The following is a 115,343-nucleotide window of genomic DNA, read 5'->3' as shown; positions in this document are numbered from 1 at the left end:
CCTTCCCAGGTCGGCATCAGGCCGCTGGCGATGGTGCACAGTGCGGCACAGAACAGTGCGGCGACCATCACTGGCTTGCGCCCGAGACGGTCGGAAATCGGTCCGGTGATCAGCAGACCAAAGGCGAGCATGGCGGTCGCGACTGAGAGAATCAGGCTGCTCTGCGCCGCATTGATGGAAAACTCGTGGGACAGCGCGGGCATCATCGGCTGTACGCAATAGAGCAGGGCGAACGTGGCGAAACCGCCGGAAAACAGCGCCAGCACCGTGCGCATGAACATCGGCGTGCCTTTTTCGATGTACTGCTCATTGAGCTGTGCCACCACCTCATCCAGGGCAGTGGGTGGGCGTTCTTGAGCAAGTGGAGCGACAGCAGATTTCACGCGGGACCTCGGGGAGGAAAGACTGCCAGGGCTGGCAATATAAAAAGAATATAGCTCCCTAATGATTCTTTCCAATATATTGTTCGACCTGTTTGATAGCTTTTACGACCTAATGGGGTTTTCATGGAATTGCGCCATCTGCGTTACTTCATCGCCGTGGCTGAAGAGCTGCATTTTGGCCGCGCCGCGCAGGTGCTGGGTATTTCCCAGCCGCCGCTGAGCCAGCAGATTCAGGCACTGGAGCAGGAGGTTGGCGCACGGTTATTTGAGCGTACCAATCGTCGGGTTGAGCTGAGCGAAGCGGGACGGCTGTTCCTGCAAGAGGCGCGGCTGGTGCTGGCTCAGGTTAATAAAGCGGCGGATGTGGCGCGCCGGGCACAGTTAGGTGAACTGGGGGAATTGAAGATCGGCTTCACCTCTTCTGCACCGTTCAACTCCAGCATCCCACAGGCGATCTTCGCCTTTCGCCAGGCATTCCCGGCGGTGCAACTGAATCTGCAGGAGATGAGCAGCACCCAAGTGGCCGAGTCGTTGGTGGATGAATCAATTCAAGTGGGGCTGATGCGGCCGTTGCCGTTGCCTGATTCGTTGAGCGTGGTGGAGTTGATGCGCGAGCCGTTGGTGGCCGTGCTGAGCGCAGGTCATCCGTTGGTAGAAGGGAGCGAGCGCGGCTTGCACCTGGCGCAATTGGCCGAAGAGCCGTTTGTGTTTTTTCCACGGACTTATGGCAGTGGTTTGTACGCACAGTTGCTCAACCTGGCCCGTGACGCTGGCTTCAGCCCGCATTTCGCCCAGGAAGCGGGGGAAGCGATGACGATTATTGGTTTGGTGGCGGCGGGACTGGGGGTTTCGGTATTGCCGGCGTCGTATCAGCGAATGCGCATCGACGGCGTGGTCTACCGCACATTGCTTGATCCGCAAGCGATGACGGCGGTGTGGCTGGTGCAGCGCAAGGACCAGCAATCGCCGATGGCCAAGGCGTTTGTCGAGTTGCTTGTGGCGAGGGGGCTTGCCGGACCGCCGTATCGCCCTCGTTGGGCTGCGAAGCAGCCCTAAAACCTGCCATCTCGATCTATCTGAAAACTCAACGAGCCTATTGGGGCTGCTGCGCAGCCCAACGGGGGCGATACGGCGGTCCGGCAAGCCCCCTCGCCACAGGGCGCCCTTTGTCGTTTCTGATGCTTCAGTTTTACTTAGCGGCCCCGGTCTGCGGCAACACTTGCGGCGCTGAACTCACACCAGTGGAGCGCAATCCCGCCAGGATGTCCCGATCCAGCATGCTGATCCAACGGTTGTAGTTGCGATGAATCTTGCCGTCCTTGTAGCCCAGGTCGCGGCTGTCGCGGTAGGTGATGGCGTAGCTGTTGCGGGTGTAGCGGATGTCGATTTCAGCATGGAATTGATTGCGCACGGTGATCTCGGCCTGGATCAGTTGCGGGCTGAGGCGTTGTACCGTCCATTCGCGCTTTTCCAGGGCTGCGACGATGGCCTGTTTCATTTTTTCGTCACTGACCTGCGTCGGCAGGTCGTGTTGGGTGTTGAGCACCGGTTTGTTGGTGCAGCCAGCCGTGGTCAGCAGGGCCAGGGTGATCAGTGTTGCGCGTAGCAAGGAAGACATTCCGTTTTCTCCAATCAATAAAAAAGCTTACGGCCAGCGGCGAAAGATCAGCGAGGTGTTGACGCCGCCAAAGGCAAAGTTGTTGTTCATCACGTAGTCGTTGTGCAGCTCGCGGAACTCGCTGCGCAGGTAATCCAGTTCGCCGCAACGCGGGTCGACCTCGTCGAGGTTGAAGGTGTGCACGTACTGGTTGCTGTTCATCATCTCAATACTGAACCAGGATTCCAACGCGCCGCAGGCACCCAAGGTATGGCCGAGGAAGCTCTTCTGCGAGCTGATGGGCATGCGGCTGCCGAACAGGCTGCTGGTGGCCTGGGTTTCGGCGATATCGCCCTGTTCAGTAGCGGTGCCGTGGCCGTTGACGTAGCCGATGGCCGCCGGCGTAAGGCCTGCGTCTTCCAGGGCCAGTTCCATGGCCCGGCGCATGGTGGTCTGTTCGGGGCGGGTGGTGTGTTGGCCGTCGGCATTGCTGCCGAAACCGACGATCTCTGCGTGGATATGTGCACCACGGGCCAACGCGTGTTCCAGCTCTTCGAGCACCAGCATGCCGCCGCCTTCGCCGATCACCAGGCCATCACGGCCACTGTCGTAGGGGCGCGGGCTGGTTTGCGGGGCGTCGTTTTTCAGGCTGGTGGCGTACAGCGCATCGAACACCATGGCCTCGGTGGGGCACAGTTCTTCGGCGCCGCCGGCGAGCATCAGCGGCAGGCGGCCGAACTTGATGGCTTCATAGGCATAGCCGATGCCCTGGCTGCCGCTGGTGCAGGCGCTGGACGTTGGGATCAGCCGCCCGGTAAGGCCGAAGAAGATGCTGATATTGGCGGCGGTGGTGTGAGGCATCATCCGCACGTAGGAGTTGGCATTCAGCCCCTCGGCCACCGAGTTCAGCAGCATATTGCCGAAGGCCTTGATCTCGTCAGTGCTGCCGGTGGACGAACCGCAGGCGACGCCCATGCGCCCATCCTTGATCGATTCGTCACCGAGCAAACCGGCATCCTGCAACGCCTGTTCAGCGGCCCACACCGCCAGGCGCGACACCCGGCCCATGCTGCGCAGTTGCTTGCGGGTCCAGTGGGCCGGCACGACGAAATCGTCGATAGGCCCGGCCAACCGTGTATTCAATTCGCTGAAACGATCCCACTCATCCATGCGCCGGATGCCGCTGCGGTTAGCGCGAAAGTTAGCGGCGATGCTGGCCCAATCGCTACCCAGTGAGGTGATGCCGGCCATGCCGGTGACAACCACGCGCTTCATCAACACAGGCCTCCATTGACGGCCAGCACCTGGCGAGTGATGTAGCCGGCTTCTGCCGACATCAGGAAATTCACTGCGCCGGCGACTTCTTCCGGGGTGCCCATGCGTTGGGCCGGGATCATCTTCATCAGTTCTTCCACCGGTACGTTTTCATCCAGCATCGCCGTGTCGATCAGCCCGGGAGCCACGCAGTTGACGGTGATCTTGCGCTTGCCCAGCTCGATAGCCAGGGCCTTGGCTGCGCCGATCAAACCGGCCTTGGAAGCACTGTAGTTGACCTGGCCGCGATTGCCGATCAACCCGGAAACCGAGGTAATGCAGACTATCCGTCCGGCAGCACGACGACGAATCATCGGCATCATCACCGGGTGCAGCACGTTGTAGAAACCGTCGAGGTTGGTGCGCATCACCACGTCCCAGTCCTCTTCCGACAGTGCTGGAAACGCGCCGTCGCGGGTCAACCCGGCATTGAGCACCACACCGTAGTAGGCGCCATGTGTTTCTACGTCGGCTTCGAGGATTTGCTTGCAGGCGGCGCGATCCGAAACGTCGAATTGCAACACCCGAGCCTTGCGGCCCAGTGCTTCAACTTCAGCTTGCACGGCATCCGCTTCGGCACGACCGCTGCGGCAATGCAGCACGATGTCATGGCCGGCCTGGGCCAGGCGCAGGGCAATGGCGCGACCGATACCACGGCTGGAGCCGGTAACCAGAACGGATTCAGTCATGGCGTTGTGTCCTTCGATTCATCTAAATAATTGGCCGCATGGGGCGGTCGAAATACGTTCAAGCGTGCATTGGCCTGGATGCCGTCCCCGGTGAGGTGGCATTCGAACACACCCATGCCATTGTCGTCTTCCAGGGAGCGCAGGCCGTGAATGGTCAATTCGGTGCCGGCGGGAAAGTGCTCGACATTGCATTCATATTTGCGGGTGCCCAACAGGAATCCCAGCGCCACCGCCTCACCCTTCTGACGCGCATGGCAACCGGCGTAGGCGGCGACACTTTGCGCCATCAACTCAATGCCGACCCAGGCCGGCAAGCTACCGTCGGGACGGTTGAACAGGCCGTCGGGTTTGACGGTGAGGCGGGTATGAATCTGCTCTTCATCGAACGCCAGGACCTGATCGATCAGAATCATGTCACCGGCATGGGGCAGCAGTTCGGCGAGCGGCCAAGCGATCATGGGGCGTCTCCGATAATCAGGCTGACGTTGTTGCCGCCAAAGGCGAAGGAATTGCTCATCAGGCAGCGTTTTTCCAGGGTGTGTGCGGGTGTGACCCACTGCAAGGCCGGCAGCGCTGGGTCGGCCTGGCCATCCCAGACATGAGGCGGCAAGGCATGGGCGGTGTTGTCAGCGGACAGGCTCAGCCAGCAGAACGCGGCTTCCAGCGCACCGGCCGCCCCCAGCGTGTGACCGGTCATGGGTTTGGTCGATGAACAGGCCACGCCGTTTGGAAACAGGCTGGCCACCGCCAAGCTTTCCATGGCGTCGTTGTGCTGGGTCGCAGTGCCGTGCAGGTTCAGGTAGCCGATCTGTTCAGGCGCCAGGTGGGCGCTGGCCAAGGCCTTGCCCATCGCCAGCAGCGCGCCTTTGCCGGTCGGGTCCGGGGCGGAAATATGGTGGGCGTCGCAACTGGCGCCGCTGCCTAGCAGGGCGATGGGGCCCGGTACTTTGCTCATGAGAAACAGCGCAGCGGCTTCACCGATGTTGATGCCATTGCGATTGACCGAAAACGGATTGCAGCGTTGCTGGCTGACCGCCTCCAGGGACGTGAATCCATTGAGGGTCAGCTTGCACAGGCTGTCGACACCGCCGCATAGCACTGCGTCGCACATGCCAAGGTCCAGCAGGCGCTGGGCGCTCATCAACGCACGTGCGCCGGAGGTGCAAGCGGTGGAAATCACATAGGCCGGGCCGCTGGTTTGCAGCCAGTCGGCGAGAAAGGTGGCCGGGGCGCTGAGTTCCTGTTGCTGGTAGTTATAGTCGCTGGGGAACTGTTGGTTGCCCAGGAAATGGGCGATGCCGCGGCTGGCTTCATCGATCCCCGAGGTGCTGGTGCCGAGGATGATGCCGATCCGGGACGCGCCAAAGGTCTGGATCGCGTGCTGGATCTGGTCATGGATCTGCAATGCTGCTTCCAGCAACAGCTGGTTATTGCGGCTGCTTTGTTGTTCCAGCCCAGACGGGACTGCCGCCAGCTCACCGTGTACGCCCGCCACCGGCAACACGCGTTCCGGCACCCAGCCGCCTTCATCGCGCATGCCTGAGCAGTCACCGGCAAACAGGTTGCGGCTGACTTCACGCTTGTCGCGACCCAGGGCACAGATGACCCCGAGGGCGTTGAGGTAGACAGTCATCGGGCGGTCTCAAGCGGGCTGATGTGGTAGATCAGGTGTTGCCCAGGCAGGTTCACGCGAAACACCAGGGAGGAGTGATAAGTGATCTGCCAGCGGGACGGGAGGGTGCGTGTCAGGTCTATTTCCTGAGTGCCAGGATACAGCGTGGAGACTTCATCCGCCGACGTCAGGGCAAACAGCAAGGCAGCAAACAGCTCCCGAGCCTGAGAGTTGGGCGGCAGCAGGCCATCAGCCTGCCAGGCACCGTTGATCAACTTCTGCCGGGCCAGGGGAATGCCCAGCGGGTCCATCATTGACCAGCGGATCCCGCCGTCTTCATGCTGGATCACCAGCAGCCAGTCCTGGCGCTGGCCGTCCTGCTCACGCACCACATGCAATTGCAGCGGCAAGCTCAAGGTCGGGTTATGGGTTGGCAACGGTGGCTGGCTGGCGCAGGCGCTCAGCACCAACATACAACCCATCAGTAGCATGCGGATCATTGCCCGGCACCTGCCAGGGGTTTGCGGGCGACCACATTGACCAGGGTTTCTTCCCGTTCGCCAAAGGGTTTCGGGCGACGCAGGCCCCAACGCTCCAGCAAGCCGAAATCCGCGGAGCGGCTCCACCACAAGTACGGGTACGAAACATTCTGCGGGCCGAATTCGAAGCCCTGTTCACGAATCATCTCCAGGTATTCTTCAGCGCTTTTTTGCACGTGCATGGGATGCCGGAACAGCCAGCGAATCACCCAGGTATCGATATAGGCCTCGGTGGACTCGGCGAACAGCAGATAACCACCGGGCTTGAGCACCCGATAGAACTCCGTCAGCGCTCGCTGCTGTTCCACCAGATGATGGAAGGTCTGGTGGCAGAACAGGATATCAACACTCGCGTCGGCGACGTTGAGGGTGGCGCAGTCGCTGCCGATTAACTCGATGGCCAGGCCTTGGCGCTCGGCTTCGACGCGGCTCAACTCCAGGCTGTGGGGGTCGGCGTCCAGGCCGATCAAACGCTGGGGTGCAAACACCTGCTGCAAATACTGGAACGACTTGCCCTGGCCACAGCCGGCATCCAGCAGCACCGGAGCGGCCGGCAAGGGATCGCTGAACAGGCTGCGCAGGTCATTGATGGCCACCCGCAACACGTGATGCTGCCAGGTGTGGCTGCGCAGGAACCAGAAGCCGAACTTGGTCTCCTCGACGTAGTTTTTGCTCAAGTACTCTTTTTGATAAGAAGAACTGCTCACACCGCATCCCCTGCACAGATTTCCGACAACATCCGTAACCGCCGCTTTGGTTCGCTGACAAACGGATTACGCTCATCCCAGGCGTAACCGGCGAGGATCGAACTGATCATCCGTCGAATCGCCGGGGAGCTGTCGGGATGGAAAATCACATCCTGGAAAGTCCCGGCGTACCAGCCTTCGACGTAGCAGCGGAAGGTGTCGACACCGCGCTTCAACGGCTCGGCGAACTGGGTTTGCCAGTCGATAGGTTCACCCTGCAACTGACGATGCAACAGGCCTGCCGCCATGCTCGCCGAGCGCATGGCAATGGTCACGCCTGAAGAGAACACCGGGTCGAGAAATTCCGCGGCATTGCCCAGCAGCGCGAAGCCCGGGCCGTGCAAGGTTTTGACGTTGGCCGAGTAGCCGCCGATGGTGCGCGCTGGGGTATCCCAGACAGCATTTTCCAGCACTGTAGACAGGCTCGGCGTTTCATCGATAAAGCTGCGCAAGCAGGCATCGAGGTCGGTATCGCGACTGTCGAAATGCTCCCTGGCGGCGACCACGCCCACTGAACAGCGCCCGTTGCTGAACGGGATGGTCCAGAACCAGATATCGCGCTTTGTCGGGTGAGTGGTGATGAGGATCTTGGTGCGATCAAATCCCGGGTGTTCGATGTGGTCTTCGATGTGGGTAAACACCGCTTGGCGCAACGGGAAATTCGAGGCTGCTTCCAGGTCCAGCAGGCGCGGCAACACGCGGCCATAGCCGCTGGCGTCGAGCACGAAACCGGCCTTGAGGTGATACTCGCTGCCGTTCTCCCGACGGACATGCAGGTAGCGACTGCCCGCAGCAAAGTCGATGCCGATGATGGTCTCGCCGTAGCGGATTTCCACCCCTTGCAACTCAGCCTGGTCGGCCAGCAACTTGTCGAAGTCAGCACGCTGTACCTGGAACGTGGTGGGTTTGCCGTTGCTGAAAGTATCGCCGAAATCGAAGGCACTGTGGCGCTCGCCCCAGGTAAACGCGGCGCCGGTTTTTACCTGGAAACCCGCCGCGTTGACTGCCTCCAGCATCCCGGCCTCTTCGATGAAGTCGATGCAGTGGGACAGCAGGCTTTCGCCGATGGAGAAGCGCGGGAAGTACTGGCGTTCGATGATCAAGACATCATGCCCGTTACGTTTGAGCAGGGCGGCAGCAATGGCGCCGGACGGGCCGGCCCCAATCACCACGACCTGGCGACGTTCCATTTCAACTGTGGGCACGAGGGCTCCTTGCCGCTTTGGCGATAATCGAATTCATGAGGGATGTCCCTGACGGCCAGCCCATGGCGCCAGGATAAAGCTGAAGGCCAGCCCGAGGCTCACCGACAGGCCGAAATTACTGACCGCCGGAGTGCTGGAAATCGCCAGCAGGCCGAACGACAACCATGTTGTCACGGCCGCCAGCAAGGTGCCCAGCAGACTGACGGCGGCGCCGCCGATTTGCTCACGCATCAGGATCGCGTAGTCGACGCTGATAGCGGTCACCAGCAGCAGGCCGAACAGGCTGAACAACGTCAGCGGCTGTCCTAGCCAACCGAGGCTGGCCAGGCTGCACAGGGCGGCGAGCAGCGGCAGGGCAACGATACGCAGGGCGCCACCGAAGCCGAAAGGCAGAATCAACAGCAGCACGATCAGCGCACAGGACATCAGCTTCAACTCGGCTGCGCTGATCTGGGTGGCGGCGAACACCCGGTTCAAGTCACCCAGGCGATCTACCAATTGCACACCGGGTAAATCCAGGGCCTGGATTCGCAGCAGCGCCGGGTTATTCAACCCTTGAAGGCTAACCATCGCCGCCACGCCGGTGTCGGTCGGGCCCAGCCACAGCAGGCGCCAAGGCTCGGCCAGCGGGCCGCTCAAGGCGGCATTGATGTCTTCGGTGGGCAGGGCTTGCAGTTGCGTCAGTTCGGCTTGCAGGGCACTGGCCGGTACGCCGAGGTCCAGCAGCGGTTGCCAGAACTGCGGCAGTTTGCTCAGGGCTTCGCGTACTTGCTGCTGTTCGCTGGGTTGATTGACCAATTGATTCAGCGCCAGATAACCCTGGAGCTTGTCCATGTTCACCAGTTGGTCCAGGCGCTGACCCAAGGCGGCCTGACGCTCCAGCAGTTGTTGCTGATTGTCCGCCCGCACGAGGAAGAACTGACTGGTGGGCTGGTAGCCGGTAATGCGCGCAATGGCCTGGGCTTCCTGCAGCAACTGCGGCGGCGCGCCGATCCACTGGCGGATATCGTTTTTGCTGTTCAGGTGCCACAAGCCACCGGCGCAAAACAGCAATACCAGCACCAGCAACACCGGGCTCGGCAAGCGCTTGAGCAGGGACTCACGCACGCTCAGCAAAAACTCGGCGATACGCAGCGGCCACTGGGCCGGACGCAGTTCGACGCCTTTGAGCAAGGCCGGCAGCAGGCACACCGCCGACAGATACGCCCCCACCAGTCCTGCGGCGGAGAACACCGCAATCTGGGTCAGGGCCGGGAACGGTGTCCAGGCCAATGCCAGATAGCCGATGCAACTGGTGGCCAGGCTCAGGCTTAAACCCGGCAAGGTCAGGCGCAAGGCCGGCCAACTGCGCCAAGGGCTCATGCTCCAGCTCTTGGACAGGTAGTGCAGCGGGTAATCAACGGCCACACCGATCAGGCTGGAGCCCAGCACCAGGGTCATCACATGCATGTGCCCGAACAGCGCTACGCAGGCCACGGCACCAAACAGCATGCCCACCAGCACCGGCACAAACGCCAGCAACACCCGCCAACGACGGAATGCCAGTAACAGCAGCAACAGAATCCCGGCGGTCGCGCCGCCGCCGACCCAGGTGATTTCCCGGGTGGCCTGCTGCTGACCATTGGCCGCGTACAACAAGCCGCTGGCCGCGAGCAATTGCACGCCTTGCTGGCTGGCCTGTTCCCGGCTGGTGTTGAGTAATTCGGCCACTTGCAGCGGCAGTTTCATATCGAAGGCATTGCCGGTGGTGCGCGCGCGCAGCAGCACCCAGCTCTTGCCGTCGGCATCGGCAATCAAGGCGCCGCTGCCGATGTCCAGTTGCACCGAACCGTGCTGCGGCTGGCTGTTCTGGATGCGTCCGGTCAGGCCTAGCCAATCATCCTGGCTCGGCACCAGGCTGAACCCGGTAAAGGGGTCGAACAGCGCCTGTGCACGTTGTTGAATGAACGCCTGAGGTTGTTCGATCAGTTGCTCGCGGTCCTTGGTGGACAGCATCGCCAGCCGTCCTTGCAGCAACTGCTGACGCAGGGCCGGCAGGTCGGCTTGCAGGTTCCATTGGACCTTTTCAAACAGGCCGCTGGTTTGCCAGCGTTCGCCCAACTGCTGAGCCATGGCCACCGCCTGTTGGCGATCGGCGTGCCCCACCAGCACCAACATCTCGCGGTTCAGCGGCTCCTGCATGCGTTGTTCGGCGCGCAGTTCCAGGGCGTCCGGCGCGGTGCCCGGCACCAGCTCCATCAGGTTGGCCGACAGCGGCGCGCCATGGCGCCATTGCCAGCCGGCCAGGGCCAATACGGCCACCAGCAGGATCAAGAACAGGCGCGGCAACCAGCGTTCACTGGGCAAAATCGTGCTGCTCCGTGTCGCTCAACGGTTGGCTGCTGGTACTGTCTTGCATGCGCAGTACGGTGCTGTCGCCTTGTGTTTCCAGTAGTTCGATTTTTTGCACCAGCTCACCACCGTCGATATTGATCTGGGTGAACACTTGCTTGAGCAGCAGCGAGCGCGGGATCAAGGTCAACTTCCATTGTTTGGCCTCGCCTTGCAGTTGCAGCTCGAAGTCGCGCTGCAAGCCGCTGCTGTCACCCTGTAATACGGCGAGGAACAAGCGATTCTGCTCGGCGCCGGCGCTCTTGTTCGGGAGCAATTGCCAGCCGTTGGCGTCCCGGCGGGCAATGCCTTGGGCACTGATGCGGTAGTCCTGTTGCAGCGGGGTTTTGAGCAACCACAGCAGGCCATGATCCCTGGCCAGGACAAAGGTGCCCTTGCTGGTCAGTGGTTGCGGCAAGGCACGCAGGTGTTTTTCCTGGATGAAGTTGCCGTGAATCACCGAAGGCTTGGCGAGCTGATCGCTGAGTTGTTGCAGGTCAAACGCCTGGGCCACACCTGAAAAACCAAGCAGCGTGAACACTGCAGGAGCGAGCTTGCTCGCGAAAAACCTGAGGGCGCCGCGAAGTGTCAGGCGACCCGCGTTATTGTTGACGACCTTCGCGAGCAAGTCGAATCGTCGCACCGCCGCTCCCACATTGGATCTCATTTCAAAGCCCTTTCGACAGCGTCTGTGAATACGTTGGGCGACGCCAGCTGCATTTCGCGATTGGCAATCTCTACTGCCACCTGCACGGTACTGGCGCGGGTCAGACGCTCGCCGCTGGCCAGGTCGGTTATCAGGTAATTGACCTTCAAGCGGTTCTCCCACTCCACCAGGCTGGCACGCACGTTGATGGTCTGGCCGAAGGTCGCACCGCGCACATAACGCAGCTGCATATCGATCACCGGCCAGGCGTAGCCCGATTCGAGCATCGTCGTGTAGTTGTGGCCGATCTTGTCCAGCAAGGCGCAGCGGGCCACTTCCAGGTACTTCACGTAATGGCCGTGCCACACCACATTCATGGTGTCGACGTCGAAAAACGGCACCAGGATTTCGGTGTCGCTGTGCAGCACGCCCTTGCTACGCATGCAGCCTCCAGTGTTGCTCGGCGATGCGTTGCAGGCACAGGCGCAGTTCGCCTTCCAGGGCGCGGTCTTCGATGACCGGCGGGAAGTCCTTGGCGAGCTCTTCGTGCATGGCGGCCAAGGCCGGAGGCAGGGGACGAGCGTCTTCGGCCTGGCCCCGCAGCCACACGCCTTGATTGGCGGCGAGCAAGGTGGCGGCTGCGACCTGTTCGGTCAGCTCCAGCACACGAATGGCGTCGCGGGCGGCGATGGTGCCCATGCTCACCTTGTCCTGGTTATGACACTCGGTTGAGCGCGAGAACACGCTGGCGGGCATGGTGTTTTTCAGGGCTTCGGCGGTCCAGGCGCTGGTGCCGATCTGCACGGCTTTAAAGCCATGGTTGATCATCGCCCGGTCAGCCGGGGCACCCGACAGGTTGCTCGGCAACCCGTGGTTGTAACGCACGTCCACCAGCAGCGCCAGTTGCCGGTCCAGCAGGTCGGCGACGTTGGCCACCAGGGTCTTGAGGCTGTCCATGGCAAAGGCGATATGCCCGCCGTAGAAATGCCCACCGTGCAGGACGCGTTCGGCTTCGGCGTCGATGATCGGGTTGTCATTGGCGCTGTTGAGTTCGATCTCGATGAACGAGCGCAGCCAGTTCAGGCTGTCGGCCAGCACGCCAAGGACGTGGGGCGCGCAGCGCAGGGAATAGCGATCTTGCAGGCGATGCAGCGGCGCGGTTGGCGCGTCGATGGCCAGGTCCTTGCGCAGCCAGGCGGCGACTTGCATCTGCCCCGGGTGCGGCTTGGCGGCGAACAGGCGTTCGTCGAAGTGCTCCGGATTACCTTGCAGCGCTACCACGTTCATTGCCGTGATGCGCGTGGCCAGTTGCAGCAGGTAATCGGCGCGGGCGAAGGCCAGGCACGCCAGGCCAGTCATGACCGCTGTGCCATTCATCAAGGCAAGGGCCTCTTTGGGGCGCAGTACCAGTGGGGCCCAACCCAGTTCGCGGTGTACGTCGGCGGCCTGGCGACGCTCGCCGCGGAACATTACTTCGCGCTCGCCGGACAAGGTTGCTGCCACATAGGACAGCGGCGTCAGATCACCGCTGGCGCCCACCGAGCCTTCTTCCGGGATCAGTGGCAGCACGTCGAATTCGAGGAAGGCATGCAGGCGCTCCAGCAGTTCCACGCGCACACCCGACACGCCGTGGCACAGCGACTGCAAACGCGCCGCAAGCACCGCGCGGGTCGCTTGTGCATCCAGCAGCTTGCCCAGGCCGCAACCGTGAAAAGTGTAGAGATGACGCGGCAGCGCTTCGACGTGCTGCAATGGCACGGCCACCACGCAGGAGTCGCCATAACCGGTGGTGACGCCGTAGATCACACCTTCCTTGTCCAGCAGCGAGTCAAGGAACTGCGCGCCCTTGGCGATGCGTTGGCGATACTCGGCATCGCCTTGCAACTGAGTCGGCACTTGGCGGTTGGCCAAGGCCAGCACGTCTTCGATGCGCAGAGGGAGTTCGCCGAAGGTTACCGGCTCAAGATGCGTCGTCATCGGTCTTCCAGAAAGGGTAAAAGTTGAACCATTGTTGGGGGGCTTGCAGGCAAAACTGGCCCAGGCGCTCGGCGTAGCGGGCGGTCCACAGGGCGATTACTTGCTGGCGGTTGCTGCGCTTCCATTCGATCAGTTGGGTGAACGGCTCGATGATCAAGCGATATCGGCCTTCGTTCTTCAGGCACATCAACAGGTTGACCGGGCATTTCAGCAGGCCGGCCAGTAGCCACGGGCCTTGTGGAAACGCCGCATCGTGGCCGAGAAAATCCACCCGGACCGTGCGCCCGCCGTGCAGCGGTACGCGGTCACCGGCAATCGCCAGCCACTCGCCTTCGTCCAGACGCTGGCTGAGCAGCAGCATGGTTGCCGGGTCCAGTTCGCTGACCTGGATCAACCGCAAATTACTGGCCCCGGCTTCGCCCAGCAGGCGATTGAAACGCTCGGCGTGCTTGGTGTGCACCAGTACGTTCATGGTGACTTTCTCACCCAGCTCTGCCAGTGCCCGGCACACTTCCAGGTTGCCCAGGTGTGCGCCCACCAGCATTTGCCCACGCTCGCCGCGCAACTGATCGCGCAGTTTCGCCGGGTCGACTATTTCGATCTGCTCCAGGCGCAGTTTGCCGTTCCACACGTCAAGTTTGTCCAGCAGGGCCTCGGCGAAGGCCATGAACTGGCCGAAGACCCGCCGCTGGCTGGGGCGCAAGTCATCGCGACCGCTCCAGTCGGCCAGGCGTTGCTGGTACTGCCAGGCGCTTTGGCGAGCGGTGCGGCCGAACAGGAAGAAGTAGCAAACGATGCCATACAGGAGCGGGCTCAACACTCGGCGGCCGAGGAACTTGGCGCCCAATGCGGTGAGCTTCATCAGCCAGAAACTGCCGCGCTCCTGGCGGTCGGCCCAATGCCGGGTGCTTTCGTTCATGCCTGCCACCGCCGCCAGAGGATCATCGGTGCGCGCAGCAGCATGCCGAAGAACAACCGGGTGTGCATGGAAGAGATCAGCACGTTGTCGTGGACCATCCGAAAGTGCGACAGGCCATTGGCGGGGTAATGCACTTTGGTGGGCAGCCAGCGCATAGGCTGGTTGCGCCACGACAGGCGCACGATAATGTCCGAGTCGAAGTCCATACGTTTGCCGATGTTGGCCGAGTCCATCAACGCCAGCACGGGGGGGAGCGGGTAGATGCGAAAGCCGCACATCGAATCACGAATCTGCAACGACAGGCTGTTGATCCACACCCACACGTGGGTAAGGTAGCGGGCATACAGGCGGCCCTTGGGCACGCTATGGTCGTACTCCGGGTAGCCGCAGATCAGCGCCTCGGGATGGTTGCGCGAGGCGTCAAGGAAGGTGCTGACTTCCCGCAGGTCGTGCTGGCCGTCCGCGTCCACTTGCAGTGCATGGGTGAAGCCCAGGCGTGCCGCTTCGCGAAAACCGGTCATCACGGCGCCACCTTTGCCCTGATTGGTGGGCAGGGTCAGCAGCGACACATTGTCGAGGGTTGCCAGTTGGGCCAGGACCTTCGCGCAGGCCGGGCTGCTGCCGTCGTCCACCAACAGGCACGGCAAGCCGCTGTCCAGCAGGCTGCGGACCACGGCAGGTACGGCGGCTTCGTGGTTGTACACCGGAATCAGGGCGCAGGGGTTATGCATGCTCGATTGCCTCCTGAGGCTGCCGACAAACCCTGTGGCGAGGGAGCTTGCTCCCGTTGGAGTGCGAAGTGCTCCCAAACCTGGCTCTGCGGTTTTTCAGGCAGCTCTCAGTCGTCTGTTTTAGGGCTGCTTCGCAGCCCAGCGCGGGCAAGCCCGCTCGCCACAATAGGCTCTCTGACCACAGTAAGTGTTCTGTCCACAAAAGCTCAGTCACTTGCCACCTCCAGCACGATCCGGCCACTGGAGCAGGCTGCGGTGTCGTTGCGGTAGGCGAAGTACAACTTGCTACGCTCGCGGTCGAAGCGCAGGTGCAGTTCAATCCGGTCGTCGGGGCGTACCAGTTGCTGGAATTTGAGTACTTCCATTCCGGCGAATTTTCCCGGTAGGTCGAACAATTGCTGGCCCAGGTTCAGCGCCCAGTCCACCTGCACGACGCCCGGCAGTACCGGGGTTTGCGGGAAGTGGCCGCTGAAGTAGGCAAGGTCCGGCGGGATCGCCAGTTGCAGGGTCCACTCACCGTTGGCTTCAGCTGTTTCGAGCACTTCGGGTGCCTTGGGGCGAGGTGCGAGCAGCAGCGCTTCGACGTCGGCCTGGGGCAGTTTGCCTTGGGTATTGAGCGGCAACTGTCGCAGCAGGCGCCAGCGACGGGGCAGGGCCAGGGCTTCGCAGTGTTGGCTCAGATGCTGGCGCAGGGCCTGGGTGACGCTGCGTCGGCCTTGATTGCGCAAGGCGTGCAGGCCGGGTGCGCTGAGCACCACCAGGGCGCCGAGGGAGGCGCGGTTTTCTTGCACCACCCCGAGGCGGGGTTCCGCGACCCAAGGGTGATCCATCAGCGCCTGTTCCAGCATCGGCAGTGAGATGCGTTTTTCTTCCAGTTTGACGATCCGGTCCAGGCGCCCCAGCAGTTCGAAGCGCCCATCGGCGTGGATCTTCGCCGCATCGGCGGTCTGTTCGATGTGCCCGCTGGGTAAGTACGGCGAGGCGATGCGCAAGGCACCGTCGGCGTCCTGGCTCAACTGCACGTCGGCAAACGGTTGCCAGGGTTGTTCGCCCTGACGCCAGGCGATGCCGCCGGTTTCCGAGCTGCCGAGGATTTCGGTCGGCCATTGCTGCAAGCGTTGCAGCAGGCTGCTGGCGGCTTCACTCGGCAAAGCGCCGCCGGAGGAGAACACGCGCTTGACCGCGCTCAACGCCGGCCAGTCGAGGTTATCACCCATGCGTTTGAGCAATGCCGGGCTGGCGATCCAGGCGAAGTGTGGTTGTTCGCGACTGGCCCGCTGCATGTCTTCGGGAAAGGCCAATTGGCGGCGCACGAAAGTTCGACCAGCGCATAGCGGCCACAGCACGCGGAACAGCAAGCCATAGATGTGCTGGGTGGCGACGCTGCCGATGATGCAGGCTTCACCGAGATCGGCGCCCCACAGGGTTTCCAGGGCCTGGACTTCATTGGCCAGTTGCCGCAGGGTTTTGTCGATGCGCTTGGGCTCGCCACTGGAGCCGGAGGTGCACAGACTCAGGTGGCAGTGATCCAGATCGAGGGCGGCGGCGCCCAGTGGTGCCTGGAAGAACGCGTCGAGATCGGCGGCTTCCGTCAGCCAGCCGTCCACGTCATCCGCCCAGCGCTGGCGGGTTTGGGGTTGCAGGTCGGCCGGCAACAGCACGCTGACCCCGGCGCGCCAGGCGCCCAGGAGCGCAATCGCCAACACGCCGGCATCTTCCAGATGCACGGCCAGCCGCTGGATGCCCCGGGCTTGCAGCCCGGCCGCCAGACTCAGGGACTGCTCCCACAGCTGGGCATGATTCAACGCAGGCTCACGGGTAACCGGGCGCTGCGCCACAGGCTCAAGCAGCAAGTGCTCAAGATTCAACCAATTCATACGCGGCCTCGAATCCTTTGTCGTACCAGCCATTCCACGGCAAACAACAGCCCCATCAACCCGTAGGCGATCAGACCGTTGTACAACATCCACCAGCTCAGCGGCGCCCATAAAGTGAGGGCGGCAGCGAGCAGGCCGTTACACAGAAAAAATACACTCCAGACCACGGTGACGTGGCGGGTATATCGAATCGCCACGTCGGGCAATTGTGGCTCGGTCATGCGTGCCAGGCGCTCGACCATCGGCGGGCCGTATTTCAGGCTCAGGCCAAACAGCGCCAGCATGAAGCCACTGACCAGGCTTGGGTACCAGCGCAACAGTTGCGGGTTATCGAACCAGGCCAGCAGCAGGCAAAACACCACCGCCACGGCCGCCATCCAGCGTGCGCTCGGGTTGTGGGCTCCGGTCAGCGCCCGCAGCAGCCATAGGCAGGCCAGCAGCAGGCCAAATTGCCACGGTGCAAAATGCTCCGTGCCGAAATACACCGCAAAAGGGTACAGCAGCCCCGCCAGCAACAGGCCAAGGCCGATCAGTCGGCTCATGCGGCCGGCTGGACCAGACGGTAGACCGCCTCGACCACGTCGTTCACGGTGCGCACCGTCTTGAACTCTTCGGCGGCGATTTTCTTGCCGGTCTGGCGCTTGATGTGGTCGATCAGGTCGACCGCGTCGATGCTGTCGATTTCCAGGTCCTGGTACAGGTTGGCGTCGAGGGTGACGCGCTCAGGTTCCAGTTCAAACAGTTCCACCAAGGCGTCGCGCAAGGTGTTGAAAATATCGTCACGAGTTTGCATGGTACGGTCTCAAGCTGCCTGTCGGGCCGTGACGAACGCCGCGAGGCTGGTCACGTTGGTGAAGTGATTGCGAGTGTCCTTGGCGTCGGCATCGATCTTGATACCGTACTTTTTCTGGATGGCCAGGCCCAATTCCAGGGCGTCGACTGAATCCAGCCCCAGGCCTTCGCCGAACAGGGTTTGCTCGTTGCCGATGTCGTCCACGCTAATGTCCTCAAGGCCCAGGGCCTCGATGATCAGCGTTTTTATGTCGCGCTCAAGGCTGTGTTGGTTGCTCATCTTTGGCGAGCTCCTTAATAAAATACTGGTGCAGGTAATCGTTAAGCTTGCGTGAAGCCTGGGGTGCGGGCCCCAGTGCTGCAAACGCCTGTGGTTCTATATCGGCACCCACCCGCAAACTGAAGTGAAAGCGGCATTTCGGGATGCGATACCAGGGTTCGGCCTTGGTCAGGGTAGTGGGGCTGACCGTGATCACCACGGGGGTGATGATTGTCGCACCCCGCAGGGCAATGGCGGCGCCCCCGCGATGAAAGGCCGGCATCTGGCCCGGTGAGGTGCGGGTGCCCTCGGGGAAGATGATCAGGGTCTGGCCTTCCCGCAGGGCGCCGGCTGCGGCATCGAGCATGTCGGCGCTGCCATCATTGCTGATGTAGCCGGCGTCGCTCACGGGGCCGCGGGTGAACGGGTTTTGCCACAGGCTCTGCTTGACCACGCAGTTGGTCTGGCGCATCAGGCCGATCAAAAACACCACGTCGATCAGCGACGGGTGGTTGGCGACGATCATCTGGCCAGGGCGGCCGAGTTTTTCGGCACCTTCGACGCTGTAGGTGAGAATGCCCAAACGCTGCATCATGCGAACAAAGCACCAGAACAGCCAACTGATGGTGTGGCGGGCGCGCCGTTGATGCTGGCTGGCGTCACCCGGCAGGCAACTGAGCAGTGGAAACACCAGCAAACGCAGGCACAAACCGCCTACACCAAACAGGATAAAGCTGGTGGCGGTGGCGAACAGGCGCCAGTAGTAGGCGTGCCGTGGCTTGTCAGTCAAGGCTTGCGTTGCCAGTTCCATACTCGGTTCTTCCAGGCATGTTGGCAGGCACCCTGTTCATTGAGCAGGATGCGCAGCAGGTTCAGGGCGTGAGGCCACTGGGTTGTGGTGGAGGATTGGACAGTGGCGGCGGTGAGTTCCAGCTGCCATTCGTCGCCCGGCGTCAGCAGCAGCCCAAGGGCGTAGGGGAATGGCACATCGTCGATCCAGCTGGCGTAGGCCTCGGGGGGCTGTTCTTCGCTGATCACCAGCAATACGGCGGGCGCGCCTTCGTTGAGCAGGGCGGCGGCTTCCAGCATGCCGTGCTCCAGGCCATCGCCTGCGGCGGCGAGGGCGGTCATTTCGCTGGTTTCATTGCGCAGGATCGACCACAGGCCAATCACCGCGTTATGCACCGAAAGGCTGAACTGCGTAGGCGACAGTGGCTGCTCATTGGCCAGGTCACTGAGAATATCCAGGGTGCGCGGGGTTTCGCCGTGACGGGAAATAAACACCAGTGGCAAGTGTTGCAGGCCTTCGGCCAGCGGCCAGCCGACGCTGAACGCCATCCGGGCCAGGCGACTCAGGCGCCTGCGCTGCATGGCGGGCAGGAACGACACATCAGGGGCAACGTCGCTGCTGACCAGCGCCGCCGGGGCCTGGCACCAGGCGCGCCAGTCGTCCGCGCTTTCGAGCCCAGGGGCCCAGGCGCGCCATTGGGCGATGTTGAAATTGATCACTGAGAAGATTTCCCGCCCCTGCGGGCTTCCTTGTGCGGCGGTTGGCCCGGATTAACGGGACAGGGAGCAATAGCCGAGTGGCGCGCATTATCCCGGTGCGACGGGCTTCTAGCAAATTTTGGTAAAAATTGTTCACAAGTCATTACAAAATTGCTGGAAATGATTATGGATGGATTGTCAGTGAAGAGCGATTGCCTGGCTTGTCGGTCTTTTCCTTTTCACGCAGCGCTTGCGCATCCCGTTGCGCGGGATCAAACGGGAGCTTGTGTAGTACATGGACGAACAAGGTAGCTAACCGGCGCTTTTGCCCTCTACACTCGGTCATTCATTGATACACGGAGGTTTTTCCATGCGGCGCGTGGTGTTCAATCAGAAAGGCGGTGTGGGTAAGTCCAGCATTGCCTGCAACCTGGCGGCGGTCAGCGCCAGTGAAGGCTATCGAACCCTATTGGTGGACCTCGATGCCCAAGCTAACTCGACCCAGTACCTCACTGGGCTGACGGGTAATGACATCCCGATGGGCATTGCCGACTTCTTCAAGCAAACCCTGTCCTCGGGGCCGTTTTCGAAGAAAAACCAGGTGGATATCTACGAAACCCCGTTCGACAACCTGCATGTGATCACGGCCACGGCGGAGCTGGCGGATTTGCAGCCCAAGCTTGAGGCCAAGCACAAGATCAACAAGCTGCGAAAGCTGCTGGAAGAGTTGAGCGAGGATTACGACCGGATTTACCTCGATACCCCGCCGGCGTTGAATTTTTATGCGGTTTCGGCGTTGATCGCTGCTGATCGAGTATTGATTCCCTTCGATTGCGACAGTTTTTCCCGTCAGGCGCTGTACGGCCTGCTGGCGGAAATCGAAGAGTTGAAGGAGGACCATAACGAAGGCCTTGAGGTGGAAGGCATCGTGGTCAACCAGTTCCAGGCCCGGGCGAGCCTGCCGCAACAGATGCTGGATGAACTGATCGCGGAAGGCTTGCCGGTGTTGCCGGTGTACCTGGGCAGTTCGGTGCGCATGCGTGAGTCGCACCAGGCGAACATGCCGCTGATCCACCTGGACCCACGGCATAAGCTGACGCAGCAGTTTGTGGAGTTGCATAACCTGCTGGAAAACGCGTGATCGCTACGGGCAACACATAACCCATGTGGGAGCGGGCTTGCTCGCGAAAGCGGTGTGTCAGTTGGTACATATTTGACTGACCCACCGCTTTCGCGAGCAAGCCCGCTCCCACATTGGATCTTTGTTCCTACAGGGAAATCGCTGTCTTGCGTCGTTGCCTACAGTTACGCCAGAATCCGCCGGCTTGTGCGTCTGGATGGGCGTCTCTAAGGTTCTTCGGTCACTGAATACTCAGTGATCGGGTTTAGTAGCCCAGTGGTGACGACGTACGGTGCTTCTCCAGTCAGGAACTTCCTGCACTTGATGGTGGCTGTGCGTAGGGCGCTTTCGAGCGCGCCGGTTGCGTCTCCCCGGTCTACTAACCTGCGTACAGCTGCCACCCCTTCGTTTAGTAGCGAGTTGGTTGCGGCTTCACTACTACGGAGACGAATCATGTTCAAAGTTACGCCCAATCCGCCAGGCAGCTCGCTTCAAGACGAAAAGCTGAACCAAGCTGCCCGCCGCGCCATCGACCACTATCTAACGCCCTCAGCAACTCCAGCCTCATCTGCGCTGTTCACTGTTGCCCCCGGCATCGACAAAGAAACCCTGATCCTCAACAGCTACGAAACCTTCTCCTCGGTCACCACCCTCTTGCTCGATCTTTCCGACGACCTTACCGGCAAGCAGCGCGACGTCGTGCTCGCGATTCATCAGTTGAGCGAGTTGGGTGTCTTGCTGATGGGCCGGGTCATGGACCAAGAGTTCTCCTCGGCTCAGATACCCTGACTACGCAACCAGCTCATCAACTGCGGCAACGGAAACGCACCGCTCTGGCGCGCCACTTCCCGGCCATTCTTGAACAGAATCAAGCTGGGAATCGACCGAATACCCAGTTGAGCGGAAAGTTGCTGGTTGGCCTCGCTATCGAGCTTGGCCAATCGGCATTTCCCCACCAGTTGCCCGGCCGCCTGTTCAAACACTGGCGCAAACGACTTGCATGGCCCACACCACTCGGCCCACACATCCACCAACAGCGGCAGATCACCTTTGATCTGGCTGGCGTAGTCGCCCTGTTTCAGGTCGAAGGGTTTGCTCAGCAACACCGGCTGCTTACAGCGCCCGCACTTCGGCGCATCGCCAAGGCGTTCGTTGGGGATACGGTTGAGGCCGTTGCAATGCGGGCAGGGGATTACCAGAGGATCGGACATGGTGGGCTCCGTTGAAGTGGCCTAATGGGTTCTATTTGGAGTCAGGTACAGGGTTTATCAAGGTTAGGAGTCGGCGACGCATGTGCTCACAGTTTCATCCGTGTTGATTTTGAGTTGCCTATCTAGGCTGCAAAGGCCTGTTCGATATTGCACCATTGGTCTGCTAGCAAATATAGCAAATTGCGATATTCGCAGTTCAGGTTTAACCTTCATAGCAAGATGCGATAAGGATGTTGCATGCGAGTAATTAGTGCGAAACAAATCCGAAATGCCAAGGAAAAGTAGCCGCACTCGGCCACTGCTCTGGATGAGTGGTATCGCAAGGTCAAGGTCATCAGCCCTGAAGACTTTGCGGCACTGAGGTCGGTTTTCCCCGCCGTGGATAAGGTTGGGTCGTTGCATGTCTTCAACATCGGAGGCAACAAACTGCGACTCATCGCGGCTGTGCGCTACCGAATGCAACGTCTCTACATCCGGCATGTGCTGGACCATCGTGAATATGACAAGGGTAAATGGAAGGAGTAACTGGAAAATGAGTGTATTGATCGAACAGGCTGTTGAGCATTGGCAGTTCGTATCTCCTTTACTGCGTAAACCTAAAAGCGAGGCCGACTACGATGTGCTGGTCGAGGCCCTCGACGAATTACTGGATATCGTGGGAGAGGATGAAGCCCATCCCCTTATGGGACTGGTAGATATCATCGGCGACTTGGTAGAGGCCTACGATCTGGAGCATTGGCCGATGCCCGAAGCGAGCGGTGTCGATGTGTTGCGGTCGATGATGCAGGAGCATGGGTTGACCCAAAGTGACTTGCCAGGTGTTGGCCCGCAATCGGTAGTCTCGGAAGTCCTCAGTGGTAAGCGCCAGCTTAACGTGCGGCAGATTCGTTGGCTGGCGGAGTACTTTAAAGTGCCGGTGGAGATGTTTATCTGAACAGGCGCTATGAAGAACAACTAATCTCCAAATGCTTACCCCAATCCGGCGGCCGCTGGGCGTATTGTTCCATTCCAGCCTGTTTTTCAAACGGCTTTGTCAGCACCTCATGCAGCTGGCGCACCTCACTGTAATCCCCCAGCTCAGCCGCCTGGATAGCATTCTGCGCCAGGTAATTGCGCAGGATATAAAGCGGGTTCACCGCGTGCATCCGTTCACGCCGCTGCTCTTCACTGCCATTGGCTTCCCGTTCGACACGGGCTTTGTACAAGTCCGCCCAGTCATCAAACCCCTTGAGGTCGACAAAGTCATCGCGTAACCGCGCCACTGCCAGCGCTGCTGATTCATCCCCCAGCTGGCGGAAGAACAAGGTGTAGTCGACGCCGCTGTTCTGCATCAATTGCAGCAGTCGTTCCACTAGCTTCTGATCATCTTCTTCGGCAGTGGTGAAACCCAAGCGGCGACGCATCAGGTCAAGGTAATGGGCCTGGAACAGAGGCAGGTACAAGCCGAGGGTTTCGCGCAGCGCTTCGACGCTGATGAATGGCGTTAACGCCTGGGCCAAAGCACTGAGGTTCCACTGGCCAATCGGTACCTGGTTGCTGAACGAATAACGCCCTTGGTCATCGGAATGGTTGCAGATGAACTGCGCATCGAAGTCGTCGAGGAAGGCGAACGGCCCGAAGTCGAAGGTGATGCCGAGGATCGACATGTTGTCGGTGTTCATCACACCATGGCAGAAACCATAGGCCTGCCATTTGGCGATCAGTTCGGCGTTGCGCTCGACGATCTCGCGGAACATCGCCAGGTACGGTTCGGGCTGTTCCAGGCACTCGGGAAAGTGCAGCGACAAAACGTGTTCGGCCAGTTGCTTCTGCTGTTCGGGTTTCTTGGTGTAGTAGAAGTATTCGAAGTGGCCGAACCGCACATGGCTTTGCGCCAGGCGCAGGACCATGGCGGCGCGTTCCTGTTTCTCGCGCCACACCGGAGTCGTCGAGCCAATCACGCACAGCGCGCGGCTGCTGGGAATGCCCAGGGCATGCAGGGCTTCAGAAGCCAGAAACTCGCGAATCGACGAACGCAGCACCGCGCGACCATCACCCATGCGCGAGTACGGCGTCTGGCCGGCGCCCTTGAGGTGCAGGTCCCAATGCTCACCGGCCTGGTTATAGACCTCACCCAGTAACAGACCTCGACCATCACCCAGCTGTGGATTGTAGGAGCCGAACTGATGCCCGGAATAGATCATCGCCCGCGGTTCGGCCTCGGCCCATAGCTTGTGCCCGCCGAACAACTCGGCGAATACCGGCGTTTCGGCCACGGTCGGGTCGAGATCAAGCAGCGCCATGGCCGCCTCGCTTGCCACCACTAAGCGCGGCTCGTCGATGGGTTCGGGCAGCACATGGGTTGAGAAACCGTCGCCCAGGCGGGCGAAGCGGTTGTCGAAGGTCAGTTCGTCGAGGGCTTTCAACGGCCATCTCCTGAGCAGAATGTCCGAGTATTCTGCTGGGGATAGCGCGGTTAGTCGAGTTTGGCGGGCGGCGGCTTGGGTAGGTCCTGGTCCTGGACGGGTGGCAGGATGGTTCTGTTTTCTTCTTCCACCGGCACCAGCTTGTATTCCTGACCATGCAGGTTTTTCAGGTAGACCTCCATCTGCCGGAACGAGATGTTGATGTGTTCCTTCTTGAACTCACGGTTGATGAAGCGGTTGACCTCGTCGAGTACCGGGTTACGGTCGCCCAGGTCCCGCACGTGCATGCGCAGTTCGTGGTCGAGGGTGCTTTCACCGAAGTTCAGGAAATACACATGGGGCTCGGGCTCTTTCAGAACCCGTGGGTTATCCCTGGCGGCCTTGAGCAACAACGTCTTCACCAGATCCAGATCGGAGCCGTAGTCCACGCCCAGTTTCAGGGTAACCCGGGTGATAGTGTCGGTCAGCGACCAGTTGATCAGTTGCCCGGTAATGAACGTCTTGTTCGGGACAATGATGTCCTTGCGGTCGAAGTCGGTGATGGTGGTGGCGCGGATGCGGATCTTGCTGACCGTGCCCGACAGGTTGCCGATGGTGATGGTGTCGCCGATCCGCACCGGGCGCTCGAACAGGATCATGATACCGGAGATGAAGTTGGCGAAGATCTCCTGCATACCAAAGCCCAACCCCACTGATAGCGCCGCCACCAGCCATTGCAACTTGTCCCAACTCACGCCGAGGGTGGAGAGGGTGGAGACAAAGCCTACCCCGGCGATCACATAAGATAGCAACGTGGTCGTGGCGTAAGCGCTGCCCTGGGCCAGGTCCAGCTTCGACAGCACCAGGACTTCCAGAAGACCGGGCAGGTTACGCGCCAGTGCGAAGGTGATGCCTACGATGATCGACGCCCCCAACAGGTCGCCGATGCTGATAGGCACCATGCTGATGTTGGCGCCGGTGCCGCTGGTGTATTCGTAGAGGGTGATGTTGTCCAGGTAGGAGAATACGGTGATCAGGTCTTTCCAGACCCAGTACAGTGCCGCGATAAACCCGCCGAGCAACGCCAGGCGAATCAGGCGCATGGACTGCTCGTTGACCTGTTCGATGTCCAGGGTCGGCTCTTCGATCACCGCTTCACCGTCACCGGCTTCCTTGGCGGCCTGGCGTTTGGCCAGGGCGCGGGAATAGGCTAGGCGCCGGGCAGCAACGCCCAGGCCGCGGACGAAGGTGGCTTCGATCACCAGCCAGAACATCAGCAGGTACAGGGTGTTGATCAGTCGGTCGCTGAGCTTGAGGGCGGTGTAGTAATAGCCAAAACACACGGCGATAAACAGGGCGATGGGCAGCGCGGTGAACACCAGGCCGACGGCCTTGCGAAACAGCGAGGCTTTTTCATGGGTCGGGCTGTTGAGCAGCAGGCGACTGAGCAGCCACGCCATCAGCGCATAGCAGGCTAATACCACGCCGATGCCCAGCACATCATCCGCCAAGGCTGCGGGTTGATGCTCGGCAATGGCTACCACGGCCACCAGCGCCAATACCACTAGCCCCAGCTTGCGGATCCAGCCCTGAAGGAATTCGACCTGGGGCTTCTCCCAACGGAAATGCAACTCGGCCACGCCGCCGGGCGCGAGGATCCGATAGGCGGTGTAGAACACCATCCACGCCTGGGCAATCTGCAACAGTGCCGCGCCCAGGTTGGCGTTTTGCCCACGGGCGTCGATTTGCAGGGCGTAGCCACACAGCGCAAGGCCCAGGGCTACGGGCATCGCCAGCAGGATATTCACCAGGATCGCCACCGGCGTATGCCACTGGCTGTCGCGTTTGAAATGGCCGATGTCCAGGTGGATTTTTTTCAGCCGGGCGTAGAGATAGCTGCGTCGCCACAGCAAGGCACCAATCAACAGCAGCAGAGGCAGAAACAGCAGTGGGCGTTGAGTCAAACCGTCGTACAGCTCGCTGACACTGGAGGCCCAGGGCAGGGTGGTGACCTGTTTGCTCAGGCGCGCAGGCACGCTTTCCAGCCATTCGGCGTCCAGCGGCTTGTTACTGGGAATCCAGAACATCTGCTCATCGAGCGTCGCCCGCAGATTGGTCGCGGTGCTGAGCAGTTGCTTCTGGTTCAATTGCAGGGTGATGGATTCATTGAGCAGTGCGCTCAGCTCGCGGTTCAGGCGCTCGAGCAAGTCGCTGCGGGTGACCGCCAGCTCCAGCAGGGTCCGGCGCAGCTGTGGTGTGACTTGGTCGGCTGGCTGGGAGGCGAGCAAATTGTCGACGTAGGCGCTGGGGGTGGTGATCAGTTCGCGTTGCTGGTTGACCTCGAACTGGTACAAGCGAATGTTGGCGATATCGTCCGCCAGGTCGCGATCCACCGTCAGGCGCGGCAGCGACTGCTTCTGCTTGTAGAGGATCTTGGACAGCAACAGGCTGCCCTTGAGCACGTTGATCTGTTCGTCCAGTGCCGAATCGCTCTGGGTCACGCTGTCCAGCTGCTGCTTGGTTTGCAGGTTTTTCTGGGTTAACTCGTTGAGTCGGTCAGTGCTTTTGAGCAGGTAGTCGGACAGCTTCAGGTTATCGGAGCTTTCACTGGCCAGCAGGCTGCTGCCGCCGGTTTTCTGCGCTTCGATGGACTGCTGGGTCACGGTTTCCTGGGATTGGGCCAGACGCTTCTGGTTGATCAGGGTTTGCAGGTCCTGGATTTCCTGCTCCAGACGGTCGGTTTTCTCCACCGCCAGGTCATGCTGGCTGTTGCCCAGGTCTTGCAGTTGGCTGTTGCCCGCCAGTTCCTGGCGACGCAGCGGGATCAAGGCATTGAGCGCCGCCAGTTCGGCGTTCAGCTGATTGCGCTGGTCGCCGCTGAGGGCCTTACCGTTATCCTTGCCCAGCTTGAGGGTGGCATTGATTTGCTGGATACGGGTCTGGCTGTTGCTGATTTCGGTCTGGGCACGCTCAGGGCGGGTTTGGGCGGCGATGGTCAGGCTGTTGGCGTCGGCCAGTTCCTTTTGCAGGTCACCTTGCTGGGTGCTGCGCTGCACCAGCAGTTGTTCAAGCTGCGGCACCGGCAGGCTGGCGTAGCGCTGGGCCACCGGGATGACTTTGGTGGCCTTCAGGCGCGTCAGTTCGCGCTGGTTATCCGTGGTCCGGCGCGGGGCGTCTTCCAGTTGACGCTTGAGGTCAACCAGGCGCTGCTGGTAATCCTGCTGGTTGCCGAGAAAGGTCAAGGTCTGCTGCAGGATGCTCTGCAGGGCCTTCATGTCCGCATCCGGCAGTTTGCGGTCGGGCAGCTTGTCCAGGGTTTGCTGGACGGACTCGGCGCTGGGCGGATCGGCCGCTTGCACAGTGCCGACACAGAGACTCAGGCCCAGCAGGGCAGTAGCTAGAAAAATGCGCAGGGTTGTCATAGAGACCGGTCGAGCAAGGTGGAGTAAGGGGGCGTTCTGACGTCGAATGGCGCGCCATCGCCCCGCAGTTTAGAGGAAGAGTCCGGGACCCGGGCGACTTCCTTCGGGGAATCTGACGCCGACTTTGCCAATCTTGTTCCCGTCCATGACCGCGACGGTCCAGATGGTGTTGTTCCACTCCACCTGATCGCCCACCACGGGAGCCCCCCCGACTTTCTGGGTGATGAAGCGGCTCAATGGCATGTCTGGATCGATACCCTCGAGCTTGAGCCCGTACAGCGCCGAGACCGCGCCCAACTGGGCGTCGCCCTCCAGAACGAAGTCACCGAAGAAGCGCAGGTCGAGGCCCCGCTGAGGTGCCTGGCTGAACAGCTTGCCGAGGGCTGGCAGGTTGTGTTCGTGGCCGATTACACAGAGCAAATCGTCGACTTCCAGCACCGTACTACCCGACGGATGGAGCAGTTGTTGGCCGCGAAACAGCGCGGCGATGCGCGTGCCTTCGGGCATTTTCAGCTCGCGAAGGGCGGCGCCGATGCACCATTTCTCTGCGCCGAGGCGGTAGACGAACAGCTCCCACTCACTGGTGACATGGACTTCCAGGGCCGCCCGGGAAATCGGTGCAGGCTCCGGCGGTACCGTAACTTTCAGCAATTTGGCGACCCACGGCAGGCTGGTGCCCTGCACCAGCAACGACACCAGCACGATAAAGAACGCCAGGTTGAAGTACAGCTGGGCATGAGGCAGGCCGGCCATCAACGGGAACACCGCAAGAATGATCGGTACCGCGCCGCGCAGACCGACCCAGGCGATAAAGGCTTTTTCCCGGCCGTGGAAGGCCTTGAATGGCAGCAGGCCGACCGCCACCGACAGTGGCCGTGCGAACAGAATCATCCACAACGCCAGGCCCAGGGCCGGTAGCGCGATAGGCAGCAAATCGTGGGGTGTGACCAGCAGGCCCAGCACCAGGAACATGCCGATCTGTGCCAGCCAGGCCATGCCGTCGAGCATGTGCAGGATGCCGTGGCGGCTGCGCACGGGCCGGTTGCCGATCACCAGGCCGCACAGGTACACGGCGAGGAAGCCGCTGCCGTGCAAGGCGTTGGTCAGGGCAAAAACCACCAGGCCGCCGGCAATCACCAGGATGGGGTACAGGCCGTTGGCCAGATTGATACGGTTGACCATTTGCAGCATCAACCAGCCGCCGCCTAGGCCGATGAAGCCGCCGATGCCGAACTCGCGGATCAAGTGGCCCAACAGGCTCCAGTGCAGGCCGGTCTGGCCGCTGGCGAGCATGTCGATCAGGGTGACGGTGAGGAATACCGCCATTGGGTCGTTGCTGCCGGATTCGATTTCCAGGCTGGCGCTGACCCGTTCGTTCAGGCCCTTGCCGCCCAAGAGTGAGAACACCGCCGCGGCGTCCGTGGAGCCAACGATGGCGCCGATCAACAGGCCCTGGATAATGTTGAGGTCGAACAGCCAGGCCGCCGCCATGCCCGTGAGACCGGTGGTAATCAACACCCCCACGGTTGCCAGCGACAAGGCTGGCCACAGTGCCACGCGGAAACTCGCCACCCGTGTTCGCAAACCGCCATCGAGCAGGATAACGGCCAGTGCCAGGTTGCCTACGAGGTAGGCGGTCGGGTAGTTATCGAAGATGATGCCGCCGCCATCGACACCGGCGGCCATGCCCACGGCCAGGATGATCACCAGAATCGGGATGCCCAGGCGGGACGAAAGAGAACTCACCAGAATGCTCGCACCTACCAGCAACGCGCCGATCAAGAACAGGCTGTTGATGGTCGTCGCATTCAAAGGCAGTACTCCATGAGCAGGAAAGACGGGCGCAAACTGACCATGCAGTCTGCGTGCCAGCGATTCTAACCTGTTGAAATGCTGCGCTGTCAAAAAGCTTTTGCAGGCGGGCGCAGAGCCAAGGTGGGAGCGGGCTTGCTCGCGAATGCGGTGTGTCAGTCACCTTATGGGTTGGCAGATCCACCGCATTCGCGAGCAAGCCAGCTCCCACATTTTTAGACCTGCGGTGTTACATGGATCTCATTTCAGAGCCGGAACCGCCCCACCATCCCATTCAAATCCACGGCCAATCGCGACAGCTCATTACTGGCCACGCTGGTCTGGCTCGCCCCGGTCGCTGACTGTACCGACAGGTCGCGAATGTTCACCAAGTTGCGATCCACTTCCCGGGCCACTTGCGCCTGTTCTTCGGCCGCACTGGCGATCACCAGGTTGCGCTCGTTGATCTCGACAATCGCAGTGTTGATGGTGTCCAGCGACATCCCCGCGCCCTTGGCGATATTCAGCGTCGACTCCGCACGCTCGGTGCTGTTACGCATCGAATCCACCGCATGCTCGGTGCCGGCCTGGATACTGCCGATCATCCGCTCGATCTCGCTGGTGGACTGCTGCGTACGATGGGCCAGGGCTCGCACTTCATCGGCCACCACCGCAAAACCACGCCCGGCTTCGCCAGCCCGTGCAGCTTCAATCGCTGCGTTGAGTGCCAGCAAGTTGGTCTGGTCAGCCAGGCCGCGAATCACGTCCAGCACCTTGCCGATGTCCCGGGACTCTTCCGCCAGGTTGCCGATCAAGGTGGCGGTGGCCTGCACGTCGCTGCTCATGCGTTCGATCGCGCCGACGGTTTCCTGTACCAAGTCACGGCCATCACCGGCAGAGGCGGTGGCGTTTTTCGAGGCTTCGGAGGTGCTCACCGCATTGCGCGCGACTTCTTCGACGGCGCTGGTCATCTCGTTGACGGCGGTGGCGGCTTGTTCGATTTCGTTGTTTTGCCGGGTCAGGCCACGGGCACTTTCGTCGGTGACGGCGTTCAGTTCTTCAGCGGCCGAGGCCAACTGGGTGGCGGAGCCGGAAATACGCTGCAAGGTGTCCCGCAGCTTTTCCTGCATCTTTGCCATCGCCAGCAGCAGGCGACCGGCTTCGTCTTCACCCTCGACCTTGATCGGGCGAGTCAGGTTGCCTTCGGCAATGTCTTCAGCGGCGCTCAGGGCCTGGGCAATCGGTTGGGTGATGCTGCGGGTCAGCAACCAGGCGAACAGTACCGTCAGCGCGGTGGCGATCAGCAGCAGGATGACCACCAGGCTAAAGGCCGAATCGTATTGGTCGGCCGCTTGCTGGTTGGTTTGTGTGGCCATCTTATTATTGATGTCCAGCAAGCGATTCAGCACCGCATTGACCTGCTCGGAGTTGTTCAGCAGCTCGGTGTTGAGCAATGCGCGCAACTCTTCCACCTGATTGGTCCGGGACAGGCTCTTCATGCGCTCTTCGATCTGATGGTATTGACCCAACAGGCGCACATACTCGTCGTAGGCCGCACGCTCTTCGCTGGTTTCGATCAGTTTTTCGTAGACGCCCTGGGCGGTGCGGATCTGCTGATTGCGCACGTCGAAGGCTTCCAGGGTTTTTTGCTGTACGTCTGGCTCGCGATTGGTCAGCAAGCGGTAGGACAGAACACGCAGGCGCAAGGTCAATTGAGTGAACTCGTCCAGGGCGCGGATGCTGGGCACGCTGCTCAGGGTGATGTCTTCAGTGGCTGCGCGGATCTTGCTCATCTGGTTCAGGGCGAACACACCGAGAAACAACATCAGGGCGCCAATCAGCGCGAAGCCGAGGAATGCCCGTGGCGCGATATTCATATTACGAAGAGACATGCTGTCATCCTGGGAGAAGCGCGATCCGTGCGGCTTTGAGACGGGTTGTCCCATGACCTATCGGTCATGCGACTAAAGTCTTGAGGGGGTGCGCTCTTTTGTCGCAGTTGGCGTGAATCAGGACAGCGTCAGGAACCAGATGGCATAAAAGCAGTCACTAAGGCTCTAAAGTGCAGCCTGCCCTGTAAAATCAAGGCCGCGCGCCAGGATAACCCTGGCATCCGAGGTGAATTTTCTTTATCGTCACCGCCCTTTGAAAATGCCCGAGAAATCAAAATGTTAGAAGCATCCCTCAGCCAATTGGAACAACTGGTCAGCGACCTGGTACAGCAGAACCAAGACCTGCTGGGCACCAACGAATCCCTCAAGGCAGAACTGGCCCGCGCCAAGGATGAAAACGACAGCCTGCAACTGAACCTGATGGAGCAGGAAGAAAAGCAGGGCGCTACCGCAGCGCGTATTCAGGCGTTGGTTGAGCGTGTGAGCGCCGGTCCTGTCAGCGCATGAGTCAAGGCACCGAGGGGGTAAAGGTCGTTTCGATTCTCGGTGAGGATTACTCGATCAAGGCACCGGTGGGGGAAGACACTACCCTGATGAGCGCCGTGACCATGTTGAAGGCGTCCCTGGCCATCACCAAGAAAAAGTATCCGACGTTGATCGGTGACAAGCTGCTGGTACTGGCGGCGCTGAACCTGTGTGCCGAACAGATCGAAATGCAGCAGCGCCACCAGCAGGAACTCGACCGTTACCAAGAGCAAGTCAGCGCCACGGTCGAGGTGATTTCCAAGGCAATCGGTCAGCCCTGACTAGAACCACGCATCCTGCATGCCCAGGCACGTATCGTCCCGTGCCTCAAGAATCGCCAGTTCATGATGGCAGCCTGGTATTTCCCACGTGAGGAAATACCGGGCGGCTTGCAGCTTGCCTTTATAGAAGGCGACATCGCCAGCATTGCCCTTGGCCAGCCCTTCCTCGGCGCGAATCGCCTGTTCCAACCAGCGCCAGCCAATCACCGTGTGCCCAAACACTTTGAGGTACAGCGCTGAGTTCGCCAGGCTGCTGTTGACCTTGCCTTGGGCGAGATCGGTCAACAGGCCCAGGGTGACGCTTTGCAGGCGTGCGACCAATGCTTCCAGCGGTTCACGCAGTGCCGTGAGTGATGGATATTCCTGCGCTCGCGCACCGGTCTGGGCGATCAGCCGAATCAATTGCTTCAAGCCCGCGCCGCCGTTCTGCGCCAGTTTGCGGCCCAGCAAATCCAGCGACTGGATGCCGTGGGTACCTTCGTGGATCGGGTTCAGGCGGTTGTCGCGGTAATACTGCTCTACCGGGTATTCCCGGGTGTAGCCGTGGCCACCGAGAATCTGGATGGCCAGTTCGTTGGCCTTCAGGCAGAACTCCGATGGCCAGGACTTGACGATGGGGGTCAACAGGTCAAGCAGTTCATGAGCCTGTTTGCGTTCGGCCTCGGTCTCAAGCGTTGTGGTGTCGTCGAACAGGCGGGCCGCGTACAGGCCCAGGTCGAACGAGCCCTCCACATAAGCTTTCTGGGTCAGCAGCATGCGCTTGATATCGGCATGCTGGATGATTGATACCGGCGCGGTGTTCGGGTCCTTGCTGTCGGGCAGCCGCCCTTGGGGGCGTTCCCGGGCGTACTCCAGCGAGTAGAGGTAGCCGGCGTAACCAAGCATCACCGCGCCCATGCCGACACCGATCCGCGCCTCGTTCATCATCTGGAACATGCAGCTCAGGCCCTGGTGAGGTTTGCCTACCAGATAGCCGACACAGTCATCGTTATCGCCGAAATTCAACGCCGTGGAGGTCGTACCGCGCCAGCCCATCTTGTGGAACAACCCGGCCAGCAACACGTCGTTGCGCTTGCCCAGGCTGCCGTCGTCATTGACCAGGAACTTGGGCACGATAAACAGCGAAATGCCCTTCACCCCGGCAGGCGCATCCGGCAGCTTGGCCAGCACCATGTGCACGATATTTTCCGACAGCGGGTGATCGCCGCCTGAGATGAAGATCTTGTTGCCCTTGAGGCGATAGGTGCCGTCAGCCGCCGGCTCTGCGCGGGTACGAATATCCGACAGGGAAGAACCGGCATGGGGTTCGGTCAAGGCCATGGTGCCGAAGAAGCGGCCTTCGATCATTGGCTGCAGGAAGCGCTGTTTTTGTGCCTCAGTGCCGAAGCTTTCGATCAGGTTGGCGGCGCCCATGGTCAGAAACGGGTAGGACGTGGAGGCGGCGTTGGCCGACTGGAAGTGGGCGAAGCAGGCTTGGGACAGCAGGGTCGGCAACTGCATGCCACCGGCTTCGAAGCTGCGGGCGGCGTTGAGAAAGCCGGCTTCGAGGAAGGCATCGACGGCCGGTTTCACTTCCGGAATCAGAATCGCCTGACCGTTCTCGTAGCGCGGCTCGTTCTCGTCACCCTTGCGGTTGTGCGGGGCGAAGAACTTTTCGGCGATGCTGCGGGCGGTGCTGATGGCGGCGTCGAAGGTTTCGCGGTTGTGTTCGGCAAACCGCTCACGCTGGGTCAGGCCCTCGGCATCGAGGACTTCATACAGCTCGAAAGCCAGATTGCGGGAACTGAGCAGCGTCTCGGACATGGCGGCTTACCTGTGTGGGAATACGCCTGAGTCTAAGTGCGGGAATAGAGGCTGGATAGCAAGATTGATCTGGGTGATGGAAGGGCAAAACGAGGTAGTGTTGAGCGCAAGTTATTGTGGCGAGCGGGCTTGCCCGCGTTGGGCTGCGTAGCAGCCCCAGTAAAGTCACCGAGTTCTTTCAGATAAGTCTCGGTGACTGGTTTTGGGAGTGCTTCGCACTCCAACGCGGGCAAGCCCGCTCGCCACAACAGATGCCTCATGACACCGGTGTAGTGGGTTTAGCCGATGGTCATCAAGCTGGCGTTACCGCCCGCAGCAGCGGTGTTGACGCTCAATGCCCGCTCGATCACCAGGCGTTCCAGGGCAATCCCGGTTTCGCCTTGGGACAAGCCATGCACCCCGACAATCGCCCCGCCACGCTGGGCCACTTGCTGGCAGACAGCGCGCAGTTGATCGGAATCACCGTGATGCAGGACCGCGTCGAAGATCACCTCGTCCTTGGTCCAGTCGGCAACGCGCTTGATCTTCGCCTGAGCATCCTTCGGCAGGCGTGTGAACAGTGCCTTAGTCAATTCAGATTCCGGCCATACCGCTGAACTGCCCACGGCCAGTACCGCTGCCAGTTGGGCCAGCAGGTCGCCTTCTACGTCCGCCAGGCACAGCACGTGCTCGCGGGGCAGGATGGCGTAGCTGTTACGCTCGCCGGTCGGGCCAGCCAGCTGACGGGTGATACCGCTTTGGGACTGCGCGGCGAACTGCACGCACAGTGCGCTCAAGTCGCTGAGTTTGCTGCTGTCGGCCCAGGCTTGAAGGGCGGTCAGTGGCTTGCTCATGGCATCTCGCAGGCGTACATCCGGTGCGGTCAATGCGTCACCACGAACGAAGGATTGCTCGATCGCATCGGTAGGACGAGTCGACAGCAAGCGGTACAGGTACAGCGGGCCACCGGCTTTCGGGCCGGTCCCCGACAAGCCTTCGCCGCCGAATGGCTGTACGCCGACCACGGCCCCCACGATGTTACGGTTGACGTAGACGTTACCGGCATGGACGTTGTCGATCACCTTGGCGATGGTCTCGTCGATACGGGTGTGTACGCCCAGGGTCAGGCCGTAGCCGGAAGCATTGATCTGGCCGATGAGCTGGTCGATCTCTTTGCGCTTGTAGCGCACTACGTGCAGAACCGGGCCGAAGATCTCGCGTTGCAGTTCGTCGAAGCTTTCCAGTTCGATCAGGGTTGGCATCACGAAAGTGCCGCGCTTGACCTCTTCGCCATCAGCAATGGCGACCTGGTACACGTCGCGGCCTTTATCGCGCATGGCCTGGATGTGTTTCTCGATGCCAGCCTTGGCTTCGGCGTCGATCACCGGGCCGATGTCCACCGACAGGCGCTCAGGGTTGCCGAGACGGCATTGCGCCATGGCGCCTTTGAGCATTTCGATCACGCGATCTGCCGAATCTTCCTGCAAGCACAATACGCGCAGGGCCGAGCAACGCTGGCCAGCACTGTCGAAAGCTGAAGAAACGACGTCGATCACAACCTGTTCGGTCAGCGCCGAGGAGTCGACGATCATCGCGTTCTGGCCACCGGTTTCGGCGATCAGCGGAATTGGGCGACCTTGGGCATCTAGACGCCCCGCGACATTGCGTTGCAGCAAGCGGGCAACTTCGGTGGAACCGGTGAACATCACACCTTTGACGCGATCATCACCCACCAGGCGGGCGCCGACGCTTTCGCCCTGGCCCGGTAGCAGTTGCAGCACGCCTGCCGGAATGCCAGCTTCCAGCAGCAGGCGCACGGCCTGGGCGGCGACCAGTGGAGTCTGCTCGGCCGGCTTGGCCAGTACCGGGTTACCGGCCGCCAGCGCAGCGGCGACTTGACCACTGAAAATCGCCAGCGGGAAGTTCCACGGGCTGATGCACACCACCGGACCCAGTGGGCGGTGGGCGTCGTTGGTGAAATCGTTGCGAGCTTGCACCGCGTAGTAGCGCAGGAAGTCCACGGCCTCACGTACTTCAGCAATGGCGTTGGCGAAGGTCTTGCCGGCTTCACGGGCCAGCAGGCCCATCAGTGGCTGGATCTCGCCCTCCATCAAGTCGGCGGCACGTTCCAGGATCGCGGCGCGCTCGGCAGGCGGGGTGGCCTGCCAGATCGGTGCGGCGCTCAGGGCGCACTGGATGGCGTTATCGACGTCTTCAAGGGTGGCTTCCTGGACATGGCCGACCACGTCACGATTATCGGACGGGTTCAACACCGGCGCAGCGGCTTCATTGCTCGACGGGCAGCCGAGCATCGGCGCGGCTTTCCAGTTGTTGTGAGCGGTGGCCAGCAGGGCGCAGGACAGCGACGCCAGACGGTGTTCGTTGGCCAGGTCGATACCGGCAGAGTTGGCGCGCTCGCTGCCGTACAAATCGCGAGGCAGCGGGATACGCGGGTGTGGCAGGCCGAAGCCGCCTTCCAGCGTCGCCATCTGCTCGATGCTGGCCACTGGATCGGCCACCAGCTCCTGGATCGAGATGGATTGGTCGGCGATGCGGTTGACGAACGAGGTGTTGGCGCCGTTTTCCAGCAGGCGACGAACCAGATAAGCCAGCAGTGTTTCGTGGGTGCCCACCGGTGCATACACGCGGCACGGACGGTTCAGCTTGCCTTCGGAAACCTTGCCGACGACTTGTTCGTACAGCGGTTCACCCATGCCGTGCAGGCATTGGAACTCGTACTGGCCGGGGTAATAGTTCTGACCGGCAATGTGGTAGATCGCCGACAGGGTATGGGCGTTATGCGTGGCGAACTGCGGGTAGATAACTTCCGGCACTGCCAGCAGTTTGCGTGCGCAGGCAATGTAGGAAACGTCGGTGTACACCTTGCGGGTATAGACCGGATAGCCTTCCAGGCCTTCGACTTGAGCGCGTTTGATTTCGCTGTCCCAGTACGCGCCTTTCACCAGGCGGATCATCAGGCGATGACGGCTGCGACGAGCCAGGTCGATCACGTAGTCGATCACATACGGGCAGCGCTTCTGGTAGGCCTGGATCACAAACCCGATGCCGTTCCAGCCGGTCAGTTGCGGCTCGAAGCACAGGCGCTCCAGCAGATCCAGCGACAGTTCCAGGCGGTCGGCTTCTTCGGCGTCGATGTTCAGGCCGATGTCGTATTGCTTGGCCAGCAGCGTCAGGGACAGCAGGCGCGGGTACAGCTCATCCATTACGCGCTCGTACTGGGCGCGGCTGTAGCGCGGATGCAGGGCCGAGAGCTTGATGGAAATGCCCGGGCCTTCGTAAATGCCGCGACCGTGAGAGGCCTTGCCGATCGAGTGGATAGCTTGCTCGTACGAGGCCAGGTACTTCTGGGCATCGTGTTCGGTGAGGGCTGCTTCACCGAGCATGTCGTAGGAGTAGCGGAATCCCTTGGCTTCGAACTTGCTCGCATTGGCCAGGGCCTCGGCGATGGTTTCGCCGGTGACGAATTGCTCGCCCATCAGGCGCATGGCCATGTCGACGCCCTTGCGGATCATCGGCTCGCCGCTTTTGCCGATGATGCGGCTCAGGGACGAAGTCAGGCCGGCTTCGTTGTGGGTCGCGACCAGTTTGCCGGTCAGCAGCAAGCCCCAGGTGGCGGCGTTGACGAACAGCGACGGGCTGTTGCCCAAATGCGGCTGCCAGTTTCCGGTGCTGATCTTGTCGCGGATCAGTGCATCACGGGTGCCTTTATCCGGGATACGCAGCAGCGCTTCGGCCAGGCACATCAGTGCCACGCCTTCCTGGGACGACAGGGAAAACTCTTGCAGCAGGCCCTGAACGATACCGGCACGGCCGCCGGCGCTCTTCTGGTTGCGCAGTTTTTCGGCGATCGAGGCGGCCAGCTTGTTGGTGGCGTCGCACATCGGTGCCGGCAGGCGCGCCAGCTCGATCAGCATCGGCACCACTTCCGGCTCAGGGCGACGGTAAGCCGCGGTGATTGAGGCGCGCAGGACTGATTGCGGGAGGATGCTCTCGGCGAACTCCAGGAAGCACTGGTGGGCGTGGTCGCTCTGTACCTCGCCGGCATCTTCCGCGTCCTTGCTGCCCGAACCGTTGAGCTCGTTCAGGGTTGCACCACCCTCGAGTTTCTCCAGGTAATTGAAAATTGCCTGCTTGATCAGCCAGTGCGGCGTGCGATCAATGGAGGTCGCGGCGGCCTTGAGGCGTTCGCGGGTCGGGTCATCGAGTTTGACCCCAAGGGTGGTCGTAGCCATATTTTTATCCTCATGGGTGCCACGACTGCGTGGCATCAGCTGGCGGCAAGATTAGCTTCGCGGCTAAAGAGGTGCAACCGGGTGCAACCCTTTTTTTGCCGGAAAAGAACACAGCTCATCAGGAAAATTTTTCATCTCGACCGATTCGGCTTCGTGTTGACGCATTTACTTCTTAGTTTTGCTGTTTTTGCTCCGAAAAGGAGCAAAAACGGGTTGTTTTGCGAAAAACATACCTGGGTGCAACTTAAACTCGAGAAACTGGTTGCACCTTATTTGCTTTGTTGAATAGCATTCGCGGACCAAGGTGCAACCGCCTCCAAGATTCGGTTCATCGGCTGATGGCTTTCCTGGGGAAACGTCAGTCATAAATGCGCGGCACTCAGCTTCGTCTACAAGCTACTCTTTTGTGGGCGGACTGACAGACCGGTGCTACATAAAAACAAAGCCAGGGCGTAACTCAATGAGCGTAAGCAATCCCACCCTGATCACGTTTGTGATCTACATCGCGGCAATGGTGCTGATCGGCCTTATGGCCTATCGCTCCACCAATAACCTCTCTGATTACATTCTCGGCGGTCGCAGCCTCGGCAGCGTGGTGACCGCGCTCTCGGCCGGCGCCTCGGACATGAGCGGTTGGTTGTTGATGGGCCTGCCCGGCGCGATCTACATGTCTGGCCTTTCGGAAAGCTGGATCGCCATCGGCCTGATCGTCGGTGCTTACCTTAATTGGCTGTTCGTGGCCGGCCGCCTGCGGGTGCAGACCGAGCACAACGGCGACGCCCTGACCCTACCGGATTACTTCTCCAGCCGTTTTGAAGACAAAAGCGGCCTGCTGCGGATTATCTCGGCAGTGGTGATCCTGGTGTTCTTCACCATTTACTGTGCCTCCGGCATCGTGGCCGGTGCCCGACTGTTCGAAAGCACTTTTGGCATGCCCTACGAGACGGCGCTGTGGGCCGGTGCGGCGGCGACCATCGCTTATACCTTCATTGGTGGCTTCCTGGCAGTCAGCTGGACTGACACGGTGCAGGCCACGCTGATGATTTTCGCGTTGATTCTCACGCCGATCATCGTGTTGCTGGCCACCGGTGGTGTCGATACCACTTTCCTGGCCATCGAGGCGAAAGATCCAACCAACTTCGACATGCTGAAAAACACCACCTTTATTGGCGTCATTTCGCTGATGGGCTGGGGCCTGGGCTACTTTGGCCAGCCGCACATCCTCGCGCGTTTCATGGCGGCGGATTCGGTTAAGTCGATTGCCAAGGCTCGTCGCATTTCCATGACCTGGATGATCCTGTGCCTGGCGGGCACCGTGGCGGTGGGCTTCTTCGGTATTGCTTACTTCTCGGCGCATCCGGAAGTGGCGGGGCCGGTGACTGAGAACCCTGAGCGGGTGTTCATCGAACTGGCGAAGATCCTTTTCAACCCGTGGATTGCCGGCGTGTTGTTGTCGGCCATTCTGGCTGCCGTGATGAGTACCCTGAGCTGCCAGTTGCTGGTGTGCTCCAGTGCCCTGACCGAAGACTTCTACAAAGCGTTCCTGCGCAAAGGCGCCTCCCAGCTTGAGCTGGTGTGGGTCGGTCGTGCCATGGTGCTGGTAGTGGCCCTGATCGCCATCGCCATGGCTGCCAACCCGGAAAACCGCGTACTGGGTCTGGTGAGTTACGCCTGGGCCGGTTTCGGTGCCGCCTTCGGTCCTGTGGTACTGATCTCGGTCATGTGGAAAGGCATGACCCGTAACGGTGCGCTGGCCGGCATCCTGGTCGGCGCGATCACTGTGATCGTCTGGAAACACTTCAGCCTGTTGGGTCTGTACGAAATCATCCCGGGCTTTATCTTTGCCAGCCTGGCGATCTACTTCGTGAGCAAGCTGGGCGCCCCGACTGCTGGTATGGTCGAGCGCTTTGATGCGGCCGAGAAAGACTACAACCTCAACAAGTAATCAGCGGGGCCTTGATGGCCCGTTGAACTGAAAATGGCCCGCATCCTTTGGATGGCGGGCCATTTTTTTTGCGCGACGATTCAGTTGCGATCAACGTCCGATTGATTGAGAAAAATTGTCGTGGCGGGATTGATGATGGTTACGCTAACGCGGCGCTGGCATGGGTTCGACGCTGGGTGTTGGAGGATTAACGGCTCTATCGCGTAGGGATTTACTGATTTGCCTGCATCGCGTTCAGCTCGATAACGCGCTGGTGCAGAATCGGTCGCCCACCACTTGCAGAGAAACACCGGATGTTCGCTCCTGCCAATCAAAGCGCTTTCACCCTGACCCTCGAGGGTGTGCCCAGTGAGCTCAAGGTTCTTGAGTTCAGTGGCAACGAGGCCATCAGCCAGCCTTACCGTTTTGACCTGGAACTGGTCAGCGAGCAACCTGACCTGGATCTGGAAAGCTTGCTTCACCGCCAGGCATTCCTAGGGTTTGATGCTCAAGGTCATGGGGTTCATGGCCAGGTTTATCGGGTCGCCCAGGGCGATTCCGGTAGGCGTTTGACCCGTTATCAGATCAGCCTGGTGCCGCAGTTGGCGTATCTGCAACACAGCAGCCATCAGCGTATTTTCCAGCACAAGAGCATCCCGCAGATCATCGCCCAGGTGCTGGAGGGGCAGGGGATCCAGGGTGATGCCTTCGAGTTCCGACTGGGCAGCGAGTACCCCAAGCGTGAGTACTGCGTACAGTTCGATGAAACCGACTTGGCGTTTATCCAGCGGTTGAGTGCCGAGCTGGGTATTCACTACCACTTCCAACACAGCACAGACGGCCATCGGCTGGTGTTTGGCGATGACCAGGCGGTGTTCGTTCGGGCTGATCAACCCACCGAATATGCGCCCGGCTCCGGAATGGTCGCCGAGACGCCGGTGATCAAGCGTTTTACGGTGCGCCTGGAGACTCGTACTACCGGGGTGAGCCTGCGGGATTACGATTTCCGCAAACCAGCCCTGCAATTGGAAAGTGCAGTCCTTGGCGAGCAGTTGCCGTCCCTGGAAGGGCATGAATACCCCGGCCACTTCACGGATCGCCCTCACGGCAAGCACCTGGCACAACGCGCCTTGGAGCGCCATCGCAGCGACTACCGGCAGGCCCACGGCAGCAGTGATCAGCCGACGCTGGTCAGCGGCCAATTCCTCACGCTGGCAGGGCATCCACGCGAGGAGTGGAATAACTTGTGGCTGGTGACCCAGGTGATCCACGAAGGCAAGCAACCTCAGGTGCTGGAGGAGGCTGTTACCGAAACGGGCGATGAGGGTTTTCGCCAGGGTTATCGCAACCATTTCGTTGCGACACCCTGGGACGTAGTGTTTCGAGCGCCTTTACCAGCACCTCGTCCGCTGATTTGTGGGTATCAGAACGCAGTGGTTACCGGGCCCGTGGACAGTGAAATCCATTGCGACGAGTTCGGGCGAGTCAAGGTGCAGTTGGCCTGGGATCGCTTTGGGGAATACAACGAGCACTCCAGTTGCTGGTTGCGTGTTACCAGTGGTTGGGCCCACGAACACTATGGCGCGGCCATGATCCCGCGTGTCGGCATGGAGGTGTTGGTAGGTTTCGTCAACGGCGATGCCGACCTTCCCGTGGTGGTCGGCTGCCTGGCCAACGCGGTGACGCCGGTGCCTCTTGACCTGCCTGCAGACAAAACCCGCAGCATCTTGCGCAGCCAGAGCAGTCCCGGCGGTGGAGGCTATAACGAACTGCGCATTGAGGACCGCAAGGACGCCGAGGAAATCTACCTGCGGGCCCAGCGCGACTGGACCCAACACGTGCTGCACGATCAGCGCCTGCAAGTGGGCAACCTGCGTCGGGTGGAAGTGGGAGGCGAGGAGCAATACATCATCCATGGCAACCATTCTTTGCACGCGGGCCAGCAGGTCAGCTTCAGCGCCGGGCAGCAGGTGGTCGTGGAGGCCGGCGTCAGCGTGACCCTGCAGGCGGGTGGGCAGTGGATCAACATCTCTGGAGCGGGGATTTTTTGCAGCACGCCTATTCAGATTGGCGGTGCGCCCAAGGCGGGTTCGACTTCACTGTCTGCGGGACCGGAAACACGGCGGGTGCCGTTGAGCGTGGCGCAAATTTTCAGCCTCAAGCGCAGCGCTCCCTTCTGTGAAGAATGCGAGCGTTGCAAAGAGGGCGTGTGCAACAACGTGCAGCACCGTGGGTCGCTGTTGACCGGAGGTTCACGATGACTGGCCTGCGTGAGTGGCTTGAACGCGAGCCTTTGCAGCTCGACGAGCAGTTGTTCGCAGTGCTGGGCAGTACCAGCGATTGCGGGGCCATAGCGGCCTGGCGCCAGGCCGGTGGAGGAGCGCCCAGCCCCATCTGGGCCGGCAGCGAGTATGCGGGCTGGCAAGAGGTGATGCCTTATGTCGCCGTAGTGGCCGTCGATAGCGCCTTTCTCGATTGGGTGGATGAATGTGAGGCCTGCGACTGGGGATGGCTGGCGGTCTCGACCTGTCCTTTGCAAACAGTTGTCGAGCATTTGCGCGGCCTGACCAAAGTCCTCCTGCCCGAGGGGCAAGCGGTGTTTTTCCGTTTCTGGGATGGGGCCTATCTGCTGCCTGTCCTGCAGGCGCTCGGGGCTCGGGCGGGGGAAGTCATCCCTGTGTTTCGGCGCTACTGGATCAATGGCCAGTCTCATGAGGTGGCTGGAGCCGTGGTCGGGGTCGCGCGTAACAGCCCATGGTGGAAGGTGCCGGCACCGGTTCTCAAATGTCTGGAGGAGCGGTCGACGGTCACGCTTGTCGACAACCTGCTGCAATGGTTGGAGGAGCAACGCTCGGATCTGCACGCTGCCTTTGCACTTACGACCTTGAGGCACAAGGTCGCCTACTTTGCGCGCGGGCCCAATGAAGGCCATCAGGCGCTGGCGGCCTACCTGACCTCAGAGCTGGGCAAGCCTTCTGACCACGGCCCTGCACCTTTGCCTGTGTAAAAGGTAAACTTCGCCTCCTGCGCAGGAGCAATCATGAATTATCGTCACGCCTTTCACGCCGGCAACCATGCCGATGTCTTCAAACACCTGACCTTGACCCGTCTCATCGCCTTGATGTCGCGCAAGGAGCAGCCGTTTGCCTATCTCGACACTCACGCCGGGATTGGTCTATATGACCTCCAGGGTGACCAGGCGAACCGCACCGGTGAGTACCTGGAAGGCATCGCCCGGTTGTGGGGGCAAACCGACCTGCCGCCGCTGACGGCTGATTACATGCGCGTGCTGCACGAGATGAATCCGGATGGCCAATTGCGTTACTACCCGGGCTCGCCTGAGTGGGCACGACGTCTGACCCGTCCCCAGGACCGTGTGTTGCTGAACGAGAAGCACCCGGAAGACGGTGTGCTGCTCAAGGACAACATGAAGGGCGACCGTCGGGTAAAAGTGCATCTGGGCGAAGGTTGGCACGTGCCAAGGGCGTTGCTGCCGGTGCCGGAAAAGCGCGCGTTGATGCTGATTGATCCGCCGTTCGAAAAACTCGACGAGATGCAGCGCTGCGCCGCGTCCCTCAAGGAAGCCATCAGTCGTATGCGCCAGACGGTGGCTGCAATCTGGTACCCGGTCAAGGACCAGCGCATGCTGCGCCGCTTCTACCAGGACCTGGCCGGCACCGGTGCGCCGAAGTTGTTGCGGGTGGAATTACTGGTGCATCCGTTGGATACGCCCAACAGCCTGAATGGCTCGGGCCTGGCGATTGCCAATCCGCCGTGGGGGCTTGAGGAGGAGTTGCGTGAACTGCTGCCGTGGTTGTCCAAGCAGCTTGGCCAGACCCAAGGTGGGTGGCAGATGGATTGGTTGATCGCTGAGTAGTGTGAGGTTGTAGCCGCTGCAGAGCGTACGAGGCTGCGATGCGTGTCCGCAGGACCGCCCTCGGGGGATGCTGCGCAGCCCATCACTGCCTCGTACCTCGGCAACGGCTACAGGTCAGATCGGGCAGGTCACGCCTGTCCCGCCAATCCCGCAATACCCCTGCGGATTCTTCGCCAGGTATTGCTGGTGATACGCCTCGGCGAAGTAAACCGTCGGGGCCTCTTCGATTTCCGTGGTGATGCTGCCCAGGCCGGCCTTGGTCAGTTCTTCCTGATAGGCTTGTGCACTGGCTTGCGCCGCCGCCAACTGCTCTGGCGTTGTGGCATAGATCACTGAACGATACTGGCTGCCAATGTCATTGCCCTGGCGCATGCCCTGAGTCGGGTTGTGCAGTTCCCAGAACATTTTCAGCAGGTCTTCGTACTTGATCCTGGCCTGGTCGTAGACAACCAGCACCACTTCGCTGTGGCCGGTGAGGCCCGAGCAGACTTCTTCATAAGTCGGGTTCGGTGTGTAGCCGCCGGCATAACCCACCACCGTGCTGACTACGCCATCGCGCTGCCAGAATTTGCGCTCCGCGCCCCAGAAACAACCCAGGCCAAAGATTGCGAACCCTACGTCGTCGAGGAAAGGGCCCAGCAGCGGGTTGCCATTGACGAAGTGTGTTTCCGGCAAGGTCATCGGAGTTTCACGGCCAGGCAAAGCTTGTTCTGCAGTAGGAAGCACGTTTTTGTTCACCAGAATTTCCGAGCGCAAGACCATGATCAGTCCTCTCAGTCAGATTAGTTATCGGTAAGAATTCAGACAGCCAGTGTGCCCGAGTGTTACAGCGATGTCAGGCGATTGGCCCGCGCGGGTAGCGTTTAAGCTTCTCAAGCAGTTCGGAGCCCGGAATGGGGCGGTCGAACAGGTAGCCCTGGCCGACGTCACAGCGATGCCGGCGTAAAAACGCCAGTTGCTCGGCGGTCTCGATGCCCTCGGCGACCACTTTGAGCTTGAGGTTGTGGGCCATGGCGATCACCGCCGAGGTGATTTCCATGTCGTCCTGGTTGTCCGGGATCTCGTGGATAAAGCTGCGATCGATCTTGATGATGTCGATGGGGAATTTTTTCAAGTAGCTGAGCGATGAGTAACCGGTGCCGAAGTCGTCCATGGCCAGGGTCAGGCCGAAACTCTTCAGTTGATCCAGTTGCAGGCGCGTGTCTTCGGTCGCTTCCAGCAGCAGGCCTTCGGTCAGCTCCAGCTCCAGCAGGTTGGCCGGCAGTTGTTCTTCCTTGAGGATCGCGGCAATCGAAGCTACCAAGTCCGGGTCGGAGAACTGCTTGGGCGACAGGTTGATCGCCACTTGCAGGTTGCCCATGCCGGCGGCGCTCAGCTGTTTGCTCATGCGGCACGCCTGCCGGGCGATCCACTTGCCGATGGGGATGATCAGCCCGGTTTCTTCGGCCACGCTGATGAACTGGTCCGGACGGATCATGCCTTTTTCCGGGTGATTCCAGCGCAACAGCGCCTCCATACCCAGTAATCGGCCACTGCGCAGGCACAGCTTGGGCTGGTAGAACACATCCAGTTCGTTCTGGGTCAGGGCGCGGCGCAGGTTATTTTCAACGAACAGTTTATAGCTGGCCTCGGCGTTCAGCGTTTCGGTGAACACCTGGACCTGATGTTTGCCGTTGGCCTTGGCCTTGTGCAGCGCCAGACCTGCGTTGCGCATCAGGGTTTGCGGGTCGCGGCCGTGCAGTGGCGCGCAGGCCAAGCCTACGGAGCCGGTAACACTGATCAGTTGGTTATCGACGAACATCGGCTTGTCGAGGGTCATCAGCAACTGGCTGGCGACTTGTTGGCCGGTCTCCAGGTCGGTGTCGTCCAGCAATACCGCGAACTCGTTACTGGCAAAGCGCGCCAGGCTGCCACTGCTGCTCAGGCTGTTACGCAAGCGTCGGGCCAGGCTGATCAGCAGCTTGTCGCCAGTCTGGTGGCCGAGGCTGTCGTTGATCCGCTTGAAGTTGTCGATGTCCACCAGCAGCAGGCTGATAGGGGTATCGCTGTCCCGGGCAAAACGCTCATCGAGGTTGCGGATGAACGCGGGACGGTTGCCCAGGTTGGTCAGGTTGTCGGTGTAGGCCAGGCGTTCGATGCGTTGCTGGGCCAGCTTGGTCTGGGTGATGTCTTCGTAGATACCGATGTAGTGGGTCAACTCGCGGTTGTCGCCATAGACCTTGGAGATCGACAACTGGCCCCAATAGGGCTCGAGGTTTTTGCGGCGGCTCTTGAATTCGCCCTGCCAGCTGTTGCTCTTGGCCAGGCTCGACGGGGCGTCGAACAGCAGCTCGCTGAGATTCTCCAGGGCCGGCAGTTCCGACAGTTTGTGACCGTGGACTTCTTCGGTGCTGTACTGGGTGATCGCGGTAAAGCTGGGGTTGACGTATTCCACCACGCCGTCGCAATTGACCAGCAGAAAGGCGTTGGCGCTTTGTTCCACCGCCCGTTGGAACAAGTGCAGGGCACTGGTTGCGGTACGGCGGTTGTGGTTGTTGATGACCTGGGCGAACTGGTCGGCCAGCTCGCCGGCAAAGGCGATTTCATCGGACTGCCAGGCGCGGGCATTGTCCCGTTGCTCCAGGCACAGCACGCCGACCACCTGGCCATCGACGCGGATGCTGGCGTCGAGCATGGCATGGACATTATTGGCCCGTAAACTTTCGGCCATTTCCCGGGTGCGAGGGTCGCGCAGGGCGTTGGTGGCGTCGATGGCACGGCTGGTGTGCAGGGCTTCCAGGTAATCCGGGAAGTTGCTGGCATCAATAGTCTCTGGCAAATAGTGTTGCTGCTCGGCGCGCTGGTAGGCGGAAATCGGTACCAGGCGCTGATCTTCCAGGTTCCAGATGCTGGCGCAGTCGATCTGATAGATGTCGCAGGCGCTGCGGGTGATCAGCTCGGCGGCTTCTTGCAGCGAATTGTTGGTGCTGTAGCGCTGACGGGTCAGCAGCAGGATCAGTTCCTGTTGTCCGCGTACACGTTCCAGATGCAGCAATTGTTCCTGTTGCGCACGCTGGTTGAGCTCCAGGGCGATTTGCAGGCGACTGTTCTGGTTTTCCAGATCGGCTGCGGGTGCTGCTGGGGCCGTTGCGCTGAACAGGCCGTCAACCACCATCAGGTAGCCGCGTAGCAGGTGACGGTTGTGTTGTTTGTAGGCTTCACCCAGCTCCAGCAGGCTCAGGGGGCCGTCATGGGTGTGCAAGGTGTAGCGCACCAGGTAATGGGGGCTGACGCTCAGTTGCTGCTGGATCGCATCATGCAACTGATAGCGGGCCTGGGGTTCCATCAGGCTGGCGTAGGGCGAGCCGATCAGGGCACACAGCTCTACCGCTGGCAGGCCGAACTGACGTTCGCAATTGGGATCGAGGTACAGCAGGGCCCAGCTTGCCTCATTAAGCCGTTCGAAACGCAGCATACCGAGGCGCGAAGGCACCGGTAATTGCGTCACTACCTCGGCCGCCGTTCGGGCGACATCGGGTTGGCTTTTCATGGGGAAACTCGCTTGGAAAAATACGCACGGTGCTGGGCTCGTGCCCTCTTTACTGTTGCTTGCGGCAAGGTTGCATCATGCGGCACGGGCTGACAAGTGAGGATGAAGGCTAAGTGCTATACGTGTGTTATCGGCCGAGCGGTGGGTTTCTGCAATCGGTCTGATGGGTGGCTGTAGCCGCTGCCGAGGCACGAGGCTGCGATGGGCTGCGTAGCGGCCCCCTCTGGCGGTCCTGCAGCCCGCATCGCAGCCTCGTACCTCGGCAGCGGCTACGGAGATTCGTGTGTTCAAAAAAACATAAAAAAAGCCCCGCCAAATTGGCGGGGTTGAGGTACGAGCGTGGCGCTCGGAAATCGATGCAACCAAGCCTCCCTGGTGAAAAGGAGGCCTGTTGGAGCCTTACAGCAAGATGGTGCGGATGTCGTTCAACAGGCTGCTCAGGCGCTGGGTGAAGCGTGCAGCAGCGGCGCCGTTGATCACACGGTGATCGTAGGACAACGACAGCGGCAGCATCAGCTTCGGCTGGAAGGCTTTACCGTCCCACACAGGCTGGATGGTGGCCTTGGAAACACCGAGGATCGCCACTTCCGGCGCGTTGACGATTGGCGTGAAGCCAGTGCCGCCAATGTGCCCGAGGCTGGAGATGGTGAAGCAGGCGCCCTGCATGTCGTCGGCCGTGAGCTTCTTGTCGCGGGCCTTGGCGGCCAGTGCGGCGGCTTCGGCAGCCAGCTGCAGCAGGCTCTTCTGATCAACGTTCTTGATCACAGGCACCAGCAGACCGTCCGGAGTATCGACTGCGAAGCCGATGTTCACGTACTTCTTGCGGATGATCGCCTTGCCGCTAGGCGCCAGCGAGCTGTTGAAGTCCGGCAGTTCCTTGAGCAGGTGCGCGCAGGCTTTGAGCAGCAGTGGCAGCACGGTCAGTTTCACGCCAGCCTTCTCGGCGACGGCTTTCTGCGCCACGCGGAAAGCTTCCAGGTCAGTAATGTCGGCCTGGTCGAACTGGGTCACGTGCGGGATGTTCAGCCAGCTGCGGTGCAGGCTCGACGCGCCGATTTGCATCAGGCGGGTCATCGGCACTTCTTCGGTTTCGCCGAAGCGGCTGAAGTCCACGACCGGGATCGGTGGAATACCGGCACCGCCGGTAGCGCCGGCAGCCGGAGCCTCTTTGGCTTTCTGCATCATGGATTTGACGTAGACCTGCACGTCTTCCTTGAGCACGCGACCGTGAGGACCGCTGGCAGTGACTGCGTTCAACTCGACGCCGAATTCGCGGGCCAGTTGCCGCACGGCAGGGCCGGCATGAACCTTGGCGCCGCTTGGCGCAGGTGCAGCGACCGGAGCCGGTGCAGCCTCGGCTTTTGCAGCAGGCGCAGGCGCGGCAGCCGGAGCCGCCTCAGCCTTGGCAGCTGGAGCGGCGGCTGGAGCTGCAGTAGCAGGAGCAGCACCCGCCACTTTCAGCTTGAGGATGAAGTCGCCAGTGCCGACTTCGTCTTCCAGCTTCACGGCAATGCTTTCCACCACGCCGGCAGCCGGCGATGGGATTTCCATGCTGGCCTTGTCGGATTCCAGGGTGATCAGCGACTGGTCGGCTTCGACGGTGTCGCCGACCTTGACCAGCAACTCGATGATCTTGGCCTTGCCCGACGAGCCGATATCCGGAACATGAATGTCCTGGACAGTGGCGGCAGCCGGTGCAGCAGCCGGTGCCGCAGGGGCTGGAGCGGCAGGCTTTTCAGCCGGAGCCGGTGCAGCCTCCGCAGCAGCTGGCGCAGGTGCCGCAGCAGCGGCGCCTTCGATTTCCAGCTCCAGCAGTTCGTCGCCTTCTTTCAGGCGATCGCCCAGCTTCACTTTCAGGCTTTTGACCACGCCGGCCTTGGGAGCAGGGATTTCCATGCTCGCCTTGTCCGACTCCAGGGTCAGGATGCTCTGGTCGGCTTCGACACGGTCGCCGACCTTCACAAACAGTTCAATTACTTCACCTTCACCGCTGCCGATGTCAGGTACGCGAATGAGTTCGCTCACAGAAAATCTCCTCAGCAGTCCAGTGGGTTGCGTTTTTCCGGGTTGATCCCGAACTTGACGATAGCCTCGGCCACCACCTTAGGTTCGATATCACCACGGTCAGCCAAGGCTTCCAGGGCTGCCAACACCACGAAGTGACGGTCGACTTCGAAGAAGTGACGCAGCTTCTTGCGGCTGTCACTGCGGCCGAAACCGTCGGTGCCCAGGACTTTGAACTCCTTGGACGGGACCCACTGGCGAATTTGTTCAGCAAACAGTTTCATGTAGTCGGTGGAGGCAATAACCGGACCCTTACGGCCAGTCAGGCACTCTTCGACGTAGCTCAGCGCAGGCTTCTGACCTGGGTGTAGACGGTTGCTGCGCTCTACGGCCAGGCCATCGCGACGCAGTTCGTTGAAGCTGGTAACGCTCCACACGTCGGCGCCGACGTTGAACTCTTCACGCAGGATCTTCGCCGCTTCACGCACTTCACGCAGGATGGTGCCGGAGCCCATCAGTTGCACGTGGTGCGCCGCTTCCTTGGTGTCTTCTTCGAGCAGGTACATGCCCTTGATGATGCCTTCTTCAACACCGGCCGGCATGGCGGGTTGCTGGTAGGACTCGTTCATCACGGTGATGTAGTAGAAAACGTCCTGCTGCTGTTCGGTCATCTTCTTCATGCCGTCCTGGATGATCACCGCCAGCTCGTAGCCGTAGGTTGGATCAAAGGTGCGGCAGTTCGGGATGGTGGCAGCCAGGATGTGGCTGTGACCGTCTTCGTGTTGCAGGCCTTCGCCGTTCAGCGTGGTCCGCCCGGCGGTACCGCCGATCAGGAAGCCACGGGTACGGCTGTCGCCGGCCGCCCAGGCCAGGTCGCCGATACGCTGGAAACCGAACATCGAGTAGAAGATGTAGAACGGCAGCATCGGCTGGTTGTGGCTGGAGTACGAAGTACCGGCAGCGATGAAGGAGCTCATGGCGCCTGCTTCGTTGATGCCTTCTTCGAGAATCTGGCCCTTCTTGTCTTCTTTGTAGAACATCACCTGGTCTTTATCGACTGGCTCATAGAGCTGGCCGACGGAGGAGTAGATGCCCAACTGGCGGAACATGCCTTCCATACCGAAGGTACGGGCTTCGTCCGGGATGATCGGTACGATACGCGAGCCGATTTCCTTGTCCTTGACCAACTGCGCGAGGATCCGCACGAAGGCCATGGTGGTGGAGATTTCACGGTCGCCCGAGCCGTCCAGGATAGCCTTGAGGGTATCGAGTGGCGGGGTCGGGATGTTGAAGCTCTTGGCGCGGCGCTGTGGCACGAAACCGCCCAGTGCAGTGCGGCGCTCGCTGAGGTAGCGGGCTTCGGCGCTGTTCGGCTCCGGCTTGAAGAACGGCAGGTTCTCCAGCTCTTCGTCCTTGACCGGGATGTCGAAGCGGTCACGGAACAACTTCAGGCTGTCGACGTCGACTTTCTTGGTGTTGTGCGCGGTGTTCTTCGCTTCGCCGGCACCGGTGCCATAACCCTTGATGGTCTTGGCCAGGATGACGGTAGGTTGTTCTTTGTGGTTGACCGCTTCGTGGTAGGCCGCATAGACCTTGTACGGGTCGTGACCACCACGGTTGAGCTTCCAGATCTCGTCGTCGGACAGGTCTGCAACCATTGCCTTGAGTTCAGGCGTGTTGAAGAAATGTTCACGTACGAATGCGCCGTCTTTGGCTTTGTAGTTCTGGTACTCGCCGTCGATGACTTCGTCCATGCGACGTTGCAGGATACCGTCGACGTCCTTGGCCAGCAGTGGGTCCCAGAAACGGCCCCAGATGACTTTGGTCACGTTCCACTGAGCACCGCGGAACACGCCTTCGAGTTCCTGGATGATCTTGCCGTTACCGCGAACCGGGCCGTCGAGGCGCTGCAGGTTGCAGTTGATGACGAAGATCAGGTTGTCCAGCTTCTCGCGGCCGGCCAGGGAGATGGCGCCCAGGGATTCCGGCTCGTCGCACTCGCCGTCGCCCAGGAAGCACCAGACTTTCTGCTTGCCTTCAGGGATGAAGCCGCGGGCTTCCAGGTACTTCATGAAGCGTGCCTGGTAGATCGCCTGGATCGGGCCCAAGCCCATGGATACAGTCGGGAACTGCCAGAAATCAGGCATCAGCCAAGGGTGCGGGTAAGACGAAAGGCCCTGACCGTCGACTTCCTGGCGGAAGTTGTTCATCTGGTCTTCGGAAATGCGGCCTTCCATGAACGCACGGGCGTAAACGCCTGGCGAGGTGTGGCCCTGGAAGTAGATCAGGTCGCCGCCGTGTTCTTCGGTCGGGGCCTGGAAGAAGTAGTTGAAGCCAATGTCATACAGGGTCGCGCTGGAAGCGAAGCTGGAGATGTGACCGCCCAGGTCAGAATCTTTCAAGTTCGTGCGCATAACCATCGCCATCGCGTTCCAGCGTACCAGCGAGCGAATGCGGCGTTCCATGAACAGGTCGCCAGGCATGCGTGCTTCGTGGGTAACTGGGATGGTGTTGCGGTACGGCGTGGTGATGGCGTAGGGCAGTTGCGAGCCGCTGCGGGTCGCGAGTTCGCCCATACGGGTCATCAGGTAGTGAGCACGGTCTTCGCCTTCTTTGTCGAGAACCGATTCCAGGGCGTCCAGCCATTCCTGGGTTTCGACGGGATCGAGGTCTTGCATGGCTTGCTCCAGGGCGGAAAGGCTACCAGAATCGGTTGCCTGAGTTTGCGACTGGCCTTGTGGGCAGACGACATAAATTCTTGGATGACCGGAGGTTGCTCCGGCGTCCTGTAGTTTTACTACAAATCGTCGGCCATTTCAGCCTTTCGAATGTATATACGAGTAGTAAAACTACACAAGATCGAGTTGATGACTCGGTCTGGCTGGTGAGCATAATCGTTATTGTTGATCTTTTGCGAACAAGAAAAGGTAGAGAGTTAATGTTGCCTGCCAAAAAATATACATTTTCAGCTATTTCTAACTTTTGTTCGACAGTCCTTCACCGAGCGTGGTTCTTGCGTTCACAGCCACAGACCATTTACGCGCCGATCAAGGATAGACCATGAGCCTTCCAATGCTGGCCGAACTACCGGCCGTTCTCCTGCCATTTGCCAAGCGGGCCGAGCAGTCATTTCGTGACGCGGCGGCCAGGTTGGATGGCGATAATGGCCTTTCTGAGTGGGCGCCGCAACGCTGGGCCGACTTCGCCCGGGTGTGCGCCGCCAGTGATTTCGTCATTGAACAGAGTGTTCGTGACCCTTTGATGTTGCTTGAGTTGGTAGCCTGGGGCGAGTTGGACCGCGGCTTTGCACCTGATGAGCTGTGCGGGCAGATTGCCGCTGCTGTGCAACAAGCTGAAACAGAAGATGAGCTGGGCCGCGTCCTGCGTCGTCAGCGTACCCGCCAGCAAGTGCGGATCATCTGGCGCGACCTGACCCGCCAGGCGGACCTGGTCCAGACCTGCCGCGACCTGTCGGACATGGCCGACGCCTGTATCGACCAAGCCTATCAATGGTTGTACCTGCGCCATTGTGTGCAGTTCGGCACACCCACCGGCCGTCGCAGCGGCGAGCCGCAGCAGATGGTCATCCTCGGCATGGGCAAGCTCGGTGCCGTGGAGTTGAACCTGTCTTCGGACATTGACCTGATCTTCGCCTACCCCGAAGGTGGCGAGACCGTGGGCGTCAAGCGCTCCCTGGATAACCAGGAGTTCTTCATTCGTCTTGGTCAAAAACTGATCAAGGCGTTGGACCCGATGACTGTCGACGGCTTTGTGTTCCGCGTCGACATGCGCCTGCGGCCCTACGGTTCGGCCGGGGCGCTGGTGCTCAGCTTCAATGCATTGGAGCAGTACTATCAGGACCAGGGCCGTGACTGGGAACGCTACGCCATGATCAAGGCGCGGGTGGTGGCCGGCGATCAGGTAGCCGGTGCACAGTTGCTCGACATGCTCAGGCCGTTCGTTTACCGGCGTTACCTGGACTTTTCCGCCATCGAAGCGCTGCGCACCATGAAGCAGTTGATCCAGCAGGAGGTGCGGCGCAAGGGCATGGCCGAGAACATCAAACTGGGCTCGGGCGGCATTCGTGAAGTGGAGTTTATCGCCCAGGCATTCCAGTTGATCCACGGCGGGCGTGACCTGAGCCTGCAGCAACGTCCGCTGTTAAAGGTGCTTGGCACCCTGGAAGGGCAGGGCTATCTGCCGCCGGCGGTGATTGCCGAGTTGCGCAACGGCTACGAATTCCTGCGCTACACCGAGCATGCGATCCAGGCGATTGCCGACCGGCAGACGCAAATGCTCCCGGGCGGCGCCGAAGATCAGGCGCGGATTGCCTTCATGATGGGCTTCCCGGACTGGACCGCGTTCCATGAGCGCCTGATGTACTGGCGCGGCCGTGTGGACTGGCATTTCCGCCAGGTGATCGCCGACCCGGATGAAGAGGACGGCGCAGAAAGCGAACTGGTGGTCGGCGGTGAATGGTTGCCGCTGTGGGAAGAGTCCCAGGATGAGGAAGCTGCTTGCCGACAATTGCAGGAGGGCGGTTTCACCGATGCCCCCAAGGCCTTGAAGGCCTTGGCAGGGCTGCGCAGTAGCCCGCAATTGCGGGCCATGCAACGTTTGGGGCGTGAGCGGCTGGATGCGTTTATTCCGCGTTTGCTGGCCCAGGCGGTCGAACATGCCAACCCCGATCTGGTGCTGGAGCGCGTCTTGCCGCTGGTGGAAGCGGTGGCGCGACGTTCGGCCTATCTGGTGCTACTGACGGAAAACCCCGATGCCCTGCGTCGGCTGTTGACCTTGTGCGCCGCCAGCCCATGGATTGCCGAGCAGATCACCCGTTTCCCACTGCTGTTGGATGAATTGCTTAACGAAGGTCGCCTGTTCAAGCCGCCGCAGGCGCCGGAACTGGCCGCCGAGTTGCGCGAGCGCCTGACGCGGATCCCTGAAGATGACCTTGAGCAACAGATGGAAGCCCTGCGTCACTTCAAGCTGGCCCATCGTCTGCGGGTGGCGGCCTCGGAAATTGCCGGCAGCCTGCCATTGATGAAGGTCAGTGACTACCTGACCTGGCTGGCCGAAGCCATCCTTGAGCAGGTGCTGGCCCTGGCCTGGCGCCAGACCGTCGCCCGCCACGGCTCGCCGCAACGGGTAGACGGTACCCTGTGCGATCCTGGGTTCATTATTGTCGGTTATGGGAAAGTCGGCGGTATCGAATTGGGGCATGGTTCGGACCTGGACCTGGTGTTTATCCATGACGGTGACCCGCAAGCCGAAACCGACGGCGCCAAGCCCATCGATGGGGCGCAGTTCTTTACGCGTCTGGGACAGCGGATCATTCACCTGCTGACCACCCAGACCAACTCCGGGCAGTTGTACGAGGTGGATATGCGCCTGCGGCCGTCAGGCGCTTCCGGATTGTTGGTCAGCTCATTGGGCGCCTTTGCCCGCTACCAGGAAAACGAAGCCTGGACCTGGGAACATCAGGCGCTGGTACGGGCTCGGGTGTTGGTTGGCAGCCAGGAGGTGGCGCGCGCGTTCGAGCAAGTGCGGGCCGAAGTGCTGGGGCGCAAGCACGACCTGGCGAAGCTGCGCCAGGAGGTCAGCGAGATGCGCGCCAAGATGCGTGACAACCTGGGGACCAAGTCCACTGCAGCCGGCACCGCGGCGAATGCCTTCGAAGCCACGGCCACCTTCGATCTCAAGCAGGACGCCGGAGGTATCGTCGATATTGAATTTATGGTGCAATACGCGGCTTTGGCGTGGTCTGCGCAACATCCATCGTTGCTGCGTTACACCGACAATATCCGCATCCTGGAGGGTCTGGAGCAGGTCGGGCTGATGCCCGCCGCCGATGCCGACCTGTTGCGCGAGGTGTATAAGGCCTACCGTTCCGCTGCTCACCGCCAGGCCTTGCAGAATGATGCCGGTGTGGTTGCCGGCGACCAATTCGCGGACGAGCGGCGCCAGGTGAAGCGAATCTGGCATGAACTGGGGCTAAGCTGAAACAACTTTAAGGTGGGAACTGGTTGTGCCATTCCCGCACAGACTATCGAGGCGGGGAGGCATGAGCCTCCCCGTATCGTTTGTGGAAACTACATGAATATTCTGATCGTTGGGCCCAGTTGGGTCGGTGACATGGTGATGGCGCAGACACTGTTCCAGTGCCTGAAACAGCGTCATCCTGACTGCGAAATCGACGTGCTCGCCCCCGAGTGGAGCCGGCCGATCCTCGAACGCATGCCCGAAGTGCGTCAGGCGCTGAGCTTTCCACTCGGCCACGGCGCTCTTGAATTGGCGACCCGTCGACGTATCGGCAAGTCCCTGGCCGGCCAGTACGATCAAGCGATCCTGTTGCCCAACTCGATGAAGTCGGCGCTGGTGCCGTTCTTCGCCGGTATCCCGAAGCGCACCGGTTGGCGTGGCGAGTTTCGCTACGGCCTGCTCAATGACGTGCGCAAGCTCGACAAGGCCCGCTACCCGCTGATGATCGAGCGGTTCATGGCCCTGGCTTACGCACCAGGCGCCGAACTGCCGACACCGTATCCGCGCCCCAGCTTGCAGATTGACCCGGTCACCCGCGACGCAGCTCTGGCCAAGTTCGGCCTGACCCTCGATCGACCGGTGCTGGCATTGTGCCCAGGTGCCGAGTTTGGCGAGTCCAAGCGCTGGCCGTCGGAGCATTACGCCAAGGTCGCGGAGATGAAGATACGTGAAGGCTGGCAGGTCTGGCTGTTCGGCTCGAAAAACGATCACTCGGTGGGCGAAGACATCCGCCAGCGCCTGATCCCGGGCCTGCGCGAAGAGGCGGTCAACCTCAGTGGCGACACGTCCCTGGCCGAGGCCATCGACTTGCTGTCGTGCGCCGATTCGGTGGTGTCCAACGACTCCGGCCTGATGCATGTGGCCGCCGCGCTCAATCGCCCGCTGGTGGCGGTGTATGGCTCGACGTCTCCGGGCTTCACTCCGCCGCTGGCCGACAAGGTCGAAGTGGTGCGCCTGGGCCTGGATTGCAGCCCGTGTTTTGACCGTACCTGCCGTTTCGGCCACTACAACTGCCTGCGCCAATTGTTGCCGCAATCGGTGGTCGATGCCTTGCAGCGGTTGCAGGGCTCCGTGGTCGAGGTTCGTTAAGTTGCGGGTACTGGTAATCAAGACCTCATCCCTGGGCGACGTGATCCATGCCTTGCCGGCCTTGACCGACGCGGCGCGGGCGATCCCTGGGATTCGCTTTGACTGGGTGGTGGAAGAAGGCTTTGCCGAAATCCCTACCTGGCATCCGGCGGTGGATAAAGTGATTCCGGTGGCGATCCGCCGCTGGCGCAAGAACATCTGGCAAACCATCAAGAGTGGCGAATGGAGGCGCTTCAAGCAGCGTATCCAGTCGACCCAATACGACTTGGTGATTGACGCCCAGGGCCTTCTGAAAAGCGCTTGGCTGACCCGTTATGTGCGTGCCCCGGTGGCCGGTTTCGATAAACAGTCCGCTCGCGAGCCCATGGCCGCGCGCTTCTATTCCCGACGTCTGGCAGTGGCCCGTGGACAACATGCGGTGGAGCGCCTGCGCCAGTTGTTCGCCGTCGCCCTGGGTTATGACTTGCCCAAGGGTTTGGGGGACTACGGCCTGAACGTCGATAAATTGCTGGGGCTGCCGCCGAAAAAACCTTTCGTGTTGTTGCTCCACGGCACTACCTGGGACACCAAGCACTGGCCGGAAGCCTACTGGCGCGAGCTGGCCGAGCGCATGGACCGGCAGGGGGTCGATGTGAAGCTGCCGTGGGGCAACGCCGCCGAAAAAGCCCGTGCCGAACGACTTGCCCAAGGCCTGGGCAATGCTGAAGTGCTGCCCAAGCTGAACCTGGCGGGTGTGGCGCGGGTGCTAGCCAGTGCCAAGGCCTGTGTGGCGGTGGACACTGGTCTAGGTCACCTGGCCGCCGCTCTGGATGTGCCGACCATTTCCCTGTTCGGCCCCACCAACCCCGGCCTGACCGGTGCTTATGGCAAGGCGCAGATTCATCTGGCGAGCGACTTCCCTTGCGCGCCGTGCCTGCAAAAGAAATGCACCTATCAACCGACCGCTGATGATCAGCGCCGGTTTGACATCAAACGCGAGTGGCCCCTGTGTTTCACTCGTTTGAACCCTGAGCGTGTCGCGAGCCGATTAAGCACGTTGTTACTGGCTGAGGAGCTGCGCTGATGCAACTGGCTTTTGTTCTGTACAAATATTTCCCCTTTGGTGGCCTGCAGCGCGACTTCATGCGCATTGCGCTGGAATGCCAGCAGCGCGGCCATCAGATCCGGGTCTACACCCTGATTTGGGAAGGTGACGTGCCGCCTGGCTTCGAAGTTCTGGTGGCGCCGGTCAAGGCGTTCTTCAACCATCGGCGTAACGAGAAGCTGAGCGCCTGGATGGAAGCCGACCTGGCCAAGCGCCCGGTGGACCGACTGATCGGCTTCAACAAGATGCCGGGCCTGGACGTGTACTACGCCGCCGACGGCTGCTTTGAAGACAAGGCGCAGAACCTGCGTCATTCGCTGTACCGCAGCTTTGGCCGCTACCGTCACTTTGCCGAATATGAGCGCGCAGTGTTCGCCAGGGACGCCAAGACGGAAGTCTTGATGATTTCTGAAGTCCAGCAACCGCTGTTCATCAAGCATTACGACACGCCGCTGGAGCGTTTCCACTTGTTGCCTCCGGGCATCGCCCAGGACCGCCGGGCACCGCCGAACGCGGCTGAAATTCGCGCCGGATTCCGTGAGGAGTTCAACCTCGGTGAGGACGATTTGCTGCTGGTGCAAATCGGCTCCGGCTTCAAGACCAAGGGCGTGGATCGCAGCCTGAAAGCACTCGCGGCACTGCCGACTGAACTGAAAAAACGTACGCGGCTGTTTGTAATTGGCCAGGATGACCCCAAAGTATTCCAATTGCAGAGTGCTACCCTGGGGCTCGGCGATAACGTGCAGTTCCTCAAGGGACGCAGCGATATCCCGCGTTTCCTGCTGGGTGCCGACCTGCTGATTCACCCGGCCTACAACGAAAACACCGGGACGGTGCTGTTGGAAGCCTTGGTGGCCGGGCTGCCAGTGCTCGTCACGGCGGTCTGTGGTTATGCCCATTACATTGCCGAGGCCGACAGCGGCCTGGTGCTGGATGAACCTTTTGAACAGGCCCAGCTCAATCAATACCTGGCACGGATGCTTAACGATCCACAACAGCGCGCGGCCTGGAGCCGTAGTGGTCTGGCCTTCGCCGAGACGGCCGACCTCTATAGCATGCCGCAGCACGCTGCTGATGTGATTCTGGCGGAGCAACACTGATGAAGTTGATTCTTGCCGAGCCGTTCAAGACCCTTTGGGCCGGACGCGATGCGTTTGCCGAAGTCGAGTTGTTGGACGGTCAGGTTTACCGTGAACTGGAAGCCCGGCGCACCTTGCGCACCGAGGTAGACGGACGCGGCTACTTTGTGAAAATCCACCGTGGCATCGGTTGGGGTGAGATTTTCAAGAACCTGCTGACCGCCAAACTGCCGGTGTTGGGCGCGGGCCAGGAATGGCGGGCTGTTCAACGCCTGCAAGAAGTCGGCGTACCGACCATGACGGCAGTTGCCTATGGCGAGCGCGGCAGCAATCCGGCAGACCAGCATTCTTTTATCGTTACCGAAGAGCTGGCGCCGACTGTCAGCCTTGAAGACTTCAGCATCGATTGGGTCAAGCAGCCGCCGGAACCGCGGCTCAAGCGTGCGTTGATCGCTGAAGTGGCGCGCATGACCGGCATGATGCATCGCGCCGGGGTCAATCATCGCGACTGCTACATCTGCCACTTCCTGCTGCACACCGACAAGCCGGTGACCGCCGATGACTTCAAGTTGTCAGTCATCGACCTGCACCGCGCCCAGACCCGTCCGGCGATCAGCCAGCGCTGGCGCAACAAGGACCTGGCGGCGCTGTACTTTTCCGCCCTGGACATCGGTCTGACCCGCCGCGACAAATTGCGTTTCCTCAAGGGTTACTTCCAGCAGCCATTGCGCCAGATTCTGGCAGAGGAAAGCGCATTGCTTTCGTGGTTACAGCGCAAGGCGGAAAAGCTCTACGACCGCAAACAGCGTTACGGGGATGCGCTCTGATGGCGGGTTGGAATCTGGGCCCTGCTTATGCCGCCCTGGCGGATGACTTTGGTAGCCTCGAGGCGGTGTTCGCCCTGCAAGGTGAGCAAGTGACCCGCGATCCGCTGTCCGAGGTCATCCGTGTCGAGCGTGGCGGGGTCAATTATTACGTCAAGCGCTACGTCGGTGCCGGTAAAGGCTTGCGTCGCTACCTGGGCAAGCCGCGAGTCAAGTCCGAGTGGCTGAACCTCAAGCGATTTGCCAAGTGGGGTATTCCCACCGCCGAAGTGGTTGCCTGGGGCCTGGAGCGCAAGGGCCTGGCCTACAGCCGTGGGGCGATGATCACCCGTGAGCTGCCCGAGACGAATGATCTGTCGGCCCTGGCAGAGCGCAAGGATCCGCAATTACGCGACCCCAAGTGGGTCGACAAGGTCAGCCGTCAGCTCGCCGAATACACCCGCACCATGCATGATCACCGGTTTACCCATAACGATTTGAAGTGGCGCAACCTGTTGGTCGATCAACAGCAAACCCTGTATTTGATTGACTGCCCCAACGGCGCTTTCTGGCGTGGGTTCTGGCTCAAATACCGAATCACCAAGGATCTGGCCTGCCTGGACAAGGTCGCCAAGTATCACTTGTCGGCCACCCAGCGCCTGCGGTTTTACCTGCAATACCGTCAGCGCCCGCACCTGAGCGCGTCGGATAAACAGCGAATTCGCCATGTGGTGAAGTTTTTCGAGGGGCGCGAATGAGTGATTTCCTGGCGGCCGAAGACCGTGCTCTATTGGAGCGCAACGGCCTGGGTACCTTTGACGCTTTGTGGGCTAAACAGCTTGAGGCGGTGGACGAGCCGAACACCAATGGCGATGGCTGGAGCAGCGTGTTCCGTCTGGAGGTTGAGGGTCAGGGCTACTACCTCAAGCGCCAGAGCAATTACCTGACGCGTACCCTGCATCGGCCTTTTGGTGAGCCGACGTTTTCTCGCGAGTTTCGCAATATCAGCCGCTATCGGCAGTTGGCGATTCCGGCGTTGCAGGCGGCGTTCTTCGGTGAGCGCAAGGTGGGCGGTGAACATCGGGCGATCTTGCTGACGCGTGCACTGGACGGTTGGAATGACCTGGATTCGCTGCTGGAGCAATGGCCGCAACTGAGCGACGCCGAGCAGCAAGCGATCTTGCGGGCCTGCGGCCAGTTGGCGCGCAAGGTACACAGTGTAGGCCAGGTCCACGGCTGCTTTTATCCCAAGCATATTTTCCTGAAGGCGTCGGGTGACGGCTTTGCGGCGCAATTGATCGATCTGGAAAAGACTCGTCCGCTGATGTTCGGCTGGCGGGATCGGATCAAGGACCTGGAGCCGTTGCTCAGGCGTGCACCGCAATGGTCTGACGAACAGATTCGTCAGTTGTTGGCGGCTTACATTGATCAGCCTGAAGACAGTTCGCTGGTTGCCGCCTGGGGCCGGCGCCTGGCGGCCCGCCGCAGTCAAAAGGAGACGCGTTGATGCGTTTGTCCGAACTGAAAGGCGCCGGTCGCACCCCCAGCTTGCCCCTGAGCGTGGAATTGGCCGATGCGGCTGGACCGGGCCAACTGCAATTGCTCAGTCTGCTGCGGGTATTGCCGGGGCAGCGCTATGTGGGCGCGGCGGTCTGGCGTGGTCGTCCGGTGCTGGCCAAATTGTTGGTCGGCAGTAAGGCGGCGCGGCATTTTCAGAGTGAGCTGCAGGGGGTGCGCCTGCTGGCTGAGCAAGGTCTGACGACTCCGCAATTGCTGGCCGATGGCCTGAACGAGGGCGAGGGCGGCTGGCTGTTGTTCGAGTTTCTGGACGGAGCGCACAGCCTGGCCGACGCCTGGCAGGCCGTCGAGTCCATGCCGCCGTTGGCGGATGAGCAGCAGGAGGTTCTCGCCGAAGCCTTGACGGCCATTGGGCAAATGCACGCCAAGGGCCTGTGGCAGGAAGACTTGCACTTGGACAACCTGCTGCGTCAGGACGGCAAATTGTATTTGATCGATGGTGCAGGGATTCGTGTTGAACAGGCGGGCAAACCGCTGTCACGCAACCGGGTACTGGAAAACCTCGGGGTGTTTTTTGCCCAGCTGCCGAAAAACCTTGAGCCGTACACCGAAGAATTATTGGTGCACTACCTGCTGAGCAACGGCGAACACGCATTGCCGCTGGAGGCTCTGCAAAAGCAGGTGCATAAAGTCAGTGCCTGGCGCCTGCGGGATTTCTTGAGCAAGGTTGGCCGCGAATGCACGTTGTTCAGTGTGTTGCGTGGGCCCTTCGCCTTGCGCGCGATTCGCCGGGAGGAAGAAGCGGCGATGCTGCCGGTGCTGGAGCAGGCTGACGCTTTGCTCGATCAAGGGCATCTGTACAAGACCGGCGGCGCGGCCAGTGTGGCCAAGGTCGAAGTTACCGGTCGGCCGCTGGTGATCAAGCGCTACAACATCAAGGGTTTCGCCCATTGGCTCAAACGCTTCTGGCGGCCGAGCCGTGCCTGGCACTCCTGGCGCGAAGGCAACCGCCTGGCCTTCCTCGGCATCGCCACGCCCAAGCCGCTGGCTTTATTGGAAAAGCGGTTTTTCTGGTTGCGTAGTCGCGCCTATCTGATCACTGAGTACTTGCCGGGCCCGGACATCATCGAGCGCTTTGCACCGTATGTAGAAAGCGGGGAGGCTCCCGAAGCCGAGTTGTTGGCGCTGGACCATTTGTTCGCTGAGTTGATTCGCGAGCGCATCAGTCATGGTGATTTCAAGGGCCATAACCTGTTCTGGCACGAGGATCGCTGGACACTGATTGATCTGGACTCGATGTGCCAGCACGGCAGCGTCAGCAGCTTCGCCCCGTCCTATGCCAAGGATCGGGCGCGGTTCATGCGTAACTGGCCAGAGAGTAGCGCGTTGTATCAGTTGATTGATCAGCGGTTGCCCAGGCAGGTCGAGCTTGTCAGCTGATTGATCGTTTCGGGGGGAGGAGCATTGCGACCGTGCTCCTCTCCGGGTGGAGGCTGCGAGCTGAAGCTGTCCGTGTTTAATTGCGCTGATATGTTTGGAAAGTTTTACTCCTTTGGTATTGTTTTTTTGCATTTGCTTGTCGTGGTTTTTGGTTTTCTCCCTCTTGTTGATTTCGAGTTATTAAATTATTTTTACTTGCGGGGTGGGTCACCCTGCTTGGGTTGGGGCTTTCTGTGATTTAACAAGCTGAATATTTTTGTTTCTTTCTAATTTGTCTTTCTGTATGTGTTTTGTTTATTGACGGCAGGTTTCCGTTTTTTGCTGTTTTGATGGATACATTTTATTGGAAAAGTAGTGTGTGCTGTTTTTCTGTTTGGCGGTAGTTTTGTTGTCGGCTAGTAAGTGTGGTTTTTAGTTGGTTTACTTTGTCTTGTTTTAAAAAATACGAGGAATGTATATATGTTTTCAGTCGGCAATACTTTTTTGGCGAATTTTTCTGCGTGGATCAATCCGCGAGATATGGACAGGCCCGAACACGATTCAAATGCTCGCGTGGATAGCGGTGTCGGTGGCAACTCAGATCCCTTCGACCTGCCCGATGGTGATGGGCCCGGCAGTGTTCTGCATCCGATGTTTCCTCACGTAAATATAGACGCGTCAGAGGGGCTGTCGGCGCAAGATCTGCGTGCAGGAAAGTTTGGTCCTCTCCCTGCACATATTGCTAAAGACCTGGAGTCCTTGCCAAAAGACCAGAATTACTCGCTGCGCAGTTACTTGGGTGTGAGCGGCGAGGAGGAGTTGGTGTGGGAGCCTGAAGACCCTTCTGGTAAAACCTATGATGTTGGTGATCCACCTTTTGTGACTGAAGCGCTGAAGCGAGTGACTTTGGAATTGGGGAGTGTTGAAAGTGCATCGGTTACTGCTTCGCGCAACTTGAAAGCACTTTTTCCTAATGTGCGTGTCGACCCTGAAGAAGGTATCTCAACAGATGATCTGCGTGCGGGGAAATTTGGCCCGCTGCCGCTTCAAGTTGCTAAGGATCTTGAGTGTCTACCCAAGAATGAAACATATTACCTGAAGCACTTGGTGAATATGGGGGCGGAGGGGTTCAATTTAGGCTGGGAGCCAGAAAGCGATATGCTCCCGACGCAGACTCTCGGTGAGCCCCGTATTAGTGCTGAGGTGAAGACCCTACGTTCGCAAGCCGCGACGATAATGTCGGATGGCGTGAGCTCTTTGCGAGTCAGGCAATTCATTTAAGACCACTGGAGAGGGCTCTCATCGAGAGCCGTCTCCATCCTGTACTGCCATCGCTCAAAATTGATATTGCGCACCGGCCCCCATATACCAGGAGCGACCAGGCGCGGCCTCGTAATAGCGGCCATTGCCATCCCCGACAATCACCGACCCGACGTACTGGCGATCCAGCAAGTTATCCAGACGCAAGGTCTGGTGAAAGGTCCAGTGCTCCACCTTCTGCTCAAACTGTGCGCGCCAGTTGAACACGCTGTAGCCAGGCGCTGCATGTTCCTGGTTGGTGTCTTCGACGTAGACCTTGCTGCGGTACATGCCCTCGATGGCGGTGCTGACCCAATCCCGGGGCTTCCAGTTCAATTCGGCGAAGAGGGTGGTTTGCGGTACGCCGGGCAGGTAGTTGCCCTTGTCGATCGGCGTTTTTCCGCCGCTGATGAAGTCGCTGTCATAGGTGGCTTGCAGGCGGGTGTAGGCAATGTTGGTGCTCCACTGTTCGCTGAGCTGGCTTTCGAACCCCAGTTCGAAGCCTCTGCGCAGGGTGCGGCCGGCGTTCTGGTAAGTGGTACGCCCGCCGCTGGATTGCTGCACCACCAATTCGTCGTCGGTGGTGATCTGGAACAAGGCCGCGTTGACGCGGGTGTCCTGCCCGATCCGGGCTTTCAGGCCGACTTCATACTGCTTGCTGACCGAGGGTTTGAGCGCAAAGTTGAAACCGTTCGCGGTGCTGGAGTAGGCCGACTCTGCCTGGGTCGGTGTTTCGAAACCACTGCCCGCGCTCACGTAGCCATGCAGGTCAGGGGTGAAGGCGTACATGGCGCTGACCGATGGGGTGTTTTTCTGGTAGGTCTTGCTACCGCTGTCGTTGCCGTCGCTGAGGAAATGGTCGTCGACGTCCATCTTCATGGTGCTGTGGCGCAGGCCTGCTTGCAGGGTCCAGTCTCCCAGTAGCCAGTTGGCCTGTACGAACGGGTCGAGGCTGGTGGCGGTGTCGATTTCATCGCGGCCCAGCGCGCCTTTCACCCCGTGCTCGCCATTGAGAGTGTTGGAGTAGCCTTGGCGATCGTCCTGGCTGCGGTCGTAATCGAGGCCAGTGATTAGGGTCAGGTCTCCCGGCGCGCTGGTGACAGGTTGGAGCCAGTGAACCGAGCCGCCGTAGAATTTGCGATCAAAACTCACCACGCCGCCGCGTGCGTTGGCGGGATTGGGAGCCCCGCTGGCGAACTTGTCCGGAATCGACAAATACTGAATCACGCTTCGTCGACCGGTATAGGCATTGACCTGCAAGGTTGCATCGCCGAAGTACCGTTCGTAATTCATCCCCAATTGTTGATGATCAATGCTTTTGCGGGTGTTGTAGGTAAGCGCGTTAGCGCTCACCGAGCGCGGGTCGGTCTTGTACGCTGCCCACGTTTGCCCCAGCGGGTCCTGGGTGCCGTTCTGCTCCAGGCTGCTGTAGATCAGCGCCAGTTTGCTGTCGTCATCGGGGTTGAGGTTGAGCTTGGCGAAGGTCTGATCGCGGCGGGCGCTGCTGTGGTCGCGGTAGCCATCGGTGTCCATGCGCGAGGCGTCGAGGACGAAGCCTGCGCCGTTTGCTGAGCCTTCGGCGGTCAGGTGGTTCTTGCTCAGGCCGTCGCTGCCGATCAGGGTTTCAGCGCCGATGCGCGGTGGGCCTTCGCCGTCCCGGGAAAACATCTGGATCACCCCGCCGGCATTGCTGCCATACAGGGTGGCGGCCGGGCCACGAAGTACTTCGATACGGTCAGCGGTGTCGAGATTAAAGGTGGCGGCCTGGCCCTGGCCGTCCGGGGTGCTGGCGGGAATGCCGTCGGCGATCAACTTGATCCCGCGTACGCCAAACGCCGAGCGCGCGCCGAAGCCGCGTGAGGAAATCTGCAGATCCTGGGCATAGTTCTGGCGATTCTGCACCACCAGCCCCGGCACACGGGACAGGGCTTCGGAGGCGTTGATGCCCAATTGACCGTTGCTGATCTGTTCGCGGCTGATGCTGTCCACGGAGTACGGCAGGTCGAATGTCTGGCTGGCGCTGCGCGAGCCGGTGACTACGCTGGGGTCGAGGATCAGTGGCGCCTCGTCGGCCTGGGCGCTGTTGCACAGTCCCAAAAGACCAGGAAGCAACAGCGCGAAACGAGTAGGAACAACAGCTTTCATGAGCAAACCAACATCCATAGAGCACGCAAAGCGCGCGAGTTTAACGATTCAGCAACCCTTTGCCGAATACTCTTCCTGCCGTCTGCCGGTGCCCACGTGTCAAGCAACCCTGGGTTAAGCTGTCTGACTGCTACCAAAGGGAGTTGCTCATGAATCCTACAAAGAATCTTCTACTCGCTGCTATTGTTCTTTCGACCACCGCTTGCGGCACCATCAACACGGTGTTTCGCCCGGACGCCGTTGCCAGCCAGAACCTCAAGGAATCGCGCAGTTATTGTGAAAACGTGCCGCGTATCTACAGTGGGGTGATCTACGGTTTTTGCACACTGAACGGCGCACCCGATAGCAACAAAGACCAGGCGCGCGATGCCTCCGGAGCCTGGCCTATCTTCGCTGCCGAGTTCGTAGGCTCTGGCGTACTCGACACTCTTGTGCTGCCCTACACCGTCTACCGGCAAAACAAGGACGGCAGCATCGAGATCTTCCGCTAGGGTGCAGTGACAACCGGTCGCCATAAACGCTAGATCATCATGGGTCGTCTTTACGCTATAATCCCGCCCTTTAGCTGTTTCTCGCCCAGGCGGGGAGCACACTTTTTTCAGGCGCCAAGCGCCTGCATGCAGACTAAAAGAGGCTAGACCCCTGTGGCATTGACGATTCTTGGCCTGTCCGGCGCCCTTAGCCATGATCCTTCCGCAGCCTTGTATATCGACGGCAAGCTGATCGCGGCCGCCGAAGAAGAGCGCTTCGTACGCGACAAACATGCAAAGAACCGCATGCCCTACGAATCGGCGAAGTTCTGTCTGGAGCAAGCGGGTATCAAACCCTCCGACGTTGATGTGGTAGCGATCCCGTTCGCGCCAATCAGCTTGTTCGGTGAAGCGCGCTGGCACTATGCCAAACGTTACTGGTACGCCCCGGACCGCGCCCTTGACGCGATCCTGATGGGCAACCGTCGCTACAAGCGCTATCGCAACAAGATCGTCTGGTGCCTGGAGCAACTGGGCTTCGATCCGAAGAAAATCAAGATCGAACCGGTTGAACACCACCTGGCCCACGCTTCCAGCGCCTACCACTGCTCGGGCTTCCAGGAGAAGACTGCGATCCTCGGGATCGACGGCAAGGGCGAATACGCCACCACCTTCTTCGGCTATGGCGAAAACGGCAAGATCCACAAGATCAAGGAATTCTACGATCCGGATTCCCTGGGCGGCCTGTACGGCGCGATCACCGAGTTTCTCGGCTTCGAGATGCTTGACGGTGAGTTCAAGGTCATGGGCATGGCGCCGTATGGTGATGCCAGCAAGTACGATTTCTCGCGTCTGGCCTCCTTTGAAAACGGCGAGTTGGTGATCAACACCGACTATGCCAACGTCATCGGCCTGCGCCGTTATAAAGAGAAGGGCAAGGGTTTCTACTTCTCGCCGAAACTGATCGAGTGGCTGGGTCCCAAGCGCGAAGGCGACATAGCCGACGAGCCCTACATCCACTACGCGGCCAGCATGCAGGCGCTGTTCGAGAAGCTGGCGTTGCAGATGATCGACCATTATCTGGGCGACATCCTCAAAGACACCGGCAAGCTGGCCTTCGCCGGCGGCTGTGCGCTGAACGTCAAGCTGAACCAGAAGATCATTGCCCGCGACGACGTCAAGGAGCTGTTCGTGCAGCCGGCGTCCGGTGATGCCGGTACTGCCGTCGGTGCGGCCGCCTATGTGTCCCATGCCCGTGGCGTACCGGTAGAGAAGATGGAGCACGTCTATCTCGGCCCGTCCTACAGCAACGAAGATGTGATCGCCGCCTGCGCCAAGCACCCGAGCAAGCCGGTGTGGCGCCAGATCGAAAACACCCCGAAACGTATCGCCAAGATCATGGTTGACGGCAACCCGGTGGCCTGGTTCCAGGGCCGTATGGAGTTTGGCCCGCGTGCGTTGGGCGGTCGTTCGATCATCGGTTGCCCAAGCGCCACTGGCGTGGCTGACCGGATCAACCACCAGATCAAGTTCCGCGAGCGCTGGAGGCCTTTCTGCCCGTCGATGCTCGACACCGTCGCGCCGCAGATGATCAAGGTCGATCACCCGGCGCCGTTCATGACCTTCACCTTTGAAGTGTCGGAAGAGTGGAAGACCCGCGTACCGGAAGTGGTCCATGAAGATGGCACTTCCCGCGCCCAGGTGCTCAAGCGCGAATACAACCCGCGCTACTACGACATGATGAAAGAGCTGGAAGTGCTGACCGGCAACGGCGTGTCCCTGAACACCTCGCTCAACCGTCGTGGCGAAGCGATGATCTGCTCGCCGACTGATGCACTGAACATGTTCTTCGGCTCGGATCTGCAGTACCTGATCATGGAAGACATCCTGGTGGTCAAGGATGGCGTGGACCCTTATGACACGGTCGGCTGATCGGCACGTCCTGCAGTTCTGCCACGGCTATGACGGGCCGTTCCTGGACTGCGCGCGGCAGTACGCCAGCTTGTTCGCAGGCTCGGGCTACAAGGTGACCACGGTGTTCCTCACCGGGGTTGCCGATCCCGAGGTGGCGGCGGGCTGCGGGTCTGACGAAGTGTTGTTCATGGAGTTCAGCTCGAAGGCCATTCGTGGCCTCAAGCTGGCAGCCATCAATGAGCTGCACAAGATTGCCGCTTCGCGCAATTTCAGTTTCTGTATTGCGCACCGCTTCAAGCCGATTTACATCGCCTTGTTGGGCATCAAGCTGCCGGTGATCGGTGTGCACCATGCATTTGGTGACTACCAGCGCCGCAGCCGTCGCCTGTTCGCTACGGTTTTCCGCAAGCGTTTGAGCCTGCTCGGTGTGTCCGATGCGGTGCGCGATGACATGCGCCGCTGTTTGCCGGCGTGGCCGGCAGCGCGGATCCAAACCTTGTACAACCGCATTGATGTCGAGGCCTTGCAGGCCAGTCAGGTGCCGGTCGATGAGGCGCGTGATGCCTTGGGGCTGTCGCCGGACGAGTGGGTGGTCGGTAACGTCGGCCGTCTGCACCCGGACAAGGACCAAGCCACGTTGCTCAAGGGTTTTGCCTTGGCGCTGCCGCATCTACCAGCCGAGAGCCGCCTGGCGATTCTCGGTACCGGGCGCCTGGAGCAGGACCTCAAGGAGCTGGCGCGAGAATTGAATATCGCCGAGCAGGTGTTGTTTCTCGGCCAAGTGCCGGACGCACGTCGTTATTTCCGTGCTTTCGACGCCTTTGCCCTGAGCTCTGATAACGAACCCTTCGGCATGGTGCTGCTGGAAGCCATGGCTGCGGGTGTGCCGTTGCTGGCAACCGCTTGTGGTGGCGCGCGGGAAGTCGTCGAGGGTGTGGGTATTCTGTTTCCCTTTGGCGATGCCGAACACTTGGCCAAGGGCCTGCAACATTTGGCCGCCATGGATCGTGGCCAGCGGCTGCAATGTTCCGAGATGATGCTGGAGCGCTTGCATGAGCGTTTCTCGGACCAGGCCGTGCGCGACACGTTCTGGAGCTTGCCTCAAGTGACCGAACTGGCTGCGAGGGCCTGATGCTTAACCGATTCCAAGGCTGGCGCGAACGTGGCTGGTCCGTCGTTGACGCGCCTACCTACAGCGACGCCTGGCAGCGTTTTGGCGGCAGTGTCGCGACCCACCCGTTGGTGGTCGAGCGCCTGGCGCAGTTGGCCAATATTCCGGTGCGTTACCTGGCCTGGGAGCAGGGCGGTGAGCTCAAGGCGTCCATTGCTACCTGGGGGCAGGACCTGGCCTTGTCCAAGGACGTGCTCAAGCGCCACGGCAAGAAGGGCTTGTTCGACTTGGGCAACGCCGAGCTGATTTTGCCGGCCGCGGCTGACACTCAGGCGCCATTGCGCCACCGCGCGCGTTACCTGTCGGCGCTGAATGAGGGCCGTTTTTCCGGTCTCAAACCTCAGGCCGAACAGCTGGCCATGGCGCGTACCCCTGAAGAACTGTCGAAAAAGTTTCGCTACAACCAGCGTCGCGAACTGCGTTTGCTGGAAGAGGCGGGCGGCGTCGTGCGGGCGGTGGGAGAGTTTTCCAGCACGGAGCTGGCGGCGATCTATTGCGATTTATTCCAGCGCCGCTGGGGCTTCCCGGCCACCGGCGCCGAGCGGATGGCTGAGGTCATCGAATTGCTGCGTGAGTTGTTGATTGGCTCGGTGATTTTCCTCAACGACGCGCCGATTGCGATTCAACTGGTCTACCGCGTCGAGGCACCGGAGTGGATCAGCGTCGAGTACATCAATGGCGGTGTCGACCCTCAAACCCGTGAGTTCAGCCCGGGCAGCGTACTGAGTTTCCTTAATACCCAAAGCGCCTGGGAACAGGCGCGAACGCTGGGCAAGCCGCTGCGGTTTTCATTCGGTCGGGCTGATCGCGAGTACAAGGACCGTTGGTGCAATCCTGTGCCGGTGTTCAAGGTATGAGTCAGTCCCCGAGCCGCAAGCAGATATTGCTCAAGCGCCATCGACGCAATAAACGTATCGGGCTGCTGGTCGGTTTGCTGTTGCTGATTGGCGTTGGCGTGTTGGTGGCCTGGTGGCTGCCATTGTTGCTGGCGGTCCTGGCCTGGGTGGCGCATGAGGCCTGGTTTGCCGATCATCTGTTTTACTCCCCCGCGGACGACTATCAATACCGCTTCCCGGCCGATACCGAGCAGCCCAAGGTGCGCCTCGACAACGGGCGACTGATGCTGGAGCAACCGCTGGAGCTGTCCGGCGACGAAACGCTGGTTCTGGCGCTGCGGATCAGCAGTGGCTGGCTGGGCCGCTTTATCGACCCTTTTATCGAGTTGTCCGGTGGTGAGCATCTGGATCGCCAGACGTTCGAACGTGGCGTTGATGGCCTGCGCTATCTGAACCTCAGTGGTCAGGCGCAAGCGCTGGCCGATGGACAGCTGCAACTGCGTGGTCGTTTCTGTCGGATGAAGGGTGATCCTGTGCTGTCGGTGTTCCGCCAGCCCGACGTTCGTCGTCAGCGAGTGATGGTCATTGCCCCTCATGCCGATGATGCCGAGCTCGCGGCCTTCGGCTTGTACAGCCAGGCGGCTGAGTCCTGGATCGTCACCTTGACCGCCGGCGAGATCGAAGCCGAGCACTATCAACAGATGGGGCTTGGGAAAGCTGAAGCCGCGCGCCTTAAAGGGCGCCTGCGGGCCTGGGACAGCATCGCCGTTCCGCGTTGGGCGGGTGTGCCGCAAGAGCACTGTGTCCAGCTCGGATACTTCTGCCTGCAACTGGCGGCGATGAAGGCCGAACCCGACCTTGCCGTGGCCTCCAGGGAAGCTGAGCTGGCGGATATTCGTCCATTTCGCCAACTGAACCCGTTCCCACTGCCGGCCGACGCCGACGGTCAACCGACCTGGAATAATCTGCTGGCTGACCTGCGGGCATTGCTGCTCAAGGCTCGTCCTGAAATCATCGTGCTGCCGCATCCAATGCTTGATCCTCATCCCGACCATATCTGCGCTCAAGAAGCCGTACTTGAGGCATTGCAGGGACTGGAGTGGCAGCCAACCACGTTGCTCGGTTACGCCAATCATCTGCATGACAACGATCGTTGGCCGATGGGGGATTCGGGTATGGGTATCGCTTTACCACCCTCCTTTGATCCCGCGTACATTTTGCAGCCCTATTGCTTGCCCCTGTCCGGGCAGCAGCAGTGTGACAAGGCGATGTCGTTGGGCATGATGCATGACTTGCAGCCAAGGATGCCCTTCAAGCGCCGGCTACGCCGTTTGATACAGCGTCTGCTGGCGGCCCGGGCTATCTCGCCTTGGGGTGAAAACGAGTTTTTCCGCAAGGCCGTCCGGCGGCATGAGCTGTTTTGGTTCATCAAACACAAGTAAAAGTAATGCAAGCCGTTGACCACTGGCAGCGGAGCCTGGCCCTCAGGACGTGATCGCGTTAGCCAGAGAGTCGTCCTGGGCCGTTGAGGCAACAGGTTTCCATCGAGGAGAGTTATGAGTCGGCCGTTCAAGGTCCTGCAATTGCAGCCTGACTACAATGTTAAATCCCATGACTTTGCCGACCTTGCCGAGCAGATCGTCAAAGCATTGCCAGCGGACCGCTATGAAGTCACCGCGGCCTTCCTGCGCGGACGGCCGGGGCCTGCGGACCCGATCAGTCGTGCTGCCACGTCGGTCTACTTCGACTTTTCCGACAAGTCCCTCAAGGGTCTGAGGCTGCGGGCCATGTGGCGGCTCTATCAGTTCTGTCGCAAGGAAAAGTTCGACGTCGTCATTTGCAACCGCTTCAAGCCGGTCAACATGATGTTGCAGCTTAATCGCTGGTTGAAAGTGCCGCTGTGTATCGGCATTTCCCACGGTTTCGGTGAGTACGACCGCCTTTATCGGCGTAAACAGGCACAGCGTCTGATCGATGAGCACTGGCGCTTTGTCGGTGTGTCTCCGGCCGTGAAACAGTACTTGCTGGATTGCCGTTGCGGTTTCACCGACGCCAATACGTATGCAATCACCAATGCCATCGATATCGAGCAGGCAGAGGGGTTGCAGCATTCTCGCGAGCGTTCCCGGGAACTGTTGGGGATTGATCCTTCGGTTCGCCTGATGGGTGCGCTGGGGCGTCTGGTTCCGGTGAAAGGGCATACGTATTTGCTGCAGGCGTTTGCCGCGCTCAAGGACAAGTACCCGAACGTGCAACTCGCCATCATCGGTGCGGGTCGTGAAGCGTCCAGCCTGTCGACGCAAGTCCAGCAGTTGGGTCTTGGCGGGCGCGTCCATCTGTTGGGCTTCAAGGAAAATGCCCTGCAGTATGTACGGGCCTTTGACATCTGGACCATGCCTTCCCTGGCAGAGGGGCTGGGCCTGGCGCTGCTTGAAGGCATGAGCGGGCGTTTGCCGGTCATTGCCTCTAGCGTGCCGGCCATGCTGCCACTGATTGAAGGGGCGGGCGGCCTGGCGGTGGAGCCGGCGAATGTGCCTGCACTGGTGCAGGCGCTGGACACTTACCTGGGGCTTTCGGATGAAGACCTTGCCGCCAAGGGCGAGCAGGCTTATCGCTACCTTCAGGAGCAGCACGATATCGAGGTATTCCGTCAGGAGTATCTGGATTTGATCGATTCGGGACTGAGCCAAGCACACAGGAAAGTTGTATGAACGAACATCAGCCATTGGTCACCGTGATCATTGCGTCTTACAACCATGCTCCTTATATCGAAGAGAGCATTCTGAGTGCGTTGAATCAGACGTACCCCAATATCGAACTGTTGGTGATTGATGACGGTTCGACGGACGACAGTGTCGAGCGCATTCGTCGACTGCAGGAACAGCATGCTTTCGATTTCCAGGTTCAGCAGAACCAAGGGCTCACCAACACCCTCAACGGCGCGATAGCCCGGTCCAAAGGGGCGTTGATTGTTCCGTTTGGCTCGGATGACATCATGTTGCCTGAGCGGATTGCGGTGCAGGTGGCCTACATGGATGGCAAACCTGAAGTGGGCATCTGTGCCGGCAATATTGAATTGATCGACTCCCAGGGCGAACTGTTTCCAGAAAAGCGCCAGCGTCGAGACGTACCTTTTCGGCGTCTGGACTTCGATGACATGTTCCTGGAGCGCAAACCATACCCGCCTGCTCCGACATTGATGATTCGGCGAGAAGCGCTGGAAAAGGTCGGCGGTTTTGATCCCGAAATTCGCCTGGAAGACTTGTTGATCGAGTTGAAAATTACCCATGCCGGGTATTTTATCGACGGGTTGAATGTATTGATGGCCCGCTACCGCAAGCACGCCACCAACTCATACAAGAATCATCGATTCATGATCGATAACATCCTGCGCACTTATGCGTTGTTCAGCGATCACCCGTTGTATGAGCAAGTGCGCTACAAGTTTCTCAACTCGATGTTCCTCAAAACCTCCAACCGCAACCGTGCGCTAGCGCGCGAGCTGCTGGCACAGATTCCGCTGAAGGCCTGGAACGGCAAGACGTGGCGTGGGCTGGCACGGATGTTCTTTTCGCCTCTGGAGAAAAGCTGAGGCCGTTGAGTGGGCGCCGGCGGTTTCGTCGGCGCCTGCATCTGCAAGCGCCTGGCTGGCCCCGTCAGGTCGACTGGATCTGTTTCAGCAGGCTTTCAACTGCCCGCTCCGATGCTTTTGTGCCGTACCCCTCAAGCAGCGCCGGCAGGTGTTCATCGAAGAGCCAGGCGCGGTCTTCGTCATAACGCTGCATATGGCGCAGGTTGCGCCGGCGTAGCGACAGGCTCAGTGGCGAGGGATAAATCCGCATGTCGGCCAGATCAATCAAGCCGAATCCGCCGCTTTCAAGTACCAACACATTGCCCAGGTGCAGTGAGCGGAAGTAAATACCTTGTTCATGCAGTCGGGCCATGAATTCGCCGAATTTTTGCACCTGTTCATGCCGTTCGGTCGGGCTGGCCGATGCGAGTACGTGACGAAGTGTCTGGCCGCTCAGTGGATGGTATTGCACGGCGTTACTTCCGTCGTGCAAGTCATACAGGGCCAGTACTTGTGGGGTCGTTATGCCCAGCTCGCGAAGCCGCTGGCAATTGGCAGCAAAGCGTTGTGAATAAGGGTTGTAGCTGCCCGAGGTGTAGAAGCTGCGACGGCGGAACAGTTTTAGAAAACTGCCATCCTTCAACTGAAGCACTTTCGGCCCGAGCCCATCGGCTTCAATCACCCGGGCATCGGTCATCATTTCCTCAGCGCTCGAACGACTCAGCGGTTTCACCGGCAGGGTGAGCAAGCGCTTGGCGCGAGCGTTGATAGACAGTGCCACGATCAGCGCCATGGGGATTGCAAAGAGAAACCAGTGCTCTTTGGGCCGGGACAGAATCCCGCCGCCCTCTGTGAGGCCGGCGCCGATACCGTAGACCAACCAGGTTGAGGCCAGGATGAAAAGCGGTTGTACGCGATGTTGCCAGCAGGTCAGCAGGCCTTTGAGTTGCATGAACAGCCACGGCAAAAAGCCGATGATGCCAACGTAATAAAGGACGCCCAGGGCGAAGTTATGGGGTTCGTCGAGGATGTAGCCCAAGCCAGGTGGGGCAATACTCAGTGGTGCATTGAAGCCTTGGCCAATCCACGGACTGCTGGCAATCTTTTCCAGTGCCATTTGCCAGATTTCAAAACGGTAGGAGCTGCCTCGTTCGATCAGCATTTGCGAGAACAGTGTGAAAACGCTTAGGCCGGCAATAACGACGGTGCAGACCAGCGCCATCGACCTGCGGTTCCAGCAGTTCATGCTGATCCACAAGGCGGCCAGGGTCAGGGCCACCAACGGGGTCCTTGAGCCCGTAGCAAGCATGGCTGCAAACATGATTGCCCCTGCCGGAACAGTGAGCCAGAGTAGATGCATGCGCCGGCAGGTCATGCTCCGGCTGAGCCAGTAGACACAGAAGAAACCAAACAGGTGAGAGCTCAGCAGGGGGTTGTCAAAGGCCCCGCCACCGACCATTCGTAGCTCGGGGGTATAGCCCCGAGCAAAGACGTAAAGGTCTTTGATAGTAAAGACGAGCGCGATGATGGCTGCGCCAAACAGCAGCGGGCCCAGCAGGTCTTCACGGTAGCGAATCAGCAGGTAGCAGCCAACAAATAGAAATAGTCCATGCAGCGAAGGCTTGAATTCGCCCAGGAAATCATCGGTTTGCGGGCTCCACATCAGGCTCGTCAGCGCCCAGGCGACGAACAAAAACAAGGCAATGAAAATAGGCTCACGCAGCAGCTCCTTGAATTCACGGGGGCGCAAGAGCAGGGCAATCAAGGCCGGAATGCTGAACAGCCCATAATAAAATTTGTGCAGCGAGCCACGATCCGGCAGGAAAAAAAGACCGCACAACAACATGAAAAAACCCGCTGGGAGGATCCAGAGGCAAATGAAGTCGAAGATTCGATAGGGGGTATTTTTGAGGCCGCTGAGGTGCATGCTTTGAAATTCGTCGCCGTGATGAGCGGCCATCATAACGGTAATAGGTGTGGGCTGTCGTTTGTCAGGTTCGCGCTTTAGCATCCTTCGCTGGTGCCGGTCCGACAGGGAAGCTGTGCTAAAGTCTGCATCCTTTCCAACGACTTTCGCGTGATATGACCAACTCCAGTCCCAGCGCAGACCCATCGAGCTTGAAAATCTACTTCCGTTTGCTCGGCTATGTCCGGCCTTACGTGGGGCTGTTTATCATCAGTATCGTCGGGTTTCTGATTTTCGCTTCGACCCAGCCGATGCTTGGATACATCCTCAAGTATTTCGTCGATGGCCTGTCAAACCCCCAGGCCGCGCTGTTTCCCTCAGTGCCTTACCTGCGTGACTTGCGGTTGCTGCAGGCTGTGCCTTTGTTAATCGTGCTGATTGCCGCCTGGCAGGGCCTGGGTTCTTTCCTGGGCAACTACTTCCTGGCCAAGGTATCCCTGGGGTTGGTGCATGACCTGCGGGTGCAGTTGTTCAATAACCTGCTGGTGTTGCCTAACCGCTACTTTGACCAACACAACTCGGGGCACTTGATCTCCCGCATTACCTTCAACGTCACCATGGTTACCGGGGCGGCGACGGATGCGATCAAGGTCGTTATCCGCGAGGGCATGACCGTCATATTTCTGTTTGCCTCGCTGTTGATCATGAACTGGCGCCTGACCCTGGTGATGGTCGCCATTCTTCCGCTGATCGCTGTCATGGTCAGCACGGCCAGCAAAAAATTCCGTAAGCAAAGTAAAAAAATCCAGGTGGCGATGGGCGACGTGACCCATGTTGCCTCGGAAACCATCCAGGGCTACCGCGTCGTGCGCAGCTTCGGTGGTGAAGTCTACGAGCAGAAGCGTTTCCTCAACGCCAGCCAGGGCAATACCGACAAACAGCTGCGTATGACCCGCACCGGTGCGATCTATACACCGATGTTGCAGTTGGTGATTTACAGCGCGATGGCCATCCTGATGTTCCTGGCGCTCTATTTGCGTGGCGATGCTTCGGCAGGCGACATGATCGCCTACATCACCTTGGCGGGTTTGTTGCCCAAACCTATCCGGCAGCTGTCGGAAGTCAGCTCGACCATCCAGAAAGGCGTCGCAGGGGCCGAGAGCATTTTCGAACAGCTGGACGAAGAGCCAGAGGTCGATCGCGGCACCGTCGAGCTGGACGCTGTCACCGGGCACCTTGAAATTCGTAACCTGAGCTTCACCTACCCAGGCACCGAGCGCCAAGTGCTCAACGACATCAGCTTCAGCGTCGAGCCTGGAAAGATGGTGGCATTGGTAGGGCGCTCCGGCAGTGGCAAGTCCACATTGGCCAACCTGATTCCGCGTTTCTACCATCACGATAAGGGCGAAATTCTCCTGGATGGCACCGAGGTGGAAGACTTCCGCCTGTTGAACCTGCGCAAGCATATTGCCCAGGTCACTCAGCATGTGACCTTGTTCAGTGACACCGTGGCCAACAATATTGCTTACGGTGACCTGGCGGACGCGCCTCGCGAGGATATCGAGAAGGCTGCCACCGATGCCTTCGCCATGGACTTCATTGCGCAGTTGCCGCATGGCCTCGACACCCAGGTCGGTGAGAATGGTGTGCTGTTGTCAGGCGGCCAGCGGCAAAGGCTGGCCATCGCACGGGCCTTGCTGAAAAATGCCCCGTTGCTGATTCTCGATGAGGCGACATCGGCGTTGGATACCGAGTCTGAGCGCCACATTCAAGCGGCGCTGGACAAGGTCATGAAAGGCCGCACGACCCTGGTCATTGCTCACCGCTTGTCGACCATCGAGAAGGCGGATCTGATCCTGGTCATGGACCAGGGACAGATTGTCGAGCGTGGGACCCATGCAGAGCTGCTGGCACAGAACGGCTACTACGCACGCCTGAATGCCATGGGGCTGGACGCGCCGACGACCGTCGACATCGTTTGAAAAATACGGGGTGAGCCCAATCACCCTGTCATCCTTCAGGGCGCGCAACGCGCCCTGAAGCTTTGTATCCGCATCTTTACACACTTGACCAACGCCAAATAATTCCCTGCCCTTCGTTTGTTATGTTGGCCCCAAGATCTTGATGGCGAACGATGGGGGTTAACCCTCTCGCGTGGGTAATGGGATGTTGCAACGTATTCTCTGGAAACTGCTTCCAAAACCTCAAAGGGCTTTCCTGTTGGCGCGCTTGTCAGTGGTTGATCGCCAAGCCGTGAACAAGTCCATGTCTGCAGGCGCAGTGTTTCCGGAGCCTTTTCGGCGGCATGCATGCGTGTTCATCCATGTCCCCAAGTGCGCAGGAAGCAGCGTCTGTTCTGCACTCTTTGATAACTGGAGGCCGGGACATTTGCCGCTGTATTGGTACCAGCAGCAATTCCCTGAGCACTGCTCGCGCAGCCTCAAGTTCACCTTCGTTCGTGACCCTCTGGAACGTGCCTATTCGGCCTATGCCTTTCTGCGGGGCAACCCTCTGGGTACCCGTGATTATCAGGCCCAGGTGTTGGTGTCCGGCTACCGGGACTTCGACGATTTTGTCGCGCGCTGGCTGCACCCGGAAAACGTGCGACGCCAACTTCACTTTGCCCCGCAGACCGACTTCCTGGTGGACGCCATGGGGCACATGGCCATGGACTTCATCGGCCGCCAGGAACATCTGGATCGAGATTTCCAGCACCTGTGCGAGCGCCTGGGCGTTGCGTCCACCCTGCCTCATTTAAATGGTTCCGTTGAGCGTCGTGTGGAACCTGTCAGGGATTTTTGCTCCTTGCGCACGCGTCGCCTGGTCAGGCGTGTCTATCAACGTGATTACGAGCTCCTGGGTTATGAATAATGTGTCCCCGTCAGTCGGTTTTGCCTCTATTCGCCCATTTGCGCTGTCACTGTCAGTGGCCGCCCGTGCCGCCCTCAAACATCAGCAGCCCTGTTGCCTGTGGCTGACGGGATTGTCGGGGGCCGGAAAATCGACCCTGGCCAATGCGTTGGAGGTGAAACTCAACGAGCAAGGGCGTCATACCTTTGTGCTTGACGGCGACAACCTGCGCACTGGCTTATGCAATGACCTGGGGATGGGTAATGAGGCGCGCAAGGAGAACATCCGCCGTATTGGCGAGGTAGCACGCCTGATGGTGGAGGCCGGATTGATTGTGATTGTCTCGGCCATCTCGCCGTTCCGCGCTGATCGGGATACCGCCAGGGCGTTGTTTGGCTGTGGACAGTTCTTCGAAATCTACGTCAGTACGCCGTTCGATATTTGTGCCCGACGCGATCCAAAAGGCTTGTATCAGGCGGCCCTGCAGGGGCGTATCAAGGATTTCACCGGGCTGGACAGTCCGTACGAAGCGCCGCATCAGGCCGACTGCGAGCTCAATACCGATGAGTTCGAATTGTCTGATGCCGTTCAGCATATCTTGAGCGATCTGTTCAAAAAGTGATCAGTAAAAGGGTGTGATTCATCGCAGGTAAAGCTCTCGAACGAGCCAGCGCTCACCCTGTGGTAATATCGCGCCCCTGTTCATTTTGTATGTGGGTTGCTCCATGAAGTTGTCCATGCCGCGATTCGATCAAGCCCCTGTCTTGGTGGTCGGCGATGTCATGCTCGACCGTTACTGGCATGGCGGTACCTCACGGATTTCCCCTGAGGCACCTGTACCGGTAGTCAAGGTCGAGCAAATCGAAGACCGCCCGGGTGGCGCTGCCAACGTTGCCCTCAATATTGCCGCTCTCGGCGCCCCGGCCTCCCTGGTGGGTGTGACCGGTGACGACGAAGCCGCCGACAGCCTGGCCAACAGCCTGCGCGGTGCTGGCGTGCGTGCGCTGTTCCAGCGTATTGCCCATCAGCCGACCATCGTCAAGTTGCGGGTCATGAGCCGTCACCAGCAGTTGCTGCGTATCGATTTTGAAGAACCCTTCGCCACCGACGCCCTGGCCCTCAGTGCCCAGGTCGATGAGTTGCTCGAAGGTATCAAGGTGCTCGTGCTGTCCGACTACGGCAAAGGCGCGCTGAAGAATCACCAGATGCTGATCCAGGCCGCGAAGGCCCGGGGCATTCCGGTGCTGGCTGATCCAAAGGGCAAGGACTTCTCGATTTATCGGGGGGCCAGCCTGATCACACCGAACCTCAGCGAGTTTGAAACCATCGTTGGCGGTTGTGTCGATGAGCACGAACTGGTGACCAAGGGTGCAAAACTCATGGCCGATCTCGACCTGGGTGCCTTGCTGGTGACCCGTGGCGAACACGGCATGACCCTGTTGCGTCCTGATCACCCGGCCATGCACCTGCCTGCGCGGGCCCGTGAAGTGTTTGATGTCACCGGCGCTGGCGATACAGTGATTTCCACCTTGGCGGCTGCGATTGCTGCCGGTGAAGAGCTGCCCCATGCCGTGGCCCTGGCCAATCTGGCGGCGGGTATCGTCGTCGGCAAGCTGGGTACGGCGGCTATCAGTGCCCCGGAGCTGCGCCGCGCGATCCAGCGTGAAGAAGGTTCGGAGCGAGGCGTGTTGGGCCTGGAGCAGTTGCTGCTGGCGGTCGACGATGCCCGTGCCCATAACGAAAGTATTGTCTTCACCAATGGCTGTTTCGACATTCTCCATGCCGGTCACGTGACCTACCTGGAGCAGGCGCGCGCCCAGGGCGATCGCTTGATCGTCGCGGTCAACGACGACGCGTCGGTCAGTCGCCTGAAAGGGCCGGGCCGGCCGATCAACAGTGTCGACCGTCGTATGGCGGTGCTGGCTGGGTTGGGCGCGGTGGATTGGGTGATCAGCTTCTCCGAGGGGACCCCGGAAAACCTGCTGGCCCAGGTCAAGCCGGACGTACTGGTCAAGGGCGGCGATTACTCCGTCGATCAGGTAGTCGGTGGCGATATCGTCAATGCCTATGGCGGCAAGGTCAAAGTGCTGGGGCTGGTGGAGAACAGTTCAACCACCGCGATTGTCGAAAAAATTCGCAGCAATGACGTTACTTAATAGGTTTTACCGATATGGCTGATGCTCCTCTCGTTCTGATCACCGGCGGTGCTGGCTTTATTGGCTCGCACCTGGTGGATGCCTTGCTCGCCAAGGGCTATGCCGTGCGGATCCTCGATGATTTGTCTACCGGCAAGCGCAGCAACCTGCCCATGGACAACGCTCGGGTGGAGTTGCTGGAAGGCAATGTTGCCGATGCTGCGTTGGTTGCCCGCTCGGCCGTTGGCGTTTGTGCGGTGGTGCACCTGGCGGCGGTGGCCTCGGTCCAGGCGTCGGTGGATGACCCCGTCAGCACTCACCAGAGCAATTTCATCGGCAGTTTGAATGTCTGTGAGGCCATGCGCGAGGCGGGGGTCAAGCGTGTGGTGTTCGCCTCCAGTGCGGCGGTGTATGGCAACAATGGCGAGGGTGCTTCCATTGATGAGGACACGTCCAAGGCACCCTTGACGCCTTATGCCTCGGACAAACTGGCCAGCGAGCATTATTTCGATTTCTATCGCCGCCAGCATGGACTGGAGCCGGTAATTTTCCGCTTCTTCAATATCTTCGGGCCACGCCAGGATCCTTCTTCGCCTTATTCCGGGGTGATCAGCATCTTCAGTGAGCGCGCGCAAAAAGGCTTGCCTATCACCGTGTTTGGCGACGGCGAGCAAACCCGCGATTTCATGTACGTGGGAGACCTGGTGGATTTGCTGGTGCAAGCGATTGAAGCCGAAGACGTCCCAGCGGGTGCGATCAACGTCGGCTGGAACCAGACCACCACCCTCAAGCAGGTGCTGGAGGCGCTGGTCGAAGTGGTAGGCGACTTGCCGGCTGTCAGCTACACGCCGGCACGGTCGGGGGATATTCGTCACTCGCGGGCGAACAATCAGCGCCTGTTGGCGAGCTTCAAACTGCCGGAGCCGACGCCAATGAAGGTGGGGTTGGCGCGGTTGCTCCAGCTCTGAGGTAGCTGCTTGGTCTGTAGATACCGTCTTGCGCGTCACCAGGCAAGAGCCCTGTCAGGTCATACATTTGACCCGTTGTAGCCGCTGCCGAGGTACGAGGCTGCGACAAGGACCGAAGGACCTTCGGCAGTTTCAAGATACTGGCGACTGCTGCGCAGCCGATCGCAGGCTGCGCCAGCGGCTACAGGTGATCGACACACTCCCTGTAGCTGTCGTTAGCGGCTTGCCTTCTTCGGCACCATCTTGCGCAAGATCTGCCGTGCCTTGCCGGTCAATTGTTTTAGCTTCGATTCCTTCTCGGGTGTGCTCAGTCCCTGCTGTCTGAGCCAGTCCTTCCACCTGATCCGCTCATCGCGTACCAACCAGCCTTCCTGCTGGGCAAAGCTTTCTGCCAGATACAATCCGCGGGTGCTGGCGGGATAGAGCTGGTCCTTCTTCAAGGTATACAGCTCGGCGCTCGGCTGGCCGTCCTTGAGAGGCATCAGGTACAGGTCGGGGCGCTGACGGTCCAGTCGCGCCACCAACTGGTCGCCCTCCAGTCGCTCATCGACATGAAACAGGCTCAGGGACTTGGCCTCTTTCGGCACTTCCAGGCGCAAGTCATAAATCAATTGCAGCGAAGCCGTGGGCAAATGCACGTAGGCCCGTGGGCGTTCGATCAGTTGCATGGTGGCGCAACGTACGGGGCGGGCGGCACCCGATAGCGGGCTCAGGCGAAACGGCAAGGCTTCGCGGTAATGCAGGGCGCTGGAGTAGGGCGCCGGCAGCCAGGTGTCATTGAAGCGACCTCCGAGCCAGCCTTCCGGGGTTTCCAACAGGCACTCTTCAGCGATTTCCTGGATGGCGGTATGCAGTGGCAGGTTCAGCTCATGGGCCGGGACATAGCCGGAAATCAGCTTGAGCACCACGTCGCCGCGATCCTGCCGACGTTGGCGCACCAGTACCCAGTAATCGCGATTCTGCCAATGCAGGGTCAGGCGTACTGAAACGCCGAGATTGGCCAGCTCCAGGGAAAACCGCTCGGCATCCACCACGGTTACCGGTTTGCGCCGTTGCAAGGTTTGGGCAAAGTTGAGCGGCATGCCGACGCTCTGGTAGCTCAGGCCTTCAGGGGTAGCTTCGACGAACAGCGGCAGTGTTTTAAAGTTACTGGGGTTTTTTCTTATGAGCGTTCGCGGCATGTCGGCTCCTTCTTGCGTCGGGGTCGGCCGCGTCGGCGGCATCAGAGTTGACGAATGACCTGGGCAGCGGTCGCCACGTTATGGGCGAGGTGCAGCGGATTAATGGTCCCGACAATAGCACTGGCAACGCCGGTTTGCGCAAACAACAACATGAAACTGGCATGAATTGGATCCATTCCGGGTTCCAAGCACACGTGACCACTGGCCAGGGCCTTTTTCACCAGAATGCCTTTGCCATGGGCGGTGGCATAATCAATCACGGCTTTCTCGGCCTGTTCGTTCAGATTGTAGGTCACCATGGCGCAATCACCCCGTTCCAGAGCCTTCACGCCGCCTTCGACGGTTTTGCCGGAGAAGCCATAACCACGAATCTTGCCCTCGCGCTTGAGGTCCTCCAGGGTCTGGTAGACCTCGCAGTCATTGAGGATATGCAGGTCGTTGCCGTCGGAGTGCACTAGTACCAGATCGATAAAATCCGTTTCTAATCGTTGCAGGCTGCGCTCCACCGAAAACCGGGTGTGGGCAGCGCTGAAATCGTGATGGGACACGCCGTTGACGAACTCTTCGCCGACCTTGCTGACAATCACCCAATCCTGGCGCTGGCCACGCAACAGCGGGCCCAGGCGTTCTTCGCTACGGCCATAGGCGGGGGCGGTGTCGATCAGGTTGATGCCCAGGTCGCGGGCCTGGCGCAAGAGCATCTGCGCTTCGTCGTCGCCCGGAATCTGGAAGCCGTTGGGGTATTTCACTCCCTGGTCACGGCCCAGCTTGACGGTGCCCAGCCCCAGCGGCGAGACCAGTAGGCCAGTGCTGCCCAAGGGGCGATGAAGGTCATGCAGGGTCGGCAGGCTCATGGCAACAGTTGCTCCCAGGCGGGTTGGGCGAGGGGTGGCTTTGGCAGATCAGGCAGCTTTTCGGTGGATGAGGGCTTGATACCGTCACGTTCCAGTGCATTGATCACGCGATCGGCGAAGTCGGGTGCCAGGGCCAGCTTGGTTGGCCAGCCCACGAGCAGGCGATCCTGTTCGGCGAGGAAGGCGTTGTCCGGGCGGGTCAGGCCTGATTGCAGCGGTTCGGCACGATCCACTCGCAAGGTGGCCCATTGCGTCTGGCTCATGTCGATCCACGGCAGCAGTTGCGCCAATTCCTTTTGCGCAGTGGCAATCTGCTCTTCTGGCGTGCGGGCGACACCTTCGGCCTCGGCAATATCGCCTCCCAGGTACCAGACCCAATTGCCATCAGCCGCCGGATGAGTGGTGACGGTGATACGCGGCTTGGTGCCGCCGCCCAGGCAGTGGGCGTACAGCGGTTTCAGGCCGGGGCCCTTGGCGATGATCATGTGCAGCGGGCGGCGTTGCATGGCCGGTTGGCTCAGGCCCAATGCGTTCAGCAGGTCCGCCGTGCCGGCGCCGGCGCTGAGGACGATGCGCTGGGCGCGAATCTCGCGGCCATCGACCTTCAGTCCCGCCAGTGTGCCGTCTTCCAGCAGCGGTTCAATCTGTTGCCCGGCGAGCAAACCATCACCGGCCAATTCTGCCAGGCGTTTGATCAGGCTCGGCACATCCACCACCAGTTCGGCCAGGCGATAGACCTTGCCCTTGAAGCGGCGGTCTTGCAGGGCGGGTGGCAGGTCGTCGCCCTTGACCTGATCCACTCGGCCACGCACGGCCTTGCTGGCGAAAAAGCTGGTGAGGTTGCCGGCCAGGGTGCCCGGGGACCACAAATAGTGGGCCTGGGACAGCAGGCGCACGCCGGACAGGTCCAGCTCGCCGCTGCCTGCCAAGGCTTCGCGCCAGCGGCGGGGCATGTCGGCAATGGCTTCGGAGGCGCCGGTCAGGGCACCGTGCAAGGCGTATTTCGCACCGCCGTGAATGATTCCCTGGGACTTCACGCTTTGCCCGCCGCCCAGCGAGGCACTTTCCACCAGCACCGTGGAAAACCCCTGGCTGCGCAGGCGCGCATTGAGCCAGAGGCCGGCAACCCCGGCGCCGACAATCAGAACGTCGGTGGAAATAACGGATGGCATGCGGCGACCTCAGTGTTCAAGACAAGCTGCCAAGTATACAGGCTCATGCCATGTGCACTGTAGGAGCTGTCGAGTGAAACGAGGCTGCGAATTCTGGACTCCCTTGGGTTTTGAGCGAACGGTCAATGCCCGGCTGTTTTCGAAAACAACTGAATCACCACGACCCCCAGCACAATCAAGCCCATCCCCAGCATCGCGGGGATGTCGAGTTTCTGTCCATAGATAAACAGCGCGGCGATGCTGACCATGACGATCCCCATCCCGGCCCAGACGGCATAAGCCACGCCCACCGGCACAGTACGTACCACCAGGGTCAGCATCCAGAAGGCCACGCCGTAGCCGACAATCACCAGCAGCAGCGGGATGGGAGTGCTGAAACCCTTGATCGCTTTCATGGAAACGGTGGCGATCACTTCCGAGCAAATGGCGATAGCCAGGTAATAGTAGGCAGCGTTCATGGAGTAATCCTCGGTATAGGGTCGCTTGATAAGGTCGGCATTCTAGAGACTCCACAGATGGGGTAAAGTCATTACCTATCCGAAATAAAGATGGGTTGAGCCATGAGCGTGCAGTGGAATCTGGAACAGATGCGCCTGTTTGTCAGCGTGGCCGAGCAGCGCTCGTTTTCGGCGGTGGCGCGGGATCAGCGCAGGGCGCAGTCGGCGGTCAGCAATGGCATCGCCTTGTTGGAAGCGGATCTGGGGCTCAGTCTGTTTGATCGCAGCAGCGGCCGCCAGCCCAGCCTGACCGAAGCCGGAATGGTGTTGCTGGAGGAGGCGCGGGAAGTGTTGCGTCAGTGCGAGCGCCTCAACGGTCGTGCCATGTCGCTGATGCGCGGCGAAGAAGCGTGCCTGCGCCTGGCGCAGGATGAGGCGATGCTCTATCAGCCGGTACTCGACAGCCTTGAAGCCCTGGCGGGGCAATTCCCCAGCCTGGAAGTGCAACTGTCCAGCGCCGCCCAAGGCGACGTGGCGCGCAAATTGGTGGAGCGCCAGGCGGACTTGGGCCTGTTGTTCTACCACGACCAGATCCCCGAAGCCCTGGAGCGGCGGGTGGTGGGCAGTGTGGAAATGGTCACGGTGTGCGGCATCGGGCATCCGTTGGCGACGGGAAAGCACGTGCTTTGCCAGCATCTGGCGCAGTTTCGGCAATTGCTGATGTCCACCCAAACCAGCGTGTATCCCGGCAGCGAAGCCGCCAGCCCGCAGGTGTGGCGTGCCGACAGCTTCTATGTGCTGGCCGAATGGCTCTCGCGGGGGTTGGGCTGGGCCTGGTTGCCACGACACGTGGTGCAGTACCCGACGTATCAGGGCCAGATGGTCGAACTGGACAGCGAATGGACCCCGCCGGCGCTGGTGGTGGAGATGGTATGGCGCCGCGATGAGCCCTTGGGCCCGGCCACGCGTTTCCTGGCCGAACGTTTTGCCGAGTGCTTACAGGCGATCGATTGAAAAAGCCGATAAACTCCGCCGCCATGAATAGAACTCTCTACAGCTGTCTGTTTTACCTGGCGCTGCCGTTGGTGGCTTTACGTCTATGGCTGCGGTCCCGCAAGGCGCCGGCTTATGCCAAGCGCGTCAGCGAGCGCTTTTCCTACGGGCTGCCGGTGATGCAGCCCGGCGGGATCTGGGTGCACGCGGTGTCGGTGGGTGAAAGCATCGCCGCCGCGCCGATGATCCGCGGCCTGTTGCAACGTTATCCACAGCTGCCGATCACCGTCACCTGCATGACTCCCACCGGCTCCGAGCGGATCCAGGCCCTGTTCGCCAATGAACCACGGATCCAGCACTGTTATCTGCCCTATGACTTGCCTTGTGCCGCGGCGCGGTTTCTCGACAAGGTCCAGCCGAAACTGGCGGTGATCATGGAAACCGAACTGTGGCCCAACCACATTCATCAGTGCGCCAAGCGCGGGATTCCGGTGGCGCTGGCCAACGCGCGACTGTCAGCGCGTTCGGCGAAGGGTTACGCACGTTTCGCCAAACTGACTGCGCCGATGTTGTCGCAGATGAGCCTGTTCGCTGTGCAGACCGAAACCGAGGCCGAGCGTTTTCGTAGCCTGGGCGCGCGGCCGGAAACCGTCGAAGTCACTGGCTCGATCAAGTTCGACCTGACAATTGATCCTCAGCTTCTGGCGCGTGCAGCCACCTTGCGTGAGCAATGGCAGGCCGCTGAGCGCCCGGTGTGGATCGCCGCCAGTACCCATGAAGGTGAAGATGAGGTGGTGCTGGCCGCCCATCGCCAGTTGCTCGCCAGCCATCCCGATGCGTTGTTGATCCTGGTCCCGCGTCACCCGGAACGCTTCAACGCGGTGTTTGAGCTATGCCAGCAGCAAGGGTTTACCACGGTGCGGCGCTCCGGCGCTGAGCCGGTTACGGCTGGCACGTCGGTATTACTCGGCGACACCATGGGCGAATTGCTGTTTCTGTATGCCCTGGCTGACAGCGCTTTTGTTGGCGGCAGCCTGGTACCTACGGGCGGGCATAATTTGTTGGAGCCGGCGGCGTTGGCCAAGCCGGTCATCACCGGCCCGCATGTGTTCAACTTCCTGGAAATCGCCGCGATGATGCGCGAGGTCGGCGCGCTGCAGGAAGTAGACGATGCCGAAGGGCTGGCAGTGGCAGTGCAGCGCTTGTTCGAGCTGCCGCAGGATGCGCAGAAGATGGCGCAGGCGGGGCTCAAGGTGATGCAGGCCAATCAGGGGGCGTTGCAGCGGTTGCTGGATGGGTTGGGCAAACTGCTGAATCCCTGACAGCCCGCTCCCACATTGTTGTTTTGTGTTGTGCTTAATAGTTGGGGTTGGCCTTCAACTGCTCCGCAGCCGCCTTGGCCAGATCCGGCGGCAAGAAGTCCTTGTCCGGGTTGTAATCAGCCTTCAGGTACCGTGACAAATCCTGCAAATCCCCCGGATTCAACGTCCCTGCCGCCTGTTTCAATCGCAGGTTGTCGAGGATGTAGTCATAGCGGCTGTTGTTGTAGTTGCGTACCGAGGTGTACAGCTGGCGCTGGGCATCGAGCACGTCGACGATATTACGCGTGCCCACCTGATAACCGATTTCCGTGGCTTCCACCGCGCTCTGGTTGGAGATGATTGACTGGCGACGCGCTTGCACCTGCTCCACATCGGTGTTCACCGCGCGGTGCAGGTTACGGGTGTTTTCCACCACTTGGCGGCGCAGGCCTTCGCGTTGCTGCTCGGTCTGGTCCAGGCGGGAATAGGATTCGCGCACTTGCGAGCTGGTGAGGCCGCCGCTGTAGATCGGGATGTTCAGGCGCAAGCCAACGGTGCGTTGCGAGACATCGCCGCCGTAAGGGATCGGAAGTTGGTTTGGGTTACTGAAGCCCAGGGCATCGTTGTCACCCTTTTCGTACTGCGCTACCGCATCCAGAGTCGGTGCGTGGCCGGCCTTGCGTTGCTTGAGGGTTTCCTCGGCGGCGGTCACCGCGTAGTTGCTGGCCAGCAAGTTCAGGTTCTGCCGGCCTGCGGTTTCGACCCATGCCTTGGCGTCGTTCGGCGCCGGCGGCAACACCGGCAGGGTGTGGACGATGCCCTGGATCGAGTTGTACTGGCGGTTGGTCAGGGTGATCAGCGCTTCGAAGGCGTCGTCCACCTGGCGCTGGGCCAGGATCCGATTGGCCCGCGCGGTGTCGTAGCTGGCCTGGGATTGCAGTACGTCGGTCTTGTCCGACAGGCCGACATCGAAACGCTCATTGGACTGGTCGAGCTGGCGTTTGAATGCGGCTTCTTCAGCCTTGGTCGACGCCAGGTTGTCCTGGGCCCGCAGCACGGCGAAGTAGTTCTCGGCGCTTTGCAGGATCATGTTCTGTTCGGTGGCCGACAGTTGCAGTGATGCCTGCTCATTGACCGCTTCGGCCGCTTGCAGCTGGAACCAGCGATCGGCACGGAACAACGGTTGGCTCAGGGTCGCCCGCCAGGAATGAGCGTCGCGATTGGCCGTGGCGGCCGGCTGATGGATCTGGGTACGCACATTGTTGCTGTCGGCGCCGGCTGACAGGTTGGGCAGCAGGCCAGCGCGGGCCTGGGGCACGACTTCTTTCTGCGCGCCATATTGGGCGCGGGCGGCGGCCAGGTCGGCGTTGTTATCCACGGCTTCCTGGTAGACGCTGACCAGGTCGGTTTTGGTCGTCAGGGGCGCTTCAGCTGCCCAGACCATTCCATTGGTCGCACAAGACACGGCAAGAGCCAGTGAGAGTTTGCGCAGCATGAGGCGATCCCTAGTGTGAATATTACGACAATAATTTAGCGCCCAAGGCTACGGCGAGCGATTCGGAGCGTCAAGGCCTCGAAGCAGTAGCCGAGTGTAGTGGTGGCATCACGGCACAACAATCCTGTAATTACGCCATTCATCACGCTGAATGCACGGCTATTGGCAATTTGCCTGCTCCATGGTCTAGACTGGCCGCGTTCTTGTCGGGGTGCCTTGCTATGAGGCTGAGATCGGTAAATACCGGATCCCGTTGAACCTGATCAGGTTAGCGCCTGCGTAGGGAACAAGATTTCTCGTCACCCGGCGAGTCCTCTTGTGCTTCGTCCGGGATGTTGTTCGACAATCGAACAACCCTCGTGCGCCAAGCACAGCACTTATTTCAGTGCGTCCATCCGTCACAGGTTCGCTCCGACAAAAAATCCGCCGCCTGGATAAGTTGGAGAGCCCGTGATGAGCACAGAACTAAAAAGTACAAAACTGAAAAACACCGTGCACTTGAGTGAATCGGCCCAGGTCGACTCCGGGTCCGTGCAGCCGTTTACCCGCTCGCAGAAAATCTACGTCCAGGGCACTCGTCCGGACATTCGTGTACCGATGCGCGAGGTCAGCCTCGATGTGACCCCCACCGATTTCGGTGGCGAAATCAATGCGCCCGTGGTGGTGTATGACACCTCTGGCCCGTACACCGACCCCAACGTCATCATCGACGTGCGCAAAGGCCTGGGCGATGTGCGCTCGCCGTGGATCGAATCCCGTGGTGATACCGAACGCCTGTCCGGCCTGAGCTCCCACTTTGGCCAGCAGCGCCTGAGCGATGCCGAGCTGACCGCTCTGCGTTTTGCCCACGTGAAAAACCCGCGCCGCGCCAAGGCCGGGGCCAATGTCACGCAAATGCACTACGCCCGCCAAGGCATCATCACCGCCGAGATGGAATACGTCGCCATTCGCGAAAACATGAAGCTGGAAGAGGCCCGCGAGGCTGGTCTGCTGACCCAGCAGCATGCCGGCCACAGCTTCGGCGCCAGCGTGCCGAAAATCATCACCCCGGAATTTGTGCGCGAAGAAATCGCCCGTGGCCGCGCGATCATCCCGGCCAACATCAACCACACCGAACTGGAACCGATGATCATCGGCCGTAACTTCCTGGTGAAGATCAACGGCAACATTGGCAACAGCGCCCTGGGTTCCTCCATTGAAGAAGAAGTGGCGAAGCTGACCTGGGGCATTCGCTGGGGTTCGGACACCGTGATGGACTTGTCCACCGGTAAGCACATCCACGAAACCCGCGAATGGATCATCCGCAACTCGCCGGTGCCGATCGGTACCGTGCCGATTTATCAGGCTCTGGAAAAAGTCGGTGGTGCCGCTGAAGACCTGACCTGGGAGTTGTTCCGCGACACGCTGATCGAACAGGCCGAGCAGGGCGTCGACTACTTCACCATCCACGCCGGCGTTCTGCTGCGCTACGTACCGCTGACCGCCAAGCGCGTTACCGGCATCGTCTCCCGTGGCGGTTCGATCATGGCCAAGTGGTGCCTGGCGCACCATAAAGAGAACTTCACCTACACCCATTTCGACGAAATCTGCGAAATCATGAAGGCTTACGATGTCAGCTTCTCCCTCGGGGATGGCTTGCGTCCGGGCTCGATTGCCGATGCCAACGACGCCGCGCAATTCGGTGAGCTGGAAACCCTCGGCGAACTGACCAAGATCGCCTGGAAGCACGACGTGCAAACCATGATCGAAGGCCCCGGCCACGTGCCGATGCAACTGATCAAGGAGAACATGGACAAGCAGTTGGAGTGCTGCGACGAGGCGCCGTTCTACACCCTGGGCCCGCTGACCACCGACATCGCGCCAGGCTACGACCACATCACTTCCGGTATCGGTGCGGCGATGATCGGCTGGTTCGGTTGCGCCATGCTCTGCTACGTCACGCCCAAGGAACACCTGGGGTTGCCGAACAAGGATGACGTGAAGACCGGGATCATCACCTACAAGATCGCAGCCCATGCGGCGGACTTGGCGAAGGGACACCCGGGGGCGCAGATTCGCGACAACGCGTTGAGCAAGGCGCGCTTCGAGTTCCGCTGGGAAGACCAGTTCAACCTGGGCCTGGACCCGGATACTGCGCGTTCCTATCACGATGAAACCCTGCCGAAAGACTCGGCCAAGGTCGCGCATTTCTGCTCGATGTGCGGGCCGAAATTCTGCTCGATGAAAATCACCCAGGAAGTCCGTGAGTATGCGGCCAACCAGCGCATCGAAGCGGTGGATGTGGACGTCGCCAAGGGACTGGCGGAGCAGGCGGAGCGGTTCAAGCAGGAAGGTAGTCAGCTTTACAAGAAGGTCTGATCCGATCCGAGATTGAGGCTGCCTTCACTGGCCTCTTCGTGAGCAAGTCGAATCGTCGCACCGCCGCTCCCACATTGAGACCGCGATCTAATGTGGGAGCGGCGGTGCGACGATTCGACTTGCTCGCGAAAGCAATCTCTCAAACAACAAATGCCCCTCTGAGATAACCCCCTTGAGCATTCAGCCCAGCACCTATTCCCCAGACATCGCGGTGCCCACCGACAAACGCGTCTTCGGCGCCCGTGATCTCTTCTCCCTGTGGTTCTCCCTTGGCATCGGCCTGATGGTCCTGCAAACCGGCGCGTTATTGGCACCGGGCCTGGGCTTGTCCGGGTCATTGCTGGCGATTTTCCTCGGCACTCTGGTCGGCGTGCTGTTGCTCGCCGCCGTTGGCGTGATTGGCAGTGACACCGGCCTGTCCTCCATGGCCGCACTCAAGCTCAGCCTCGGCACTAAAGGTGCAAGCCTGCCAGCGCTGTTGAACCTGCTGCAGCTGATTGGTTGGGGATCGTTCGAAATTATCGTGATGCGCGATGCCGCCAGTCTGTTAGGCACGCGGGCGTTCAGCGAAGGCAATCTGTTGGCCAGCCCGCTGCTCTGGACCTTGTTCTTCGGCGGCCTCGCCACCCTGTTGGCCGTCAGTGGCCCTCTGACCTTCGTGCGGCAAATCCTGCGCAAGTGGGGTATTTGGCTATTGCTCGCCGCGTGTCTGTGGCTAACCTGGAACCTGCTCGCCAAGGCCGATCTGGCCGCCCTCTGGGCCCAGGCCGGTGACGGTTCGATGCCATTTGCCGCAGGCTTTGATATCGCGATCGCCATGCCGCTGTCCTGGCTGCCGCTGATTGCTGACTACTCACGCTTCGGCAAGCGGGCGAAAAGCGTGTTCGGCGGAACCGCCCTTGGCTTCTTTATCGGTAATTTCTGGCTGATGAGCCTGGGCGTGGCCTACACCGTGGCTTTTGCGCCGAGCGGTGAAGTGAATGCGCTGTTGCTGGCGTTGGCCGGTGCCGGTTTGGGGATTCCGCTGTTGCTGATTCTGCTGGATGAATCAGAAAACGCTTTCGCCGATATTCACTCGGCAGCGGTGTCCAGCGGGATTCTGTTGCGCTTGAAAATCGAGCACCTGGCATTGGCTATCGGTGTCATCTGCACCCTGATCGCTTGCCTGGCGCCGTTGGCGCAGTATCAGAACTTCCTGCTGTTGATCGGCTCGGTGTTCGCGCCGTTGTTCGGCGTGGTGCTGGTGGATCACTTTATCCTGCGCCGCCGTGGCCAGGCAGTCGCCGCAAGCCTGCGCTGGCCGGCGTTGTTGGCGTGGCTCGGAGGCGTCAGTACCTATCACCTGCTGGCCAATCTGTACCCGGATATCGGCGCGACCCTGCCGGCGCTGGTGCTGGCAGGGCTGCTGCAATTGATCCTGGGGCGGGCCTTCAGCGGCGCGCGGGCACCAGTTCAGGCTTGATCACACCGCTGAGACGGGTGTAGGGGAGGGTTATTTCGATCAGCCCCAATGCGTAAGGCGCAATAGTCGTGACGTTGTACTTGAGGACGACCCCGGTGCTGGTCAACGCCACATTCGGGGTTTTCTGGAAGGGCCAGTTCTTCACGAACTCCGGGTCACGGTCCATTTGCGAACTGATCAGCCAGCTGTTGTGGGCTACTTTCGCGGTTCTCCAGAAGGCATCTTCCTGGCCAGGCAGCAGCATGTCGGCCAGGGTCAGCTCTTTGTGCAGCAGGCGTGAGTAGTTGATAAAGCCGCGTCCCGGGTCACCGTGGGCACCACCAGTATCCAGGTAACTGGATACTTCGATGATCACCAGTCCGTCATGCTGCTCACGTACCTTGGCTTGCAAGTACATGCTGTTGCGGTTGGGCGACTCACGCAAAAACTTTTCCCGGTAGGCGTTCAGGCTGGCCGGCACGCTGGCATTGGGTGAGGTTCGGGTCATCTGCAACAGGCGTTGTTCCACCACGGTGTCGAGTTGTGGCTCAGTGGGGAAATGTACGGTATCGATGTTAACCAATGGGCAATCCGGGCCGCCGCAGCCGGGCTTGATCTGCTCCGAAGCGTCGGAAGTGCTATCCAAAGGCTTGAGGTAGCTGGGCTGGAACAGACTCTGGCAAGCGCCGAGGGTCAGGGCAATACAAGCCATAGAGGCGATTTTTAAAAGCGACATGTGCGTCCTTCGTGCCTTCTAGAGAAATCAGGAGGAAAGGTGAAAATGTGGAGCTTCGACTACCAACAGGGCCGTCAGTTCGCCACTAAGCTGATTAGAGTGAGTTTGACGCCCGCCGTCCATCCCGGCAACCGGAAAGGGGCTGCATCCTGGGGCAGGAGCGCGTTAGGATGGCGCGATCTCGAGGGGGACCTCGACACCGCCAGGCAATAAACGAGGTTGATATGACGGACACTGCGAAATCGACGCCGAGCAAGATTGAAGTTGTTCAGCGCGAGAATGCCTACAAGGGCTTCTACAAGCTTGATCGGCTGACGCTGCGTCATGAGTTGTTTGATGGCGGCATGAGCCGCGAGCTCAATCGCGAAGTCTTTGTTCGCCATGATGCGGTGTGTGTACTGCCTTACGATCCGCAGCGCGATGAAGTGGTGCTGATCGAACAGTTTCGTGTCGGCGCCATGGGCCGCACCGACAACCCGTGGCTGATAGAAATGGTTGCGGGCCTGATCGACAAGGATGAGCAACCGGAGGAGGTTGCGCACCGCGAAGCCGAGGAGGAAGCTGGGCTGACCTTCTCTGCGTTGTGGCCGATCACCCGATATTTCCCTTCGCCGGGCGGCAGTACCGAATTTGTCCATCTGTTCCTGGGGCGTTGCGACAGCAGCGGGGCGGGTGGAGTCCATGGACTGGAAGAGGAAGCAGAAGACATTCGCGTCACCGTCTGGGCCTTCGAAGATGCCCTGCAAGCGGTGCGTGATGGGAAAATTTCCAACGCAGCCAGCATTATCGCCCTGCAATGGCTTGCGCTTAATCGCGCGGAAGTGAGGGGGTTATGGCAGTAAAAGCACGGGAGCGATATCGAGTTGACCTGATCGGGTTGCAAGCAGCCTGCGAGGCCAACTATGCACGGCTGATGCGGCTGCTGCCGGACATGCGCCACACCCCCGAGGCGCGGCGCATTGCCGTGACCCACGGGGATCAGATGCTTGGCGTGCTCACCTTGGAAGTCATTCTGACCTGCCCGTACACCACGACATTGCGTGTGCGCCAAGAGCACAGCCTGCCGTGGTTGCCGGTGCCGCAACTGGAGGTTCAGGTGTACCACGACGCGCGCATGGCTGAAGTGGTCAGCGCCGAGCATGCGCGACGCTTTCGCAGCATCTATCCTTACCCCAATGTGTTCATGCACCAGCCCGATGAGAAAGCACAACTGAATGTGTTCCTGGGTGAATGGTTAAGTCATTGCCTGGCATTGGGCCATGAGTTTGAAGTCGTCCGGTAGATGTGAACTGCGTCTGCTTCCTTAGGTTTCCTCTTTGTGTCCTGCCCAGCATAATTGTGCCCAATGTCCATTCCTGTGATCACGCCCTGGGAGAACGCCTTGCCGAGCGTATCCACCTTGAACCCTGACGCTGCGGCGTTGCTGGTGCAACTGTCCGACAGCCATCTGTTTGCCGAGGCCGACGGCACGCTGCTGGGCATGAATACCCGCGACAGCCTGCAACGGGTCATCGACCTGGTACTGGCCCGGCAACCGCACGTCGACTTGCTGCTGGCCACCGGCGATCTGTCCCAGGACGGCACGCTGGAGTCTTATCAGGCGTTTCGTGAGGCGACCCGGCAGATCCCGGCCCCCGCGCGCTGGATTCCGGGCAACCACGATGAGCCACAGATCATGGCGCATGCCGCGATCAACAGCCCATTGTTGGAACCCGTGGTGGATGTGGGTAACTGGCGCATCACCTTGCTGGACTCTGCCGTTCCGGGCTCGGTGCCGGGGTATTTGCAGGACCGACAGCTGCAATTGCTCGCACAATCCTTGAGCGAAGCGCCAACCCGTCATCATCTGGTGTGTTTCCACCATCACCCGGTGTCCATCGGCTGTGCCTGGATGGAACCCATCGGCCTGCGCAATCCCGAGGCTCTGTTTGCCGTGCTGGATCGCTTTCCCCAGGTGAAAGCGGTGCTTTGGGGCCATGTCCATCAGGAGATCGACCGCGAGCGCAACGGTGTGCGCTTGCTGGCGTCACCGTCCACGTGTATCCAGTTTTCCCCGGGCAGTGAGGATTTCAAGGTCAGCGAGGAGGCGCCAGGCTATCGCTGGCTGCGGCTGCATGCCGATGGACGGTTGGAAACCGGCGTGGAGCGGGTCGAAGGCTTCGCGTTCCAGGTGGATTACGGCAGTAACGGTTACTGAAAGGTTCGAGCTCGGTGCCAGGCCGCATCCAGTGGCGCTACGCCTGGCTTGAGTGCAGCTAAAGGTCCAGCACCCGCGCCAATCTCACGACCGTAACCCCAGGCCCCAGATGCCGCAGCGACGGTTGGATCAGCACGCAGTTGTCATACGGCGTGACGATCTCGCGCTGGCCATCCCGGGCAATCACCGTTCCGGCATGAGCAATCCGCTCAAGGCCGCGATAGTCATCGCTAAAGCTGAAGTCCATGCTGTGGGCGACAACCGGATCGGTGACGTGCAGAAATTGCTGCGCTGCAGGTTTTTCCTGGCTTAAAAACGCCAAGACGTCTGCTTTGGCGACAGCTTCAGTAGCAATCAAGAAGCGTGCCGCCACATCGAGGGCGACGTGTTCGCTCTTTTTTGAAAAGTGCTGGCCGGTCTCGATCAGCAGCGCATTTTTGTGGCTGGCAGCATCGCCAAACCCGCCGTAGTCACGCATGCGCCGACCGTTGGCGTGGCCGGCATCGGCGACTACGGTTGCGGGTACGCCTAACGATTCAGCGAACTCCAGGCCTTTGGCGCATGCGCCACACATCATCAACGGCGGGGACTCTTCGTGCATCGAGTGGATGTCGAGCAGCAAATCGACACTGTCGATCAGCGGTCGTAACTCACGTGCGCGGCGTAACTCGACAGAATCGCGCTCGCCGTCCAGCGTCGATGTCAGCCAGACACGGTTCATGTCCTCGTCCAGAAAACGGGTCGCATCGATGTCCTGCGGATCGAAGCGGTGATAAGCCTCAATGTTGCCAAACCCCAGGGACAACCGCCCCTGACGAGGGCGCACACCGCTGCGCAACAAGGTGTCAACCGCGATTGCACCGCTGACTTCGTTACCATGAGTCAGCGCCATGATCAGCACATGCGGTCCTGGTTTGCCACTGTCGAAGCTGTGGATGTAGTCGATCCCGCAGTTGCCTGTTTTCCATTGGCTGAGATCCGGGAATTCGACTTCCACGGGATACGGTGTCAGCGAGGCACGAACTTGCTCAAGTGTTTTCATTTAAGTCTCCGACAGACCAACGTTTGCGCTTGTCGCGCAGGGTTAAGGCGTGACAAGCAATAAGGGTTAACGGCCAGAAAGCGCATCCGTATTCGCGAGCAAGCCGGCTCTGACAAGGACGTTGCTCAACTGGCGGATGGAAGGGTGCCCCGCATGCGGCGTCCCAGACAGACGATCGCCAGTACGCTGATCAAGACAGTCGCCATCACATAAAAACTCGGGGCCAGTTTGCTGCCGGTGGCATCGATCATCCAGGTCACGATCAGTGGTGCAAAACCACCAAACAGGGTGACGGAAAAGTTGTAACTGAGTGCCAGGCCGGTGCCGCGAATGCTGGTCGGGAAGATGTCGGCAAGCATCGCCGGTATCGGTCCCAGGCAGGCCGCGATCAACACGCCGACAATCGCTTGCACGATCAGCAGCGTAGAGAAGCTGGGGAAGGTGTTGAGCAGCAAGAACATCGGATAAGACGACAACCCGGTAATCAACAAGGCGATTGTCAGTACCCTGAATCGCCCGTGGCGATCAGAAAGTCCACCAAATACCGGGGCCATGATCATCAGTGTTACGCCTGTCATCAGCGCCCCGAGATACGAGGAAGTGGCAGCAATATTCAACTGTTTCAAGGCATAGATGGGCATGTACAGCTTGTGTACATAGTTGAACGCTGTCGCACCGGCCACCACGCCAATAGCCAGCAACAGGCTGACATGCCCTTTGATCAAGACATCCCGTAGCGGAGTCTTTACCGCTGTGTTGGCCACGGTTTTCTTGAAGTCCGGGGTTTCATCGATTTGTGTGCGAATGTAAAAGCCCACCGGCCCGATCAGCAGCCCGAAGCCGAATGCAACGCGCCAGCCCCAGTCGTTCAATTGCACATCCGACAGTGCATAGCTAAGGATTGCGCTGACACCTGCTGCCAAAACCGTTGCCAGGCCTTGGGTCGACAATTGCCAACTGGCAAAGAAACCACGGCGCTTGGCATCTGCGTGCTCGACCATAAACGCGGTCGCCGCACCAAACTCTCCGCCCGTAGAAAATCCCTGGAGCATGCGCGCAACGATGATCAGCAGTGGTGCCGCCAAGCCGATCTGCTCATAGGTCGGAGCGAAGGTAATCATGGCGGTGCCGAGCAGCATGATCATGATCGACATCGTTAACGACGCCTTTCGCCCGGCCCTGTCGGTGTATGAACCGAGCACAATGGCGCCCAGTGGACGCATCAGAAAGGAAATGCCGAACGAGCCTACGGCCAGCAACAGTGAGGTGGTTTCGTTATCGGACGGGAAAAACTGTTTGCCGATGACCACCGCAAAGTAGCCGTAGATCAGCAAATCGTAGAATTCGAGTGCGTTGCCAACACTGGCGGCGATGATCTCCTTCCATGGACCTCGCCGGGTTGCCGTCTGTGCCGATGGTAATGCGGAGGATTGAACTGTCATGAGTGTGCACCGGGTTTGTTTCACTGTTGGCCTTCGGATTCGCCGAGCCGCAGCGCGGCCTGGCGAGATCGAAGGCATTAATTGTTATGGGTGAAAGCCCGGATGAAATTGAATCAAGTGCGGCCGAACAGCAATTGCTGTTTCGGCACAGGTTTGAGCTGTTTTGGCACAGCTGCGGTTGGGTGGTTGCGGGAGGCGATGATCGAACGCGAAAGTGCGTGACTATGAGTGCCTCGCCGCATGGGTGGTCCGCGACTGGAGCAGGTCAGGCGATGTCAAAGACATTCCCATATCTTCATCACCATTTCGCCCTGGTTGGCGCGCAAGCGATGCAGCGACACGTCGAATCCGACGTGAAACTCGGGGCCACCGGCAATCAGCAACTCGCCCGACGCCAGCGCGTCTTTGACCACCATGCGCGGCAGCCACGCGAGGCCTCTGCCACGCTTGGTCATTTCCAGAATGGCATCATAGGAGTCAGCTTGGTAAACCATTCGCAACGCCAGGCGCTGAGGCAGACGCTCCAGATGTTGAGCCAGCACGCCGCGCAGCGCCAGGGTGGGTGAGAAGGCTAGCCAAGGGATGGTCAGGCCGCTGCTGCTGGCGGATATCTGCTGTCGCGGCTGGCCTTGGGCATCCGGCGCACTGACCGGTAGCAATTCCTCATTGGCCAGCACTCGCGAGTCGAAACGCTCCGGCTCCATCAGCGTGTGGGTCAACGGGCTGGAAAAGCTCAGCAGCAGATCGACCTCTCCGGTGGATAGCTTGCTGATCGCTTCTTGGGCGCCACTGGTGACCAATGACACCGCAAAGCTGCCCAATTGCTGATGCAGTGATTCGTACCAGTCGGGGAAAAAGTCACAGGCCAGGGTCCGCCCGGTGGCAATGCGTACTGGCTCGTCGCGGCTCAGGATGCCGCCCTTGAATTGCGCTCTGACGGCGGTCAGCAACTCCAATGATTGAGTGGCGGCATCAAGGAACAGTACGCCGCAAGGCGTCAGTGACAGGGGTTGTTTGCGTTCGATCAATGCCGCGCCGACCCATTCTTCCAGTGACCGGATACGTCGACCGAACGCTGGATGTGTGACACAGCGATTTTCGGCGGCGCGCGACAGGCTGCGGGTGCGGGCCAGTTCGATAAAATCCTCAAGCCATTCAAGCTGCATACGGGTTTCCTGCTCGGCGACTCATTAATAATACGCCGCCAGTACAGGCGGTTCTTCTATCGTTGGAGGTGTTACTGAGCCGCTCACAATCGAGTAACTGGCCGTTCGGATAGGTCTCGGAGGGCCGGGGGGGCTGCTAGCACCGTTAGAGGCGATGGGCTGCCCCCACAACCCCCCTGTTCCCTGTAAACTGCGCCTCTTTGGTAGCCTACAGAGGACCCGGAATGTCCGCTTCGATCTTGTATATCCACGGTTTCAACAGCGCACCGGCCTCCAATAAGGCCTGCCAACTGATCACCGTGATGGACAGCCTCGGTCTGGCTGATCAACTGCGTGTGCCGGCCCTGCATCATCACCCGCGCCAGGCGATTGCCCAGCTGGAGCAGGCCATCAGCGAGATGGGCCGGCCACTGCTGGTCGGCAGCTCACTCGGCGGCTACTATGCAACTCATCTTGCCGAGCGCCATGGCCTCAACGCCTTGCTGGTCAACCCTGCGGTCAGCCCCCATCGGATGTTCGATGGTTACCTGGGCACCCAGAAGAACCTCTACACCGACGAAACCTGGGAACTGACCCATGATCACGTCGCGGCCCTGGCCGAGCTGGAAGTCCCGGCGCCCCAGGATGCCCAGCGTTATCAGGTGTGGTTGCAGACTGGGGATGAAACACTGGATTATCGTCTTGCCCAGCAATATTACCGGGCCTGTGCCTTGCGTATCCAGGCCGGTGGCGATCATGGTTACCAGGGGTTCGCCCGGCAGCTACCGGCGCTGTTGAGTTTTGCTGGCATAAGCTCCGATCAGTATCAATCCTTCGATTTCGCAGCGCTGTAATACACATGCTGGACATCGCAGGTTACTTTTTAATCGAATGACTCACGACGAGACCCCATGGCCACTCCCAGCGCTAGCTCTTATAACGCCGACGCCATCGAAGTCCTCTCGGGCCTCGACCCGGTGCGCAAACGCCCCGGCATGTACACCGACACCAGTCGGCCGAACCACCTTGCCCAGGAAGTCATCGACAACAGCGTCGACGAAGCCTTGGCCGGGCATGCCAAGTCGGTACAAGTCATCCTCCACGCCGACCACTCCCTGGAAGTCAGCGACGATGGTCGCGGCATGCCGGTGGACATTCACCCGGAAGAGGGTGTGTCGGGCGTCGAGCTGATCCTCACCAAGCTGCACGCCGGCGGCAAGTTCTCCAACAAGAACTACCAATTCTCCGGTGGCTTGCACGGTGTGGGCATTTCCGTGGTCAACGCCCTGTCGACGCAGGTCACGGTCAAGGTCAAGCGTGACGGCAACGAATACCAGATGACCTTTGCCGACGGCTACAAGGCTACCGACCTGGAAGTGATCGGCACCGTTGGCAAGCGCAACACCGGGACCAGTGTTTACTTCGCGCCGGACCCGAAGTACTTCGATTCACCGAAATTCTCCATCAGTCGCCTCAAGCACGTGCTCAAGGCCAAGGCTGTGTTGTGCCCGGGGCTGCTGGTCAGCTTCGAAGACAAAGGCACCGGCGAGAAAGTCGAGTGGCACTACGAAGACGGCCTGCGCTCTTACCTGGAAGACTCCGTCGCCGAATTCGAACGCCTGCCCAACGAGCCGTTCTGCGGCAGCCTGGCCGGTAATAAAGAGGCCGTGGATTGGGCCTTGCTGTGGCTGCCCGAAGGTGGCGACAGCGTTCAGGAAAGCTACGTCAACCTGATCCCGACCGCCCAGGGCGGCACCCACGTCAACGGTTTGCGCCAGGGCCTGCTGGATGCCATGCGCGAGTTCTGCGAATACCGCAGCCTGTTGCCGCGCGGCGTGAAGCTGGCGCCGGAAGACGTCTGGGAACGGATCGCGTTTGTCCTGTCGATGAAAATGCAGGAACCGCAATTCTCCGGTCAGACCAAGGAGCGCCTGTCGTCCCGTGAGGCGGCAGCGTTTGTCTCGGGTGTGGTCAAGGACGCTTTCAGCCTGTGGCTCAACGAGCACCCGGAACTGGGCCTGGCCCTGGCGGAGTTGGCAATCAACAACGCCGGCCGTCGCCTGAAAGCCAGCAAGAAGGTCGAACGCAAGCGCATCACCCAGGGCCCGGCACTGCCTGGCAAGCTGGCAGATTGCGCCGGGCAGGACCCGATGCGTTCCGAGCTGTTCCTGGTGGAAGGTGATTCCGCTGGCGGTTCCGCCAAACAAGCGCGGGACAAGGAGTTCCAGGCGATCCTGCCGCTGCGGGGCAAGATCCTCAACACCTGGGAAGTCGACGGCAGCGAAGTGCTGGCCAGCCAGGAAGTGCACAACATCGCCGTGGCTATCGGTGTCGATCCAGGCTCGGCGGATATCGCCCAGCTGCGCTACGGCAAGATCTGCATCCTCGCCGACGCCGACTCCGACGGTCTGCACATTGCCACTTTGCTCTGTGCGCTGTTCGTCCAGCACTTCCGCCCGTTGGTGGATGCCGGTCACGTCTACGTCGCGATGCCACCGCTGTATCGCATCGACTTGGGCAAAGAGATTTTCTACGCCCTGGACGAAGCCGAGCGCGATGGCATCCTCGATCGCCTGGTGGCCGAGAAGAAGCGCGGCAAGCCGCAAGTCACCCGATTTAAAGGTCTGGGCGAAATGAACCCGCCGCAACTGCGGGAAACCACCATGGACCCGAACACTCGGCGCCTGGTGCAATTGACCCTGGAAGACTTCGAGGCTACCTCGGAAATGATGGACATGCTGCTGGCCAAGAAACGCGCTCCGGATCGCAAGAGTTGGCTGGAGTCCAAAGGCGACCTGGCGGTTCTGGACTGATGCGCAGCGGTTTCGCCCTGGCGATACTGTTGTTGAGCGGGTTGGCGACCTCCGCGGTGGTCGCGGCGCCTGCTGCTGAGCTCAAGCTATTGTCCGAACACCCGGTAGACGGCATGCGCGGCGGTAACCTGTCGGGCCTGGCCGTTTGCGGTAAAGAACTGTGGACCGTGTCCGACCGTGATGACGAGCAGATTTACCGGCTCGATATTTCGGCGGATGTCTGGCAAGCCGAAACGGTGAAGATCAACGTGCCGCCGGTGCCTGACTCGGGGCTACCCTGGGGGTTGCGCTCACGCACCAAGGTTGCATCCTTGGTACGAGGTGGCGACCTGGATTTTGAAGGTATCAGCTGTGATGCCGCCGGCAATCGCTACATTGTCAGCGAAGCCCATGCGGCGGTGCTGCAAGTACCGGTAACGGGGGAGCCCGAATGGCTGAAGATCGCCCCGGGCATGGTCCGCGAAGCCCGTGCCAGTGGCATGTTGCTGCACTTCAATGCCTTGTTTGAAGGCCTTGCGATTAACCCCGAGGGTAATCAGATCTGGCTCGCCGCCGAGCGTGAGCGGCGTGGGCTGATCTCGATCAAGCGTGGGCAAAGCCTCTGGGACTGCGACGGGCCTTGTGTACTGTTGAGTGAGGCAGGCCAGGAGATGCAGCCGGCCCAGTTCCCGGGTGCCAAGGCGGTATCCAAGGATTTTGCAGATATTTCCCTGTTCAATGGCAAGCTGTTTACCCTTGAGCGCAACGCATTCCAGATCTGCCGTCGGGATGCCGTTACCGCCAAGGTCGAGCTGTGCTGGTCCTATGCCGACGAAGCACTGGTGCCTCAGCGACGTTATCCCCAGGCTTATGGCCTGGCCGAAGCGCTGGTGGTGGACGAGGAGGGTGCCTGGATCGGCCTCGACAATAATTTTGGCCCCCGCGCCGGGGGTGAAAAACGGCCGATGGTCTATCGTTTCGCTGTCCCGGCCGGTGGCTGGAGCGCCAAGCCATGAGTACTCAGCCGCCCGGCAAGCGCGCCGGACGTGTGCTGATGTTCGTGGCCTGGGGCGCCGGTCTTTTTTTGGCAACACGATTTTTCGGGCAGTGGGAGGCGCGTCAGCAAAACCCCAATGCCGTGGTCACCTCGGAGCAACACGAGGGTTACATCGAAGTGAAACTGGTCGGTAACGGTCAGGGGCATTTCGTCGCCAGCGGCCAGATCAACGGCCAGCCGGTGGAACTCATGCTCGATACTGGCGCCACCGACGTGGCGGTTCCAAGCGAGTTGGCCGAGCGCCTCGGGCTCAAGCGGGGGTTGCCGGTGACCTTGAGCACTGCCAACGGTCGTAGCGAGGGGTATCGTACCCACCTTGACCGCCTGCAGTTGGGCGATATCGTCTTGCAGGATGTCCGCGCCCTGGTGGCGCCGGGGCTGGGAGGCGAGCAAGTGCTGTTGGGCATGAGCGCATTGAAACAACTTGAATTTACCCAGCGCGGCGGCACTTTGCTGCTGCGCCAGACCAAACAATGATGAGGCCCGCATGAGTGACATCCTTGCAGACAGCTTAGATGGCGTTGAACGCCGATCGCTGGCTGACTTCACCGAAAGTGCCTACCTCAACTACTCCATGTACGTGATCATGGACCGTGCCCTGCCGCATATCGGCGACGGCCTGAAACCGGTGCAGCGGCGCATTATCTACGCCATGAGTGAGTTGGGGTTGGACGCCGACTCCAAGCACAAGAAGTCGGCGCGTACCGTCGGTGACGTGCTCGGTAAGTTCCATCCCCACGGCGACTCGGCGTGCTATGAAGCCATGGTGTTGATGGCCCAGCCGTTCAGCTACCGTTACACCCTGGTAGACGGCCAGGGTAACTGGGGTGCGCCGGATGATCCCAAGTCCTTCGCCGCCATGCGTTACACCGAGGCGCGGTTGTCCCGTTATTCGGAAGTGTTGCTCAGCGAGCTGGGCCAGGGCACGGCCAACTGGGGGCCGAACTTTGACGGCACCCTTGAGGAGCCGCTGGTACTGCCGGCGCGTCTGCCGAACATCCTGCTCAATGGCACCACCGGCATTGCCGTCGGCATGGCCACTGATGTGCCTCCGCACAACCTGCGAGAAGTCGCCACGGCCTGCGTGCGTTTGCTGGATGAGCCCAAGGCCACCGTTGAACAGCTGTGCGAGCACATCCAGGGTCCGGACTACCCGACCGAAGCGGAAATCATCACGCCGCGCGCCGACCTGCTGAAAATGTACCAAACCGGCAAGGGCTCGGTGCGCATGCGCGCCGTGTACCACATCGAAGACGGCGACATCATCGTCACCGCGCTGCCGCACCAGGTCTCCGGTGCCAAGGTGCTGGAACAGATCGCCGCGCTGATGCAGGCCAAACCGTCGAAGCTGCCGCAAGTGGCTGACCTGCGTGACGAGTCCGACCACGAAAATCCATGCCGCATCGTGATCATCCCGACCAACAGCCGGGTTGACCACGAAGTGCTGATGCAGCACCTGTTCGCCAGCACCGATCTGGAATCCAGCTACCGCGTCAACGTCAACATCATTGGTCTGGACGGCAAGCCGCAGTTGAAAAACCTGCGCAACCTGCTGGTGGAATGGTTGGAGTTCCGCGTGCAGACCGTGCGCCGTCGCTTGCAGTTCCGCCTGGACAAGGTAGAGCGCCGCCTGCACCTGTTGGACGGTTTGCTGATTGCCTACCTCAACCTGGATGAAGTGATCCATATCATCCGCACCGCCGAGCACCCGAAAGCCGACTTGATCGCGCGTTTCGAGCTGAGCGAAATCCAGGCCGATTACATCCTCGACACCCGTCTGCGCCAGTTGGCGCGGCTGGAAGAAATGAAGTTGCGCGACGAGCAGGATGCGTTGCTCAAGGAGCAAGCCAAGCTGCAAGCCTTGTTGGGCAGCGAAGCCAAGCTCAAGAAGCTGGTGCGCAGCGAACTGATCAAGGATGCCGAAACCTATGGCGATGACCGCCGTTCACCGATTGTCGAGCGTGCCGAAGCCAAGGCCCTGACAGAAACCGAATTACTGCCCAACGAGAAAATTACCGTCGTTCTGTCGGAAAAGGGTTGGGTTCGCTCGGCCAAAGGGCATGATATTGATGCCACGGGGCTGTCCTACAAGGCGGGCGACGGTTTCAAGACCGCCGCGGCCGGACGTTCCAACCAGTTTGCAGTGTTTATCGACTCCACCGGTCGCAGTTATTCGGTGCCCGCTCATACCTTGCCATCGGCACGAGGGCAGGGCGAACCATTGACCGGTCGTCTGACACCGCCGCCGGGGGCGAATTTTGAATGTGTGCTGCTGCCGGACGACGATGCGCTGTATGTCATCGCCTCCAATGCGGGCTACGGGTTTGTGGTCAAGGGTGAAGACCTGCAGGCCAAGAACAAGGCGGGAAAGGCATTGCTGAGCCTGCCGAACAACGCCAAGGTGATCCTGCCACGTCCGGTCAGTGACCGTGATAGCAATTGGCTCGCATCGGTGACCACCGAAGGTCGCTTGCTGATCTTCAAGATCAGCGACTTGCCGCAGTTGGGTAAAGGCAAGGGCAACAAGATCATTGGTATTCCTGGAGAACGTGTGGCCAGTCGCGAAGAGTTCGTGACCGACATCGCGGTAATCCCGGAGGGCTCGACCTTGGTGCTGCAAGCCGGCAAGCGCACGCTGTCGTTGCGTCCTGACGATCTTGAACACTACAAAGGCGAACGAGGCCGGCGTGGGAATAAACTGCCTCGAGGCTTCCAGCGAGTGGATGCTTTATTGGTAGACACTCCCGTTTAAGGCGATATAGAGCTCCCGATCTACGATTTAACCCGTAGATCGACGCTTTCGCGCTGGAGTCATGGCGCATATTCACGGATGATATGGCCTTTCCAGCGCCGGCGTGGCCGAGCGCGTACAGGTTATTTTTGAGTATTACATTGTGGTTCGCCTTGTGGCAGCCACCTGGATGGGATGATGACTGCTTCGCGCCTTCCTTTATTTTTGTTGCTCGCTGGCCTTTTGGGGTTGGCGGGTTGCAGCACGCACCAACCGGTGTCGCTGTATCAGCTGGACAGTGGAAGTCCAGCTCAGCCTGCACAAAGTGCCGGCATGGCAGTATTGCTTGGCCCGGTCGTGGTGGCTGACTACCTGCAACGCGAGACCCTGCTACAGCGTCAGAACGACGGCAGCCTGCAAGGTTCCGTCGACGGTCGTTGGGCGGGTAGTCTTTCGTCCGACATCAACCAGTTGATGTTGCGCCAGGTGGCCGGTCAACTGGACAGTCAGCGCGTGGTATTGGCGCCGGCACCGACAGGGTTTTCCCCGGATGTGCAGGTACTGCTGACCATCACGCGACTGGACTCCGGTGCTTCACAGCCAGCGATCCTCGATGCGCAATGGCGTTTGATCGACCGCCGTGGCCAGGTGCGGGATAACCGTATCGTGCACTTGCAGGAAGAACACACAGGTACCACCGCTTCCCAGGTCCAGGCCCAGGGCGTGTTGTTGCAGCATTTGGCGGAGCAGTTGTCAGTGGCGCTCAAGCCATTGGCCAACCAGCCAGCGGTCGCTGAGGCACCACGTAAACCAGCGCCAGCCCCGGTTAAGCCGGCGGCACCGGAGAAGCCGAAGATGCCGATGGCTTCGCCGATTCGTACCGATCTGGAAGTGTTCAGGTTCTGAGTTGAATACTTGACCAAAAAAAGGCCCGCTGATTAGCGGGCCTTTTTATTGGGCGGGATTTGAGTCGTGGCGCAGACTTAATGTGGGAGCGGCGGTGCGACGATTCGACTTGCTCGCTCCCACATTGGTTCTGCGGTGTTTATGAGTGCTTCGCTCGCGTCTCATGCATGCGCGCCAGTTGCCGCTCCAGCATCGACGGATAAGGCTCCATCAGTCGCTCTACGCAGCAGGCGCCTTCCGGGCTGGCAATCGGTCGGATCCGCGCACGCTGGCGGATCAGCGTGTCATCACCGATCTTGCGCTCCACCAGCAGCAGGTTGCGGCTGTGTTGGGACAAGGCCAGGGCATCCTGGGCGATTTCGGTCAGCAGCAGGTCGATCTGGCTCATGCCATACAGGTCGTCACCTACCGTTAAACCAAGCTGCAGTTGCAAGGTGATGCCGCTGTCGGCCACTTCGATTTGCAGCGCGTGACCCAGGGCCCGCAGCAACTCGCCGCAGCAGATAGCGTTGGTCAGGTAGTCTTCGCCGCTGTCTTCACTGTGGAACAGCATCAGCGTGCTGCCGTCGTTCAGGGTGTGCAGTTCGCTCTGATACAGCGAGGCCGCCTGGTCGAGGCAATCGCGATAGCGCTCCAGCAGTTCAGTCAGGCGTGCACGAGGCAGACGACGTAGTTGGTCTTGCGCGCCCAGTTGCACCGCCAATACTGCGCTGTGCTGTGGCTCGGTGTTTTGCACCGATGCCGGCTTGGGCGCAACGACTGGAGCTTGCGGCGAATGATCGCGAAGGTCGGCGAACGGGTCTTCTTCGTCCAGTTCGTCTTCTTCGGCCTTGATCACATGTCGCGTAGCAGGCTTGAGCCCGGCCACCGGCGCGCTTTCATCGAAGCTTGGGTCGCGCAGGTTGCGCACTTCAAATTCAGGCTCTTCTTCTTCGTACTCGGTGTCGTCGTACTCAGGCTCAGGTTCAACCTCGGGCACGACCGGTTCCGGAGCGAAGCTTGTGTGCAATTGGCGAGCGAGGTCACCGATTTCATCCTGGCGATCGGTGGCTGGGGTGTGTTCGTCGATATCCCGCAGCCAGATGCGCAGTTGCATCAGGGGCGTGGAGATATGCCGCCCCAGGCGCAGGCTCAAGGCCAGGGACAGCGCCAGCAGGATTGCACTCAAGATGCCCATGCTTTGCAGGCTGATGGTCATCGGCTGCTGGAACTGCTGCATGTCCAGGCTGATGCGCAGTTGCCCTGCCTTCACGTCCTGAAAGGTGATATTGCTCGAATACAGACCTTCGGCTTCACCCAGCAGGCCGTTTTTCGGGCGTTGCCCGGCTTCGGCCATGATCCGGTTGTCCACACTATAAATAGCGGCGTGGGCCACCAGCGGATTCTTGGTCAGGTTGTTGAGCAGCACGTTGAGGCTGAGGATGTCGTTGGACACCAACAGTTCCGTCGCAGACGTTGCGGTCTGGGTGGTCAAGCTCGCGCCCAGGGCGTCGGCTTGCTCGTGCATGGCCTGCTTGAATTGCAATCCCATCACGCAGGCGTAGATCACCAGGGCCAGAGCGACCAGGATCACGTTATGGCTGGCGATGCGTAATGCGATCGGTACACGGCGGTGACGCAGTGCCCGGAAGATCAGCAGGAAGAAGTTATCGGTTTTTACTGGCGTGGGCCGGTTCACTTGAGCTCGGCTCTTTAGTCCGTGAAGTTGACGCGCAGTATAGCGACAGGCCTAAGACCGGCAAAGCGCTGGCTGTGCCCGATGGTCACTGAAAGTGGGTAGAATGCGGTTTTTTTCCACCTCGGGGGTGCGCTTTGCGCGAAATTGTCCTGATTAACATCACCGGTGTTGACCGTCCGGGTCTTACCGCAGCCATTACCGGTGTTCTAGCCCGGGGTGGTGTGAACATCCTCGACATCGGCCAGGCGGTGATCCACGACACCTTGTCGTTCGGCATCCTCGTCGAGATCCCAAGCACTGAACGCGCCTCGTCAGTACTCAAGGACATCCTGTTTACGGGCTATGAGCTGGATCAGCAGGTGCGTTTCACTCCGGTCTCTGAAGATGACTATCAGAATTGGGTCGCCGGCCAAGGCAAAAAACGCCACATCGTGACGCTGTTAACTCGCAAGGTAACCGCTGAGCAATTGCAGCGTGTTAGCTCGATCACCGCTCACTATGGTTTGAATATCGATCATATCGACCGTCTGTCGGGTCGCATGCCGTTGGACACGCCAGCGGACAAGGGCAAGGGTTGTATCGAGTTCTCCGTGCGCGGAGAGCCGGCTGATCCGCAAGCGTTGCGCGCCGAGTTTCTCAGCGTTGCCCAGGAACTGAATGTCGATATCGCCTTCCAGGAAGATTCGCTATTTCGTCGCAACCGTCGTCTGGCGGTCTTCGATATGGACTCGACGCTGATCGAAGCCGAAGTCATCGACGAACTGGCCAAAGCCGCTGGTGTTGGCGAGCAAGTCTCGGCCATCACCGAACGCGCGATGGCCGGTGAGTTGGATTTCCGTGCCAGTTTCAAGGAGCGCCTGGCGCTGCTTAAAGGCCTGGATGTCAGTGTGCTGGACTCCATCGGCGCTTCCCTGCGCCTGACCGAGGGCGCAGAAACCCTGTTTGCCGAACTCAAGCGCCTGGGCTACAAGACCGCGATCCTGTCGGGTGGCTTTACCTATTTCGCCAAGCAATTGCAGGCCAAGCTGGGCATCGACTACGTGTTCGCCAACGAACTGGAAGTGGTGGATGGCAAGGTGACGGGCGTGGCGGTCGAGCCGATTGTCGACGCGCAGCGTAAAGCTGATTTGCTGAGGGAGTTGGCGCACAAGGAAGGGTTACGTCTGGAGCAGACCATCGCGGTGGGCGACGGTGCCAACGATTTGCCGATGCTGGCAATTGCCGGATTGGGTGTGGCGTTCCGTGCCAAGCCATTGGTCAAGCAATCGGCCAAGCAGGCGATTTCGACCTTGGGGCTGGATGGGGTGTTGTACCTGTTGGGCTTTCGCGACCGCGACGGTCAGTTGTAACCCGTAATCACTGAAACACCACGGTCAATGTGGGAGCGAGCAAGTCGAATCGTCGCACCGCCGCTCCCACATTTGATCGGTGTTAGGCTTTTGGCAAGCCGATGCTCTGACCCATCTGCACCGGCAAACCTGCCACCACTTCCTCGGCCCACTTCACCTGGTCCGGGCCAAACAGCACGATTGCCGTCGAACCCAGCTTGAAGCGTCCCAGCTCTGCACCTTTTTCAAGATGGATCGGCGCGCGGGCGGCTTCGTCGTAGCGTACGGTTTTCAGTTCGCGTTTGGGTGGCGTGACCAAGCCGGCCCACACGGTTTCAATCGACGCCACAATCATCGCGCCCACCAGTACCACCGCCATCGGGCCGCGTTCGGTGTCGAACAGGCAAACCACGCGTTCGTTACGGGCAAACAGCTCCGGCACGTTTTCTGCGGTGGTCTGGTTCACCGAGAAAATCCGCCCCGGGACGTAGACCATTTCCCGCAGGGTGCCGGCCAGTGGCATATGCACCCGGTGGTAGTCCTTCGGCGACAGGTAGATGGTGGCGAAATCACCGCCCATGAATGGGGCCGCTACGGCCGCGTCACCGCCGAGCAATTCCAGCACGCTGAAACTGTGGCCCTTGGCCTGGAATACCCGCCCGTGCTCAATCGGGCCAGCCTGGCTGACGGCACCATCGGCCGGGCTCAGGACTGCACCCGGAGTTGGGTCCAGCGGGCGAGCGCCCTCTTTCAACGCACGGGTGAAGAAGGCGTTGAAGTGCTCGTAAGCCGTCACGTCTTCAACCAGGGCCTGGGACATGTCCACTTGATAACGCTTGGCGAACCAGGTGGTGAAGGCATTCTTGAACCAGCGCACGCGGCATTCGGCGATGCAGCCCGCCAGTCGCGACAGCAGGTGGTGGGGCAGCAAGTACTGACTGAGGATGAACAACTGCTTTTTCATTAACTGTCCTTAACGCTTAAATCTCGACGGGGGTGTCGGGGTGGTTACCCCATTCGCCCCAGGAACCGGCATAACCTTTGACTCGCGGATAACCGAGCGCCTTGGCCACCAGGTAGGTGAAGCCAGAACGATGGTGAGTCTGGCAGTGGGTGATGATTTCTTTGTCTTTAGTCAGCCCCAGGTCTTCGAGGATCTGAGGCATGTCGCGGCGGATACGCAGGTTGCGTGTCTGGTCCATGCCGGCGGTCCATTCGAAGTTGACGGCGCCGGGGATGTGTCCACCCTTGGCGGCGAGGACCTTCTCGCCGGAATACTCCAGCGGGCCACGGGCATCCCAGATGCCCAGGTCGGCAGCACCGAGGCGGCTTTGCAGGTATTCGCGGGTGGCGGTGGGTTCTTCATGCAGGGTCAGGCTGACCGAGCCGCCAGCACTGGCCGGCGCGTCGGTGCTCACCGGAAGCTGTTCATCCAGCCACGCCAGCAAACCGCCGTCGAGGTAGTGATATTTTTTGTGCCCGATCACATCGAGCATCCAGATAAAGCGACCGGCCCAGCCACCGCCTTCATCGTCATACACCACGTAAGTGGCGTCCGGTGTATGACCCAGTTCGCCGAACAGTGCCTCAAGGGATGCCTTGGATGGCAGTAGCCCTGGGGCCGGTGGCTGGCCCAGTTGGGTGCGTTTTGGATCCACGAAGCGGGCGCCGGGAATATGCCCTTCGGCATAGCGTGCCACGCTGGTGAGATCCACCAGAATCATATGTTCCGCGTCAAGGCGACCAAGCAGGTCGCTTGGCTCGATCACCAGCGGCAAGCCAGAGAAGTCAGGCATGTGAGGTCTCCTGGGCACAAGTATGGGGCTGTAGAGGAGGGCGATTGTAGCGCAAGCATCAGGCGCTGCGGTTGGTAAAGCTGTGCAGGGCCTTCTCGATGCATTGGGCTGTTTTACCGAAGGCTTGCACGGTGGTTTCCGAGAACGGCCCGCCGCCTTGGTCGGCCACCATCAGCATCACTACCCGGCCGTTGCTGCTCAGGGAGCGTAACAGCAGGTGTTGGCCGACGAACAAGCGCTGCAACTGTGTGGGTAACAGCGCAGAAAACTGGGCGTGGTTGGCCGGTGTCAGGCGTACCTGGGCGGACTTTTCCAGCAAACGCTGCAGCAGCGTACTTTGCGCAACGTCCAGGCTCAGGTGTGCGGCGTCCTTGGGCAGGCCGTCGATCTGATGCGCGCGCAAGCTGCTCAAGGTCCGGTCAGCCATCAGCAGCATGACCCGTTGCATGCCGCTGGCCACCAAGGCCTCCTTGGCACAGGTGGTCAGGTGCATGGCGTTGGCGAAGCGGCTCGGTTCCATCAGCAGTTCGGTGCAGCGGTTGCGCCAGACGGCCAAGGCTTCGGCAGTCGGCGGTGGTGCAGGGAGCAGGCCGCGATGGACCCGTTGCACGTTCCACGGCCAGATCAGCGACAGTGCCGGGTGCCAGAGATCGCTCATCAGGTCGTTGCGGGCACTGGTGACCGCTTGTTGGTGCACCTGTTGTTGCACTTCACCCAAGGGTTGTTGCAAGTACAGCGCAGTCAGGTATTGCCAGCGCTGAGTGTGCGGGCAGGTCCAGGATTCCTGGGCCGACATGGCCAAGCCGTTGGCCAGCAGTACGGTGTTGGCCGGCTGGTTCAACCAGCGCCGTAGCGTCGGGTCGGCATCCAGCAATTGCTGTTGGCGCAACGGCTCTTCTTCCCGGGCAATGTGCAGCACTTTGACCAGTAGTCGCTGTTCGTTCAGCAGCAGGGTGTAGCCCTGGGATACCCAGATCGGCAGGCGCCAGGCTTCGGTCAGGCCCAGGCATAGTTCCAGCAGGCGCACGCCGAACAATTCCTGCTCGACCTTGTAGGCCGACTGGCTTTTGTGGATCACCCGCAGTTCCCATTCCTCCAGCAGCTTGGGATAGGCAATCGCCATCGGCCACAGTGGCGATAGAAACAGCAGGCTGCCCCAATGAATGTCTTGCCACAGCCGCGCCAGGCGACTGGCGAACAGGCCATTGGCTTGTTGCGAGGCGTGCTGGCTGATCATTTGCAATTGGCGCAGGGCCACAGGGATTTCATTGAGGGGCACGGACGGCAGACGGGCCAGCAGTTCTGCGGTGCGTTCAAGACCGAGGCGGTTGATTGCCACCTCAAGGTTTTCCGCCGGTTCCGACAGGCTGCCGTGGGTGTGATGGTTGGCCTCGCGCATCACACTGAGTACCAGCGCCGGGCTGTTCTGCATCAGCTCTGCAATCTCTCGCAACGATCGGCGGTTGTCGCCGATCGCCTTGCATACTTGCTCGTGACTCGCCTGGGGAACAGGCAACGCAACCTCGTCCAGCCGCTTTATCCAGCCGGCAATCGTGTTGGGTTTGGGAGTTGGAACTGTCGTTTCATTAGCCATGATTAGCGCGCGATCATCACTTGCGGTCAACACGCCCGGAGCGGGCCGAACTGGTTTTTCGCCTTAACGGGCTATAGTCTGGCGCAGATTTGCCGATAAGTAGAAGAAGAGTTTTCAGATCTTCCGAATATGTCCATGAACCCGACGGCACAAGTACTCATCCCCTATGGCTAAAATTATCGGCATCATCGTCGTCATCGCGAGCGTGCTCGGCGGATACGTCCTTTCCCACGGTAAAATTGCAGCGCTGATCCAGCCCTTCGAAGTGCTGATTATCGGCGGTGCGGCATTCGGTGCATTTCTGCAAGCCAACCCTGGCTACATGACCATGCACGTGATCAAGAAGTCGCTGGGCATGTTCAGCTCGCGCTTCTCCCACACGTTCTACCTGGAAGTGTTGGGGCTGATCTACGAGATTCTCAACAAGAGCCGCCGCGAAGGCATGATGGCCATCGAAGGTGACATCGAGGACGCCGCAGCGAGCCCGATTTTCGCCAAGTACCCGGCCGTGCTCAAAGACGAGCGCATGACTGCCTACATCTGCGATTACCTGCGCATCATGTCCTCCGGCAACATGGCTCCCCATGAGCTGGAAGGCCTGTTCGACATGGAATTGTTCAGTTTGAAAGAAGAGCTCGAACATCCTTCCCATGCCGTGAACGGCATCGCCGACGGCATGCCCGGTTTCGGTATCGTGGCGGCGGTTCTCGGGATCGTGGTGACCATGGCGTCCCTCGGCGAAGGCGATCAGAAAGCCATCGGCATGCACGTGGGCGCGGCACTGGTCGGGACCTTCTTCGGTATTCTCGCCGCCTATGGTTTCTTCGGCCCTCTGGCGACTTCCCTGGCCCATGATGCCAAGGAAGAGTTGAACGTTTACGAGGCGATCAAGGCCTCCCTGGTGGCTTCCGCTTCCGGCATGCCGCCGTCCCTGGCTGTGGAGTTCGGGCGCAAGGTTCTGTATCCGAAGCACCGTCCAAGCTTTACCGAGCTGGAACAAGCAGTTCGCGGTCGCTAAGTCATGGAAAACAACCAGCCGATCATTATCAAGCGCGTCAAGCGCTTCGCTGCAGGGCATCACGGCGGCGCCTGGAAAATCGCTTTCGCCGACTTTGCGACGGCGATGATGGCGTTCTTCCTGGTGTTGTGGCTGATGTCCACCGCCACGCCGGAACAGAAGATCGCCATCGCCGGTTACTTCAAGGACCCCATCGGTTTCTCCGAGAGCGGCACGCCTTTTGTGATCGACTTGGGTGGCTCGCCGCAACTGGCGCCTGAGCGCACCATCAACCCGGAAGTGAAGACCGAGTCACCCCAGGAGAATATTCCCATCGAGCGTGAAACCGTCGAAAGCATGGCCGAACAGGTCGAGCACGAACGGCTGGAATTGCTCATGCAAGAATTACAGAAGAAGGTCGACGAGAATCCGCAGTTGGAGAAGTTCAAGGATCAGATCCTGTTCCAGATCACTCCCGATGGCTTGCGCATCCAGATCATGGATGCTGCCAACCGGCCGATGTTCGACTCCGGCAGTGCGCGCTTGAAACCGTACTTCGAGGACATCCTGCTGGCCATGGCCGACACCATCAAGGCGGTGCCGAACAAGATCAGTGTCAGTGGCCACACGGATGCCAAGCCGTATTCGGGCCTGGGTGATTTCGGTAACTGGGAACTGTCCGCCAACCGTGCCAATGCTGCACGTCGGGCCTTGGTGGCGGGCAGTTATCCGGACGCACAAGTGGCGCGGGTGGTGGGTTTTGCTTCTTCGCAGCTGTTCGACATCAAGGACCCGTTCAACCCGGTGAACCGCCGTATTGATATCGTGGTGCTGACCAAAAAGGCCCAGCGCGCGATTGAAGGTGAGCAGGGCGCTGCGCAACCGCCGGTGCCCACTCAGGGTGACGGCGCGCCGGGTGAGGTGCCGGTGGATCCGAATGCGCTGCCGCCTGAGCAGGAGCCGTTACCGGCTCACGAACTGCGGCAGAAGCTGAACCTGTTTGATGACGGCGGGATGAAAGATCCTACTCAGCCCGCCACTGGCTCATAAGCCACGGCAGGGCAGTTGTGGCGAGCGGGCTTGCCCGCGTTGGGCTGCGAAGCAGCCCCAATAAGGCCGCCGTATTTCTTCAGATAGATCCGGGTTGGCTGGTTTAGGGCTGCTTCGCAGCCCAACGGGGTGTAGAACCGTAGACATCCTTTACATCTGAAACCGGGGACATCGTTTACACATTT

Annotated in this window: 93 protein-coding genes, 3 pseudogenes and 1 riboswitch (1 of these 97 running past the window's edge); of the genes and pseudogenes, 48 read left to right on the top strand and 48 right to left on the bottom strand. The window is 60.1% G+C overall.

Going from position 1 to position 115,343, the window contains the following annotated elements; translation table 11 throughout:
- Positions 1 to 335, bottom strand: the start of a protein-coding gene (locus tag J7E41_RS01350) for an MFS transporter (RefSeq protein ID WP_251029303.1). 892 nt of this gene lie to the left of the window's left edge; only the first 335 of its 1,227 coding nucleotides appear in the window; the start codon lies at positions 333 to 335; its stop codon lies beyond the left edge, outside the window.
- 171 nt (positions 336 to 506) lie between these two features.
- Between J7E41_RS01350 and J7E41_RS01345 the strand changes: the two genes are divergently transcribed.
- Positions 507 to 1,439 carry a LysR family transcriptional regulator gene (locus tag J7E41_RS01345; RefSeq protein ID WP_214989625.1) on the top strand — a complete coding sequence of 311 codons (933 nt, stop codon included), beginning with the start codon at positions 507 to 509 and terminating at the stop codon, positions 1,437 to 1,439.
- A 133-nt stretch (positions 1,440 to 1,572) separates the two neighbouring features.
- Here the strand turns inward: J7E41_RS01345 and J7E41_RS01340 are convergent, their stop codons facing one another.
- From J7E41_RS01340 to J7E41_RS01245, 20 genes are all read right to left on the bottom strand, one after another.
- Positions 1,573 to 2,001, bottom strand: a complete 429-nt coding sequence (locus J7E41_RS01340) for a hypothetical protein (protein ID WP_214989624.1) — start codon at positions 1,999 to 2,001, stop codon at positions 1,573 to 1,575.
- A 27-nt stretch (positions 2,002 to 2,028) separates the two neighbouring features.
- Positions 2,029 to 3,255, bottom strand: coding sequence for a beta-ketoacyl-ACP synthase (locus tag J7E41_RS01335; protein ID WP_214989623.1), 1,227 nt, complete (start codon positions 3,253 to 3,255; stop codon positions 2,029 to 2,031).
- Entirely contained in the window at positions 3,255 to 3,983 is a 729-nt protein-coding gene (gene fabG, locus J7E41_RS01330; protein WP_155582878.1) for a 3-oxoacyl-ACP reductase FabG, read from the bottom strand. Before fabG ends, J7E41_RS01335 begins: the two co-directional genes overlap by 1 nt.
- The gene (locus J7E41_RS01325; protein ID WP_214989622.1) at positions 3,980 to 4,441 is read right to left on the bottom strand and encodes an ApeP family dehydratase; all 462 of its coding nucleotides are present in this window, start codon (positions 4,439 to 4,441) and stop codon (positions 3,980 to 3,982) included. Before J7E41_RS01325 ends, fabG begins: the two co-directional genes overlap by 4 nt.
- The gene (locus J7E41_RS01320) at positions 4,438 to 5,616 is read right to left on the bottom strand and encodes a beta-ketoacyl-[acyl-carrier-protein] synthase family protein (protein ID WP_214989621.1); all 1,179 of its coding nucleotides are present in this window, start codon (positions 5,614 to 5,616) and stop codon (positions 4,438 to 4,440) included. The genes J7E41_RS01325 and J7E41_RS01320 overlap by 4 nt, the downstream gene beginning before the upstream one ends.
- On the bottom strand, positions 5,613 to 6,095 hold the full coding sequence (locus J7E41_RS01315) for a hypothetical protein (protein ID WP_214989620.1): 483 nt from the start codon (positions 6,093 to 6,095) through the stop codon (positions 5,613 to 5,615). Before J7E41_RS01315 ends, J7E41_RS01320 begins: the two co-directional genes overlap by 4 nt.
- Positions 6,092 to 6,841, bottom strand: coding sequence for a class I SAM-dependent methyltransferase (locus tag J7E41_RS01310; RefSeq protein WP_214989619.1), 750 nt, complete (start codon positions 6,839 to 6,841; stop codon positions 6,092 to 6,094). The genes J7E41_RS01315 and J7E41_RS01310 overlap by 4 nt, the downstream gene beginning before the upstream one ends.
- Positions 6,838 to 8,085, bottom strand: coding sequence for an NAD(P)/FAD-dependent oxidoreductase (locus J7E41_RS01305; RefSeq protein WP_353049385.1), 1,248 nt, complete (start codon positions 8,083 to 8,085; stop codon positions 6,838 to 6,840). The genes J7E41_RS01310 and J7E41_RS01305 overlap by 4 nt, the downstream gene beginning before the upstream one ends.
- 33 nt (positions 8,086 to 8,118) lie before the next feature.
- Positions 8,119 to 10,431, bottom strand: coding sequence for an MMPL family transporter (locus J7E41_RS01300; RefSeq protein WP_214989618.1), 2,313 nt, complete (start codon positions 10,429 to 10,431; stop codon positions 8,119 to 8,121).
- A complete protein-coding gene (locus J7E41_RS01295; RefSeq protein WP_214989617.1) occupies positions 10,421 to 11,122 on the bottom strand; it encodes an outer membrane lipoprotein carrier protein LolA in 702 nt (233 codons plus the stop codon). The genes J7E41_RS01300 and J7E41_RS01295 overlap by 11 nt, the downstream gene beginning before the upstream one ends.
- Complete coding sequence (locus tag J7E41_RS01290) at positions 11,119 to 11,544, bottom strand: acyl-CoA thioesterase (protein ID WP_214989616.1); 426 nt, start codon at positions 11,542 to 11,544, stop codon at positions 11,119 to 11,121. The genes J7E41_RS01295 and J7E41_RS01290 overlap by 4 nt, the downstream gene beginning before the upstream one ends.
- A complete protein-coding gene (locus J7E41_RS01285; RefSeq protein WP_214989615.1) occupies positions 11,537 to 13,078 on the bottom strand; it encodes an HAL/PAL/TAL family ammonia-lyase in 1,542 nt (513 codons plus the stop codon). The genes J7E41_RS01290 and J7E41_RS01285 overlap by 8 nt, the downstream gene beginning before the upstream one ends.
- Complete coding sequence (locus J7E41_RS01280) at positions 13,062 to 13,997, bottom strand: glycosyl transferase (protein WP_214989614.1); 936 nt, start codon at positions 13,995 to 13,997, stop codon at positions 13,062 to 13,064. The genes J7E41_RS01285 and J7E41_RS01280 overlap by 17 nt, the downstream gene beginning before the upstream one ends.
- On the bottom strand, positions 13,994 to 14,728 hold the full coding sequence (locus J7E41_RS01275; RefSeq protein WP_214989613.1) for a glycosyltransferase family 2 protein: 735 nt from the start codon (positions 14,726 to 14,728) through the stop codon (positions 13,994 to 13,996). Before J7E41_RS01275 ends, J7E41_RS01280 begins: the two co-directional genes overlap by 4 nt.
- 206 nt (positions 14,729 to 14,934) lie before the next feature.
- Complete coding sequence (locus tag J7E41_RS01270) at positions 14,935 to 16,605, bottom strand: ApeI family dehydratase (protein ID WP_214989612.1); 1,671 nt, start codon at positions 16,603 to 16,605, stop codon at positions 14,935 to 14,937.
- Entirely contained in the window at positions 16,602 to 17,147 is a 546-nt protein-coding gene (locus tag J7E41_RS01265) for a hypothetical protein (RefSeq protein ID WP_214989611.1), read from the bottom strand. Before J7E41_RS01265 ends, J7E41_RS01270 begins: the two co-directional genes overlap by 4 nt.
- Positions 17,144 to 17,398: an acyl carrier protein gene (locus J7E41_RS01260; protein WP_214989610.1), complete on the bottom strand. Its 255-nt coding sequence runs from the start codon at positions 17,396 to 17,398 to the stop codon at positions 17,144 to 17,146. The genes J7E41_RS01265 and J7E41_RS01260 overlap by 4 nt, the downstream gene beginning before the upstream one ends.
- A 9-nt stretch (positions 17,399 to 17,407) precedes the next feature.
- Positions 17,408 to 17,677 (bottom strand): phosphopantetheine-binding protein, encoded by a 270-nt coding sequence (locus J7E41_RS01255; RefSeq protein ID WP_214989609.1) that lies wholly within the window; start codon positions 17,675 to 17,677, stop codon positions 17,408 to 17,410.
- Positions 17,655 to 18,467, bottom strand: coding sequence for a lysophospholipid acyltransferase family protein (locus J7E41_RS01250; protein ID WP_214989608.1), 813 nt, complete (start codon positions 18,465 to 18,467; stop codon positions 17,655 to 17,657). Before J7E41_RS01250 ends, J7E41_RS01255 begins: the two co-directional genes overlap by 23 nt.
- On the bottom strand, positions 18,443 to 19,165 hold the full coding sequence (locus J7E41_RS01245) for a beta-ketoacyl synthase chain length factor (RefSeq protein WP_214989607.1): 723 nt from the start codon (positions 19,163 to 19,165) through the stop codon (positions 18,443 to 18,445). Before J7E41_RS01245 ends, J7E41_RS01250 begins: the two co-directional genes overlap by 25 nt.
- A 349-nt stretch (positions 19,166 to 19,514) precedes the next feature.
- On the opposite strand from J7E41_RS01245, the gene J7E41_RS01240 reads away from it, so the two are divergent.
- Positions 19,515 to 20,285: a ParA family protein gene (locus J7E41_RS01240; RefSeq protein ID WP_214989606.1), complete on the top strand. Its 771-nt coding sequence runs from the start codon at positions 19,515 to 19,517 to the stop codon at positions 20,283 to 20,285.
- A 432-nt stretch (positions 20,286 to 20,717) separates the two neighbouring features.
- Positions 20,718 to 21,053 carry a DUF6124 family protein gene (locus tag J7E41_RS01235; protein WP_214989605.1) on the top strand — a complete coding sequence of 112 codons (336 nt, stop codon included), beginning with the start codon at positions 20,718 to 20,720 and terminating at the stop codon, positions 21,051 to 21,053.
- Here the strand turns inward: J7E41_RS01235 and trxC are convergent.
- The gene (trxC, locus tag J7E41_RS01230) at positions 21,041 to 21,475 is read right to left on the bottom strand and encodes a thioredoxin TrxC (RefSeq protein ID WP_169357535.1); all 435 of its coding nucleotides are present in this window, start codon (positions 21,473 to 21,475) and stop codon (positions 21,041 to 21,043) included. The two genes, J7E41_RS01235 and trxC, sit on opposite strands and share 13 nt — an antisense overlap.
- A gap of 237 nt (positions 21,476 to 21,712) precedes the next feature.
- Here trxC and J7E41_RS01225 point away from each other — a divergent pair.
- Together J7E41_RS01225 and J7E41_RS01220 are read left to right on the top strand one after the other, a co-directional pair.
- Positions 21,713 to 22,000 (top strand): annotated as a pseudogene (locus J7E41_RS01225) (type II toxin-antitoxin system HigB family toxin).
- Positions 22,001 to 22,007: 7 nt separating this feature from the next.
- A complete protein-coding gene (locus tag J7E41_RS01220; RefSeq protein ID WP_214989604.1) occupies positions 22,008 to 22,409 on the top strand; it encodes a helix-turn-helix domain-containing protein in 402 nt (133 codons plus the stop codon).
- A gap of 7 nt (positions 22,410 to 22,416) precedes the next feature.
- Here the strand turns inward: J7E41_RS01220 and selO are convergent, their stop codons facing one another.
- From selO to J7E41_RS28490, 5 genes and pseudogenes are all read right to left on the bottom strand, one after another.
- Positions 22,417 to 23,880, bottom strand: a complete 1,464-nt coding sequence (gene selO / locus J7E41_RS01215) for a protein adenylyltransferase SelO (RefSeq protein WP_214989603.1) — start codon at positions 23,878 to 23,880, stop codon at positions 22,417 to 22,419.
- A gap of 50 nt (positions 23,881 to 23,930) precedes the next feature.
- Positions 23,931 to 27,281: a mechanosensitive channel MscK gene (mscK, locus tag J7E41_RS01210; protein ID WP_214989602.1), complete on the bottom strand. Its 3,351-nt coding sequence runs from the start codon at positions 27,279 to 27,281 to the stop codon at positions 23,931 to 23,933.
- Positions 27,282 to 27,350: 69 nt separating this feature from the next.
- Entirely contained in the window at positions 27,351 to 29,093 is a 1,743-nt protein-coding gene (locus J7E41_RS01205; RefSeq protein WP_214989601.1) for a potassium/proton antiporter, read from the bottom strand.
- A 245-nt stretch (positions 29,094 to 29,338) separates the two neighbouring features.
- A pseudogene (locus J7E41_RS28495) lies at positions 29,339 to 29,938 on the bottom strand (methyl-accepting chemotaxis protein); the annotation flags it as partial.
- A gap of 303 nt (positions 29,939 to 30,241) precedes the next feature.
- Positions 30,242 to 30,898: pseudogene (locus tag J7E41_RS28490) on the bottom strand (MCP four helix bundle domain-containing protein); the annotation flags it as partial.
- 342 nt (positions 30,899 to 31,240) lie between these two features.
- Between J7E41_RS28490 and J7E41_RS01195 the strand changes: the two are divergent.
- Positions 31,241 to 31,471 (top strand): hypothetical protein, encoded by a 231-nt coding sequence (locus J7E41_RS01195; protein ID WP_003209413.1) that lies wholly within the window; start codon positions 31,241 to 31,243, stop codon positions 31,469 to 31,471.
- The gene (locus tag J7E41_RS01190) at positions 31,468 to 31,770 is read left to right on the top strand and encodes a cell division protein ZapA (RefSeq protein WP_155582855.1); all 303 of its coding nucleotides are present in this window, start codon (positions 31,468 to 31,470) and stop codon (positions 31,768 to 31,770) included. Before J7E41_RS01195 ends, J7E41_RS01190 begins: the two co-directional genes overlap by 4 nt.
- On the opposite strand, the gene J7E41_RS01185 is transcribed toward J7E41_RS01190, so the two are convergent.
- Together J7E41_RS01185 and putA are read right to left on the bottom strand one after the other, a co-directional pair.
- A complete protein-coding gene (locus J7E41_RS01185; RefSeq protein WP_214989599.1) occupies positions 31,771 to 33,573 on the bottom strand; it encodes an acyl-CoA dehydrogenase in 1,803 nt (600 codons plus the stop codon).
- 278 nt (positions 33,574 to 33,851) lie between these two features.
- Positions 33,852 to 37,805 (bottom strand): trifunctional transcriptional regulator/proline dehydrogenase/L-glutamate gamma-semialdehyde dehydrogenase, encoded by a 3,954-nt coding sequence (putA, locus tag J7E41_RS01180; RefSeq protein WP_214989598.1) that lies wholly within the window; start codon positions 37,803 to 37,805, stop codon positions 33,852 to 33,854.
- 460 nt (positions 37,806 to 38,265) lie between these two features.
- Here putA and putP point away from each other — a divergent pair, with 460 nt between their 5' ends.
- The 4 genes from putP (at position 38,266) to J7E41_RS01160 (ending at position 43,606) form a co-directional block, all read left to right on the top strand.
- On the top strand, positions 38,266 to 39,750 hold the full coding sequence (gene putP, locus J7E41_RS01175; RefSeq protein WP_214989597.1) for a sodium/proline symporter PutP: 1,485 nt from the start codon (positions 38,266 to 38,268) through the stop codon (positions 39,748 to 39,750).
- Between the two features lie 293 nt (positions 39,751 to 40,043).
- Positions 40,044 to 41,990, top strand: a complete 1,947-nt coding sequence (locus J7E41_RS01170) for a type VI secretion system tip protein VgrG (RefSeq protein WP_214989596.1) — start codon at positions 40,044 to 40,046, stop codon at positions 41,988 to 41,990.
- Positions 41,987 to 42,736: a DUF4123 domain-containing protein gene (locus tag J7E41_RS01165; protein WP_214989595.1), complete on the top strand. Its 750-nt coding sequence runs from the start codon at positions 41,987 to 41,989 to the stop codon at positions 42,734 to 42,736. Before J7E41_RS01170 ends, J7E41_RS01165 begins: the two co-directional genes overlap by 4 nt.
- A 33-nt stretch (positions 42,737 to 42,769) precedes the next feature.
- A complete protein-coding gene (locus J7E41_RS01160) occupies positions 42,770 to 43,606 on the top strand; it encodes a 23S rRNA (adenine(2030)-N(6))-methyltransferase RlmJ (protein WP_155582848.1) in 837 nt (278 codons plus the stop codon).
- 114 nt (positions 43,607 to 43,720) lie between these two features.
- On the opposite strand, the gene msrA is transcribed toward J7E41_RS01160, so the two are convergent.
- The 4 genes from msrA to aceE form a co-directional block, all read right to left on the bottom strand.
- A complete protein-coding gene (msrA, locus tag J7E41_RS01155) occupies positions 43,721 to 44,368 on the bottom strand; it encodes a peptide-methionine (S)-S-oxide reductase MsrA (RefSeq protein ID WP_214989594.1) in 648 nt (215 codons plus the stop codon).
- Positions 44,369 to 44,441: 73 nt separating this feature from the next.
- Positions 44,442 to 47,135, bottom strand: a complete 2,694-nt coding sequence (locus J7E41_RS01150; RefSeq protein WP_214989593.1) for a putative bifunctional diguanylate cyclase/phosphodiesterase — start codon at positions 47,133 to 47,135, stop codon at positions 44,442 to 44,444.
- A 399-nt stretch (positions 47,136 to 47,534) separates the two neighbouring features.
- Positions 47,535 to 49,160 (bottom strand): dihydrolipoyllysine-residue acetyltransferase, encoded by a 1,626-nt coding sequence (aceF, locus tag J7E41_RS01145; protein WP_214989592.1) that lies wholly within the window; start codon positions 49,158 to 49,160, stop codon positions 47,535 to 47,537.
- Between the two features lie 11 nt (positions 49,161 to 49,171).
- The gene (aceE, locus tag J7E41_RS01140; RefSeq protein WP_214989591.1) at positions 49,172 to 51,817 is read right to left on the bottom strand and encodes a pyruvate dehydrogenase (acetyl-transferring), homodimeric type; all 2,646 of its coding nucleotides are present in this window, start codon (positions 51,815 to 51,817) and stop codon (positions 49,172 to 49,174) included.
- Positions 51,818 to 52,199: 382 nt separating this feature from the next.
- Here aceE and glnE point away from each other — a divergent pair, with 382 nt between their 5' ends.
- The 9 genes from glnE to J7E41_RS01095 all read left to right on the top strand — a co-directional run bounded on the left by glnE (position 52,200) and on the right by J7E41_RS01095 (position 63,451).
- The gene (glnE, locus tag J7E41_RS01135; protein WP_214989590.1) at positions 52,200 to 55,139 is read left to right on the top strand and encodes a bifunctional [glutamate--ammonia ligase]-adenylyl-L-tyrosine phosphorylase/[glutamate--ammonia-ligase] adenylyltransferase; all 2,940 of its coding nucleotides are present in this window, start codon (positions 52,200 to 52,202) and stop codon (positions 55,137 to 55,139) included.
- A gap of 93 nt (positions 55,140 to 55,232) precedes the next feature.
- The gene (waaF, locus tag J7E41_RS01130) at positions 55,233 to 56,267 is read left to right on the top strand and encodes a lipopolysaccharide heptosyltransferase II (RefSeq protein ID WP_214989589.1); all 1,035 of its coding nucleotides are present in this window, start codon (positions 55,233 to 55,235) and stop codon (positions 56,265 to 56,267) included.
- Position 56,268: 1 nt separating this feature from the next.
- Entirely contained in the window at positions 56,269 to 57,330 is a 1,062-nt protein-coding gene (gene waaC, locus J7E41_RS01125; protein ID WP_214989588.1) for a lipopolysaccharide heptosyltransferase I, read from the top strand.
- Entirely contained in the window at positions 57,330 to 58,451 is a 1,122-nt protein-coding gene (locus J7E41_RS01120; RefSeq protein ID WP_214989587.1) for a glycosyltransferase family 4 protein, read from the top strand. The genes waaC and J7E41_RS01120 overlap by 1 nt, the downstream gene beginning before the upstream one ends.
- Positions 58,451 to 59,257 carry a lipopolysaccharide core heptose(I) kinase RfaP gene (gene rfaP / locus J7E41_RS01115; RefSeq protein WP_214989586.1) on the top strand — a complete coding sequence of 269 codons (807 nt, stop codon included), beginning with the start codon at positions 58,451 to 58,453 and terminating at the stop codon, positions 59,255 to 59,257. The genes J7E41_RS01120 and rfaP overlap by 1 nt, the downstream gene beginning before the upstream one ends.
- Positions 59,257 to 59,991: a lipopolysaccharide kinase InaA family protein gene (locus tag J7E41_RS01110; protein WP_214989585.1), complete on the top strand. Its 735-nt coding sequence runs from the start codon at positions 59,257 to 59,259 to the stop codon at positions 59,989 to 59,991. Before rfaP ends, J7E41_RS01110 begins: the two co-directional genes overlap by 1 nt.
- Complete coding sequence (locus J7E41_RS01105; RefSeq protein ID WP_214989584.1) at positions 59,988 to 60,740, top strand: lipopolysaccharide kinase InaA family protein; 753 nt, start codon at positions 59,988 to 59,990, stop codon at positions 60,738 to 60,740. The genes J7E41_RS01110 and J7E41_RS01105 overlap by 4 nt, the downstream gene beginning before the upstream one ends.
- Positions 60,740 to 62,191, top strand: a complete 1,452-nt coding sequence (locus J7E41_RS01100) for a lipopolysaccharide kinase InaA family protein (protein ID WP_214989583.1) — start codon at positions 60,740 to 60,742, stop codon at positions 62,189 to 62,191. The genes J7E41_RS01105 and J7E41_RS01100 overlap by 1 nt, the downstream gene beginning before the upstream one ends.
- A 459-nt stretch (positions 62,192 to 62,650) precedes the next feature.
- Complete coding sequence (locus J7E41_RS01095; RefSeq protein WP_214989582.1) at positions 62,651 to 63,451, top strand: hypothetical protein; 801 nt, start codon at positions 62,651 to 62,653, stop codon at positions 63,449 to 63,451.
- A 54-nt stretch (positions 63,452 to 63,505) separates the two neighbouring features.
- On the opposite strand, the gene J7E41_RS01090 is transcribed toward J7E41_RS01095, so the two are convergent.
- Complete coding sequence (locus J7E41_RS01090; protein WP_214989581.1) at positions 63,506 to 65,614, bottom strand: TonB-dependent receptor family protein; 2,109 nt, start codon at positions 65,612 to 65,614, stop codon at positions 63,506 to 63,508.
- 149 nt (positions 65,615 to 65,763) lie between these two features.
- Between J7E41_RS01090 and J7E41_RS01085 the strand changes: the two genes are divergently transcribed.
- From J7E41_RS01085 to J7E41_RS01055, 7 genes are all read left to right on the top strand, one after another.
- Positions 65,764 to 66,105: a YceK/YidQ family lipoprotein gene (locus tag J7E41_RS01085; RefSeq protein WP_214989580.1), complete on the top strand. Its 342-nt coding sequence runs from the start codon at positions 65,764 to 65,766 to the stop codon at positions 66,103 to 66,105.
- A 153-nt stretch (positions 66,106 to 66,258) separates the two neighbouring features.
- Positions 66,259 to 68,016, top strand: coding sequence for a carbamoyltransferase family protein (locus tag J7E41_RS01080; protein WP_214989579.1), 1,758 nt, complete (start codon positions 66,259 to 66,261; stop codon positions 68,014 to 68,016).
- Complete coding sequence (locus J7E41_RS01075; RefSeq protein WP_214989578.1) at positions 68,000 to 69,130, top strand: glycosyltransferase; 1,131 nt, start codon at positions 68,000 to 68,002, stop codon at positions 69,128 to 69,130. The genes J7E41_RS01080 and J7E41_RS01075 overlap by 17 nt, the downstream gene beginning before the upstream one ends.
- Positions 69,130 to 70,026, top strand: a complete 897-nt coding sequence (locus J7E41_RS01070; RefSeq protein ID WP_214989577.1) for an antimicrobial resistance protein Mig-14 — start codon at positions 69,130 to 69,132, stop codon at positions 70,024 to 70,026. The genes J7E41_RS01075 and J7E41_RS01070 overlap by 1 nt, the downstream gene beginning before the upstream one ends.
- On the top strand, positions 70,023 to 71,447 hold the full coding sequence (locus J7E41_RS01065; RefSeq protein ID WP_214989576.1) for a PIG-L deacetylase family protein: 1,425 nt from the start codon (positions 70,023 to 70,025) through the stop codon (positions 71,445 to 71,447). Before J7E41_RS01070 ends, J7E41_RS01065 begins: the two co-directional genes overlap by 4 nt.
- A gap of 114 nt (positions 71,448 to 71,561) precedes the next feature.
- Entirely contained in the window at positions 71,562 to 72,716 is a 1,155-nt protein-coding gene (locus tag J7E41_RS01060) for a glycosyltransferase family 4 protein (RefSeq protein WP_214989575.1), read from the top strand.
- Positions 72,713 to 73,597: a glycosyltransferase gene (locus tag J7E41_RS01055; RefSeq protein ID WP_214989574.1), complete on the top strand. Its 885-nt coding sequence runs from the start codon at positions 72,713 to 72,715 to the stop codon at positions 73,595 to 73,597. The genes J7E41_RS01060 and J7E41_RS01055 overlap by 4 nt, the downstream gene beginning before the upstream one ends.
- Positions 73,598 to 73,661: 64 nt before the next feature.
- Here J7E41_RS01055 and J7E41_RS01050 read toward each other — a convergent pair whose 3' ends face one another.
- On the bottom strand, positions 73,662 to 75,503 hold the full coding sequence (locus J7E41_RS01050) for a bifunctional O-antigen ligase/aminoglycoside phosphotransferase family protein (RefSeq protein WP_214989573.1): 1,842 nt from the start codon (positions 75,501 to 75,503) through the stop codon (positions 73,662 to 73,664).
- Between the two features lie 155 nt (positions 75,504 to 75,658).
- On the opposite strand from J7E41_RS01050, the gene msbA reads away from it, so the two are divergent.
- The 5 genes from msbA (at position 75,659) to J7E41_RS01025 (ending at position 81,435) form a co-directional block, all read left to right on the top strand.
- Positions 75,659 to 77,464, top strand: a complete 1,806-nt coding sequence (msbA, locus tag J7E41_RS01045; RefSeq protein WP_214989572.1) for a lipid A export permease/ATP-binding protein MsbA — start codon at positions 75,659 to 75,661, stop codon at positions 77,462 to 77,464.
- A 184-nt stretch (positions 77,465 to 77,648) separates the two neighbouring features.
- Entirely contained in the window at positions 77,649 to 78,353 is a 705-nt protein-coding gene (locus J7E41_RS01040; protein ID WP_214989571.1) for a sulfotransferase family 2 domain-containing protein, read from the top strand.
- The gene (gene cysC / locus J7E41_RS01035) at positions 78,346 to 78,954 is read left to right on the top strand and encodes an adenylyl-sulfate kinase (RefSeq protein WP_214989570.1); all 609 of its coding nucleotides are present in this window, start codon (positions 78,346 to 78,348) and stop codon (positions 78,952 to 78,954) included. Before J7E41_RS01040 ends, cysC begins: the two co-directional genes overlap by 8 nt.
- A 103-nt stretch (positions 78,955 to 79,057) precedes the next feature.
- Positions 79,058 to 80,488, top strand: a complete 1,431-nt coding sequence (hldE, locus tag J7E41_RS01030; RefSeq protein WP_214989569.1) for a bifunctional D-glycero-beta-D-manno-heptose-7-phosphate kinase/D-glycero-beta-D-manno-heptose 1-phosphate adenylyltransferase HldE — start codon at positions 79,058 to 79,060, stop codon at positions 80,486 to 80,488.
- A 14-nt stretch (positions 80,489 to 80,502) separates the two neighbouring features.
- Positions 80,503 to 81,435, top strand: coding sequence for an NAD-dependent epimerase/dehydratase family protein (locus tag J7E41_RS01025; RefSeq protein ID WP_214989568.1), 933 nt, complete (start codon positions 80,503 to 80,505; stop codon positions 81,433 to 81,435).
- 215 nt (positions 81,436 to 81,650) lie between these two features.
- Here J7E41_RS01025 and J7E41_RS01020 read toward each other — a convergent pair whose 3' ends face one another.
- From J7E41_RS01020 to J7E41_RS01005, 4 genes are all read right to left on the bottom strand, one after another.
- Positions 81,651 to 82,616 (bottom strand): metal ABC transporter ATPase, encoded by a 966-nt coding sequence (locus J7E41_RS01020; protein WP_214989567.1) that lies wholly within the window; start codon positions 82,614 to 82,616, stop codon positions 81,651 to 81,653.
- A gap of 41 nt (positions 82,617 to 82,657) precedes the next feature.
- Entirely contained in the window at positions 82,658 to 83,470 is an 813-nt protein-coding gene (locus J7E41_RS01015; RefSeq protein ID WP_214989566.1) for an aldo/keto reductase, read from the bottom strand.
- Positions 83,467 to 84,642: an NAD(P)/FAD-dependent oxidoreductase gene (locus J7E41_RS01010; RefSeq protein ID WP_214989565.1), complete on the bottom strand. Its 1,176-nt coding sequence runs from the start codon at positions 84,640 to 84,642 to the stop codon at positions 83,467 to 83,469. Before J7E41_RS01010 ends, J7E41_RS01015 begins: the two co-directional genes overlap by 4 nt.
- A 122-nt stretch (positions 84,643 to 84,764) precedes the next feature.
- Positions 84,765 to 85,100 carry a DMT family transporter gene (locus J7E41_RS01005; protein ID WP_003209492.1) on the bottom strand — a complete coding sequence of 112 codons (336 nt, stop codon included), beginning with the start codon at positions 85,098 to 85,100 and terminating at the stop codon, positions 84,765 to 84,767.
- A 102-nt stretch (positions 85,101 to 85,202) separates the two neighbouring features.
- Here J7E41_RS01005 and J7E41_RS01000 point away from each other — a divergent pair, with 102 nt between their 5' ends.
- Together J7E41_RS01000 and waaA are read left to right on the top strand one after the other, a co-directional pair.
- Positions 85,203 to 86,093 (top strand): LysR family transcriptional regulator, encoded by an 891-nt coding sequence (locus tag J7E41_RS01000; protein WP_214989564.1) that lies wholly within the window; start codon positions 85,203 to 85,205, stop codon positions 86,091 to 86,093.
- A 23-nt stretch (positions 86,094 to 86,116) separates the two neighbouring features.
- Positions 86,117 to 87,394: a lipid IV(A) 3-deoxy-D-manno-octulosonic acid transferase gene (waaA, locus tag J7E41_RS00995; RefSeq protein ID WP_214989563.1), complete on the top strand. Its 1,278-nt coding sequence runs from the start codon at positions 86,117 to 86,119 to the stop codon at positions 87,392 to 87,394.
- 34 nt (positions 87,395 to 87,428) lie between these two features.
- Here waaA and J7E41_RS00990 read toward each other — a convergent pair whose 3' ends face one another.
- Complete coding sequence (locus J7E41_RS00990; RefSeq protein ID WP_214989562.1) at positions 87,429 to 88,868, bottom strand: TolC family outer membrane protein; 1,440 nt, start codon at positions 88,866 to 88,868, stop codon at positions 87,429 to 87,431.
- A 197-nt stretch (positions 88,869 to 89,065) separates the two neighbouring features.
- Positions 89,066 to 89,171, top strand: a riboswitch (TPP riboswitch).
- A gap of 150 nt (positions 89,172 to 89,321) precedes the next feature.
- Here J7E41_RS00990 and thiC point away from each other — a divergent pair.
- The gene (gene thiC / locus J7E41_RS00985) at positions 89,322 to 91,226 is read left to right on the top strand and encodes a phosphomethylpyrimidine synthase ThiC (protein WP_214989561.1); all 1,905 of its coding nucleotides are present in this window, start codon (positions 89,322 to 89,324) and stop codon (positions 91,224 to 91,226) included.
- Positions 91,227 to 91,398: 172 nt separating this feature from the next.
- A complete protein-coding gene (cytX, locus tag J7E41_RS00980) occupies positions 91,399 to 92,688 on the top strand; it encodes a putative hydroxymethylpyrimidine transporter CytX (protein ID WP_214989560.1) in 1,290 nt (429 codons plus the stop codon).
- On the opposite strand, the gene J7E41_RS00975 is transcribed toward cytX, so the two are convergent.
- The gene (locus tag J7E41_RS00975) at positions 92,657 to 93,403 is read right to left on the bottom strand and encodes an RsiV family protein (protein WP_214989559.1); all 747 of its coding nucleotides are present in this window, start codon (positions 93,401 to 93,403) and stop codon (positions 92,657 to 92,659) included. The genes cytX and J7E41_RS00975 overlap by 32 nt on opposite strands.
- Before the next feature lie 224 nt (positions 93,404 to 93,627).
- Between J7E41_RS00975 and J7E41_RS00970 the strand changes: the two genes are divergently transcribed.
- From J7E41_RS00970 to cpdA, 3 genes are all read left to right on the top strand, one after another.
- Positions 93,628 to 94,245, top strand: a complete 618-nt coding sequence (locus tag J7E41_RS00970; protein ID WP_214989558.1) for an NUDIX domain-containing protein — start codon at positions 93,628 to 93,630, stop codon at positions 94,243 to 94,245.
- A complete protein-coding gene (locus J7E41_RS00965) occupies positions 94,236 to 94,685 on the top strand; it encodes a DUF1249 domain-containing protein (protein WP_214989557.1) in 450 nt (149 codons plus the stop codon). Before J7E41_RS00970 ends, J7E41_RS00965 begins: the two co-directional genes overlap by 10 nt.
- Before the next feature lie 99 nt (positions 94,686 to 94,784).
- On the top strand, positions 94,785 to 95,600 hold the full coding sequence (gene cpdA, locus J7E41_RS00960; RefSeq protein ID WP_214989870.1) for a 3',5'-cyclic-AMP phosphodiesterase: 816 nt from the start codon (positions 94,785 to 94,787) through the stop codon (positions 95,598 to 95,600).
- 58 nt (positions 95,601 to 95,658) lie between these two features.
- Here cpdA and J7E41_RS00955 read toward each other — a convergent pair whose 3' ends face one another.
- The 3 genes from J7E41_RS00955 to J7E41_RS00945 all read right to left on the bottom strand — a co-directional run bounded on the left by J7E41_RS00955 (position 95,659) and on the right by J7E41_RS00945 (position 99,250).
- A complete protein-coding gene (locus tag J7E41_RS00955; RefSeq protein WP_214989556.1) occupies positions 95,659 to 96,642 on the bottom strand; it encodes a M14 family metallopeptidase in 984 nt (327 codons plus the stop codon).
- Between the two features lie 125 nt (positions 96,643 to 96,767).
- Positions 96,768 to 98,084 (bottom strand): MFS transporter, encoded by a 1,317-nt coding sequence (locus J7E41_RS00950; protein WP_214989555.1) that lies wholly within the window; start codon positions 98,082 to 98,084, stop codon positions 96,768 to 96,770.
- Between the two features lie 275 nt (positions 98,085 to 98,359).
- Positions 98,360 to 99,250, bottom strand: a complete 891-nt coding sequence (locus J7E41_RS00945; RefSeq protein WP_214989554.1) for a LysR family transcriptional regulator — start codon at positions 99,248 to 99,250, stop codon at positions 98,360 to 98,362.
- Positions 99,251 to 99,474: 224 nt separating this feature from the next.
- Here J7E41_RS00945 and J7E41_RS00940 point away from each other — a divergent pair, with 224 nt between their 5' ends.
- The 6 genes from J7E41_RS00940 to J7E41_RS00915 all read left to right on the top strand — a co-directional run bounded on the left by J7E41_RS00940 (position 99,475) and on the right by J7E41_RS00915 (position 106,715).
- Entirely contained in the window at positions 99,475 to 100,083 is a 609-nt protein-coding gene (locus J7E41_RS00940) for a YqiA/YcfP family alpha/beta fold hydrolase (RefSeq protein ID WP_169357589.1), read from the top strand.
- Positions 100,084 to 100,140: 57 nt separating this feature from the next.
- Positions 100,141 to 102,042, top strand: a complete 1,902-nt coding sequence (gene parE / locus J7E41_RS00935) for a DNA topoisomerase IV subunit B (RefSeq protein ID WP_214989553.1) — start codon at positions 100,141 to 100,143, stop codon at positions 102,040 to 102,042.
- Positions 102,042 to 103,037 carry an esterase-like activity of phytase family protein gene (locus tag J7E41_RS00930; RefSeq protein ID WP_214989552.1) on the top strand — a complete coding sequence of 332 codons (996 nt, stop codon included), beginning with the start codon at positions 102,042 to 102,044 and terminating at the stop codon, positions 103,035 to 103,037. The genes parE and J7E41_RS00930 overlap by 1 nt, the downstream gene beginning before the upstream one ends.
- The gene (locus J7E41_RS00925; protein ID WP_214989551.1) at positions 103,034 to 103,555 is read left to right on the top strand and encodes a retropepsin-like aspartic protease family protein; all 522 of its coding nucleotides are present in this window, start codon (positions 103,034 to 103,036) and stop codon (positions 103,553 to 103,555) included. Before J7E41_RS00930 ends, J7E41_RS00925 begins: the two co-directional genes overlap by 4 nt.
- 10 nt (positions 103,556 to 103,565) lie before the next feature.
- Positions 103,566 to 105,830, top strand: a complete 2,265-nt coding sequence (gene parC / locus J7E41_RS00920) for a DNA topoisomerase IV subunit A (protein WP_214989550.1) — start codon at positions 103,566 to 103,568, stop codon at positions 105,828 to 105,830.
- Between the two features lie 174 nt (positions 105,831 to 106,004).
- A complete protein-coding gene (locus J7E41_RS00915; protein ID WP_214989549.1) occupies positions 106,005 to 106,715 on the top strand; it encodes a PqiC family protein in 711 nt (236 codons plus the stop codon).
- Between the two features lie 139 nt (positions 106,716 to 106,854).
- Here the strand turns inward: J7E41_RS00915 and J7E41_RS00910 are convergent, their stop codons facing one another.
- The gene (locus tag J7E41_RS00910) at positions 106,855 to 108,393 is read right to left on the bottom strand and encodes an AhpA/YtjB family protein (RefSeq protein ID WP_214989548.1); all 1,539 of its coding nucleotides are present in this window, start codon (positions 108,391 to 108,393) and stop codon (positions 106,855 to 106,857) included.
- A 134-nt stretch (positions 108,394 to 108,527) separates the two neighbouring features.
- Between J7E41_RS00910 and serB the strand changes: the two genes are divergently transcribed.
- A complete protein-coding gene (serB, locus tag J7E41_RS00905) occupies positions 108,528 to 109,742 on the top strand; it encodes a phosphoserine phosphatase SerB (protein ID WP_214989547.1) in 1,215 nt (404 codons plus the stop codon).
- Between the two features lie 82 nt (positions 109,743 to 109,824).
- Here serB and asd read toward each other — a convergent pair whose 3' ends face one another.
- The 3 genes from asd to J7E41_RS00890 are packed head-to-tail and all read right to left on the bottom strand — an operon-like array spanning position 109,825 to position 113,111.
- Entirely contained in the window at positions 109,825 to 110,685 is an 861-nt protein-coding gene (gene asd / locus J7E41_RS00900; RefSeq protein ID WP_214989546.1) for an archaetidylserine decarboxylase, read from the bottom strand.
- Between the two features lie 16 nt (positions 110,686 to 110,701).
- On the bottom strand, positions 110,702 to 111,517 hold the full coding sequence (locus J7E41_RS00895) for a rhodanese-like domain-containing protein (RefSeq protein ID WP_214989545.1): 816 nt from the start codon (positions 111,515 to 111,517) through the stop codon (positions 110,702 to 110,704).
- A gap of 58 nt (positions 111,518 to 111,575) precedes the next feature.
- Positions 111,576 to 113,111: an HDOD domain-containing protein gene (locus tag J7E41_RS00890; protein WP_214989544.1), complete on the bottom strand. Its 1,536-nt coding sequence runs from the start codon at positions 113,109 to 113,111 to the stop codon at positions 111,576 to 111,578.
- 166 nt (positions 113,112 to 113,277) lie between these two features.
- Between J7E41_RS00890 and motA the strand changes: the two genes are divergently transcribed.
- Together motA and motB are read left to right on the top strand one after the other, a co-directional pair.
- The gene (gene motA / locus J7E41_RS00885) at positions 113,278 to 114,129 is read left to right on the top strand and encodes a flagellar motor stator protein MotA (protein WP_214989543.1); all 852 of its coding nucleotides are present in this window, start codon (positions 113,278 to 113,280) and stop codon (positions 114,127 to 114,129) included.
- A 3-nt stretch (positions 114,130 to 114,132) separates the two neighbouring features.
- Positions 114,133 to 115,158: a flagellar motor protein MotB gene (gene motB, locus J7E41_RS00880; RefSeq protein ID WP_214989541.1), complete on the top strand. Its 1,026-nt coding sequence runs from the start codon at positions 114,133 to 114,135 to the stop codon at positions 115,156 to 115,158.
- Positions 115,159 to 115,343 lie beyond the last annotated feature (185 nt).

Origin of the sequence: Pseudomonas fluorescens (assembly GCF_018614655.1) — a bacterium.
GTDB classification, from domain to species: domain Bacteria; phylum Pseudomonadota; class Gammaproteobacteria; order Pseudomonadales; family Pseudomonadaceae; genus Aquipseudomonas; species Aquipseudomonas fluorescens_BX.
Note: the sequence above shows the minus strand (reverse complement) of the source record. Positions and strands in the feature narration are given on the sequence as shown.

Coding starts and splice junctions, on each gene's coding strand:
- J7E41_RS01345 (WP_214989625.1), top strand. CDS start 507: ATGGAATTGCGCCATCTGCGTTACTTCATCGCCGTGGCTGAAGAGCTG.
- J7E41_RS01340 (WP_214989624.1), bottom strand. CDS start 2,001: ATGTCTTCCTTGCTACGCGCAACACTGATCACCCTGGCCCTGCTGACC.
- J7E41_RS01335 (WP_214989623.1), bottom strand. CDS start 3,255: ATGAAGCGCGTGGTTGTCACCGGCATGGCCGGCATCACCTCACTGGGT.
- fabG (WP_155582878.1), bottom strand. CDS start 3,983: ATGACTGAATCCGTTCTGGTTACCGGCTCCAGCCGTGGTATCGGTCGC.
- J7E41_RS01325 (WP_214989622.1), bottom strand. CDS start 4,441: ATGATCGCTTGGCCGCTCGCCGAACTGCTGCCCCATGCCGGTGACATG.
- J7E41_RS01320 (WP_214989621.1), bottom strand. CDS start 5,616: ATGACTGTCTACCTCAACGCCCTCGGGGTCATCTGTGCCCTGGGTCGC.
- J7E41_RS01315 (WP_214989620.1), bottom strand. CDS start 6,095: ATGATCCGCATGCTACTGATGGGTTGTATGTTGGTGCTGAGCGCCTGC.
- J7E41_RS01295 (WP_214989617.1), bottom strand. CDS start 11,122: ATGAGATCCAATGTGGGAGCGGCGGTGCGACGATTCGACTTGCTCGCG.
- J7E41_RS01290 (WP_214989616.1), bottom strand. CDS start 11,544: ATGCGTAGCAAGGGCGTGCTGCACAGCGACACCGAAATCCTGGTGCCG.
- J7E41_RS01285 (WP_214989615.1), bottom strand. CDS start 13,078: ATGACGACGCATCTTGAGCCGGTAACCTTCGGCGAACTCCCTCTGCGC.
- J7E41_RS01280 (WP_214989614.1), bottom strand. CDS start 13,997: ATGAACGAAAGCACCCGGCATTGGGCCGACCGCCAGGAGCGCGGCAGT.
- J7E41_RS01275 (WP_214989613.1), bottom strand. CDS start 14,728: ATGCATAACCCCTGCGCCCTGATTCCGGTGTACAACCACGAAGCCGCC.
- J7E41_RS01270 (WP_214989612.1), bottom strand. CDS start 16,605: ATGAATTGGTTGAATCTTGAGCACTTGCTGCTTGAGCCTGTGGCGCAG.
- J7E41_RS01265 (WP_214989611.1), bottom strand. CDS start 17,147: ATGAGCCGACTGATCGGCCTTGGCCTGTTGCTGGCGGGGCTGCTGTAC.
- J7E41_RS01260 (WP_214989610.1), bottom strand. CDS start 17,398: ATGCAAACTCGTGACGATATTTTCAACACCTTGCGCGACGCCTTGGTG.
- J7E41_RS01255 (WP_214989609.1), bottom strand. CDS start 17,677: ATGAGCAACCAACACAGCCTTGAGCGCGACATAAAAACGCTGATCATC.
- J7E41_RS01250 (WP_214989608.1), bottom strand. CDS start 18,467: ATGGAACTGGCAACGCAAGCCTTGACTGACAAGCCACGGCACGCCTAC.
- J7E41_RS01240 (WP_214989606.1), top strand. CDS start 19,515: ATGCGGCGCGTGGTGTTCAATCAGAAAGGCGGTGTGGGTAAGTCCAGC.
- J7E41_RS01235 (WP_214989605.1), top strand. CDS start 20,718: ATGTTCAAAGTTACGCCCAATCCGCCAGGCAGCTCGCTTCAAGACGAA.
- trxC (WP_169357535.1), bottom strand. CDS start 21,475: ATGTCCGATCCTCTGGTAATCCCCTGCCCGCATTGCAACGGCCTCAAC.
- J7E41_RS01220 (WP_214989604.1), top strand. CDS start 22,008: ATGAGTGTATTGATCGAACAGGCTGTTGAGCATTGGCAGTTCGTATCT.
- mscK (WP_214989602.1), bottom strand. CDS start 27,281: ATGACAACCCTGCGCATTTTTCTAGCTACTGCCCTGCTGGGCCTGAGT.
- J7E41_RS01195 (WP_003209413.1), top strand. CDS start 31,241: ATGTTAGAAGCATCCCTCAGCCAATTGGAACAACTGGTCAGCGACCTG.
- J7E41_RS01190 (WP_155582855.1), top strand. CDS start 31,468: ATGAGTCAAGGCACCGAGGGGGTAAAGGTCGTTTCGATTCTCGGTGAG.
- J7E41_RS01185 (WP_214989599.1), bottom strand. CDS start 33,573: ATGTCCGAGACGCTGCTCAGTTCCCGCAATCTGGCTTTCGAGCTGTAT.
- putA (WP_214989598.1), bottom strand. CDS start 37,805: ATGGCTACGACCACCCTTGGGGTCAAACTCGATGACCCGACCCGCGAA.
- putP (WP_214989597.1), top strand. CDS start 38,266: ATGAGCGTAAGCAATCCCACCCTGATCACGTTTGTGATCTACATCGCG.
- J7E41_RS01170 (WP_214989596.1), top strand. CDS start 40,044: ATGTTCGCTCCTGCCAATCAAAGCGCTTTCACCCTGACCCTCGAGGGT.
- J7E41_RS01165 (WP_214989595.1), top strand. CDS start 41,987: ATGACTGGCCTGCGTGAGTGGCTTGAACGCGAGCCTTTGCAGCTCGAC.
- J7E41_RS01160 (WP_155582848.1), top strand. CDS start 42,770: ATGAATTATCGTCACGCCTTTCACGCCGGCAACCATGCCGATGTCTTC.
- msrA (WP_214989594.1), bottom strand. CDS start 44,368: ATGGTCTTGCGCTCGGAAATTCTGGTGAACAAAAACGTGCTTCCTACT.
- J7E41_RS01150 (WP_214989593.1), bottom strand. CDS start 47,135: ATGAAAAGCCAACCCGATGTCGCCCGAACGGCGGCCGAGGTAGTGACG.
- aceE (WP_214989591.1), bottom strand. CDS start 51,817: ATGCAAGACCTCGATCCCGTCGAAACCCAGGAATGGCTGGACGCCCTG.
- glnE (WP_214989590.1), top strand. CDS start 52,200: ATGAGCCTTCCAATGCTGGCCGAACTACCGGCCGTTCTCCTGCCATTT.
- waaF (WP_214989589.1), top strand. CDS start 55,233: ATGAATATTCTGATCGTTGGGCCCAGTTGGGTCGGTGACATGGTGATG.
- J7E41_RS01120 (WP_214989587.1), top strand. CDS start 57,330: ATGCAACTGGCTTTTGTTCTGTACAAATATTTCCCCTTTGGTGGCCTG.
- rfaP (WP_214989586.1), top strand. CDS start 58,451: ATGAAGTTGATTCTTGCCGAGCCGTTCAAGACCCTTTGGGCCGGACGC.
- J7E41_RS01110 (WP_214989585.1), top strand. CDS start 59,257: ATGGCGGGTTGGAATCTGGGCCCTGCTTATGCCGCCCTGGCGGATGAC.
- J7E41_RS01105 (WP_214989584.1), top strand. CDS start 59,988: ATGAGTGATTTCCTGGCGGCCGAAGACCGTGCTCTATTGGAGCGCAAC.
- J7E41_RS01100 (WP_214989583.1), top strand. CDS start 60,740: ATGCGTTTGTCCGAACTGAAAGGCGCCGGTCGCACCCCCAGCTTGCCC.
- J7E41_RS01095 (WP_214989582.1), top strand. CDS start 62,651: ATGTTTTCAGTCGGCAATACTTTTTTGGCGAATTTTTCTGCGTGGATC.
- J7E41_RS01090 (WP_214989581.1), bottom strand. CDS start 65,614: ATGAAAGCTGTTGTTCCTACTCGTTTCGCGCTGTTGCTTCCTGGTCTT.
- J7E41_RS01085 (WP_214989580.1), top strand. CDS start 65,764: ATGAATCCTACAAAGAATCTTCTACTCGCTGCTATTGTTCTTTCGACC.
- J7E41_RS01075 (WP_214989578.1), top strand. CDS start 68,000: ATGACACGGTCGGCTGATCGGCACGTCCTGCAGTTCTGCCACGGCTAT.
- J7E41_RS01070 (WP_214989577.1), top strand. CDS start 69,130: ATGCTTAACCGATTCCAAGGCTGGCGCGAACGTGGCTGGTCCGTCGTT.
- J7E41_RS01065 (WP_214989576.1), top strand. CDS start 70,023: ATGAGTCAGTCCCCGAGCCGCAAGCAGATATTGCTCAAGCGCCATCGA.
- J7E41_RS01060 (WP_214989575.1), top strand. CDS start 71,562: ATGAGTCGGCCGTTCAAGGTCCTGCAATTGCAGCCTGACTACAATGTT.
- J7E41_RS01055 (WP_214989574.1), top strand. CDS start 72,713: ATGAACGAACATCAGCCATTGGTCACCGTGATCATTGCGTCTTACAAC.
- J7E41_RS01050 (WP_214989573.1), bottom strand. CDS start 75,503: ATGCACCTCAGCGGCCTCAAAAATACCCCCTATCGAATCTTCGACTTC.
- msbA (WP_214989572.1), top strand. CDS start 75,659: ATGACCAACTCCAGTCCCAGCGCAGACCCATCGAGCTTGAAAATCTAC.
- J7E41_RS01040 (WP_214989571.1), top strand. CDS start 77,649: ATGTTGCAACGTATTCTCTGGAAACTGCTTCCAAAACCTCAAAGGGCT.
- cysC (WP_214989570.1), top strand. CDS start 78,346: ATGAATAATGTGTCCCCGTCAGTCGGTTTTGCCTCTATTCGCCCATTT.
- hldE (WP_214989569.1), top strand. CDS start 79,058: ATGAAGTTGTCCATGCCGCGATTCGATCAAGCCCCTGTCTTGGTGGTC.
- J7E41_RS01025 (WP_214989568.1), top strand. CDS start 80,503: ATGGCTGATGCTCCTCTCGTTCTGATCACCGGCGGTGCTGGCTTTATT.
- J7E41_RS01020 (WP_214989567.1), bottom strand. CDS start 82,616: ATGCCGCGAACGCTCATAAGAAAAAACCCCAGTAACTTTAAAACACTG.
- J7E41_RS01015 (WP_214989566.1), bottom strand. CDS start 83,470: ATGAGCCTGCCGACCCTGCATGACCTTCATCGCCCCTTGGGCAGCACT.
- J7E41_RS01010 (WP_214989565.1), bottom strand. CDS start 84,642: ATGCCATCCGTTATTTCCACCGACGTTCTGATTGTCGGCGCCGGGGTT.
- J7E41_RS01005 (WP_003209492.1), bottom strand. CDS start 85,100: ATGAACGCTGCCTACTATTACCTGGCTATCGCCATTTGCTCGGAAGTG.
- J7E41_RS01000 (WP_214989564.1), top strand. CDS start 85,203: ATGAGCGTGCAGTGGAATCTGGAACAGATGCGCCTGTTTGTCAGCGTG.
- waaA (WP_214989563.1), top strand. CDS start 86,117: ATGAATAGAACTCTCTACAGCTGTCTGTTTTACCTGGCGCTGCCGTTG.
- J7E41_RS00990 (WP_214989562.1), bottom strand. CDS start 88,868: ATGCTGCGCAAACTCTCACTGGCTCTTGCCGTGTCTTGTGCGACCAAT.
- thiC (WP_214989561.1), top strand. CDS start 89,322: ATGAGCACAGAACTAAAAAGTACAAAACTGAAAAACACCGTGCACTTG.
- J7E41_RS00975 (WP_214989559.1), bottom strand. CDS start 93,403: ATGTCGCTTTTAAAAATCGCCTCTATGGCTTGTATTGCCCTGACCCTC.
- J7E41_RS00970 (WP_214989558.1), top strand. CDS start 93,628: ATGACGGACACTGCGAAATCGACGCCGAGCAAGATTGAAGTTGTTCAG.
- J7E41_RS00965 (WP_214989557.1), top strand. CDS start 94,236: ATGGCAGTAAAAGCACGGGAGCGATATCGAGTTGACCTGATCGGGTTG.
- J7E41_RS00955 (WP_214989556.1), bottom strand. CDS start 96,642: ATGAAAACACTTGAGCAAGTTCGTGCCTCGCTGACACCGTATCCCGTG.
- J7E41_RS00950 (WP_214989555.1), bottom strand. CDS start 98,084: ATGACAGTTCAATCCTCCGCATTACCATCGGCACAGACGGCAACCCGG.
- J7E41_RS00945 (WP_214989554.1), bottom strand. CDS start 99,250: ATGCAGCTTGAATGGCTTGAGGATTTTATCGAACTGGCCCGCACCCGC.
- J7E41_RS00940 (WP_169357589.1), top strand. CDS start 99,475: ATGTCCGCTTCGATCTTGTATATCCACGGTTTCAACAGCGCACCGGCC.
- parE (WP_214989553.1), top strand. CDS start 100,141: ATGGCCACTCCCAGCGCTAGCTCTTATAACGCCGACGCCATCGAAGTC.
- J7E41_RS00930 (WP_214989552.1), top strand. CDS start 102,042: ATGCGCAGCGGTTTCGCCCTGGCGATACTGTTGTTGAGCGGGTTGGCG.
- J7E41_RS00925 (WP_214989551.1), top strand. CDS start 103,034: ATGAGTACTCAGCCGCCCGGCAAGCGCGCCGGACGTGTGCTGATGTTC.
- parC (WP_214989550.1), top strand. CDS start 103,566: ATGAGTGACATCCTTGCAGACAGCTTAGATGGCGTTGAACGCCGATCG.
- J7E41_RS00915 (WP_214989549.1), top strand. CDS start 106,005: ATGATGACTGCTTCGCGCCTTCCTTTATTTTTGTTGCTCGCTGGCCTT.
- asd (WP_214989546.1), bottom strand. CDS start 110,685: ATGAAAAAGCAGTTGTTCATCCTCAGTCAGTACTTGCTGCCCCACCAC.
- J7E41_RS00895 (WP_214989545.1), bottom strand. CDS start 111,517: ATGCCTGACTTCTCTGGCTTGCCGCTGGTGATCGAGCCAAGCGACCTG.
- J7E41_RS00890 (WP_214989544.1), bottom strand. CDS start 113,111: ATGGCTAATGAAACGACAGTTCCAACTCCCAAACCCAACACGATTGCC.
- motA (WP_214989543.1), top strand. CDS start 113,278: ATGGCTAAAATTATCGGCATCATCGTCGTCATCGCGAGCGTGCTCGGC.
- motB (WP_214989541.1), top strand. CDS start 114,133: ATGGAAAACAACCAGCCGATCATTATCAAGCGCGTCAAGCGCTTCGCT.